Below are 113533 nucleotides of genomic sequence, written 5' to 3'. Positions count from 1 at the left end.
GTCGGTCGGGCTGCTGCGCCGGCGGGCGTGGGGCTGGTGGGGCTTCGTGCTGTTCATGGTGCTGGGCGCGGCGGTCAACTTCGCCGGCATCGCGGTGATCGACGCGACGTTCTCCTGGGTACAGGCGCTGCCAGGACAGCCAGGGCTCGCGCAACTGCAGCAGGAACTCGCGGCGCTGCACACGCTGATGTTGGCCACCCTGTGGGTGAGCGCGCTGGTGTTCGCTGCGCTGCACGGACTGGTGGTCTGGCAACTGTGCAGGCCGGGCGTGCGGGCGGAATTCGGGCTGCTCCGGACGCCCCGGTAGAATGCGCGGCATGAACGACATCACGCCCGTCCGCGATTATCTGACCGACCTGCAGGACCGCATCTGCGCCGCCATCGAAGCCGCCGATGGCGGCGCGCGCTTCCGCGAGGATGCCTGGGCGCGTCCGCTCGGCGATCCCTCGCCGATCCGCGGCGGTGGCCGCACGCGCGTGCTGCGCGACGGCGCCGTATTCGAGCAGGCCGGCATCGGATTTTCCGACGTATCCGGCGACCGGCTGCCGCCGTCCGCCTCCGCCCATCGCCCGGAACTTGCCGGCGCCTCGTGGCGTGCGGTGGGCGTGTCGCTCGTTTTCCATCCGCGCAATCCGCACCTGCCCACCACGCACGCCAACGTGCGCCACTTCCGCGCCGAGCGCGAGGGTGAGACCGTGGCGTGGTGGTTCGGCGGCGGCTTTGACCTGACGCCGTTCTATCCGGTCGACGAAGACGTGCATCACTGGCATCAGACCGCACGCGACCTGTGCGAGCCCTTCGGTGGGCAGGCGCGTTACGACGCGCACAAGCGCTGGTGCGATGAGTACTTCTTCCTCAAGCACCGCAACGAGACCCGCGGCGTGGGCGGGCTGTTCTTCGACGACCTGAGCGAGGATATGGAGCGCGACTTCGGTTATCTGCGCGCCGTCGGCGACGGCTTCCTCGATGCCTACCTTCCCATCGTCGCGCGCCGCAAGGACACCCCGTACGGCGAGCGTGAGCGGCAGTTCCAGCTCTACCGTCGCGGCCGCTACGTCGAATTCAACCTGGTCTACGACCGCGGAACGCTGTTCGGCCTGCAGAGCGGTGGCCGCGCCGAGTCCATCCTGATGAGCCTGCCGCCGCTGGTGCGCTGGGAGTACGGCTACGCACCGGAGGACGGCAGCGATGAGCAGCGGCTGGCGGACTACCTGCACCCGCGCGACTGGCTAGCCGAACGGGCCTGAGCTTGTTTTTGTGGGAGCGACGTAAGTCGCGAAGGTTTGCCTTGATCGCGATCGCGACTTACGTCGCTCCCACACCGGGGATCTCCGGCTTCCGGCCCACCACCGTGATATGGCCGTTGTTCTCCAGCACGGCCAGGCGTATGTCGGCCATGTCCAGGCAGCCCGCCTCGCGCATGGCTTTCTCGAAATCCTCGCGGCTGATCAGCTCGCGGCGCAGCACGTCGCGATAGACCTGCCCGTCGCGCGCCAGCAGGACCGGCGCGCCTTCCACCCAGCGTTCCACCTTCGGCGAGCGTGCCGATACCAGGCCGACGGTCCAGTTCAACGCGATCAGCGTGGCCGCGAGCAGCAGGCCACCGCCCACCGAGGTGTCGGCGCCGAGCAGCGCGTTCTGCACGGCGTTGCCGAGCAGCACCACCAGCAGCATGTCGAAGGGGGTGAACTGCCCCATCGTGCGCTTGCCCGTCATCCGGATCATCGCCAGCAGGATGAAGTACACCGCGCAGGCCCGCAGCACGAAGGCCCACCACGGCATGGCCAGCTGGAACATCTCGGCGAACGTCGCACTCATGGCTCACCCCGGTCAGGACTGCGCGCACGGTAGCGCACACGGGGTATGGCACACGACAGGCAATAAAAAGCCCCGCAGACCAGGGGGAGGTCGGCGGGGCCAGGGGAGCGGGACCTGGGGAGGGGTCGTCGCTCCGGGGGAGATCGCTCCAGGGGATGGGAGAGATCAGTGACAGACGTTGCATCTGTCACGGGCTATATGACCACTCCGCACATGGATAGTTCGTGAAGATTCCGGTTAAAAAACCGTAAGATTCAGGGGCAATTCATTTTATTGAACTCGTCGGTATACAAATATACCTGACAGGATTTTCCCGAACGTTTCGCAAGCGATTGTTCCGGAAGGGAAACCGTTTTCAGCCCCGCTCAGTGGGCCTCTTCCCAGTTGTCCCCGACCCCGCTGTCGACCACCAGCGGAACGCTGAGTTGTGCCGCCGCCGCCATCCGCGCGGTCGCTTCCTCCAGCAGGGTCGGCACGAAGTCGGCCTCGGCCTCGAACACCAGTTCGTCGTGCACCTGCAGGATCATCAGCGCGCGTTCGCGGTGCGCCGACAGCCATGCGTCCACGCCGATCATCGCGCGCTTGATGATGTCCGCCGCCGTGCCCTGCATGGGGGCATTGATCGCCGCGCGTTCGGCGCCCGCGCGCTGGCCCTGCGTACCCTTGTTGATGTACTCCAGGTACAGGCGGCGGCCGAACACGGTCTCGACGTAGCCCAGCTCGCGCGCCTGCTGGCGGGTACGCTCCATGTAGTCGCGCACGCCGGGATAACGGCTGAAGTAGAGCGCGATGTAGTCCTGCGCCTCGCCGCGCGCGATGCCCAGCTGCCGGGCCAGGCCGAATGCGCTCATGCCATACATGAGGCCGAAGTTGATCGCCTTGGCGGCGCGGCGCTCGTTGCCGGTGACGTCTTCCAGCTTGCGGCCGAACACTTCCGCCGCCGTGGCCTTGTGGATGTCGGCGCCGGACTCGAACGCGCGCACCAGCCCGGGATCCTGCGACAGGTGCGCCATGATCCGCAGCTCGATCTGCGAGTAGTCGCAGGCCACCAGCTTGCGGCCCGGCGGCGCGACGAAGGCCTTGCGGATGCGCCGCCCGTCGTCGGTGCGGATCGGGATGTTCTGCAGGTTCGGGTCGGTGGAGGAAAGCCGTCCGGTCGCGGCGCCGGCCTGGTGGTAGCTGGTGTGCACGCGGCCGGTGTCGGGATTGACCATCTCCGGCAGCTTGTCGGTGTAGGTGCTGCGCAGCTTGGCCAGCCCGCGGTACTCCAGGATCACCCGCGGCAGCTCGTGCTGGTCGGCGATGGCTTCCAGCGCTTCTTCGTTGGTGCTGGGCTGGCCGGTGGGCGTCTTCACCAGGGCCGGCAGTTTCAGTTCGTCGAACAGCAGCGCCTGCAGCTGCTTGGGCGAATCGAGATTGAAGGTGCGGCCCGCCAGCTCGGTCGCCTTCTGTTGCGCAGCCAGCATGCGTTTGGACAGGTCGGCGCTCTGCCGGCGCAGTTCGTCGCCGTCGATCATCACGCCGTTGGCCTCGATGCGGGCCAGCACGGGCACCAGCGGCATCTCGATGTCGCGATAGACGCTTTCCAGGCCGGGCTCGGCCGCCAGCTTCGGCGCCAGCGCGTGATGCAGGCGCAGCGTGATGTCGGCGTCTTCGGCGGCGTAGCGGGTGGCATCATCCACGGCGACCTGCGAGAACAGGATCTGCTTGGCACCCTTGCCGGCGACGTCTTCGTACTTGACGGTGTCGTAACCAAGGAATCGCTTCGCCAGACTGTCCATGTCGTGGCGGTTGCTGCCGGCATTCAACACGAAGCTCTCGAGCATCGTGTCGTCGGCATAACCCTGCACGTCCACGCCATGGCGACGCAGGACGTGCAGATCGTATTTGCCATGCTGGCCCAGCTTGCGCCTGCCGGCATCGCCGAGCACCGGCGCCAGCGCGGCAAGGACCATCGCGCGGTCCAGCTGCGGCGGCGCGCCGGGATAGTCGTGCCCCACGGGTACGTAGACCGCCTTGCCGGGTTCCGTGGCGAAGCTCAGGCCCACCAGGTTGGCACGCATGGGATCGAGGCTGTCGGTCTCGGTGTCGAAGGCGAATTCGGCCGCCTGCTGCAACTTCGCAACCAGTGCATCAAGCTGCGCCGGCTCGGTGACGGCGGCGTACTCGCCGGCCACGCCCAACGCCGGATCGACGACAGCGTCGTCCACCGCGGCCGTGGCGACCCGGCCGGTGCCGCGTGCACGGCCGGGCTCCTTCTCGGCGACGGATGAAGCGTCGATCGCACCGCCTTCCAGTTCCTTCAATGCCTGCTTGAAGCCGTAGCGCGCGTAAAGCTCGCGCAGCTGATCGACATGGCGTTCGCGAAGGCGCAGGTCGGAAGGTGCATGGTCGAGCGCCACGTCGGTCTTGATCGTCGTCAGTTCACGGTTCAGCGGCAAACGCGGTAACGCGCCGCGCAGACTTTCGCCGATCTTGCCGCTGATCTTGTCTGCGTTGGCGATGACGCCGTCAAGCGTGTCGAATTCGGTCAGCCACTTGGCTGCCGTCTTGGGTCCGCACTTGGGCACGCCGGGGATGTTGTCCACCGTATCGCCCATCAATGCGAGGTAATCGACGATCTGGTCGGCACGCACGCCGAACTTCTCGATCACCGCCGCATCAGAATCCAGCCTGCTTCCCGTCATGGTGTTGACCAGCGCCACGTGAGGACGAACAAGCTGGGCCATGTCCTTGTCACCGGAGGAGACGGTCACGTCAATGCCCTGCGCTGCAGCCTGCAATGCCAGCGTGCCGATCACGTCGTCGGCCTCGACCCCCGGTACGCGAAGAATCGGAAATCCGAGCGCGGCGACGATTTCCAGCAACGGCTCGATCTGCACCCGCAAGTCGTCCGGCATGGGCGGCCGGTGGGCCTTGTACTCGGGATAGAGGTCGTCCCGAAACGTCTTGCCTGGCGCATCGACCACGAAAGCGACGTACTCCGGCCGTTCCTTGAGGTACGCGCGCAGCATATTCACCACGCCGAACAGCGCGCCGGTAGGAAATCCGTCCGGCGCTGTCAGCTCACGCCCCTGCACCTTGATGGCGTGGTACGCGCGATATAGGTAGTTGTAGCCGTCGATCAGTACGAGTCGTGTCATGCCGGCATTCTACGCCCCGCTCCTGCGCGCGGCGTCACGCGCGCCGCGTCGCATTGGGGGCATAATCGGGCCGTCATTCCCCCGACCGGACGCCACCATGAACCGCATGACGACCCTTGCCCTGCCGTTGTCCTGCCTGTTGGCGATGGCCGGTTGCGCCTCGACTGGCGGCGATCCCGCCGACATGGACCTGGCCAATGCGCAGGTCGCGGTGCGCACGGAGAAGAACGGCGACACCATCGAGGAATACCGCGTGGCCGGCAACCTGCGCATGGTCAAGGTCACGCCCGCGCGCGGTGCGCCGTATTACCTGTACGACTCCGACGGCGACGGCCGCCTGGACAAGAGCAAGGACAACAGCGACGTTTCGCCGGTGTACTGGAAGCTCTACGGCTGGTGAGCCACCGCCTTCAGCGGATCACCAGCACCGGCACGCCGCAGCGCGCCAGCACTTCGCTGGTCTGGCTGCCCAGCAGCAGGCGGCCCAGCGCGCGCCGCCCGTGCGACGCCATCACGATCAGGTCGCAGCCCTCGCGTTCGGCGGTATCGACGATGGCCTCGGCCGCATAGCGGTCGGCCACATGCAGCAGCTGCGGCGTCACGCCGGCCTGCTGCGCCTGCACGGTGACGGCATCGAGCACCTTGCGCGCGGCATCCTCGCGCGCCTTCTGGAAATCGGGCAGCGACGTCGCCACCGCGCTCCAGCCCAGCGCATCGTCGAAGCCCGTGCTGATGGGCTCGCTGACGGTCAGCACCGTCGCCCTGGCCTGCAGGCTGCCGGCCAGGGCCAGGCCGTGCTGCACGCCCTTGCTGGCCCGCTCGGAGCCGTCGGTCGCAATCAGGATATGCCGGTACATGCCGCACCTCATGAGGTTGGGGTGCGGCCATTACATGCCCGGCGGGCTTACGGCGCCGTGATCTGGATCAATCGCGCCGGCTATACCGCCTGCAGGTTCGCATAGGCCATCACCAGCCACTTGCTGCCTTCGCTGTCGAAGTTGACCTGCACGCGCGCGTGCGCGCCGCTGCCCTCGTAATCGGTCACCACGCCGGCACCGAACTTGGCGTGGGTGACGGTCTGGCCCAGCTTGAGGCCCGGCGTTTCCAGGCTGGCATGGCCCGGCGTCACCCGCGTGGCGAAGCCGGAGGCTGGCCGGCTGACCTGCACGCGCGGCCGCACCTCGTTGAGCAGGTTGGCGGGAATCTCGCGCAGGAAGCGGGACGGGATGCCGTACATGTCCTGCCCGTGCAGGCGGCGCGCTTCGGCATAGCTCAACACCAGCTTCTGCCGCGCGCGGGTGATGCCGACGTAGGCGAGCCGCCGCTCTTCCTCCAGCCGCCCGCTCTCGTCCAACGAACGGTTGCTGGGGAACAGTCCCTCCTCCAGCCCGGCCAGGAACACCAGCGGAAATTCCAAGCCCTTGGCCGAGTGCAGCGTCATCAGCTGCACACCGTCCTCGCCGGCCTCGACCTGGCCTTCGCCGGCTTCCAGCGCAGCGTACGACAGGAAGGCGACCAGTTCGCTCATGCCCTCCTGCGCCTCCTCCTCCTCGGCCGCGATGTCCTCGCGGCGCACGAAGCGCGAGGCGACCGACACCAGTTCGTCGAGGTTCTCGGTGCGCGATTCCGAATCCAGCCCGCCGCGACTCTCGCGCGCCCAGTGCTCGCGCAGGCCGGAGCGCGCGAGCACGTGGTCGACGCGTTCGGCCAGCGTCATCTCCGCGGTTTCCTCGGCCAGCTGATCGACCAATGCGGCGAATGCGGCAAGCGCATTGCGTGCGCGCCCGGCCAGCTCCGTGCCTTGTGCGGCCAGCGAGGCGGCGCCCCATAGCGACACGCGGGCGCCACGCGCCAGCCGGCGCACTTCGTCCAGCGTGCGCTCACCGATGCCACGCGTTGGCGTATTGACCACGCGCTCGAACGCGGCGTCGTCGGCGCGGTTGGCCATCAAACGTAGATAAGCGAGCGCGTCCTTGATTTCCGCGCGCTCGAAGAAGCGCATGCCGCCGTACACGCGGTACGGCACCTGCTCGGACAGCAGCGCCTCTTCAAAGGCCCGCGACTGCGCGTTGCTGCGGTAGAGGATGGCGGCATCGCCCAGGCTGCCGCCGTCGCGCACCCACTGGCGGATGCGTTCGACGACGAAGCGCGCTTCGTCCATCTCGTTGTAGGCGGCGTACAGGTCAATCGGCTCGCCGTCGCCGGTGTCGGTCCACAGCTGCTTGCCGATGCGACCCGGATTGTGCGCGATCACGGCGTTGGCGGCGCCCAGGATGTTCGCGCTGGAGCGGTAGTTCTGTTCCAGCCGGATCGTCCGCGCGGACGGGTAGTCGCGCAGGAACTGCTGCATGTTCTCGACCTTCGCCCCACGCCAGCCGTAGATGCTCTGGTCGTCGTCGCCCACCACGAAGACATGCCCGGTGTCGCCGGCCAGCACGCGCACGAAGGCGTACTGGATGGCATTGGTGTCCTGGAACTCGTCCACCAGGATCTGCCGGAAGCGCGTGCGGTAGTGCGCCAGCAGCGCCGGTGTGTCCCGCAGCACTTCGTGCGCGCGCAGCAGCAGTTCGGCGAAGTCGACCAGCCCGGCGCGGTCGCAGCGCTCCTGATAACCGGCGTAGACCTGCCGGCGCACGTCCAGCCAGTCGTCGTTCGGTGCCGGCTGGATGTGCTCGGGCCGGCGCCCTTCGTCCTTCTGCTCGTTGATCCACCAGGTGAGCTGCTTGGGCGGGTACTTGCCCTCGTCCAGCTCCATCGCCTGCACCACGCGCTTGACCAGCCGCTGCTGGTCGTCGCTGTCCAGCACCTGGAAGGTTTCGGGCAGCTTCGCTTCCTGCCAGTGCAGGCGCAGCAGGCGATGGGCCAGGCCATGGAAAGTGCCGATCCACATGCCACGGCTGCCGTTGCGCAGCTGCACGTCGGCGCGCGCCCGCATCTCGCCGGCGGCCTTGTTGGTGAAGGTCACCGCGAGGATGCCGTGCGTAGGCACGCCGTGGACTTCGTTGAGCCAGGCGATGCGGTGGGTCAGCACGCGGGTCTTGCCGGAGCCGGCGCCGGCCAGGACCAGGTAGTGCCCGGGTTCGGCGGAGACGGCGTCGCGCTGGGCGGGATTCAGATCGTCGAGCAGGTGGGAGACATCCATCCGTGCATTTTACGGCCTGCGGCGGCCCACACCCTGAGACGCGGCCTGTTCAGCCCCGTTCGGCGACCTGCATCGAGACCTGCTTGCGGCCGTCGTCCAGCCACTGGCGGCCGGCTTCGACAAAGCCGTGGCGGGCGTGGAACAGCCGCGAGGGCTCGTTCGGCGGCACCACGTTGAACTCGCAGGTGATGCGCGGGATGCCCGCTTCGCTGGCGAATGCGAACAGGTCGCCGTACAGCGCCGAGCCAAGCCGGTGCCCCTGCACCAACGCGTCCACGACGATGCGGTCCACGTACAGGAAGTCAGCGAAGCGCTCGGCGAACCAGGCAAAGTTGTCGTTGCGGTAGTCCGCGCCCGCGCGCATCGCCAGCAGGAAGGCGACGACGCGGCCGTCCAGTTCCGCCACGCGGAGGTAGGCCGACAGGGACGCCAGCTGGCGCGCCCTGTCCGCATCCATCGGGCTGGTGTGACGGACCTCGGACGTGTTCAGCGCGACGATGGCCGCGATGTCGTCATCGTCCGCATCGCGTATCACGGGCCCGGTCGTCACGGGATCAGTGTGCGGCGTGCTTGGGTGTCGCGCTGGCGCTCATCAGCCGGTCGGTGTAGGCAATACCGATCGCCGACAGGATGAAGATGGCGTGGATGATCGTCTGCCACATCACGCCTGTGGGCGTGAAGTCGCTGCAGGTCTTCGCTGCCCATCCCGCCACCTTGGCCGCGTCCGCTGCCGCGAACGCAGCTGACGTACCGCACAGCGGCAGGCCGCCCAGCGCACTGGCGCCGATGAAGGTCTTCAGCAGGTGGATCGACGAGATGCCGATGATCGCCATCGCCAGCTTGACCTTCAGCACCGACGCATTGACGTGGCTGAGCCATTCCGGCTGGTCGGGGTGCTTCTCCAGCCCCATGCGCGACACGAAGGTCTCGTAGCCGCCCACGATGACCATCATCAGCAGGTTGGAGATCATCACCACGTCGATCAGCCCCAGGACGAGCAGCATGATGTCCTGCTCGCTCAGGCTGGTCGCGCCGTGGACCAAGTGCCACAGCTCCTTCAGGAACAGGACGACGTAGACGCCCTGCGCCACGATCAAGCCCAGGTACAGCGGGAGCTGCAGCCAGCGCGAACTGAAGATCAGGGCTGGCAACGGCCCCAGGCGCGTGGATTTCGGGTCGGTCATGTCGGGAACGGTGTTTTCCAAGGATGCGGCAGGGTAGCGGCGGATCTTGACGCTGCCAAGTCCGCCGGCACCGCTAGACTCGGAGGCCTCCCCACGCCGTGGAATTCCCCATGATCGACCTTTATTACTGGCCCACCCCGAACGGCCACAAGATCACGCTGTTGCTGGAAGAACTGGCGGAGGCCGGCGCCAAGCTCGACTACCGCATCGTGCCGGTGAACATCGGCAAGGGCGACCAGTTCAAGCCCGACTACCTGGCGTTCTCGCCCAACAACAAGATGCCCGCGATCATCGACCACGCCCCGGCCGATGGCGGCGCGCCGATCAGCGTGTTCGAATCCGGCGCCATCCTGCTGTACCTGGCCAACAAGACCGGCCGCTTCTTCGGTGCCGACACTCGACAGAAAGTGGCGGTGAACCAGTGGCTGATGTGGCAGATGGCCGGCCTGGGCCCGATGAGCGGGCAGTACGGCCACTTCACCGTGTACGCGCCGGAGAAGATCCCCTACGCCATCGACCGTTACACCCGCGAAGTGCAGCGCCTGCTCGGCGTGCTGGATGCGCAGCTGGCCAAGCACGCCTTTGTTGCGGGCGATGACTACGGTATCGCCGACATGGCGATCCATCCGTGGATCAACGCCTACGACAAGGCACCGCTGGACCTTTCGCCGTACTCCCACCTGCAGCGCTGGCATGCGGACGTGGCCGCGCGCCCGGCCGTGCAACGTGCGTATGCGTTGAAGACGCAGGTCAATCCGGATGCCGGCAAACCGCTGACCGACGAAGAGCGCAAGCACCTGTTCGGTCGGTAGCGTGCGCTCTGCGCACGATGCGCAATGGGGGATGCCGTGGTCGTGCGCATGGCGCACGCTACGGTTCGCGGGTGCAATAATCCGGGCCTGACCGGCCCCGCCGCCCGAGAAATCCGATGCGCCTTGCCCTCTTCGCCCTGATGACCCTCACCGCCGCCCTGCCCGCCCACGCCGAGAAACTCACGCTGGAAGCGATCACCGGCAGCGCACCGCTGTCCGGTCCCACCCTGACCAGGCCGCAGGTGGCGCCGGACGGCTCGCGGGTGACCTTCCTGCGCGGCAAGGACAGCGACCGCAACCGGCTGGACCTGTGGGAGTACGACATCGCCAGCGGGCAGACGCGCCTGCTGGTGGATTCGTCGGTGGTGCTGCCCGGCGAAGAGGTGCTGAGCGACGAGGAGAAGGCGCGTCGCGAGCGCCAGCGCATCGCGGCGCTGTCGGGCATCGTCGACTACCAGTGGTCGCCCGACGGCAAGGCGCTGCTGTTCCCGCTCGGCGGCGAGCTGTATTTCTACGACTTGGCGAAGTCCGGCAAGGACGCGGTGCGCAAGCTGACGAACGGGGGCGGCTTCGCCACCGATCCGAAGATCTCGCCGAAGGGTGGCTTCGTCAGCTTCATCCGCGAGCGCAACCTGTGGGTCATCGATCTGGCCAGCGGGAAGGAAGCGCAGCTCACGCGCGACGGCAGCGCCACCATCGGCAACGGCGTGGCCGAGTTCGTCGCCGACGAGGAGATGGACCGCCACACCGGTTATTGGTGGGCACCGGACGATTCGGCCATCGCCTTCGCCCGGATCGACGAAACACCCGTGCCACTGGTGAAGCGCTACGAGGTGTATCCCGACCGCACCGAGGTGATCGAACAGCGTTATCCGGCGGCCGGCGATGACAACGTGCGGGTGCAGCTGGGCGTGATTGCGCCGAAGGCGGGGGCGACGCCGCGCTGGATCGACCTGGGTACGGAGCAGGACATCTACCTGGCCCGCGTGGACTGGCGCGACCCGCAGCGCCTGACCTTCCAGCGCCAGTCGCGCGACCAGAAGACGCTCGACCTGATCGAAACCACGCTGGCCACCGGCAAGCAGCGCACGCTGGTCACCGAAACCTCGACTACCTGGGTGCCGCTGCACAACGACCTGCGCTTCCTGAAGGATGGCCGCTTCCTGTGGTCGTCGGAGCGCCATGGATTCGAGCACCTCTACCTCGTGTCCGAGGAAGGGGCGTCGCTGTCGCAGCTGACCCATGGCGATTGGGTCGTGGACGGCCTGCTGGCTGTGGACGAAGACAAGGGCCTGGCCTACGTCAGCGGTACGCGCGATGGTGCCACCGAGACACACGCCTATGCCGTTCCGCTGGGCGGCGGCGAACCGCGGCGACTGACCCAGGCGCCCGGCATGCATGCCATCAGCTTCGCCCGCAACGCCAGCGTCTATGTCGACAGCTGGTCCAGCGACACGGTGTTGCCGCAGATCGAACTGTTCAAGGCCGATGGCACGAAGCTCGCGACGCTGCTCGAGAACGACGCTGCAGACGCCGGGCATCCGTATGCCAAGTATCTCGCCGCACATCAGCCGACCACGTTCGGCACGCTGACGGCGGCCGATGGCAAGACGCCGCTGCACTACAGCCTGATCAAGCCGGCCGGCTTCGATCCTAAGAAGACGTATCCGGTGGTGGTCTTCGTCTACGGCGGCCCCGCCGCGCAGACCGTCACCCGCGCGTGGCCGGGGCGCAGCGATGCCTTCTTCAACCAGTACCTGGCGCAACAGGGCTACGTGGTGTTCTCGCTGGACAACCGCGGCACCCCGCGCCGCGGCGCGGCCTTCGGTGGCGCGCTGTACGGCAGGCAGGGCACGGTGGAAGTGGATGACCAGCTGCGCGGCGTGGAATGGCTGAAGACGCAGTCGTTCGTCGATCCGGCGCGCATCGGCGTGCATGGCTGGTCGAACGGCGGCTACATGACGTTGATGCTGCTCGCCAAACACAGCGACGCGTATGCCTGCGGCGTGGCGGGCGCACCGGTCACCGACTGGGCGCTGTATGACACCCATTACACCGAGCGGTACATGGACCTGCCGAAGGCGAACGAGGCCGGCTACCGCGACGCCAGCGTGTTCACCCACCTGGCCGGCCTGCGCTCGAAGCTGCTGCTGATCCACGGCATGGCCGACGACAACGTGCTGTTCACCAATTCCACGCAGCTGATGAGCGACCTGCAGAAGCGCGGCACGCCGTTCGAGCTGATGACCTACCCCGGCGCCAAGCACGGGCTGCGTGGCAGCGACCTGCTGCACCGCTACCGGCTGACCGAGGATTTCTTCGCCCGCTGCCTGAAGCCCTGATCCGATCCGGAGCCCCCTCATGTCGACGCACGTTCCCGCCCGACCCGGCTGGTGGCAACGCAACTGGAAGTGGTGCGTGCCGGTGCTGGGCGCACTGTTGCTGGCGCTGTTCGCCGCCTTCGTCTTCGGCATCGTGGCGCTGATCTTCGGCGCCATCAAATCCTCCGGCCCCTATCAGCATGCGATCACGCGGGCGCAGTCCGATCCTGCCGTCATCGCCGCGCTGGGCGAACCGATCCGCAGCGGCTGGTTCGTGCAGGGCAACATCAGCGTCGACGGCGCGAGTGGCAGCGCGGATCTCGCCGTTCCGCTGGACGGTTCACGCGCCGACGGCACGCTCTATGTCGTCGCGGAGAAGCATGCCGGCGAGTGGCGCTATGAAACCTTGGCGGTGAACGTGGAGGGTGGCGAGCGGATCGTGCTGCTGGACGAAGCGCCACCCGCGCCAGTCGACTGACGCTCCCGCGCGCCCCGCGGCGGCCGGGAGGCCGGAAGGCCGCCGCGGATGCGGCTTACGGCGACGGCGATATCCGGAGGCGGTCCGCTGCCGTCCGCGCATGACTGGCGTTGCCGTACATCAGCTCTGCGGTGGCGGGCGCGGCCAGATAATCGCCCGCGTTCGCCACCCGCGCGAAATAGTGCACGTCATGGCGCCCTGCCGGCAGGTATTCGGCGTAGAACTTCGGCGCGCGCGGGTCCAGCTTGCGGGTACGGAACACGGTACTGCCGGTCGACGACACCTGCTTCAGATCCAGTCCGGCTACGGCGGATAGCGCGAGATCCGTGGGACGCAGGCCGCCGGGGACATCGTCGGTCAGCGCCACGAAATGGTGTGGCGAAGCGGTCTGCACCACCAGCGTCACGCGGATCCAGTCGCCCTCCTGCACGGCTCGCGTACCCGGCGACTGCCAGCGGCCGTCGCGCAGGACTTCGTAGTGCCGTGCGAGCGACAGGCCCACGGCTGAAGGCTGTGCGTGGCGGGCGTCTTCCTGGTAGTCGACCTCGGCCACGTAACCCAGCCAGGCGCGCTGACCAGGGGCCTGCGTCAGGGTCAGCGTATCGCCGTCCGCAGGTGCCTGCGGAACGGACCAGCGGGCGCGCGTTTCACCGACCGGCAACGACAGTGTGGCCTGCAGGCCACCGACGCCGGCCTGCACGCTGAGCTGCTGTGCCGGTTCAGTGGTGGCTGCACCTTGCACCGCCACCAAGCAGTACGCGCCCGTCTGCGTGTCGACGCTGGCGACACCCCCGGCGTACAGGTCCACCAGTCCTTTCAGCAGCGCGTCGCGCACCTGCCGGTCCGCGAGCGCGGGATAGTCGTTGAGGACGCCGGCCAAGGCGCACTGCTCGCGCATGCGCGAGCCCATCCAGCGCGCCCAGCCATCGTCGCGGTCGATATGCCGCGCCAGCCCGCGCGCCGGGAACCGCGCCAGCACCGATGCCAGTGCGTCGGCCGCCGCCGGATGCCGTGCCGCCGCCAGCGCGCGTAGTCCCGCAATACGCGCCGGCAAGGCCAGCCTGCTCCATGCGCGCCACACGCCATCCAGGCTGGCCTGGTCGGTACGGATGGCCGCGAGCGCAAGCACGGCGTCGTCGTCCCCGGACGCAATGCGCTGAACTCGCCAGACGACGGCATCGGCCGTAGCCACATCGGCACCCGCATCGTCCGCAGCAGCGGCATCGGCAGCGGCGGCAGCCGCTTCAGCGGCAGCCATGGCAGCGTCCGCGGCGGCGTAGGCCCGCCGTGTTTCCGCATCCGCTGGCGCTTCGACCTGGCGATGCGGCACCGGTGCTTCCACCGCGGGCAGGCGCTGGCGGGCCAGGAAGGCGCGTGCCTCCTTCTCGACCTGCGCGGGCACGGCATGTCCCCGCTGGCGCAGCCATGCGAACGCCTGCAACGTGTACGCGGTTAGCACGACCTGGCCACGGTCATCGGGCGTGTCGTCCGCCATGCCGGGTTCGTCGGCGAAGTAGCGCATGCCGCCCTCGTCGCCCTGGAAGACCGCCGCGTTGTCCAGCGCCTCCCGCACCGCCGTTGCGGCGTCCGGCCAGGACGCTGTATCGCCGCGCTCGATCGCCAATGCCGCACCGACCGCACGGCTGAGGATCTGCTCCCAGCAGCGGTGCGGGTAGGCGTGCAGGTCGCGCGTCCAGCGTTCGAGCAGACCCGCGCCGCCCCGGCTGACGTCCACCGCCAGATGCGCATCGCTGGCACCGGCAGGTAGCAGCGGCAGCGGCAGCGCCACGCGCGCATCGTCCAGCCAGCCGGCCTGCACGCGGCGCGCAACCACGCGCGGCGACGCGATTTCGATGGGAGTCGCGATGGCATCGCGGCCGGTCGGCGCATCCACCGAGGCCACCACCTGGATCGCGCCCACCGCCGTGGGCTCGACGGTCGATGCGACGCTGGCCTGGCCGCGCGGCGCCAGCGTCAGCGCGCGTTCGCCACCCTCGCGCTGCACGACCCCATCACCGAGGATGGCGATGCGCGCCTGCGCCGCGATCTTGGTCTCGCCCGCCTGCCGCAGATGCGCGGCGAGCCGCGCGCTGTCGCCCGGATAGAGGCGCACCGGCACTTGCAGGCGGGCTTCCACCGGCAGACCGATCTCCAATGCGGTGTCCACCTGCTCGAACCCATCGTCGGCATCGCCACTCCAAGCCACCGCGCGCCAGCGGGTCAGGTTGTCGGGCAGCGCGATGTCGAAGCTGCGCGATTCCCCGGGCGCAAGCACGATGCCCGCCTGCCAGAACGCGGTGTCGGCGAAGCGCGTACGCACGCGTGCCAAGGGCGACTGTGCCGCACCTTGCTCGCGTGGCCGCAGATCCGACGGCGGCCGCTCACCGGCCATGAAGATGTCGGTCAGGTCGATGCGCGAGCCGGTGACCTGGATCTTGTCGAGCGACGCGCCATCGCCACCGCCGATGAGCCCCACACCTCTGTCGTACTCGTATGCCGCTGCCGCGGGCGGTGCCGGAGGCGAGGACGGCACGGCGATGTCGGTTGGCTGCGGCTCCGACACTTCCATCAACGGTGCCTGCGGAGGCGGCGGCAGCGGCGATGTCCGCGGTGGCGAAAAGTGCTCGCCCGGCGTAGCGGCCTTAAGGTCGCCCTTCACGGCGCGCGGCCAAGGCAGGCTCCAGCGCCAGCCGTCGCTGCGCCACTCGTGGAATCCGGTCGACCAAGCGCCGCCGTACTCCGCCTCGCGGCCCAGCCAGTAGCGGCCCAGCGGGTCCGCATAGGCCAGCCATTGCCCTGCCATCGCGCGCAGGGCGTCGTCGGTGACGGCCACGGCCACTTGGCGTGGCCGGTCGCTGGTGTTGGTCAACAGCAGCCGCGCCGGTTGTCCTGGCTGCGCATTGTCCGCGCGCAACGCGACCGTGAGCGCAGGCGCCTGCGCCAGTCGCGGCACCACGATGTCGAGGCCGGCGCTCTGCAACGGCACCGGTGCGCGGTAGCCTGGCGCCACCTCCACGATCGCACCGCGGTCACGGAGAAACACACGCACGTTGAGGGGGCCTTGCGCACCAGCGGGCAGTCGTAGCGCCACCTCCTGCGCGCCGGCGTGCACCTCGGCCACTTGATGCCCGAGCACTTCGTCGTGCTGGCGGAACACGAACAACGCGGTCGCACGGGCCTGGGGCTGGGTCAGCACCACGGTCACCGGTGCACCGGACTGCGGTTCGCCCGCTGCCAACGCCAGGCTGACATCGCGCGAGCCGGTGGAAGTGGTGGCATCGCCGGCCCACACGTACTGCACCAGGGTCGCCGGTGCGGCGTCCCCGCTGCGGGCGACCACCCGATACCGGCCACTGCGCGTGCGTGGAGCGTCGCAGGGGACGGTCTTGCCGGCGACCAGCGTGCAGGTCGTCAGGCGCTGGACGTCGGTTCCGCTGTCTTCGCGCCAGCCCTGCCCCAAGTAATCAACCTGTACCTCGACGGGCGCCCCTGCCATCTCGTTACCTTCCGCATCGATGACGACCGCCTGCAGCTGCAGCGGCGTCTTCGCATCCCACCAGCGCGGCTCGCTGCGCAGGCCGACGTAGCGCGCGTGGCGGGCGTAACGCACCTTGGCGGCATTGCTGACGGTACCTTCGCGTTCGCTGGGTTTCGCCTCCACCACCGCTTGCAGGGTGCCGAACGCCGGCGGCTCGACCGCGGTCGAATCGCCACTCGGGAACGCCACCGGCAGCGCGATCCGCGCCTTGCCGTCGGCATCGGTGCGCACAGGCGTGGTGGAGGGCTTCAACGCGATCCCGCCGCGTCCGCCGGAAGCCCACACGTCGATGAAGGTGTAGTCGGCGTAGCGCGGATACGCGGTCTGCAACGGCAGGCCGGTCAGCATCGTGCTGATCCGCGCGAGCGGCATGTCGGCGGCGGGGCCGCCGGAGTAGTAGCCGGCCTCGATATCGAACACGAAAGTATCGCCCTCGCGCAGCACGCGATCCTGCGCGTCGGCACGCGCCCACAGATCCTGCGCGCGGTAGGTCCCGACGAAGAAGCAGGCGCCGGTCTCCTCGTCGGCATCGGGCGCGCCGATGCAGTATGTGCCGTCGGTCAGGTGCACGGGCAGCGACAGCCCGGCATGGATGACGCCTTGCGCGTCCGGCGCTGCCTGCCATCGCAACACGGTCTTCGCTTCGCCCACCGAAACCAGGCCGAGTTCGACAGGCTCCGGCCGGGCAATGCGCTGCAGGCGACCGGCTACGCGTTCGCGCTGCCACAGCTGGTATTGCACGGTGCTGCCGGCGATGTACATCGGGCGATCGCTGACGCCCCAGAGGTAGCGACGCGCAGCAGCACCCAGCCTCAGGCCATAACGTTGGCTCGCCCCCAGCGGCAGTATCGCGCGCTCGGCGCGAGCACCGGTGCCGTGCGTGCTGCGCAGCCACCAGCGCGGATACTGGCCATCCAGCGCGTCGGGCAGCACATAGCCGTCCGGCAGCGACAGCGCGGCGACTCCGTCGCGGTCGGTGCGCGTTTCGGTGAGTGTCTGCGGGGGAGCGTCGGCCGATGCCTGCAGCAGCAATTCCACGCGGGCCGTCGCGATCGGCTGGTCGTCCGACCAGTCCCGCGCCCACGCGATCACTTCACGCTGGCCGGCCCATGCGGCCAGATCAAAGTCTGGCGCGGCGAACTCCACGTCGCCCGGCGTGCGCATGTAGGTAGCGCGGTCCTCGGCGACCGCCATGACTTCCCACCGGCTCCATCCCCCCTCACGCAGGGCGTGATCGTCGGTCGGCGAGGTCACCGCCGCCATCGTATTGGGCGGCGCGGCCGGTGCGCGCGCCTCGCTCGTCCGCAGGGTCCTGCCCAGCCCGGTGACGCGCAGCGGCGTGCCGCCCGCGTTGATGCCCTGCAGGCGCGCTTGCGGCAAGGCATGGCGGTCGAGCAGGACGCGTTCGCCCGCCGCTTTCAGTCTGGGCTGCGCATCGGTGGTGCGCACGTCCAGCACCAGCGGCGCCAGCGGCGCGCCGGCTTCGTCGGTCATGTCGTCCAGCGCAAGCGTGACCCGTGCATTGGCAGGCGTGACGGTCAGCTGGAGCATGGCGCCCTGGGCCAGCAGGTCCCGTTCACCCCGGCGGCCCTGCCCGTAATAGAAGCTGCCCTCCTGCCAGTCCCCTGCCGCCACGCCCGCCGGCAATCGCGCGGCGAAGCGCGCACGCGATGCGGCATCCGGCATGCGCGACACCACGATCGTGATCGATTCATCCGGCAAGCAGGTCACCGATGCGCGGGGGCCAAGTGCATCGAGGAGTTCGTCATCCCTGCGCTGCCTGCACGATACGCTGCGCACACGGAAGCTCTCGTTCGCGCGTGCGACGAGCAGTGATTCCTGCTGGCGCCCTCGCAGCGCCCCCTCCTCGCTTCGCAGTCCGGGAACGACCTGCAGGCGCACCCGTGCATCCGGTCCCGGATCGCCCGACAGCGTCAGCCGGAAGTTGCGCTCATCGCTGTCGTAAGGGGACGGCGGGAGGCGCTCGAGCGAATAGGACACATCGCGCTCGCCGACGCGGACCTTCAGCACCGCCCGCACGTCGGCCACCGTCATCGCCATGTTGCCCATGACCTTGAAACGCGGCATGCCTTCGTCCCAGTTGTCCACGTGGGCGCGCAGCTGCGGGCGTTCGGTGTCGACGTACAGCACCTGCGCGGGCACCGCCGCGCCCTGCTGCGTCACCAAGCCCGAGGCAAGGTCGACGCGGTAGCGTGTCGCCGCCTGCGGCCTGGCCGGCGCCTCGGTCTCGCACAGCAGCAGGACATCATCGTCCCAGTGGCAGGACAGCGGCAGCGCAGGCGTCGTGCGCACGAGGTCGCGGCGCACCTGGTTGTCCCAGACCCGCATGGGCTCGGCGAATTCCAGCTGCAATTCGTCGTAGGAAAAATCGGCCTCGACCGGCGGTTCCGCCGCCTGCACGGCAAACGGTCCAGCCACCCCTGCCAACAACCACGCCCATGCCACGATGCAGCGGTTCCGCATGCCGTTCCCCATCGGTATCCGTTCCGGATCCGATGCTGCCTGCGATCACACGCGAATGCCACCCGAGCGAGCGCGGGTGGCGGATGGGTCAGGGGTTACTCGAGGCTGGCGCAGGCTCGGGAACTACCAACCCCGGCTCCACCGCCGTGCCGGGCGGCACGTAGATCGCCACGCCGGCCGCCTGCTTCTGCGTGGTAGGGATGCCCATGCTGAGGCCGCCGCCGGAGTGGCGGCCGTAGCTGCCGGCGCCCACCGACATGCCGACCGGGGAGCCGCTGGAGCCGACGCCGATCAGCACCACGCCGTTGGCACCGAGGGCGGCGGCTTCGCGCTTGAGGCGGGCCACGGCGGCATCGGTCTGGCCCTGGGTGCCGAAACCGACCGCGCTCTTCGATTCCAGCTGCGCGATTTCCAGTGATCCCGCCGGTGCGGTGCGGTACACCTGGACCTGCGATGGATCGAGGGCGGGGCGCGCCTGCCCCAGCATGACCTTGGAACTGCTGGCGCACCCGGCGGCCAGCAACATGGCGAACACGACGGGAACGGTGCGGAACGTCATGACGGCTTCTCCCTGGGAATGCTGGCGATCTTCCGCCGCAAGGCCTGAATGTTGGCACAGCCTGCGCCCGGCCGGCGTGACGGGGTGGGCGGGTTATCATTTCGCCCCGACATGCCCCTGTTTCCCGCACGATGAGCTCCGCCCCCGACCAGCCACCCGCCCCGCAGCGGCTGGCCGTCGATTACATCCATGCACCGACGCCGCAGGCGCTGCTGGGCCTGCCGGAGACCCTGGCCGTGTTGGGTTTCGGCGCGCTGGCGCCGGCGACCGCCAGCATCGACGACCCCCGCTACCTGCGCGTGCCGCTGTCGCCGCTGCGCGAAGCCGCCGCGCCCTACGAAGTCTGGCGCGCGAGCGGGCCGGTCACGACCGGACGCGACGGCGCGGTGCGCTACAGCCACGACGGCGCCCTGATGTTCGGCGTGGTGGAGTGGGAGGAGCCCGAGGGCGGCATCCTGCACGCCAGCGCCCACGCCTACGCGGCGATGGCGGCGTTCTGGCGGGACAGCGGCTATCCGTACCTGTTGCGCATCTGGAACTACTTCGACGCCATCACCGACGGTGAAGGCGATGCCGAACGCTACCGGCAGTTCTGCGTCGGCCGCGTGCAGGGGCTGGGCGACGTCGATACGCGCCTGTTGCCGGCGGCGACGGCGATCGGCAGCCACGGCGGCCGTCGCGTGCTGCAGGTGTACTGGCTGGCCGCCCGCGAACCCGGCCTGCCGCTGGAAAATCCCCGCCAGGTCAGCGCCTACCGCTATCCGCGCGAATACGGCCCGCAGTCGCCCAGCTTCGCGCGCGCCCTGCTGCCGCCGTCGCCGCGCGTGCCGCTGCTGCTGTCCGGCACGGCCAGCATCGTGGGGCATGCCTCGCAGCACGCCGACTCGCTGCGCGCGCAGCTCGACGAAACCCTGACCAACCTCGACAGCCTGCTCGGTGCCGCACGCGCGCATGCGCCGTCGCTGCCGCCGCACATGGATGCCAGTTCGCGCCTCAAGATCTACGTGAGCGACGCCGACGATGCCGATGCCGTGGCCGCGCAGCTGGAAGCGCGACTGGGCACGCGGGTGCCGTGGCTGATGCTGCACGCCGACGTCTGCCGCCGCGAACTGCTGGTGGAGATCGAGGGCATGCACGGCGTCGGTGCTTGAAGCGCCTGCCGGCTGACCACATAGTGATGGCATGAGGCGCCGTCTCGCGCGCCCAATGCCGGAGTACGTTCGATGGGACTGATCAGCCTGCTGTGGGGCATCGTGTCGATGCTGTGGATGGTGTTGGCGCTGATTCCGCTGCTGGGATGGGGCAACTGGTTCCTGATCCCGTTCGCCGCCGTAGGCGCGATCATCGCCGCCATCGGCATCCTGTTCACGCGCACCGAGAACCGCGGCCGCGCCAAGGCCGGGCTGCTGCTCAACGGCATCGTGATCGTGGTGGGCATCATCCGCCTGTCGCTGGGGGGCGGCTTCATCTGACGCCGGACCGGTCGCCGCGTCGTGCACTGCGACCGCCCGTCGCAGGCCGCCGCACCGGCCACGGGCGTATCATTCGCCGCTCTGCCAGGAGCCCGTGATGGCCTATCCGCATACCCGCCCGCGCCGCATGCGCCGCGACGAGTTTTCCCGTCGCCTGATGCGCGAGCACGTACTGACCACCAACGACCTGATCTACCCCGTGTTCGTGCACGAGGAAAAAGGTCGCGCACCCGTGGCGTCGATGCCGGGCGTGGAACGGCTGTCGATCGACGAGCTGCTGCGCGTGGGCGAGCAGGCGCTGGAACTGGGCGTGCCGGTGCTGGACCTGTTCGGCGTGCCGGATCCGGCGGCGAAGACCGCCGACGGCCGCATCGCCTGGGACGAGGACGGCATCATCCCGCGCGCGATCCGCGCGTTGAAGGCGCGCTTCCCCGAACTCGGCGTGATGAGCGACCAGGCGCTGGACCCGTACACCACCCACGGCCAGGACGGCCTGATCGACGACACCGGCTACATCCTCAACGACGAGACCATCGAAGCGCTGGTGAAGCAGTCGCTGGCGCATGCCGCGGCGGGCGTCGACATCCTGTCGCCCAGCGACATGATGGACGGCCGCATCGGCGCGATCCGCGAAGCGCTGGAGATGGCCGGCCACATCAACACCCGCATCATGTCGTACGCCGCCAAGTACGCCAGCGCGTTCTACGGCCCGTTCCGCAGTGCGGTGGGCAGCGCCGGCAACCTGGGCAAGGGCAACAAGTTCACTTACCAGATGGACCCGGCCAACTCCAACGAAGCGCTGCACGAAATCGCGCTGGACCTGGAGGAAGGCGCGGACATGGTGATGGTCAAGCCGGGCCTGCCGTATCTGGACGTGATCCGCCGGGTGAAGGACGAATTCGGCGTGCCGACGTTCGCCTACCAGGTCAGTGGCGAATACGCGATGATCAAGGCCGCCGCCGCCAACGGCTGGCTGGACGAGAAGGCCTGCGCGCTGGAAGCGCTCACCGCGTTCAAGCGCGCCGGCGCCGACGGCGTGCTGACCTACTTCGCGCTGGATGCGGCGCGCTGGTTGCGTGAGGGCTGACCCGCCTGCTGTCGTCATCCGTGATGCGTGGCATGACGATGCGGCGGAACTGGCTCGTCTGTGCGCGCTGCTCTGCTATCCGATGGACGGCGGGCAGATGGTGCGACCACAGGCACCTTCGATCTGCATGTGAGCCGACGCGTCGCGAGCCCGGTGGCGCAGGAAAAACGGGAGCCTGTCGGCTCCCGTTTCCGTTCCGGCATCAGAAGCGGGCTTCGACGCCCAACATCACCGTGTCGGCACGGTTGAAGTCGCAATCGAGAGCGTCATCGCAGTCGTCGTACGTGTAGTCGTCCGCGTAGACGAAAGCGGTGTAGCCCAGACTGATGTTGAAATGGCGGTTGATGTCCACGCCGATCGCCACGCCCGCGTAGCCGCCGTCGGCGTCGAACTCCTCATCGGCACCGTCGACCTCGGCGTCGAAGTATCCGCCGCGCACGGTGGCGAACCACGGGCTGTCGCCGAAGTTCATGCGGGCGTTGGCACCGATCGCCTTGTAGGTCGCCTTCGCGAAACGCAAGTCACCTTCTGTCGTCTCGTCCAGCCGGCCGCCCGAGAGCTCCACACCGACCTGCGCCCACGGACCGGCCTGCCAGCGGTAGCCGGCATTGACGGCCACGGCGTCCTGTTCGACGTCCTCATAGATCCAGCCCTGGCCCACCTGCGCACCGACGAAGAAGCCGCCGTTCGCCTGCGCTTCCCGTGCGGGTGCAGGGGCAACGTAGGGCGCAGGTGCGGGAGCCGCGTACGTCGGCGCGGGCGCCGGTGCTGCAGCCGGTGCTGCGGCCGGGGCCGCCTGCTGGGCGGGCGGCGTCGCGGGCTGGGTGGGCGCGGGCTGCGGGGCTTCCTTCTTGCGGAACGCTTCGTACGCCGGCGAGATGGACTGCGCCTGCGCGTGCAGGGCAAAGGCCGCCAGCGCGAGCGGCAGGCAACGGAACAACGGCTTCATGGTGGTCTCCCTTTCGGTCATGTGGAATCCCCGCGTCCTTGCGGTACCGGCGGGGTGGATGGCGATGCCGACGGGTGAGCGTGCGCCGACGCAGCGTCGCTCCCTTTACGGTCGACGCGCATCCTCGCAGTGGCAGAGTTCGATGGAAGGCGGACGGACTCCCCAGCCCGGCCTGCCTGTCGCCTTGTTCCCTGGCACACCCCCTTCGGCGGCGGCACAGTGCAGCGCGCCGCAGCGCCTGTCAAGGCAGGGCGGGCGCGCGTAGACTGCGGACAACGACTGAAGACAGGGACCCGCGCCATGACCCACCATCGTTACGCCGTCTTCGGCCATCCCGTCACCCACTCGCTGTCGCCGCGCATCCATGCGGCCTTCGCGCAGCAGGTCGGCATTGCACTGGAATACACCGCCATCGACACGGCGCCGCACGACTTCGTGGCCACGCTCGACCGTTTCGCCGGCGAGGGCGGTGCCGGTGCGAACGTCACCCTGCCGTTGAAGGAAGCCGCCTTCGCGATCTGCGCGCAGGCCAGCGACCGTGCCCGTCGCGCGGGGGCGGTGAATACGCTGACCCGCAACGACGGCCAGTGGCATGGCGACAACACCGACGGCGTCGGCCTGGTGCGCGACCTCACCGAGCGCCACGGCCTGGACCTGCGCGGTCGCCGTGCGCTGCTGCTCGGTGCCGGCGGCGCGGCGCGCGGCGTCGCCCCGGCGCTGCTCGATGCCGGCATCAGCGAACTGATCATCGTCAACCGCACCGCCGACCGCGCCGATGCGCTGGCCGACGCCCTGGGCGAACCGGATCGCGCGCATTCGCGCTACTGGGACGACCTGCGCGACCTCGGCGACTTCTCGCTGATCGTCAACGCCACCTCGGCGGCGCGCCAGGACCAGAGCGCATTCACCCTGCCCTTCACCCTCGCCTCGCCGCGCACGCTGGCGGTGGACCTCAACTATGGCGAAGCGGCGATTCCGTTCCTCGCCTGGGCCCGCACGGCCGGCTGCCACGACGCGGTGGACGGACTGGGCATGCTGGTGGAACAGGCCGCCGAAGCCTTCGAGCAGTGGCATGGCGTGCGTCCGGAAACGGATGCGGTGTATGCCGCATTGCGCGACAGGGACAAGGTGCTGGTGACGGCGGATTGAGCGCAATACGCAAGTGGAACTTTGATAACTCAAGGAGGGTACATGCTAAAGATTCCAAAGAAGGTCTCGGACCGGTGGCCTGCTGCAGTAAAGAACCTGGTCGGCGTCGCGGTGTCCCACAAGACGAAGGACGTGTCGGAGGCCGACACCGTCACGCTCGTGAAAGACATGCTTGCGGAGATTTTCGGCTTCGATAAGTACAACGAGTTGACCAGCGAGCAGCAGATTCGGGGAACGTTTTGCGACTTGGCGGTCAAAGTCGAAGGAAAGATCAGGATCCTGATCGAGGTAAAAGCTGCAGCCCTGGCTCTCAACGACAACCATCTGCGCCAAGCCATCAACTACGGCGCCCACGAAGGGATCGAGTGGATCGTGCTGACGAACTCCCTTGAGTGGCGCCTGTACAAGATCAAGTTCGGGCAGCCCGTTGATTACGAACATGTCTCATCCTTCTGCCTACCCGATCTGAACCTCAAGAACGAGGACGATCAACGAAAGCTATTTCTTCTGTGTCGCGAAGGACTCACGACAGATGCGATGGGCGTCTATCACCAGCACATATCCGTGCTCAACAAGTTCACTGTCGCTCAGGTCATCCTCGGCGAAACGGTCACCGGCACCATACGTCGTGAAATGAGACGTTACTTCCCAGACCTGAAGATCGAGGTTGAGAGCATCACCGATCTTCTCAACAACGAGATACTGAAGCGGGAGGTTCTTGACGGTGACAAAGTCAAAGATGCGCAGCAGCGCCTGAAGAAAGCTGCGACAAGGAATGCAAAGGCGCAGCAGAAAAAGGACTCTGCGAAGACCTCCGAGCCTGACGCCGCCGCGACCGAGTAGAGGCATCGGTTCGCACACCTATGCCGTTGCCGCACGCAAACGGCCCCAGACCGCTACCGGAGCAAAACTTGGACGGATTCCTCACCCAACTGCTGACCATGCTCGGCTACCAGCTCCCCGACCTGCTGGCCTGCGTGGCCGGCGTCGCGATGCTGGCGATGTGGGCGCCTGCAGCGCCCGGCCGCAAGCTGGCGCTGGCCGGCGCGGTGCTGATGCTGCTCACCACCCTGCTGCGTGGCGTGATGGGGGTGTGGCAGGCCTGGATGATCAACAACGCCACCGAGGGCTACGCCGCGCTGGGCAGTGCGATGAGCCTGTTCGGCGCCGTCGGCATGCTGCTGGGCGTGGTGTCCGCGATCGGCCTGGTGATGCTGATCTGGGGCGCCTGCCAGGCGATGCAGGCCGCGGCGGCGGCGCGCGCCTGATCTGGCACCCCGATCACGGGACCATGACGAAGAGACGGTAGGAGCGGGCCATGCCCGCGATGCCCTGCGTGCGGGCGAAGCACGCGCATCGCGCCTACGGAACAGCGTCTACAGCACGCCGTCGCGCTTGACCGCCAGGTAGCGCTCAACCAATGCCGCTGGCAGCTCGTCGGCGGTGACGTCCAGCACCATCACGCGGTGGCTGCGCAGGGCATCGTGCGCGGCGGTGCGCTGTTCCAGGTAGCGGGCGACCGCACCGGCATGGATCGCCCCCTGCAGGTCGCGCACCTCGCCATCCAGCGCATCGTCCAGCGAGGTTTCGCGCAGGCTGGCCACGCAGACCAGGTGCCGCTTCTGCAGCAGGCGCACGGCGGCGAGCAGGTCGTCGATGTCCTCGTCGCGCACGTTGGTGACCAGCATTACCAGCGCGCGGCGGCGCTGGCGCAGGCTGAGCTCGGTAGCGGCGGCCAGGTAATCGGTGGCCACCGGACGCGGCTGCAGGTCGTAGCTGGCGCGCAGCAGCGTATCGATGGCGGCCATGCCGCGTTGCGGCGCGACCCAGCGGCTGTCGCCGCCGGCGGCGAACAGGCCCACGCCGTCGCCCTGCCGCAGCGCCAGGTAGGACACCACCAGCGAGGCGTTGAGCACGTGGTCGAAGTGGCCCAGCGCGTCCTCGCGCGCCATCATCCGGCGGCCGGTGTCGATCAGCATCACCAGCTGCTGGTTCTTCTCGTCCTGGTACTCACGCGAGATCAGCTTGCGCGCGCGCGCGGTGGCCTTCCAGTCGACCTGGCGCAGGCTGTCGCCGACGCGGTACTCGCGCATCTGGTGGAAGTCGGTGCCTTCGCCGCGACGCCGCTTCAGGTGCGCGCCGACCAGGCGCGAGGCCTGTTCGGCACTGAACAGTGCGAAGCGCGTGAGCGGTGCGAAGTTCGGATACACGCGCACCCGCTGCGGTGCGCCGGCCACGCGCGACTGCCGCCACAAGGCCAACGGCGAACGCAGGCGAAGTTGCACGCCATCGAACTGCGCATCGCCGCGCACGGCAGGACGCAGGCGGTAGTGGATGCGGGTCGCCGACATCGGCGCCAGCGTCAGCATGCGCGGCAGGCCGGAAGACGCCCATGCGCCCGGATGCAGATCGAACACCTCCAGCCGCTGCCGCACGCGTGACTCGAAGCTCAGCGCGACGTCACGCTCGATGCCGAGCGGCAGCGCCTCCGGCACCTCGCGTACGATCTCCGGCGTGGGCCGGCCCCGCAGCCACCACGCATCAAGCGCCGCCAGCACCAGCAACGCCGCGCCGACGGCCTGCCACTGCCACAGCGGCCAGCCGAGGAACGGCACCGCCAGGCCGGACAGTCCCCAGCCCGCGATCAGCAGGATCAGCAGCGGCGCCGGTCTCATGGACGTGCTCCTTCCCCCGCCTGCGGGGGAAGGCTGGGATGGGGGCGGACGGAGACTGGATATGTCGGCAAACGGTCAACCTCGCCGCGCGCCCCCACCCCGGCCCTCCCCCGCAGGSGGGGGAGGGAGCGGATCGCGGAGTCGGTCGGGACCGCGTGGGCGGTCATGAGCGGCGAGCGTCCACGTCCGCTGAGCAAGTTCAACAGCGGCGCAGGTCTCATGGACATGCTCCTTCCCCCGCCTGCGGGGGAAGGCTGGGATGGGGGCGACCGGAGACCGGATATGTCGGCAAACGGTCAAGCTCGCCGCGCGCCCCCACCCCGGCCCTCCCCCGCAGGCGGGGGCGGGAGCGGATCGCGAGATGGGCGGCGAACGTGCGGATGATCATTTCCTGGGCGCGTCCACTTTCGCCAGCAGCGCACGCAGTGCGTCGTCCGGCAACTGTCCTTCGATCTGCAGTTCGGGCGCCAGCGTGATGCGGTGGCGCAGGGCCGGCCGTGCAATGTCGCGCACGTCGTCGGGGGTGACGAAGTCGCGGCCCTGCAGCACCGCCTGCGCACGCGCCGCGCGCACCAGCGCGATGCTGCCGCGAGGACCGGCGCCGAGCGAGATGCCGGGCCACTTGCGGGTGGCGGCGACGATGCGCACGGCGTAGTCGATCACTTCCGGGTCCACGCGCACCGCAGCGGTCTCGCGCTGCATCGCGGCGATGTCGGCGGCGCCGAGCACGCGCTTGACCTGCGACAGGTCGAAGTCGGCGGCGGTGCGGCCGGTGGTGATGGCATCGACCATGCGCTTCTCGTCCTCGACCGACGGGTAGTCGATCAGCACCTTCAGCAGGAAGCGGTCCAGCTGCGCTTCCGGCAGCGGATACGTGCCTTCCTGTTCCACCGGGTTCTGCGTGGCCAGGGTGATGAACGGCGGCGACAGCGGGAACGAGGTGCCCTCGATGGTGACCTGCCCTTCCTGCATCACTTCCAGCAGCGCGGACTGGGTCTTGGCCGGCGCGCGGTTGATCTCATCGGCGAGCAGGATGTGGGTGAACACCGGGCCGCGACGGATCTGGAAGCTCTCGGTCTTCGGGTCGTAGACCGCGTGGCCGCTGACGTCGCTGGGCATCAGGTCGGGGGTGAACTGCACGCGCGCGTAGGTCAGTTCCAGCGCCTGCGCCAGCGCCCGCACCAGCAGCGTCTTGCCCAGCCCGGGCACGCCTTCGATTAGCACGTGGCCGCCGGCAAGCAGCGCGATCAGGATCTGGTCCAGCACGTCGGGCTGGCCGATGAAGGCGCGCGACACTTCCTCACGCACGGCCTCGACGCGGTCGGACAGAGCGTTACGCGGCGTCGGCGGCAGCGCGGGCGGCGCGGCGGCGGTCTCGTCGTTCATAGGCGGTTTCTCAGTTGGATCAACAGGGCGATGCGGTCGCGGAAGGCCTGCCGGTCGTGCGAGGCAGGAACATGGAGGGCGGTGCGGATGCGCTCGGCCGGCTGGCCGGTGCGCTCGGCGATGGCGGCGACCTGCGGTTCGCCGGTCAGCGCGGCGGCGACCGGATCACGGCGGCGCAGGCGTGCGAGGAAGGCCGCGCGTACCGCCGAGTACAGCATCACGCCACGGCCGTAGCGGTAGAGATGTTCGCCGCTGGCGCGCACGTGTTCGAGCAGCGAGCGGCGCTCGCCGGCCGGCGACGGCACCGGCGGGCCGAACCGCTGCATCCGCATCCACAGCCACGCCGCGAGCGCCAGCAGCAGCGGCGCCCACACCATCCAGCCACGCAGGAACAGCGTGCGCCACAACGACGGCATTTCGGCCGCATAGACCAGATGCAGGGTGCCCTGGCGGTAGTTGGGTGCCAGCACCTGCCGCGCCAGGGCGCGATGCGGACCATCGCGCAGGCCGCCGTCCGGCGGGGCGTCGAGTTCCTCCTGCAGCGGACCGCGCGTGGCGGTGTTGGCGAGGAAATCGAAGTCGGCCAGCACGTCGACATGGCCCTTGCCCACCGCGATGCGGGCATATACGTACCCGTTCTGCAGGTCGCCCCAGGCGAGTTCGGGCACCACGTCCTCGAAGGCGAAGCGGCGGCCACGGCAGAACTCGACGTGGTGGTCCTCGCCTTCCACCTGGAAGTCCTCGCAGGACGGCATCTCGTCGACCAGCCAGGCCGACAGCAGGTCCAGCATCTGCGACTGCGGCGCATTGGGGCCGGAGATGTCCTCGCCCGGCGAGTACACCGGCGTGCGGATCAGCAGGTGGCCGCCCTCCTCCACCCACGCCAGCAGGCGCTCGGCCTCGGGCGGCGACAGCGCGCGCGGATCGTTGAACAGCAGCAGCGTATCGCCGGGCGCCAGGACGTTGTCGTCCAGCATCAGGCGCTGGCGCGCGTTGACCGTTACCCCGTCGGCTTCCAGCGCCTTGGCCAGCGCATACAACGGGTTGTAGGCGGCCTCGCCGGAGGGCGGCAGGTACAGCGTCTTCTCGACGCGGTGGAAGCTGTGCCGGAACCACAGGCCCACCAGCACCAGCAGCACCACCGCCACGACCAGCGTCGCGCCCACCAGCCGGCCATTGCGGCGCGCGGAGGTCATGCCGCCCACCCGTAGCGCTGCTGCAATTCGCCGACCAGCGCGTCGAATTCGTCATCGCCGGGCAACCGTTCCGCGTAGGCGGCGTACTGCCACGTGCGGACGATGCGCGCGAAGCTCCGGCGGTCCTCCGCCAGCGGCATGCGCCGCGACGCGCGCAGGCATTCGGCTTCGGTCGCGCCCGGCGGCAGCACCAGGTCGGCGCGCTGGCTCATGCTGTCCACGCTGGCGCGATAGAGCAGCGCCAGCGCATGGCGCGGACGGCCGTCGCGCCACAACCGGCGCGCCGCGGTGGCGATGTCGTCGGGCAGCGCCTCGGGCAGCACCAGTGCCCCGGTCTGCGGCGCCTCGGGGGCCGTCACCGGCGCGCGCGCCAGGCCGCGCATCCACGGCCACCAGTAACGCACCGTCGCCAGCAGCATCACCACCAGCACGCCAACGACCAGCCACAACCCCCATTCGCCGATGAAGGCCAGCACCGTGCCGAAGCCGGCCAGCAGCGCGCGGTCGCCGTCCTGCGCGTCCTCTTCCTGCTGTTTCTCTTCGGGAGTGCGGCGCTCCCAGCCGGACTGCACGTGCCGGCGGTCGAGCAGCGGATCGCGGTAGGCCTGGTCCGCGGCCTTGCGGAATGCGCGATCGTCCACGCGCTGGTCGCCGAACACCCGCGGCAGGGTCGGCGGTGTCGGCTTTTCTTCTTCCGTCGTCTCCGCAGGCGCCGGCGTGACCGGCGGCGCACCGTGGCGCTCCTGCGCATCGGCGATACCGGCACCGGCCCACAACACCGCGGCCAGCACCATCGGCACGGCCGCGGCCAGGCGGGCGCGCAGCTTGCGGAACACGATCTCCAGGTCCCAGGCCTCGATCTGCGTGCGCCGGTTGAGATACAGGCCGAAGCCGGCACCGACGTAGAACGGCTCGATCACGCTGATCGCTGCCCAGGCCAGCGCATTCCATGCCAGCTCGAACCAGGCGGGCCATGCGATGGCGGCGATCTGGAACGCCGCCTGCACGCTGTCCGGCAGCAGGTCCTGCGGCAGGTACATCACCACCGCCACGATGCCGCCCAGCATCAGCACGCCCTGGAACAGCAGGCAGATCCAGGTCAGCAGGATCGCCGTGCCGTAGGCCTGACCCCCCAGCACGCGGCGCCGCTGGCGCAGGCGCTCGCCCTGCACGCCCTCCAGCAGGTCGATCGGCATGTACAGCGCGCGCACCGGACTGAAGCGGCGCCAGCTGAGCAGGTGCGGCAGCGTGCGCAGGCCCCAGTGCGCCTGCGCGCGCAGCGTGTCGCGCGTGGCCGGCACGCTGCTGAACACCGCGCGCGAGATGACGTACAGCGGGATGCGGTCGAACGCCGGCTTCAGCCACCACATCAGCAGCGCCGCAACCCACATCTGGTCGATCCACCACGCGCCCAGGTTGAGCAGCGCGAACACCGGCAGGGTGAACCACAGCCATGGCTTCCAGATGGCGCCCGCATGCTGGCGCACCAGCGCCATGCCCAGTTCGATGGCTTCCCAGTCCGAGCGCGCGCGCAGGCGCACGGTCAGCTGTTCAATCCTCATCGGCCACCCCGCGTCCGCCGAGGCCCAGCCACACCGCCACCAGCGTCCACAGCACGCCGGACACGCTGTACTTCACCGCCGCCGGTATGGACTGGGTCGACGACCAGAAGGCTTCGATGAAGGCCGCCACCAGCAGCATGAAGGCCACGCCCAGGCACAGCCGCGCGCCCTTGGCGCCGGCGATCGCCAGCGCGTCGATGCGCCGGTGCCGGCCGGGCGCCACCAGGCTCAGCCCCAGCCGCAGGCCGGCGCCGCCGGCCAGCACGATGGCGGTCAGCTCGAACGGCGCATGCCCGCAGACGAAACGCCACAGCGGATCGCCGTAACCGATCTGCTGCAGGTGGCCGAACACCGTGCCGATGCCGATGCCGTTGACCACCAGCACGAACAGCGCGCCCACGCCGGCCAGCAATCCACCGGCAAACGTGCGCAGGCCGATACCGATGTTGTTCCAGATGTAGTGGCCGAACATCTGCCAGTCGGTGCCGCTCTCGCGGCCCAGCGCATGGCTGGGATCGCTGGGGTCGTACATGCGCTCGTACATCGCCACCTGTTCGGGCGAGGCCAGGCTGTACACCAGCTCCGGGCGGACCTGCAGCAGCACGAACATCAGCACCAGCGGAACCACGAACACCGCCGCCGCCACCCACATGCAGCCGGCCTCGCTGCGCACCAGCCGCGGAAAGTCCGCCAGCAGGAAACGCACCGCCCGCTGCCAGCGCGGCGGCGGTGTGCGGTACAGCACACCATGGCCGGCCTGCATCAGCGCCTGCAGGCGATCGACGACCACCGGGCTGTAGCCGCGCCGGCGCGCCAGCGCCAGATGCTGGCAGATGCGGCGGTAGCGCGCCGGCACCTCCTCGTCGGTCAACGCGCCGTTGTTGCGCTCGCGGCGTGCGCGCCGGGCGTTGTCGCCGCGGGCGTGCAGCCATGTTTCGAAGGCGAGCCATTCGGCCTGGTGGCGGGCGACGAACTGTTCCTGCCTCATCGCCGCCCCAGCAGCCAGTTGGCCATGCCGTACAACCGCTGCACGCCGGCCTGCCCGTGCGCGGCGGTGACCGGCTGGGCGAGGTTGGCCAGTTCCTCCTGGCGCGATGGCGTCAGCTGCGGCGCGCGCTCGGCGAAGGCGACGATCGCGCCCTGTTCCTCCGGCAGCAACTGCGCCGGCGGCACGAATACCGTATTGACCGGTGCCGGCGCGTGATTGCGCTCGCGTCCGCCATGCACGACCAGCGTGCCCGCGACCATGTCGCCGAGGCGGCGCGAATGCGCATCGGCCAGGCAGGCGACCAGGCCCGCGGCATAGCCGAACGGCAGCATGTCGACGGTCCGCAGCAGGTTGCGGGTGATCGCCGCCAGCCAGCCGACCGGCGCGCCGTCGATCGCCACCACGCGCAGCCCCAGCGCCTTCTTGCCCGGCGTCTGTCCGCGCCAGACCGACTCCAGCACGATCGGGTACGCCCAGAACACCAGGAACATCACGATCAGGTGCAGGCCCTGGCCCACCTTGCCCAGCAGGGCGAGGAACATGGCCATGACCAGCACGATGCCGAGGCGGATGGCCAGGTCGATGCCCCACGCCAGCGCACGCGGCACCGGACCCGCCGCCGGCAGGTGCAGGCCCACGCCTTCCGGCGTGACGACTTCGCGATAGGTGTCCAGCATCAGGCGCTCACCACGGGCGGCGTTCCCCTGGCAGCGCGATGGCCGTGACCGGATCGATGTGGTGGAACCCGTGTGTCCCGCTGTCCATGCGCCTTCCCCATGCCTCGCGACTTTAGCCGCGAACGCCATCCTTGCCCAGCCACGCGAGCGCCTACACTGCGCGCCACCATGGACACCGCCTTTTCCTGCCGCCCGGGCTGCGCCGCCTGCTGCACCGCGCCCTCGATCACCTCGCCGATCCCTGGCATGCCGCAGGGCAAACCGGCCGGCGTGGCCTGCGTGCAACTGGACGACGCCTTGCGCTGCCGGCTGTTCGGCATGCCGGAGCGTCCGGCGTTCTGCCGCACGCTGAAACCCGGGCCGGAGATGTGCGGCGCCAGCCGCACCGAGGCGATGGCCCTGCTGGCCGCGCTGGAACAGGCCACCGCGCCCTGACGGCGCGTCGCCGTCACGGCACCTGGGTGGAAATCCACCAGGTGGTGCCGCCGGCATCGCGGAAGCCGCCGCGGCGGTCGCCATCGCCCTTTTCTTCCGGCGCCTGCACCGGCTCGGCGCCGGCGGCGAGCGCGCGCGTCCACGTGGCCTCCACGTCCGGCACGTAGAGATGCACGTGCGCCGGCACCGGCGGCCAGCCGTCCATGCCGTCGGCGAGCATCAGCACGGTGTCGTCGATGCGCACTTCGGCATGGCCCAGCCGGTCGCCCATGGGATGCATGCGCAACGGTTCGGCATCGAACACGGCGACGAGGAAGTCGATCGTGCGCTGCGCGCCGTCGACGACGAGATACGGGGCCACCGAGGTGTAGCCCTGCGGTTTCCAGGCCATGCGCGACTCCCAGGCAGCGCGGAATGCGCCGCCCGCCATCATGCCCCGGGCACTGTTGGCTGCAGGTAACGGTCCTTCAACTTGACGTAGTGGCCGGCCGAATAATGCAGGCTCTCGATGTCGCGCTCGCTGAGCATGCGCACCAGCCGGGCCGGATTGCCGAGCCAGAGTTCGGCCTCGCCGACCACCTTGCCCGGCCCGAGTACCGCGCCGGCACCGAGGAAGCCGTACTTCTTCACCGTCGCGCCGTCGAGGATGCAGGCGCCCATGCCGATCAGGCACAGGTCCTCGATGGTGCAGGCGTGGATGATGGTGCCGTGGCCGATGGTGACGTCGGCGCCGATCAGCGTGGGATGGCCCGCCTTGTTGTACGGGCTGTGGTGGCTGACGTGGACGATGCTGCCGTCCTGCACGTTGGTGCGGGCGCCGACGCGGATGTAGTTGACGTCGCCGCGCAGGATGGTGCCCGGCCAGACGGAGACGTCTTCGGCCAGTTCGACATCGCCGATGACGGTGGCGGCCGGGTCGACATAGACGCGCGGCCCGAGGACGGGAAAGCGGTCAAGGTAGGGGCGCAGCGCGGTCAGAGTGGGGTCCATGCCGGGATTGTAGTGCGCCCGCTCCGGAACGAAGGCATACACTCGGGCCATGACGACCTTTCCGCACGCCGCCACCACTGCCGCCAACGCGGCCATCACCGCCGCCAATGCCGCGATCAGCGCCGCCACGGCCGAAAGCGGGACCACCGCTGCCGCCGGCCACGGCAGCCGCGCGCCGCAGGGCGACACCCCGGTCGGCGACCTCGCCCCCACGCTGCACCGGCTGCGCGCGACCTGGCAGGCGCACAAGCCCGCCTACGCACAGCGCCGCGACGACCTGCACCGACTGCGCGAGGCACTGAAGCGGCGCCTGCCGGACATGGCCGACACCATCGCGGCCGATTTCGGCCACCGCTCGCGACACGAGTCGCTGATCGCCGACGGCATGACCGTGCTCAACGAGATCGACCACCTGGCCTCGCACCTGCGCCGCTGGATGAAGCCGAAGCGGGTGGGCGTGGGCTGGCGCTTCTGGCCGGCGCGCGCGGAGATCCGCCAGGAGCCGGTGGGCGTGGTCGGCGTGATCTCGCCGTGGAACTACCCGGTCAACCTGGCGCTGATCCCACTGGCCACCGCCATCGCCGCCGGCAACCACGTCTACCTGAAACCCTCCGAACACACGCCGCGCACGACCGCCTTCCTGCGGTCGCTGCTGGCGGAAGTCTTCCCGCCCGAGCGCGTCAGCGTCGCCGCCGGCGGCGCCGAGGTGGCGGGCGCGTTCGCCGCCTTGCCGTTCGACCATCTGGTGTTCACCGGCTCCACGGCCGTAGGCCGCAAGGTGATGGCCGCCGCCGCGCCGAACCTGACCCCGCTCACCCTGGAACTGGGCGGGAAGTCGCCCGCCATCGTCTGCGACGACTTCCCGGTGGAACAGGCCGCCGCGCGCCTGGCGACGGGCAAATGGTTCAACGGCGGGCAGACCTGCATCGCGCCGGACTATGTGCTGCTGGTCGGCCGCCAGCGCCGTGATGCACTGGTGCAGGCGCTGCGTGAGCAGGTCGCGGCGCGCTACGGCGACCTGTCCGATGCCGGCGACTTCACCCGCATCATCAACGACGGCCAGTTCGCGCGACTGGACAGCTATCTAGACGACGCGCGCCAGCGCGGCCACGAGGTGATTCCGCTGGCGCCGACGCACGACCGCGCGCAGCGGCTGTTCGCGCCGACCGTGGTGATCGAGCCCGGCGACGAAGCGAAGGTGATGCAGGACGAGATCTTCGGCCCGATCCTGCCTATCCGGACGGTCGCTTCGCTGGACGAAGCCTTGGCCTACGTCAATGCACACGACCGCCCGCTGGCGCTGTATCCCTTCAGCCATGACCGCACGCGGGTGGAGAAGATCCTGCGCAATACGCTGGCCGGCGGCGTCACCGTCAACGACACCGTGCTGCACTTCGGCATCAACGCGCTGCCGTTCGGCGGCATCGGCCCCAGCGGCATGGGCGCCTACCACGGCCGGGCCGGCTTCGATGCGATGAGCAAGGCGTTGCCGGTGCTGTGGCAGCCCCGGCGTGCGGGCAGCGACCTGCTCAAGCCGCCCTATTCCAAGGTGGCGAAGTTCATCGACTTCATCATCCGCTGACGCCATCGCGCATGCGCAAGCTCCGCCATGCCAGCAACAGCCGGCGCGACGTCCGCGTCTACGGCATGCTGCTGGTCGGTGCGATGTTCGTGTATGCCGGCCTGGTCGTGGATCCGGCCAGCAACTGCGACGCGAGCGGACGGCAGTGCGCGCCGTGGCTGGTGCCGGTGGCGTTCGTGATGGGCGTGGCGCTGGCCGGATCGGCGCTGGCGATGCTGGTGCACGCGCGCCGCTGGGGCAGCCGCCTGGACATCGAGGCGCGCACGCTGTGGTGGTGGGACAACGCGGTGTCGCCCGGCGAACATGCGATCGCGCTGGACGACGTGGCGCGCATCCGCGTGCAGCGTCCGGAAGAAAGCGAAGACCGCGTGTTCCTCTACCGCCACGACGGCGAGCTGCTGCGGTTTCCGTCCGAGCGCGGCGTTCCCTACGACGCCGTGCAATGGGCGGAGGACCTGGCCACGCACTTCCCGCATCTCCGGGTGGACGTGGAAGGCGGCTGACGCCGCCGCTCCTCCTGGTCGAGAATCGCCCCTCCCGTTCGTCGAACGGGATGACACGCCCTTGATGGACTCCCATGTCGACCACGTCTGTACCCGCCAAAGCCACCCGCCGCGAATGGATCGGGCTGGCCATCATCGCCCTGCCCTGCGTGGTCTATGCGATGGACCTGACCGTGCTGAACCTGGCGCTGCCGGCGATCAGCGCCGAACTCGATCCCACCGCTAGCCAATTGCTGTGGATCGTCGACGTGTACGGCTTCCTCGTCGCCGGCTTCCTGATCACCATGGGCACGCTGGGCGACCGGATCGGCCGGCGCAAGCTGTTGCTGATCGGCGCGGCGGCGTTCGCGGTGGCCTCGGTACTGGCGGCGTTCTCGCGCAGCGCGGAGATGCTGATCGCGATGCGTGCCCTGCTCGGCGTGGCCGGCGCGACCCTGGCACCGTCGACGATGTCGCTGATCCGCAACATGTTCCATGACGAACACCAACGCCAGTTCGCCATCGGCGTGTGGATCGCCGCGTTCTCGGTCGGCGGCGCCATCGGGCCGCTGGTCGGCGGCCTGCTGCTGCAATGGTGGTGGTGGGGCGCGGCCTTCCTGGCGGCAGTGCCGGTGATGGTGCTGCTGCTGGTGCTGGGACCGAAGCTGCTGCCGGAGTACCGTGATCCCGACGCCGGCAGACTCGACCCGGCCAGCATGGCGCAGTCGCTGTTCGCGGTGCTGGCGGTGGTCTACGGGCTCAAGCGCATCGCCGAGTACGGCATCGATCCGCGGGGCATCGCCGTGTTCGTGTCCGGCATCGCGCTGGGCGTGCTGTTCGTGCGCCGGCAGAAGCACCTGGCGTATCCGTTCCTCGACGTCACCCTGTTCCGGCGACCGGCGTTCTCTGCCGCCATCGTCGCCTATGCGCTGGCCGGCCTGTCGATGATGGGCGTGTACATCTTCATGACCCAGTACCTGCAACTGGTGCTGGGGCTGACGCCACTGCAGGCCGGCCTTGCGACGGTGCCGTGGTCGCTGTGCTTCACCGTCGGCTCGCTGCTGGCGCCCCGGCTGGCACGGCACTGGGGCGCGCGCCAGGTGATGGTGCGCGGCCTGCTGCTGGCCGCGGTCGGCTTCGCCATCACCGCGCTGGTGGTGCCGCCCTACGGACTGTGGATCCTGATCGCCGGCATGCTGGCGATGAGCCTGGGCATGGCGCCGGTCTTCACCGTCGGCAACGAACTGATCATCACCACCGCGCCGCCGGAGCGCGCGGGCGCGGCGTCCGCACTGGCGGAAACCAGCGCCGAACTCAGCGGCGCACTGGGCATCGCGATCCTGGGCAGTCTCGGCATGCTGGCCTACCGGCTATGGCTGGACCCCGCCTTGCCCACGGCATTGCCCGATGCGGACGCCACGCGCGCGTTGTCGACGCTGGGCGGCGCGGTCACGGTCGCCGGCGAGATCGGTGGGGCCGCGGGAACGGCCATCGCCGACACCGCACGCAGCGCCTTCACCGATGCCATGCGCGCCATCGCCGTGTTCGGCATGGCGATGATGCTGCTCGCGGCGTGGATGGCCGCGCGGTTGATGCGCGATGGCGAAGGCGCCGCCCACGGCATGGCCGTGGCCGACGACACCGCGGGCGCGTGAACGACGTCCTCGCTTAGAATCGCCGCCATGAAGATCGCCAGCTGGAACGTCAATTCGCTCAACGTGCGCCTGCCGCACCTCACCCAGTGGCTGGGCGCGTTCGCGCCGGATGTCGTGGGCCTGCAGGAGACCAAGCTGGAGGACCACCGCTTTCCGGATACCGCGCTGGCGGAGCTGGGCTACCGCAGCGTGTTCGCCGGGCAGAAGACCTACAACGGCGTGGCGCTGCTGTCGCGTGAGCCGATCGGCGAGGTGCAGGTCGGCATTCCCGGCTTCGAGGACGAGCAGAAGCGCGTGATCGCCGCGACCGTGGGCGACGTGCGCATTGTCAACCTGTACGTGGTCAACGGCCAGGACGTGGGCACCGACAAGTACGCCTACAAGCTGCGCTGGCTGGACGCCGTGCACGACTGGATCGCCGCCGAATTGCAGACGCATCCGAAGCTGGTGGTGATGGGCGACTTCAACATCGCACCGGACGACCGCGACGTGTTCGATCCCAAGGTGTGGAACGACGACCACATCCTGACCTCCACCGCCGAACGCGCGGCGCTGCAGCGGCTGTACGCGCTGGGCCTGCACGACGCGTTCCGCCTCCACACCGACGAAGCCAACGTCTACAGCTGGTGGGATTACCGGATGGGCGGCCTGCGCCGCAACCTGGGCCTGCGCATCGACCTGACCCTGGTGTCCGACGCATTGCGCGCGCAAGCGGTGGAATCGGGCATCGACCGCGAACCGCGCACCTGGGAACGCCCCAGCGACCATGCCCCGGCATGGGTGCGACTGGGCGGTTGAACCCGAGACGTCAATCGCGATTACAGAGCCCAAAAAAATACAGATACGGACCAAAGCGGATCAACACGGATAAAAAGCATTCTTTTTGATCCGCCTTTCTCCGCTTTGATCCGTGTCGAAAAAACCCCTGGATTCCCGGCACCCAGAACGAGCAAAGGCCCGGCAGGTGCCGGGCCTTTGCAGTGCCACGGGCCTTGGGTGCGTCTCGAACGCGCACGCGGCCGCAGCGGAACCGTTACCTCGCGCGGCCGCGGGTGAACAGATTGACGATCAGCAACAGCACTACCGCACCGATGAAGGCGGTCAGCAGGAAGCCGACCCAGCCGCCACCCAGGCCAAGGCCCAGCGTCGGCAGCAACCAGCCACCCAGGAAACCGCCGATGATGCCGACCACCACATTCAGGATGATGCCTTGCGAGCCATCCCGCTTCATCACGATGCTCGCCAGCCAGCCGGCAATGCCACCCACGATCAGATAGATGAGAAAATTCATTGCGTCGCTTCTCCCTCGATGGACAGGACCCCTGGGCGCGGGGCACGCTTCAATCTCCGACGTACCGCGTGAAACCGTCGTTAACTCCGTGGGGGAAGCCTCCGTGCCCGTGCTTGATAACGCCATCGTCGCAGGCTTGCACGCTGTGCCGCACCACGCGCGGTACTGAGCGGTGAGCTGGCTTGACACGCCGGCCGACTGGCGGCTCGACGGCATCGCGGTGTGGCTGCTGCCGCATGCAGCCCGCCAGCGCGGCGAGCCGGCCGCCCGCGAGCAGTTGGCGCGCGCGCTGGACATGGCGCCGCACGCGCTGCCGATCACCCGCGATACGCAGGGCCGCCCGCACTTCATCGCGCCGCTGCACCATCTGGAAACCGGCTGGAGCCACAGCGGCGAGGCGCTGCTGCTGGCGCTGGGCGAGGACATCGAACTCGGCGTCGATGTCGAGCGCCTGCGTCCGCGGCCCCGCGCGATGGAGCTGGCGCAGCGCTTCTATCATCCCGACGAGACCGCCTGGCTGCGCTCGCTCGACGATGCCGACGCGCGCCTGCTCGCCTTCGTGCGCCTGTGGTGCGTCAAGGAAGCCGTGCTGAAGGCGCATGGCCAGGGCATCGCCTTCGGCCTGCATCGCTTCCATGTCCGGCTCGACGATGACCGCGTGCGGCTGGCCAGCTGCGATCCCGCGCTGGGTCGTCCCGACGACTGGCGCCTGCACGAATGGGCGCCTGCTGACGGCTACCGCGCCGCGCTCGCCTGGCATCCGCGCGGCGCCGTGTGGCGGCCTGCGATAATGCCGTGATGAACGACTCCGCCTTCCCCGCCGACCTGCGTGACGACCTCCACCGCGGCCTCGACACGCTGGGCCTGGATGCCGATGCGCTGGCGCCGCCGCTGCTCGCCTACCTGGCCCTGCTCGACCGCTGGAACAGGACCTACAACCTCACCGCCATCCGCGACCCCCGCGAGATGGTCACGCGCCACCTGCTGGACTCGCTGGCGATGCATCCGTTCGTGGACGACCTGGCGGCGAACGGCGGCGCGCTGGCCGACCTCGGCACCGGTCCGGGCCTGCCCGGCATTCCGCTGGCCATCGCCAAGCCCGGCCTGCGCGTCACCCTGGTGGAGAGCAACGGCAAGAAGGCGCGCTTCCTGCGCGAGGCCGTGCGCACGTTGAAACTGGACAACGCACGCGTGGCCGAATCTCGCGCCGAAGCGCTGGACGAACCGCAGGCCTACGACGCGCTCACCGCCCGCGCGCTGGACGTGCTGGCCGGCATCATCGAGGTCGGCGGTCACCTGCTGAAGCCCGGTGGCGCCCTGCTGGCGATGAAGGGCGTGCGCCCCGACGAGGAGATCGCCGCGCTGCCGGCCGGCTGGTCGGTGGACACGATCCAGCCCCTGGCGGTGCCGGGCCTGGTCGGGGAGCGCCACATGGTGGTCGTGCGCCGCGACTGAGGGGGCGACGCGGCACCGGCGACACGTAAGCCGTTGAAAAGACTGGCCGGGCCTGCGCTCGCGCGGAGCCGTGACCGGGCTTCGTCGCCGACTGCGTACCCTTGATTTCGCACGGCCCCGCCCGAGCCCGCATAATCCCCCTTCACCTCCGTACCCGATAAGGCGCCCTCGCATGGCCCGCATCATCGCCGTCGCCAACCAGAAAGGCGGAGTCGGCAAGACCACCACCGCCGTCAACCTGGCCGCCGCGCTGGCACGCGCGCCGCAGCGGGTGCTGCTGGTCGACCTGGATGCGCAGGGCAACGCGACGATGGGCAGCGGCGTCGACAAGCGCGAGGTGGAAGCCTCGACCTGCGACGTGCTGCTGGGCGAAGTGGACGCGAAGGCCGCGGTGGTCACCACGCCCGAGGGTTTCGACCTGATGCCGGGCAACATCGACCTGACCGCCGCCGAGATCCAGCTGATGGACGTGGACGGCCGCGAGCAGCGCCTGAAGAGCGCCTTGCAGCCCATCCGCGACGACTACGACTTCATCATCGTCGACTGCCCGCCGGCGCTGTCACTGCTGACGCTCAACGCGCTGACCGCCGCCGATTCGGTGCTGGTGCCCATGCAGTGCGAGTACTACGCGCTGGAAGGCCTGTCGGCGCTGATGGAAACCATCGAGGCACTGCGTGCGCGCCTGAATCCCGGCCTGGAGATCGAAGGCGTGCTGCGCACGATGTTCGACATCCGCAACAACCTGGCCAACGCGGTCTCCGGAGAACTGACCACCCACTTCGGCGACAAGGTGTTCCGCACCATCGTGCCGCGCAACGTGCGCGTGGCCGAAGCGCCCAGCCACGGCCAGAGCATCGTCGGCTACGACCGCGCCTCGCGCGGTGGCGTCGCCTACCTGGGCCTGGCCGGCGAGATCCTGCGCCGCGCCGCCGACCGCAAGAAGCAACAGAAACAGATGGAGCACGCGTGATGAGCGCCCCCAAGAAGCGCGGCCTGGGTCGCGGACTGGAAGCCCTGCTCGGCCCGAAGGCCGCCGAGACGCCGCCGCCGGAAGCCCAGCCGGGCGAGGCGCTGCGCACCGTGCCCGTGCAGCAGCTGCAGCCGGGCAAGTACCAGCCGCGCATGCAGATGGATGCCTCCAAGCTCAGCGAGCTGGCCGAATCGATCAAGGCGCAGGGTGTGATCCAGCCGATCGTCGTGCGCGAGCTGTCGCCGGGCAAGTTCGAGATCGTCGCCGGCGAACGCCGCTGGCGCGCCTCGCAGGAAGCCGGGCTGGCCGAAGTGCCGGTGGTGGTGCGCGACCTGGACGACCGCACCGTCATCGCGATGGCGCTGATCGAGAACATCCAGCGCGAAGACCTCAACCCGCTGGAAGAGGCGCAGTCGCTGCAGCGGCTGATCAACGAATTCGCCCTCACCCACGCCGAAGCCGCCGAAGCCGTCGGCCGCTCGCGCGCAGCGGTGTCCAACCTGCTGCGCCTGCTGGAACTGCCGCCGGCGATCCGTGCCCTGCTGGAAGCCCGCCGCCTGGAAATGGGCCACGCGCGCGCCCTGCTGACGCTGTCGCCGGACCTCGCCAGCAAGCTCGCCTCCGACGCCGCCGAACAGGGCTGGTCGGTCCGCGAGGTCGAACACCGCGCCCAGCAGTTCGCCGCCGGCAAGGTGCCGGTCACCGGCAAGAAGGCCAAGCCGGCCAAGGCGGCACCGCAGCCGGACATCGCCTCGCTGGAAACCGAACTCTCCGAGAGCCTCGGCACCCGCGTCACCATCGCCCACGGCCGCGGCGGCAAGGGCAAGCTGATCATCCAGTACACCGACCTGGACACGCTGGACGGCGTGCTGGAACGGCTGCGCCCGAAGGCCTGAGGCCCAGCCTGTTGTGGGAATGTGGAATGTGGGAGCGACGTAAGTCGCGATAGCGGTGAGAGTTGATTCACCGACAAGCAAAAAGCTCGCGACTGACGTCGCTCCCACAAGGAAGGGCGTAGCCGCCCGGACGGGCACAGTGCCGCTGCATTACCATCCGCTTTCCGCTTCCACCGGATGGCCCGCCTTGAACCTCCGCCTCGCCGCCCTGCTGCTCGCCTGCACCCCGCTGCACGCGCTCGCCTTCGCCCCCTCCGACGCCGACCAGCGCTTCCAGGCGCTGTACGAGAAGGAATGGAAGTGGCGGCAGGAACAGACCGGCCAGGCGGACGAGGATGCCGACACCAGCGGCGACAAGCGTCGCCTGCCAGACGTCGGCGCCGACGCGCAGCAGGCGCGGCTGAAGGTGTGGGAGCAGGTACTGAAGGATCTCGACGGCATCGACGCGGCGGCGCTGTCGCCGGAGAACCGCATCAATCTGGCGATCTACCGCCCGCAGGTGCAGAACCTGGCCGACGAAGTGCGGCTTGGCGCCTACGAAATGCCGTTCAATTCCGACTCCTCGTTCTGGTCGAACCTGTCGTTCATGGCCCGCCGGCCCATGAAGACGGCGAACGACTACCGTGCCTATGCCGCGCGCCTGCGCGACGTGCCGCGCTACTTCGACCAGCACATCGCCAACATGCGCAGTGGCCTGAAACGCGGCTTCACCGTGCCGCGCGCGGTGCTGGATGGCCGCGACGTATCGATCGCCGCAGTCGCCGATCTGAAGGACCCCGAACAGTCCACGTTCTACACCCCGTACAAGAAGATGCCGTCCAGCATTCCCGCCGCCGAGCAGGAGGCGCTGCGCAAGGACGTGCGCGAGGCGATCCGCCAACAGGTGGTGCCTGCGTTCGGCACGCTGCTGACGTTCTTCCGCAGCGAGTACGTGCCGCAGGCGCGCACCACGCTGGCGGCCGAAGCGATGCCCGGTGGCAAGGACTTCTACGCGCAGCAGATCCGCGAATACACCACGCTGGACCTCAGCGCCGAGCAGATCCACCAGATCGGCCTGAAGGAAGTCGCGCGCATCCAGGCCGAGATGCAGGACGTGATCAAGCAGACCGGGTTCAAGGGCACGTTCGCCGAGTTCCTGACCTTCCTGCGTACCGATCCGCAGTTCTACGCCAAGACGCCGCAGCAGCTGCTCGACCGTGCCGCGTGGATCTCCAAGCGCGTCGACGGTGAGGTCGGCAAGTACATCGGCACCCTGCCGCGCGGGCGCTTCACCATCGTCGAGGTGCCGGCCGACATCGCGCCGTTCTGGACCGCCGGCCGCGGCGGCCTGGGCACCTACTGGCTCAACACCTACGACCTGCCCTCGCGCCCGCTGTACAACCTGCCGGCGCTGACCCTGCACGAGTCCTCGCCCGGCCATTCGCTGCAGGCCGCGCTGGCACAGGAGCAGGGCGAACAGCCCGCGTTCCGCCGCGACAACTACATCTCCGCCTACGGCGAGGGCTGGGCGCTGTACACCGAAAAGCTGGGCAAGGAGATGGGCATCTACGAGACGCCGTACGAGGATTTCGGCCGGTTGACCTACGAGATGTGGCGCGCCGCCCGCCTAGTCATCGACACCGGCGTGCACCACAAGGGCTGGACCCGCGACCAGGCCCTGGCCTACCTGCGCGACCACACCGCCCTGTCCGAGCACGAAGTGACCACCGAAGTGGACCGCTACATCTCCTGGCCGGCGCAGGCGCTGAGCTACAAGCTGGGCGAGATCGCCATCGTCCGCCTGCGCGGCGAGGCCGAGCAGGCGCTGGGCCCGAAGTTCGACATCAAGGCCTTCCACGACGCCGTGCTGAGGCAGGGCTCGGTGACCCTGCCGGTGCTGGAGGAGCAGATCCGGGCCTTCATCGCCGCCAGCAAGGCGGGCCCGGGCAAGGCGGCGGCCGCGGCGCCGTGATCGCAGGGTGGGCCTTGGCCCACCCTGCCCGTCCCGCCTTCCGGACCCCGAAGCACTCCGATGTCGGGCCAAGGCCCGACCTACTCGGGCCCGTATCCGTTCCCTGATAGCGGAGAGAGGGCCGGCGCATCCAAGTCGGCACCATGATTCGTCGGTGGGTCTTGGCCCACCGTGCCGATCCACTCTTCCGGACCCCGAATCGCCGCGATGTCGGGCCAAGGCCCGACCTACGCCCCTCGGTTCGATGCCGGCCTGCTTCAAGCCCGCAGAGCGAGCCTCGGCCCACCGTATAGCCGACCCGACGGCCTTTGGCCGGCTCGCCTAAGTGCTTGCGGGGAAAGGGGAACGTCGGCATAATGCGCGGCTCGCTGTGTCCGGTCCATGACCGTGCGGGTCAGGAAGCACGTCTCCTACCCGCTCCCGACAGCAGAAATTCTGCCCGTTTCGTGCACCGCGCCTGCTCGCGGTGGGGCCGCCGTCTCCCGGGCTACGGGCGACACAATCATTCATCGAGGTGCGTATGTCCCGCGTATGCCAAGTGACCGGCAAGCGTGTGATGACGGGTAACAACGTCAGCCACGCCAACAACAAGACCCGTCGTCGTTTCCTGCCCAACCTGCACGAGCGCCGCTTCTGGGTCGCCAGCGAAAACCGCTGGGTCAAACTGAAAGTTTCCGCGCACGCGCTGCGCACCATCGACAAGAACGGCATCGACTCCGTCCTGGCCGAGCTGCGCGCGCGCGGCGAGAAGATCTGAGGAGTAACCGACCATGGCATCCAAGCGCGACAAGATCCGTCTGATCTCCTCGGCCAACACCGGCCACTTCTACACGACGGACAAGAACAAGAAGAACACCCCGGGCAAGATGGAAATCAAGAAGTACGACCCGGTCGTGCGCAAGCACGTGATCTACAAGGAAGGCAAGATCAAGTGACCTAGTGGCGCGTTCGCAACGCGAACGCCTTTGCCACTAGGTCATCCCGGCGAAAGCCGGAAGCGCTTTTCAACCGCCGCATGGCGGTTCATCCAGCGCCTCAAGGAAAACCCCGCTCCGGCGGGGTTTTCTGTTTTCAGGCTTCGAGGAAGCATAGAAGCTGCCCCTCATCCGCCCCCGTATCGAATACGGGGCAGGCTCTTCGGGCACCTTCTCCCCGCAGGCGGGGAGAAGGAGACGAGTGAGGTTTGGTGCTCCCGCAGAAGCGGGTTTTCTTTTGCCCGCTTCCGCCAGCAGAATCCCTCCATCCCCCTTGGATACACCACCCCATGGACTGGTCCTACGGCACCGCGCTGCTGATCGTCGACTGGCTGATCCGGTTGGCGGCACTGTGGTGGATTCCCAGCCGGACCACGCCGGCGGCCGCGCGCAGCTGGCTGTTGCTGGTCGGCTTCGTGCCGCTGCTCGGCCTGCCGTTGTACCTGCTGCTCGGCCATCCCTGGCTTTCGCGCGAGCGCATCGAACGGCAGGCGCGGGCGTCGGACGTGATCCGCGAGGAACAGCGTCCGCTCAGCGCCCTGCGCTGGACGGCGCATGAAGGCGCGGCCGCCGAGATCGCGCCCCTGATCGAACGCCAGGGCGCCTTCATGCCCACGCATGGCAACGCGGTGGCGCTGCTGGACGACTACGACGCCTCACTGCGTGCCCTGCTCGACGACATCGACTCGGCCACGCAGCAGGTGCACCTGCTGTACTACCTGATGTTCGACGACCCCGTCGGCGATGCCGTCGCCACCGCGCTGTGCCGCGCGTCCGCGCGAGGCGTGGCCTGTCGCCTGCTGCTCGACGCGGTCGGCGCCAAGCGCGGGCTTCGCGCCTACACCGCTCGGCTGCGTGCGGCCGGCGTGGAGGTGCACGCCATGCTGCCCGGCGGCCTGCAGTGGCGGCGCAGCGGGCGCATGGATCTGCGCAACCACCGCAAGGTCGCCGTGATCGACAACCGGATCGGCTACGTGGGCTCGCAGAACCTGGCCGATGCGGTGTTCGTGCCCGGGCATCCGAACCGCGAACTGGTCGCGCGCGTGCAGGGGCCGGTGGTGTCGCACCTGGAAGGCGTGTTCGCCAGCGACTGGTACATCGAGACCGGTGAGCGCCTCGACGTGCAGCCCGACCTCAGCGTGCAGGCGCAGGACGTGGCCGCGCAACTGCTGCCCAGCGGGCCGGCCTATCCGTTCGAGAACGCACGCGACACCGTCAACGCGCTGATCCATCTCGCCCGCCAGAAGGTGGTGCTGACCACGCCCTACTTCGTGCCCGACGACGCCACGCTCAGTGCGCTGCGCATCGCCGCCCTGTCCGGCGTGGATGTGCAGCTGGTGCTGTCGGCCACCAACAACCAGACGCTGACGGCGTGGGCGCAGCAGTCGTACTACGAGGAACTGCTGGCCTGCGGGGTGAAGATCGCGCTGTACCGGCCGCACTTCCTGCATGCCAAGCACCTGACCGTGGACGATGGCATCGCCCTGGTCGGGTCCATCAACCTGGACATCCGCTCCTTCGCCCTCAACGCCGAGATCGGCCTGGTCTGTTACGACGCCGGCGTCGTGGCACGGATCCGCGCGATCGAGGCCGACTACCTGGCCCACGCCGATCACGTGGATCGCGTGGCATGGCGCCGCCGTCCCGGCTGGCAGCGCAGCCGCGAGGGCGTCGCGCGGCTGGCGGATTCGCTGATGTAGCGGCCGCGTGCCGTCCGGTCGACGGCGCCGGTTCGCCTACAATGGCGGCATGACTGCCGCGACCACGACGCCCCTGCCGCCCTGCGACCTCGCGATCATCGGCGGCGGCGCCGGCGGCGTGCTGGCGGCGCTGCAGGCGCTGCGCCTGGCCACCACGCCGCTGCGCATCGTGATGATCGAGCCGCGCGAGGTGCTGGCGCAGGGCGTGGCGTATGCGACGACCTACGGCGAACACGTGCTCAACGTACCCGCCGCGCGCATGAGCGCCTTCGACGACCGTCCCGCGGATTTCCTCGATTATGTCGTCGCCACCGCGCCACCCGATGGCCCGGACCGCGACACGCTGGCGCATGCCTTCATCGAGCGCCGCCGCTATGGCGACTACCTGCGGACCCGGCTGCAGGAGGCCATCGCCGCCAGCTCCGCTTCCCTGCAAGTGATCCACGACAGCGTGTGCGAACTCGATGCGCGCGAGGACGACGCGACGCTGCAGCTGGTGGAACACGGTCCGCTCCACGCCGGCGGCGTGGTGATGGCGGTCGGCAACACGCCCAAGCCGCTGCCGGCACGCGGCGCGCCGCAACTGCCGGAAGGCCGTTCGCTGGCGGCCTGGGATTTCGATGCGGTGAAGGCCATCCCGGCCGACGCCGACCTCTGCATCGTCGGTTCCGGCCTGAGCATGGTCGACACCGTGCTCAGCCTGGCCGACAACGGCCACGCCGGCACGATCCATGTGCTGTCGCGGCACGCACTGCTGCCGCTGCCGCATTGCCACGGAGGCGCCGCGACGTACGATCCCGCCCCGCTGCAGGCCATGGACCTGCGCGCCCGCATGCGCTTCCTGCGCGCAGCGGCGAGGCAGGCCGTCGCCGACGGCCTACCGTGGCAGGCGGCGATGGAACGGATCCGTCCGCATGTACAGGCACTGTGGCAGTCGATGTCGATTACCGACCAGCGCCGCTTCCTGCGCCACGTGGTGCGCCAGTGGGACGTGCACCGCCATCGCATCGCACCGGAGGTGCACGCCAAGCTGCAGGCGATGCTCGACCGCGGCCAGCTGCGGCTGCATCGCGGCCGCCTGGACACGGTGATGGCCATGGACCGCGGCCTGCGGGTGAGCACGCATACCCGCGATGGCCGCACCGACGAGTTCGATGTCGACTACGTGGTCAACGCCACCGGCGTGGAAATGCGTGCACAGACCATGCGCAACCCGCTGCTGCACGACCTGCTGGGCAAGGGCCACGCCCAGCCCGGGCCGCACGGCATCGGCCTGAAGGCCGCGCGCGACGGCCGCATGGTGGATGCCGACGGCGAACCGCAGCCGCGCATCTTCATCCTCGGCAGCCTGCGCATCGGCTGCGTGTGGGAGAGCATCGCCATCCCCGAACTGCGCGGCCAGGCCGAGACCGCCGTGCGCGAACTGCTCGCGCTGCCCACGCCCTGACCGTCCGCCGCGGCACGCCGCAGCCGGTACACTCGGCGACGGGTTGAGCGCGGGGAGAACGCGTTGGTTTCCAGCTGGATCCTGCTGTTGGTGTCGGTCGGCTACGCCGCGCTGCTGTTCGGCGTGGCGTGGTGGGGCGACCGCCGCCCGATGTACCCGGACCGTCCCTGGCTGCGACCGGTGGTCTACAGCCTGGCGCTGGCGGTGTACTGCTCGTCGTGGACCTTCTACGGCGCGGTCGGCAGCGCGGTGCGCAATGGCCTGGGCTACCTTCCGATCTACCTGGGCCCGGTGCTGCTGTTGCTGTTTGGCTGGCGCATCATCGAACGGCTGGCGCTGATCGCGCGCAGCGAGAACACGGTCTCCATCGCCGACTTCATCTCCTCGCGCTACGGCCGCTCGCGCCGGCTGGCCGCACTGGTCACGGTGATCGCGCTGATCGGCGTGGTGCCGTACCTGGCGCTGCAGTACAAGGCCGTGGCGATGAGCCTGAGCGTGCTCAGCGGCGACGGCGGCGACAGCACGCAGGGTTTCTTCACCGATCCGGCGCTGTACGTGGCGCTGCTGATGGCGCTGTTCGCCGCGCTGTTCGGTACGCGCCAGGTGGACGCCACCGAGCACCACCACGGCATGATGCTGGCCATCTCGCTGGAATCGGTGGTCAAGCTGGTGGCGATGATCGCGGTGGGCGTGTTCGCCTACCTGTGGCTGGGCGACAACACCTTCCGCATCACCGACTCTGCGCGCACGCTGTTCGAGAACGCGCCGCCGGTGGGCTTCATCGCGCAGACGCTGCTCGGCTTCCTGGCCATCGTCTGCCTGCCGCGCCAGTTCCATGTCGCGGTGGTGGAGTGCAGCGACGTGGGCGACATCCGCAAGGCACGCTGGCTGTTCGGCGGCTACCTGGCGCTGTTCTCGCTGATGGTGGTGCCGATCGCCGCCGCCGGTGCGTCGCTGTTCGGTGGCACCAGCGTGGCCGACGACAGCTACGTGCTGGCGCTGCCGCTGGCCGAAGGCCGCACGGCGCTGGCGATCATCGCCTACGTCGGCGGCTTTTCCGCCGCCACCGGCATGGTGATCGTGGCCAGCATCGCGCTGGCGACGATGGTCAGCAACGACCTGGTCATGCCGGTGCTGCTGCGCCGAGGCTGGGGCAAGCGCCACGCGGAAGCCGACGTCGCCTCGCGCGTGCTGTGGATCCGCCGCGTGGCGATCCTGCTGCTGGCGCTGACCGCCTACAGCTACTACCGCAGCAGCGGCAACGACAGCACGCTGGCCTCGTACGGCCTGATGGCGTTCGCGGCGGTGGCGCAGTTCGCTCCCGGCCTGATCGGCGGCCTGTACTGGCGCGGTGCCAGCCGGCGTGGCGTGGAAGCCGGCATGGTGCTCGGCTTCGCCACCTGGATCTACACGCTGCTGCTGCCGACCATGACGCAGGCCGGCTGGTTCGACGTGCTGTGGCTGCACGACGGGCCGTTCGGCATCCGCTGGCTGCGCCCGCAGCAGCTGTTCGGCCTGAGCGGCTGGGACACGCTGACGCACGGCACGTTCTGGTCGCTGCTGGTGAACACCGGCGCGATGATGATCGTGTCGGCGCGCTCGCGTCCCGGCGTGGACGAGCGCCTGCGCGCCGCCCCGTTCCTCGATCCCTACGCACAGCGTCCCGCGCTGGTCGCCGGCGAGTGGCCCGGTAGCGTGCGCGTGGGCGACCTGCGCACGCTGGCCGAGCGCGTGGTGGGGGAACGCCATGCGCGCCGCGCCTTCGCCGAACAGGCGCAGATACTGGGACGCGAATACCAGCCCAACGTCCCGGCCGACCGCGCCTGGGTGCAGTTCACCGAACGCCTGCTCGCCGCCGCCATCGGGGCCGCGTCCGCGCGCATCGTGTTGACCAGCGTGCTGCGCGGCTCGGGCATGGAGCTGGGCGAAGTGGTGGCGGTGCTCGACCAGGCGGGGCAGGAACTGCGCTTCAACCGCGAGATCCTGTCGACGACGCTGGAGAACATCAGCGCCGGCGTCAGCGTGGTCGACCCGCAGATGCGTCTGGTCGCCTGGAACCGCCGCTACCAGCAGATGTTCGGCTATCCCGACGGCATGCTCTACGTCGGCCGCCCGGTCGCCGACCTGATCCGTTACAACGCCGAGCGCGGCGAGCTGGGCGAAGGCGACATTGATGCGCAGATCAACAAGCGCATCCGCTACATGCGCGCGGGCTCGCCGCACATCTTCGAGCGCGTGCGCGCCGATGGGCAGGTGATCGAGATGCGCGGCCAACCGCTGCCGGGCGGCGGCTACGTCACCAGCTACAACGACATCACCGACTTCAAACATGCCGAAGCGCTGCTGCTGGAGACCAACGAGACGCTGGAGCAGCGCGTCGCCGAGCGTAGCGAAGCCGCCGAGCACGCGCAGCAGTCGCGTACGCGCTTCCTCGCCGCGATCAGCCACGACGTGCTGCAACCACTCAATGCCGCGCGCCTGTTCGTCAGTGCCCTGCGCGACAGCGAGCAGGGCGATGATGCGCAGGCGCAGGAGCGCCAGCACCTGGCCGAACGCGTCGATGCCTCGCTGCGCGCCGCCGAGGAACTGCTGGACGGCCTGCTCGACGTCTCGCGCCTGGATGCTGGTGGCCTGCAGACGCAGATCACCGACTTCGATGCCGGCGAACTGATGCGCGAACTGGCGGCGCAGTATGCCCCGGTCGCCGCTGGCCGCGGGCTGAAGCTGCGCGTGCACGCGCGTGCGATTCCCGTACGCAGCGATCGCCGCCTGCTGCGCCGCGTGCTGCAGAACTTCCTCGCCAACGCGCTGCGCTACACGCGCGAGGGCCGCATCGTCATCGGCATGCGCGCGCAAGGTGAACGTATCGCCCTGCAGGTCTGGGACACCGGGCCGGGCATTCCCGAAAACCACATGCGACAGATCTACGACGAGTTCCACCGCTACCAGCAGCCGTTCGACTGGGGCGAACGCGGCCTCGGCCTGGGCCTGTCCATCTGCCAGCGCATCTCGCGCCTGCTGCAACACGAACTGGATGCGCGCAGCACCGTCGACCGCGGCAGCATGTTCTGCATCGTCGTGCCCCGCGGCACCCAGCTCAACGAGCGCCGCGCCACACCGCGTCGAAGCACCCTGGCCAACGACTCGCTGGCCGGCCTGCGCGTGCTGTGCGTGGACAACGACCGCGAGATCATCGACGGCATGCAGGCCCTGCTCGGACGCTGGCAGGTGGAGGTCATCACCGCCACCACCGTCGACGAAGCCCTGCAGAAGATCGCAGAAGGCCCGGCCGTGATGCTGGTGGACTACCACCTGCACGACCGCCTCGACGGCCTCGCCATCCTCGACGCCCTGCGCGCCGCCAGCCCCGGCCCCATCGCCGGCGCGCTGCTCACCGCCGACGGCCGCGACGAACTCAAGCGCGACGCCCGCGAACGCGGCTATCGCCTCCTCACCAAACCCGTGAAGCCCGCCTCCCTGCGCGCGTTTCTCGCCGCGCACCACGTGCCTGCACCCGCGTCCATGCCGGAGTAAGCCGCCGAGCGGAGCCACCTCTCACATTTGATGCCTGAACGCCTATCCACCCCACGCCAACGACCGGATCGCGCCAAACACGTCAGCAAACCCTCATCCCGCAATCAACTTCGTCGATCCCACATAGATCTTTCAACGAGAACCGACGGCGCTATCACCCCAACCCCACCCTGGTATTCAACCCATACCCGCATTCCTCCCGGATATCGACACGAGGAAAAGTCAGGCGGCCGCCGGTCGACCCCGGCAAGCCCTTGATGCCCATGCCTTTCCAACGTTGACGCCCCAACCCCGCCACCTGAATACTCCGCGCTATCACCCCAGAATGGGGTCTACTAGGTGTTAGGGCGCATGTCAGACCCACAGCAAATTTCTGTACTAGAAGCGTCGCATCTTGCGTACGACGTCTTCATCTTCACCGTTGAGACATTGAGCTGCTTGCCGGAAGAGCAGTGTGAGGCTATGGGTGACTACAACACCGCTTGGGAGCTACGAGATGATGCACTGGCTGGTCACTACCTGATTGGCTCTGGTCTCTTTACAGAGCATCAAGAGTCTGCCGTCCTTACGTTCCTTGCCGCGGTTCATCCTGTCCCGGTCGACGACATGCCCGCCGGTTCTGGTCGCGTTCCAAATTTGGCAGCAATGCAACATCCGGCTTGGGAGCCAATTCGCTCATTGTCCAAGGATCTTTTGGCAACACTGGCTTCCGCCACGGAGGCAAACCGGGCGTTCTTGGCGGCACAAACCAATGCGCCCTAACAATTCATTCAAGCCGAACCCGCTTCGCGGGTCGGCTTAATTCCGGTGTTAGGGGCCATACCGAACATGATCGAAGCCATCCACAAACAGCTGATGTCCGAGCTGGATCGAGCCGGACGCGCGGACACGGTATTCGTCGTGTCTGGCGTGCTTTTCAACATCCTAGTCCTATTCGTCAATTGGGCTCAGGCCAGCTCATTGTCTGAGGGGCGCGGCAACCTGATGATCTACTTGCTGTTCACTGCTGGGTCGCTATTGATCTCTTGCACGGCATTGCTGGCGCTCATCAATAGCCGCCGTATCTGCAATTCGGTTCACTCGGCACTGGAGCAGATCTACAAAGATCAGAACGTCGCCCACTATTTGCCTAAGGGCCTAAGCACGCTCGGCAACAAGCGCTTCATCCTATCCTTCATCGTTGTTGGTGGCACGGGTCTCTTAGCGGTGATCATTCCGTTGCTGCAGATGAGCGCTTCTTCCAATGGCCCCTAACAGTTCATTCAAGCCGACGCCGCTTCGCGGCGCGGCTTAATTCAGGTGTTAGGCCGCATGAAAGATAGGCGTACCTCCAAGTTCGTCACCATCTTTGGCTCGCTACTTGGGCTGATTGCTATCGGCTATGGTTCCATTGCGTTGTTCCTTAGCCCGTCGGAGCCGATGCTCGACTGCGGCGCCAAATGCAATACGGAGCGAGCGCTCTTCGACTTGCTCGGGTCGCCGCTTTCCAATCTTGTCATTGGATTCGCTTGGATAGCTTCCGGCCTACTAGTGATTGTGGCTATGATCAGGCTGGGACGCGGGCGCAGCTGATGAGTCTGCGGCCTAACAAATCATTCAAGCCGAACCCGCTTCGCGGGTCGGCTTAATTCCGGTGTTAGGCCGCATGTCAGACAATCATGACAACGGTAGAGGCAAGCGGCTGCGATCGTTATGGCGCTGGCTTATCGCTCTTGTCGCCCTGGCCTTGCTGGGCGGCGGGATCATCAACTACCAGATTGCCAGCTCAATCAACTGGCACTACTTTAGGACCCGCAACGTTCCTCTGAGCGCAGCGGATTATGCTTTGAGTTTTCTTGTCCTGTATTTGTTCATTGTGGCTATATTCGGTCGATGGTTTCCTGTTCGGAGGCCCATGCAATGACTCAATCACCAACTAGGCTGCGGCCTAACAATTCATTCAAGCCGAACCCGCTTCGCGGGTCGGCTTAATTCAGGTGTTAGGTTGTAATGACAGATTGGCCCTATCAGCTGTTTGCCTCGTCCATCTACGCCCTGGGGTTTATTGGGTTGTTCGGCATTTCGCTACTTCCAATCCGCGCGACACTTGCCCTAGGGCGCAATGCCTTTCTGTGGCGTTCGTCCCTCATTGGCAAGGCCGCTCTCATTCTTGTAGGTGCCGCTGCCATCGCGGCCATTGCATTTGGCATCCCGCAAATAGCCGGCGTATTCCGCTGCCTTAATCTCATTGGCAAGGCCGCTCTCATTCTTGTAGGTGCCGCTGCCATCGCGGCCATTGCATTTGGCATCCCGCAAATAGCCGGCGTATTCCGCTGCCTTAATGAGATGCACTGTGGCGCCAACCGTGCTAGCGGCTGGTTCTTCCTCGCGGTGTTTGGTGCTTGCTATCTAGCGTTTGAGCTTGTCTCCATCATTGTTCTAGCGGTTGCGCGCAGGCTTGGCGGCGTTGCAACCTAACAATTCATTCAAGCCGAACCCGCTTCGCGGGTCGGCTTAATTCNTTGTCTCCATCATTGTTCTAGCGGTTGCGCGCAGGCTTGGCGGCGTTGCAACCTAACAATTCATTCAAGCCGAACCCGCTTCGCGGGTCGGCTTAATTCTGGTGTTAGGCCGCAATGAAAGCTCACTTTGTTGCCGAGATCCATCTTCTACCGATTGAGACCGGCAGTCGATCAACTCCGTTGGCATCTGGTGAATGGCGCACCATTCTTGGCATCGGCAACGAGCACTGGTCAGCCCGCCTTACTTTTGCGGACAGTCCTGGACCCGGCGATACCTTTTATGCCACGGTGCAGCTACTAGTTCCAGATGCACTTAAGTACTTTTCTGTGGGTTCTGATTTCACAGTCTGGGAGAATGGCAACAAAGGGATAGGTCGCGTTTTGTCGGTTGCGGCCTAACAATTCATTCAAGCCGAACCCGCTTCGCGGGTCGGCTTAATTCTGGTGTTAGGCCTCATGAGCAAGCAAAAGGGACTTCCAGATTCCGCGCTAGCAGATCGTGTTGTCGCAGGCGTGCGGGCGATCGCCATGCAGTGGCCGTTCGTCACTTCCGCCTCGGATCATTTCGCGGGCTACTTCAATGAGCTTGGCATAACCCTGACCATTGCTTCTGATGCTCGAGACGACGACGTTCTGTCACTCCAGAATATGCTGCTAGCCTACCTGGACAGCTTCTGGGCTAAGGAGAATCCTGACTTTACTTGGGTGGTTATGTTCTCCGATGAAACAAAGGCGATTGTGCCCCTAGTTCTTGGCGACGGTCCACGCTCTGGCTCTGAGGATCTCCGGGCATGAGGCCTAACAATTAATTCAAGCCGAACCCGCTTCGCGGGTCGGCTTAGTTCCGGTGTTAGGCCGCAGGGGAGAGGCGACTTGGCGTTCTACATTCTGATCGACAAGATCTCGGAGACGGAGAGAGAGGCGTTCTTTCGCTTCTATGACACCGCCTACCCAGATGAGGTGGGGGAGCTGCGCTTAAACAAAGTTACCGAAGCTATCGAGATGACCAAGCCCTCTCGGGACGCCTTCTTCAACCGCGCTGCAATTAAGGTTGCGCGACACTTTCGTGATGGCAGCCTTCCGGAGAGCACATGCTGGGCTTCTTGAGTAATGTACCGGGCGTTTGCTGTAACCGGCTGCGGCGTAACAATTCATTCAAGCCGAACCCGCTTCGCGGGTCGGCTTAATTCCGGTGTTAGGCCTCTATGGAGAGCCTCGTGAGATTACAGATAACAATACTGGCGTTACTCCTCCTGCCTGCGATCTCATACGGCGCGACCGAGCCAGGAATTGAAGTAACGGCTACTGTGAATCGCTACTCGCAGTTCGAGTTAACTGAAAAGCAGATCAAGATTCTAGATGAAGCCACTAAAGTGTCAGCGGCCTGCCGTGTCTTCCATGGCTTGTATGGGCGCTGGCCAAAAGACATTCAAGAACTAGTGGATCGCACAAGCGGAATTGACCTCGCCGTCTTCGAGGAAAAGATTTTGATTGACGTTGTTCCAGAAGGGCTTGTGGTAACTATCTTTGACGGCATAGATGTACGTCGATTACTTGCGACGGAAGATTCGGCTGCGTCACCGGAGATGCAAGAGCTTGCTCGAGACCCGGCATTTCGAATTCGTATTAGGCTGGGTCCGGCCACGCGGGAGGCGGGGCCTAACAATTCATTCAAGCCGAACCCGCTTCGCGAGTCGGCTTAATTCTGGTGTTAGGTGGCTATGAAACATTCGCTTGTCCTGATGATCTTATTGCTCGCATCCCAGATAGCCAGAGCAAACTCATGCATTGGAGATCCATCCAAGAGCCCGTACCAAGGTGCAAGCACTGTCTTTATTGCGACCATCACCGGCGTTGGCGACCTCCCGCCGGACGCATCGTTGGTAACGGGCGACACATATCGACTGTCCTACCGATACATTGTGCGTGAAGTATTTCGCGGCGACCCTAAGACAGTGCTGGCGCTTTACACCAAGCATCTTTACAACACCTACGACGTTGATGTTGTGCATCACATGCCCCTTGTCAAGTTAGTGCCAGGAGACAATGTACTAGTCGTTGCAAAGACGCTTGGTGATGTTCAAATCGGAAATTGCGATTCCGATATTTGGTCCCCAGACTCAACGGAGTTGGCGGCTCTGCGCTCCCTCAAATAGCCACCTAATAATTCATTCAAGCCGAACCCGCTTCGCGGGTCGGCTTAATTCCGGTGCTAGGCCCCGGAGGAAGCAAGCTGATGGCTCTCGCACTCCTCGCTCTGATTGTTCTGCTTGTGCTTGCCATCAACGCATGGGCAATCTACATCGGAGATGGCAAGTACACTTTTCTTCACAATTCTGCCTCAGCTCTAGGTGGTATGGGCCTGCTTTCATTCCTGGGGCTTCTTATTGCATATGTCGATTTTTTCACTCAGATTTGGGTCATGCGTGAGGGGTATGAGGGTGAGTTTGTCCTGTTCTTCTTGTGCGCAACTGGCGGATCCACGCTCCTCTCCCTTCTGGTTTGCACTGCCATCACCATTAAAGATCGTTGGCACGGGGCCTAGCAATTAGTTTAAGCCGACGCCGCTTCGCGGCGCGGCTTAACTCAGGTGTTAGGCCGCTAGGGGATTTGGCGTGGTGTTTGAGTTCGATATGTCCATGACTTGGCGAGAGACTTGCTACTTCCTCTTCGCCAAGAAGCTCTGCCCAAAGTGTTCTGGTCCGCTTGAGCGTCAGATTGCTACGCGTAACGAGGGGTTCGGTTGGCGTCAGGACGGCCTGGACTTTGACTACGGCCACAAAACAAAAGCGACGGTTTCCTATGAGTGTCGGCACTGCAGGGTTTCATATCCCATCGGTCAGCTTTGCTCCGGGCGAGCGGCCTAACAATTCATTCAAGCCAAACCCGCTTTGCGGGTCGACTCGACGCAAGTGGCGGGGCGCTCATTCAATTTCATGGACGACCAGAAAAAATGAACATTTCCTCCGGCGATTCACTCCACGCGTTCTGCAAAGCTGGGTTCGCACTCGTTGCGGTAGCAACACTCCTTTTTCTGACCGGACTTGCCAAGGACCCTTCACCCAGCGACGAGATCAGGAGCTTTCTTGTCGCTGGTTTGGGCGTGACGGGAGCTTTGCTGTACATCCTGGGCAGGATCCTCTCGAACAGGCGCAGATAGTGCAGACTGGTGATTGGCCCACCACCCATGGAAACGCGGTCGGGCCGATAATTTCACTCAAGCCGAAGTCGCTTCGCGGCGAGGATTATTCAGGCGCTAAGCATCATGTCGGAAGATTCCGTAACCATCGTGTTGCCAGATCCGCACTACACCTTATTCAATGGTGAACGCGACAGTCTTCCGGAAGTAGTCGTTGTCAACGACGCACTGCTGGCGTTTGAACACACGGACATCTTTGCGTGGCATCTTGAGGTGACGCTGCATGCCGTTGATCTCGCTGATCAAGGCATGCCTAGCCCAGACGAGAGCAAGCTTCTATTTGAAATTGGCGACGAGATTGAGCGAGCCATACTGGGCTACAACGCCTTGTTCTTGGCCCGCAGCACTTGGAACGGCTTTCGAGAGCTCGCATACCGGGTTTATGATCCGGACGCGGCCGACAAGATTCTTCAAGAATTGCTAGCCAAAGAGCAGAGGCGGTTTTGGGAGTTTCATATGAAGCACGACCCATCATGGGAGCACGCTGGCTTCTACTTCCAGCTGTTCCCGCTGGCATCAGGCAATGATGCCTAAAAAATAGAGCTCAAGCAGACGCCGCCTCTCGGATTGGCCCGATTCGGAACCGGCCAGCCTGTCGCAGACATCCGGACGCGATCACCCATGGCGATGACCGCGCCGTCTGCGGGGAACCGCAGGCGCCGCACGGCAGAGTGCCGGGCCGGGGCGGTCGCGCCGTGATCCAACGCACCGTCCGGTCCGTATGACCCGCACGACCACGAAGAAGGAGACGCCTGGATGACCCGAGCGGAGCAGGTGGAACTTGCGCTGGTGCCGGTGCTTGGCGCCGTGGTGGGCCTGCTGGGCGACCGCTTGCCGACCTCCGCGAGCATCGGCGCGTTGTTGCTGGTGGCGTCCTGCCTGCTCCTGCTGCAAGGACTGGTGCGCGATCTCTGGCTGCTGTCGCAACACCGCAAGCGGGGCACGGGCGGACCCACGCGGACTGCGTTGTGCCTGTGCGCCGAGTCGACGGTGGGTGTGGCGGGCGTGGTGGCGGGACTGGCGCTGCTGGGTAGTCCGATCGGCGCTGCGGTACCGCTAAATCCGCTGCTTGCGGGCGGATTGACCGCTGGCGTGCTGGCGTTCGGCTTTGCGATCCGCGACGTCATCGTGGAAGCACGTCCGTTCCGTCTCAAGCGCGAACCTGGTCACCTGAACATCGTGGTCGGCTGGACGCGCGCGCCACGTCCCTGAGTCGCGTGCGGATCGTCGGTTACTCCGCTTCTTCGGGCGGCAGCACGATGCCGTCCGGATCCACCGCAAGGCGGCCGGCAGCCAGCACCGCCTGGGTGCGGTTGGTGACGTGCAGCTTGCGCAGGATGGCAGTGACGTGGGCCTTGATGGTGGCTTCGGACACGCCCAGGTCGTAGGCGATCTGCTTGTTGAGCCTGCCGGCGCCAAGCATCTGCAGCACCTTGAACTGTTGTGGCGTGAGGTCGCGCAGGCGCTGCGCGGTTTCCTGCTCGTCGCGGCTGGTGACCGGTGCGTTGTGCGCCTCGTCCGGTACCCAGCGCTCACCGTCGAGCACGGCACCGATGGCCTGGCCGATGGTGTCCGAGTCGGCGGACTTGGGAATGAAACCGAGCGCGCCGTGGTCCAGCGCGCGGCGCATCACCGCCGGCTCTTCGCGCGCCGACACGATGACCACGGGCAGCTGCGGATGCAGGGCGCGCAAGTGTACCAGCGCATTGAAACCGTGCGCGCCCGGCATGTTGAGATCCATCAGCAGCAGGTCCGCATCCGGATGCGCATCGACCAGCACGTACAGCGCGTCGACGCTGTCGGCCTCGTGCAGCTTCACGCCGGGCATCACGCGCTGCACCGCACCGCGAAGCGCTTCGCGGAACAGCGGATGGTCGTCGGCGATCAGCAGGGTGGGCATGGGGAAGCGAGAAGTGAGTGGGGAGGAGTGAGGAGTGAGTGGTGCGGCGTCAGGATAGTCGGATGGAAGGGCTTCTGCTTTTACTCACTTCTCACTCCTCTTATCCCACTGCTGCTTCACCGCACCTTGCGTTCGGCCACCAGCGACTCGACCACCGTCGGATCCGCCAGCGTGGACGTGTCGCCGAGCTGCTCCGGCGCGTTCTCGGCGATCTTGCGCAGGATACGGCGCATGATCTTGCCCGAGCGTGTCTTCGGCAGGCCGGGCGCCCACTGCAGGTGGTCGGGCGTGGCGATGGGGCCGATCTCCTTGCGCACCCAAGCCACCAGTTCCTTCAACAGCTCGTCGCTCTGCGCTTCGCCGGCCTTGAGGGTGACGTAGGCGTAGATGCCCTGGCCCTTGATGTCGTGCGGGAAGCCGACCACGGCCGCTTCGGCCACCTTCGGATGCGCGACCAGTGCGCTCTCCACTTCAGCGGTGCCGATGCGGTGGCCCGAGACGTTGATCACGTCATCGACGCGGCCGGTGATCCAGTAATAACCATCGGCATCGCGGCGGCAGCCGTCGCCGGTGAAGTAGGAGCCCGGATACGTGCGGAAGTAGGTGTCGATGAAGCGCTGGTGGTCGCCGTACACCGTGCGCATCTGGCCCGGCCAGGAATCCAGCAGCACCAGATTGCCTTCGGTAGCGCCTTCCAGCTGCTCGCCGTTGGCATCGACCAGCGCCGGACGCACGCCGTAAAACGGCAGCGTGGCGGAGCCGGGCTTGAGGTCGATGGCACCGGCCAGCGGAGTGATCAGGATGCCGCCGGTCTCGGTCTGCCACCAGGTGTCGACGATGGGGCAGCGCGCGTCGCCGACCACGTCGTAGTACCAGCGCCAGGCTTCCGGATTGATCGGCTCGCCCACGCTGCCCAGCAGGCGCAGCGAGGCGCGCGAGGTCTTTTTCACGGGTGCCTCGCCTTCGCGCATCAGCGCGCGAATGGCGGTGGGCGCGGTGTAGAAGATGGTGACCTTGTGCTTGTCGATCACCTCCCAGAAGCGCGACACGTTGGGATAGTTGGGCACGCCTTCGAACATCACTGCGGTGGCGCCGTTGGCCAGCGGGCCGTAGACGATGTAGCTGTGGCCGGTGACCCAGCCCACGTCGGCGGTGCACCAGTAGATGTCGTCCTCGCGCAAGTCGAACACGGCCTCGTGCGTGTACGCCGCGTACAGCAGATAACCGCCGGTGGTGTGCAGCACGCCCTTCGGCTTGCCGGTGGAACCGGACGTGTAGAGGATGAAGAGCGGGTCCTCGGCATTCATGCGCTCGGGCTCGCACTCGGCCGGCTGCGCGTCGACCACGGCGTCGAACCAGCGGTCGCGCGGCATCTGCATGTCCACCGCGCCGCCGGTGTGGCGCACGACCAGGACAGTTTCCACCGAGTTGGTGCCGGGTAGCTTGAGCGCAGCGTCTACGTTCGCCTTCAGCGGGACCTTCTTGCCGCCGCGCAGGCCTTCGTCGGCGGTGATGATCAGCTTGCTGCCGCAGTCGGCCACGCGGTCGGCGATGGAGTTGGGCGCGAAGCCGCCGAATACCACCGAGTGGATCGCACCAATGCGCGCGCAGGCCAGCATGGCGACGGCGGCATCGGGAATCATCGGCAGGTAGAGGGTGACGCGGTCGCCCTTCTTCACGCCCAGCGCACGCAGCGCATTGGCCAGCCGGCAGGTGCGCTCGTACAGCTCGCGGTAGGTGACACCGTAGGACGGCGTGTCCGGACCGTCGGGCTCGAACAGCAGCGCGATCTTGTCGCCGCGCGCGGCCAGCTGGCGGTCCAGGCAGTTGACGCTGGCGTTGAGCTCGCCGTCGGCGAACCAGCGGATGTGGAAGTCGTCCAGGGCGTAGCTGACGTCCTTGATCTGCGTCGGCTTCTTGAACCAGTCCAGGCGTTCGGCGGCCTTGCCCCAGAAGGCATCGGGATCGTCGATCGAGGCCTGGTAGTCGCGCTGGTACTGCTCGCGCGTGATGCGGGCCTTGGCCGCAAATGCCGGCTCGACCGGATACAGGTCAGTCATGAGGTCCTCCCGGGACGTTCAAGTGAAGCGTCGATTCTGGATCAATGAGGGCGGCGGGCGCACGCCCGCGAGGGCAACGGCGACGCATCCGAGGAACCGAGTTTGACGCATACCGGCGTGCGGCATTGCAGCATCCGGCTTAGACGATGGTCTTAAAACACCGGTGGCGCGCACTGCGACAGAACGTCGCACGCCTTTGTGGGCAAGGGTTTGTGTCCCCGGGCGCGCAGATACGACTAATGGCGAATAGGCGTCGCCGGCATGCAGGCGCAAGTCTCCGTCAGCCGCGCAATGCGGCCATCAACCTTTCGGGAGGGGTTATGACCCAACGTTCCGCATTCGCGCGACGGCCGCTGGCCGCTGCGCTGTTCGTCGCTTTGATCGCGCCGGGGATGGCGTTCGCGCAGACCGCCAAGGAGAAGGCGCTGGAGGCCCGCGTGGCCGATCTGGAGCGGCAGGTGCAGTTGCTGCTGTCCGCACAGCAGCAACAGCAGACCCAGCTCACCACCACGCAGGAGCAGGTGACGCAGGTGCAGGCCAAGCAGGCCGCCGCACCGGCCGCCCTGCCCGCAGGCAAGCAACCGATCCAGTCCACCACCATCCTGACCGCCGCCAACCCGGGCACCACGTTCTCCTACGGCGGCTTCATCAAGATGGACGCGATGGTCACCGACACCAGCGACGGCCGGATCGCCGACGGCAATTCCGGCCGGCTGTTCTACGTGCCCGGCACCATCCCGGTGGGCGGCGCGGGCGCGGACGGCGGCGATCCGTACACCGATTTCCACGCGCAGTTCTCGCGCTTCTGGCTGAGCGCCGACCACGTCACCGACAACGGCGACAAGTTCAAGGGCTTCGTCGAGATGGACTTCTTCGGCGGCGGCAGCAATGCGCTGGCCGGCAACGAGACCGCAACGAATACCTACGCCGTCAGCCTGCGCCATGCCTACGTGACCTGGAACAGCTGGCTGGCCGGCCAGACCTGGTCCAACTTCATGGACGTGGCGGCGCTGCCGGATGCGGTCGACTTCGTCGGCCCCACCGACGGCACGGTGTTCGTGCGGCAGGCCCAAGTGCGCTACACCAAGGGCGCGTGGTCGTTCTCGGCGGAGAACCCGCAGACCACGGTCACGCCCTATCGCACCGGCACCCGCTTCAACAGCGGCGACAACGCCATGCCCGACCTCACCGCGCGCTGGCTGACCAAGGGCGACTGGGGCCACTTCACCGTCGCCGGCATGGTGCGCCAGTTCAAGGTACTGGAAGAGACCGACACCGGCGCCTCGGTCAGCGTCTCGGGCAAGTTCAATCTGGGCAAGAGCGACGACATCCGCTATGCGGTGAACGCCGGCCAGGGCATCGGCCGCTACCTCGCCTTCGGCGTGGGCAGCGACGTGGTGACCGAAGCCAATGGCGACATCGCGGCGCTGGACGGCTACGGCGGCTTCGTCGCCTGGCGCCATGTGTTCAGTCCGAAGGTCCGCACCAACCTGATGTACGCGGCCTCGCATTTCGACAACGACGCCGCACTGACGGGTTTCGGCGTCACCGAGCGCACGCAGTCCATGCACGCCAACCTGATCTACTCGCCGTTCCCGAAACTGGATATCGGCGCGGAGCTCATCTACGGGCAGCGCTCGCTTGAGGACGACCGCGAGGGCGATCTGAAGCGTCTGCACACCACCGTCAAATACACGTTCTGAGGGGAATGCACATGAGTTCCACGTCTGCGCAGCCGTCGTCGTCGGGCGATCTGACGAAGGGCCACAAGAAGGTCATCTTCGCCTCCAGTCTCGGCACCGTCTTCGAGTGGTACGACTTCTACCTGTACGGCTCGCTGGCCGTCATCATCGCCAAGCAGTTCTTCAGCGGCGTCAACGAAACCACCGGCATGATCTTCGCGCTGCTGGCGTTCGCGGCGGGCTTCTTCGTGCGTCCGTTCGGCGCGGCCTTCTTCGGCAGCCTGGGCGACCGCATCGGCCGCAAGTACACGTTCCTGGTCACCATCCTGATCATGGGCATCTCGACGTTCCTCGTTGGCGTGCTGCCCAACTACGCGACGATCGGGTTCGCCGCACCGGTGATCCTGATCATCCTGCGTCTGGCGCAGGGCCTGGCGATGGGCGGCGAGTACGGTGGCGCCGCCACCTACGTGGCCGAACATGCACCGCCCGGCAAGCGCGGCCTGTATACCGCCTTCATCCAGACCACCGCGACGCTGGGCCTGTTCCTGTCGCTGGCGGTGATCCTAGCCTGCCGCCTGACGCTGGGCACCGAAGCATTCGAAGACTGGGGCTGGCGCATTCCGTTCCTGGGTTCGATCGTGCTGCTGGGCATTTCGGTGTGGATCCGCCTGCAGCTGGCCGAGTCGCCCTTGTTCCAGCAGATGAAGGCCGAGGGCAAGGGCTCGAAGAAGCCGTTCCGCGACAGCCTGCAGGGCGGCAATCTGAAGCTGATGCTGCTGGTGCTGTTCGGCGCCACCGCCGGCCAGGCCGTGGTGTGGTATGGCGGCCAGTTCTACGCGCTGTTCTTCCTGCAGAGCATGATCAAGGTCGATCCGACCGTGTCCTACCTGCTGATCGCCGGTGCGCTGCTGCTGGCCACGCCGTTCTTCCTGTTCTTCGGCTGGCTGTCGGACCGTATCGGCCGCAAGAAGATCATCATGGCCGGCTGCCTGCTGGCCGCGATCACCTACTTCCCGATCTTCAAGGGCATCACCCACTACGCCAACCCGGCCATCGAGGAAGCCCGCACGTCGTCGCCGGCCGTCGTCGTCGCCGATCCGGCCACCTGCAGCTTCCAGTTCGATCCGGTGGGCATCCGCAAGTTCACCAGCTCCTGCGACGTGGCCACGGCCGCGCTGACCAAGGCCGGCGTGCCGCATGAGATCCAGCCAGGTCCGGCGGGCGAAGTGGCCCAGGTCCAGGTCGGCGGCGCTTCGGTGACTTCGTACGAAGCGGCCGGCCTGTCGAAGGACGACCTGAAGGCGAAGTCGGGCGAGTTCGGTGCGGCGCTGAAGGGCGCACTGACCAGCGCCGGCTATCCGGAGAAGGCGGATACCGCGCGCATCAACATCCCGATGACGCTGTTCCTGCTGTGGGTGCTGGTGATCTACGTGACCATGGTCTACGGCCCGATCGCCGCCTACCTGGTGGAGCTGTTCCCCACCCGCATCCGCTACACCTCGATGTCGCTGCCGTACCACATCGGCAACGGCTGGTTCGGTGGCTTCCTGCCGGCGATCTCGTTCGCGCTGGTGGCCGGCACGGGCAATCTGTACTACGGCCTGTGGTACCCGATCGGCATCGCGGTGATGACGCTGATCATCGGCACGCTGTTCCTGCGCGAGACCAACCACGTCGACATCACCAAGTAACCGTTCCTCCCCCGCCGGCCCCTCCCAGGGCCGGCAACCCCGACGCCGGCCTTCGTGGCCGGCGTTTTCTTTTGTGCGCAGCCGCGCGGGATAAGCTGGTTTTCTCTACCCCTCGCAGGAGTTCGCCGTGCCCCTGGTCACCCTGACGGTCTGCGCGCCGAAGGACGCCGCCTTCAAGGCATCCGTGCTCGATGCCGTGCATGCCGCCCTCATCGCCTCCGGCGTGCCCGCCACCGACCGCTTCCAGCGCGTGCTGGAACTGCCGGCGGAGGACTTCCGCTACGACGCCTCGTACCCGGACGTGGCCGGTGCGCGCGACGGCGACTTCGTGCTGATCGAGATCCTGTGGTCCGCCGGACGCAGTGTGAAGGTGAAGAAGGCGCTGTTGGCCGACCTGATGCAACGCCTGCAGGCGGCCGGTCGCGACCCGGAGAACGTGATGGTCTGTTTCAAGGAAACGACGTGGGAGAACTGGGCCTTCGCAGGCGGCCGCCTGCTGCACACCTGACGGCGATCAGCGTGGCGGTGCCGCCAGTTCCTTTTCGCTGAGGAAGCCGTCGCGATCGACGTCCTGCCGCTTGAAACGGTCCGCCAACTGCGCCAGATGCGCCTCGCGGGTGATCGGCTTGCCGCGTCCGCCGGGTAGTTCGTCGGCGGACAGCACGCCATCGCGATTGCGGTCCATGCCGTCGAAGGCATAGCTCATCCACGCCTGGTATTCGGCCAGGCCGACGCGGCCGTCGCGGTCAGTGTCCATGCGCGCCAGGTACTCGCCGGTGGCGGTGACCTGGGCCGATGCCGCCAGCGGCAGGCAGGCGACGAGGAACAGGGAGAGAAGGCGATGCATGCCGGCATTGTAGGGTCGGCGGGCGAGGATCGGGTGACGCGGTCCGTGCCATGCGCCTGTCGCCCCCGGCGGCCCGGCGGATTCGGGTACGCTGGCCGCGCACCTGCCCTGCCCGCTCCGATGAACCTGCCCGCCTCCCCTGCCACGGCCGCCTTCGCCGCGCCCCTGTTCGAGCTGGACCGCGCCACCGTCGTGCGTGGCGCCACCCGCGTGCTGCACGACCTGTCGCTGACCATTCCGCTCGGCCAGCACACGGCTATCCTGGGGCCGAACGGGTGCGGGAAATCCACCTTCATCAAGCTGATCAACCGCGAGCTTTACCCGCTGGCGCGTGAGGGCGAGGCGCCGGTGAAGGTGTTCGGCCTGCGCCGCTGGAACGTCAGTCAGTTGCGCAATCGCCTGGGCGTGGTGACCAGCGACCTCACCCGCGACCTGCAGCAGATGCCGCAACTGCGTGTCGAGGACGCGGTGGTCAGCGGCTACTTCTCGAGCTTCGTGCTGCCGCCGCACCGGCAGGTCGACGCCGACATGCGTGCACGCGCGCGTCGTGCGCTGGAGCACGTGCACGCCGCCGCTCTGGCCGACCGCCAGGTCGCCGAACTGTCCACCGGCGAGATGCGCCGCGTGCTGATCGCGCGCGCGCTGGTGCACGAGCCCGAGGCCCTGCTGCTGGACGAACCCACGGCCGGGCTGGACCTGGTGGCACGGCAGCACTTCCTGGACCTGATGCGCACGCTCGCACAACGCGGCATCACCCTGGTGCTGGTGACCCACCACATCGAAGAAATCATCCCCGAGATCGACCGCGTGTTGCTGCTGCGCGACGGCGCGCTGCAGGCCGACGGCGATCGCGCGGCCACGTTGACCGACGCGCACCTGAGCCATGCCTTCGGCGGCCGGGTACATGTGCGCCGCGAGGGCGATTTCTACAGCGCGGCGGTGACCCATGCCTGAGTTGCCCGAAGTCGAGACCACGCGCCGCGGACTGGCGCCGCATGTCGAAGGCCGACGGATCACGGCGGTGACGCTGCGGCGTCCCGACCTGCGCTGGCCGATTCCGCCGGAGGTGGCCCGCGACCTCCCCGGCCAGTGCATCGACGCCGTGCGCCGCCGCGCCAAGTACCTGCTGATGGACACGGCCGCCGGCAGCGCGCTGCTGCACCTGGGCATGTCGGGCAGCCTGCGCGTGCTGCCTGCGGACACGCCGGTGGGCATCCACGACCACGTGGATATCTCACTGGCGGGCGAGGACCGGCGCGTGCTGCGCTTCAACGACCCCCGCCGCTTCGGCAGCCTGCTCTGGCAACCGGTGGGCGAGACGCATCCGCTGCTGCAGGGGCTGGGGCCGGAACCGCTGTCGGACGACTTCGACGGCGACTACCTGTTCTTCCTCAGCCGCGGCCGCAAGGCGCCGGTGAAGACCTTCCTGATGGACCAGTCCGTGGTGGTGGGCGTGGGCAACATCTATGCCGCCGAAAGCCTGTTCCGGGCCGGCATTTCGCCGTTGCGCGCCGCCGGCAAGGTCTCGCGCGAACGCTACGGCGCACTGGCGGACGCGGTGAAGGACATCCTGGCCTATGCCATCACCCGCGGCGGCACCACGCTGCGGGATTTCCTGAGCCCGGACGGGGCGCCGGGCTATTTCGAGCAGGAGCTGTCGGCCTATGGCCGCGGCGGCGAACCCTGCCCGCGCTGTGGCCGCCCGATGAAGCAGGCCAGCATCGGCCAGCGCGCCACGGTCTGGTGCGGGCACTGCCAGCGCTGAGCACGGCCGGGAAGCCGGCCTTCCTCACGTGTCGTGAGGGAAATGACGTTATATTCGCGCCCTTGGCACGTGGGGAAGACGGATGGCCGACGCACCTGACATCACCTTGTGGCTGGACTCGGCCCGCAGCGGCGACCGCGCCGCGCTGGACCGCGTGCTGGCCACGCTGTACCAGGAACTGCACACCATGGCGCGCCGCCAGCTGTCGGGCCAGCACGGCTACACGCTGGACGCCACTGCGCTGGTGCACGAGTCCTACCTGAAGCTGCTCGGCTCCACCGGCACGGCCAAGTTCGAGGACCGCGCGCACTTCTTCGCCTATGCCGCGTCTTCGATGCGCAGCGTGGTGGTGGACTACGCCCGCAGCCGGCTGGCGCGCAAGCGCGGCGGCGACCTCAAGCGCGTGGCCGACATCCCCGAGGAAGTGGAAGGCAACCTGCGTCTGGACGAGGACATGCTGGCGCTGAACGACGCGCTGGAGAAGCTGGCCGCCGCCGACGAACGCCTGGCCCAGGTGGTGGAAATGCGCTACTTCGCCGGCCTGTCGGAACTGGAGATCGCCGAGCTGCTGCAGCGCTCCGAGCGCAGCATCCGCCGCGACTGGCAGAAGGCGCGGCTGTTCCTGCTGTCGGCGATGGCGGACACCTGAGCCCGCGCCACCCGCGCCGCGCCGATGGACGTCGAACGCTGGAAACGCCTGTCCCCGCTGCTGGACGTGCTGCTGGAACTGGAGCCGGAAGCACGCGCCGAGCAACTCGAGATCCTGCGCGCGGATGACCCTGACACGGCGCGCGAAGTGGAGAAGCTGCTCGCGCTGGAAGAGGAAGGCGACGGTTTCATCGACCAGCCGCTGATCGACAAGCCCGGCCAGCTGAAACCCGGCATGCGCCTGGGCCCGTACCAGCTGGAGTCGCTGCTGGGCGAAGGCGGCATGGGACTGGTCTGGCTGGCCACGCGCGCGGACGGCCTGTACCAGCGCCGGGTGGCGCTGAAACTGCTGCGCCCCGGCCTGGCCGACCCCAACCTGCGGCTGCGCTTCACTCGCGAGCGCGAGATCCTCGCCCGCCTCGAACACCCCAACATCGCGCGCCTGCTCGATGCCGGCATCGGCAGCGAGGGCCAGCCGTACCTGGCGCTGGAATACGTCGAAGGCGTGTCGATCACCGACTACTGCCTGGCCAACAACGTGGGCCTGGACGCGCGGCTGGCGCTGTTCCTGCAGGTCTGCGAAGCGGTCAGCCACGCGCACGCCAACCTGATCGTCCACCGCGACCTCAAGCCGTCCAACATCCTGGTCACGCCGTCGGGCGACGTGCGCCTGCTGGACTTCGGCATCGCCAAGCTGCTCGACGACCCGGAGCCGGCGCCGGTGCATCCGCGCACGGAAGTCCGCGCCTTCACCCTGCACTATGCGGCACCGGAACAGGTGCGCGGCGAACTCGTCACCACCATGACCGATGTGTATTCACTCGGCGTGGTGCTGTACGAACTAATCGCCGGCACCAAGCCCTACCGCCTGCGCCGACAGACCGACGCCGAATGGGAGCAGGCCATCCTGGCGGTGGAGCCGCTCAAGCCCTCGGTCGCCACGCTGCGCACCACCGACGGCAGCCGCAGCCGTTGCCCCGAGGCGCGCCGCACCGCCCGCAAGCTCAGCGGCGACCTCGACAACATCGCACTGAAGGCCCTGCAGAAGCTGCCGGAGCAGCGCTATGCCTCGGTCGAAGCCCTGTCGCTGGACCTGCGGCGGCATATCGAAGGCCGCCCCGTTCACGCGCGGGCGCAGAGCATGGGGTATCGGCTGCACAAGTACCTCGTGCGTCACCGCTGGGCGCTGGCCGTTGGCGGCATGGCGGCCACGGTGCTGGTCGCCGCGCTGGCCGCCAGCGTGTGGCAGGGGCGGCAGGCCATGCGCGAAGCCGCGCGCGCGCAGGCGATGCAGGATTTCGTGATCGGCCTGTTCGACAACGCCAGCGCCTCGCAACAGGGCAATACCTTCGATGCGCGCGAGTTGCTGGCGGCCGGCGAACGCCGTGGCGAGCGTGAACTCGCCAACCAGCCGCGCGCCCAGGCCGAGCTGCTGGGCGTGATCGCCCGCCTGCGCCTGGGCCTGGGCGATTACCACGAGTCGCTGGCATTGCTGGAAAAGCAGGCGCGCGTGCTGGCGGTGACCGACGACGCCCCCGACAGCCTGCGCCTGCAGGCCGCCACCCAGCACGGTCGCGTGCTGCGCCTGCTTGGACGTTCGCGCCAGTGCGTGCAGGCGATGGCGCCGATGGAGGCGCAGCTGCGGACTATCGAATCGCGCCTGCCGCTGCGGGTGGCGGAGTTCCAGTCGCAGAACGGACGCTGCCGGGCGGACGCCGGCGAGAAGCAACTCGCGCGGCAGATGTTCGACAGTTCGCTGGAGATCCGCCGCACCCTGAAAGACGAAGCCGGCGTCGCCGAGAACATGCGCGACCTGGCGCAGCTGGATGTCGAACTCGGCAATGCCGACGCCGGTGCGCGCGGCTATCGCGCCGCGCTGGCGCACCTGCAGGCGCACGGCCACGCGCGGCATCCGCTGGCGATCGAGATCCAGCGCAGCCTGGCGCTGCTCTACCGCAACCGCGGCGAGACCGACGCCGCGCTGGCCGCGTTCCAGCGCGCACGCGGACTCTCGGAAGACATCCACGGGCCGCGGCACCCGCTCACCCAGGCCCTGCGACGCCATATCGCGGCGGTGCAGGTCGACAAGGGCCAGTTGCGCGAAGCAGACGCGGAGCTTCGCCGCCTGCATGCGATGACGCTGGAGTCGCTGGGACCGCGTCATCGCGACACCGCGTCGAGCTGGAATTCGATGGGCATCATCGCGTGGGAGCGCGGCGACAACGCTGCCGCCGTGCGCGATGTCGCGCAGGCCGTCGCCATCTGGCGCGAGAACGAGAGCATGCAGATCCTGCCGGGCGGCCTGTTCAACTACGGCATGGTGCTGCACAGCGCCGGCCGCTACGACGAGGCGCTGGCGGCGCTGGAAGAATCGCGACAGATGCGGGTGGGCACCATCGGCGCCAGCCACGCGCTCATCGGCGAGACCGACCGCATGATCGGCGAGGTGCTTGCCGCCAAGGGTGATCTAGAGGGGGCGACAACACGCTTCGACCGCGCCGTGCGGCTGACCCGCGTTGGCTTCGGCCCGGACCACCCGCGCACCTGGTTCGCGGAACTGTCGATGGCCAGGCATCTGACCCGACTGGGCCGGCCGCAGGATGCCATCGCACCGCTGGAGACGCTGGCCACGCACGCTGGCGGTGGCAGCGAGGCGCCGAAGCTGCGGTGGCAGGCCCGCGCCTATCTGGCAGAGGCCCGGTGCCGACTGGGCGAAAAGGAGCGCGCGCGCCGCGAACTGGATGCCCTGTTGAGCGAACTGCGCATCGCGCTGCCCGATGGCGGCATCATTCCGCGGGACGTGGCGGAGCTGCGCGCCACCTGCCACTGAGCCGGCTCAGGCCAGCGGCAGGTCCGGCTGCAGCGGATCGATGCGGCCCTCACCGCGGGCGATCTTCTTGAACTCGGCGCGACTGACCGACACGTAGCGCTCGTTGCCGCCGATCTCCACCTGCGGCCCGTCCTGCACGGCCCGCCCCTGTTCGTTGACGCGCACGGTCATGATCGCCTTCTTGCCGGTGTGGCAGATCGTCTTGATCTCGCTCAGCTCGTCGGCCCAGGCCAGCAGGTACTGGCTGCCCTCGAACAGCTCGCCGCGGAAATCCGTGCGCAGCCCATAGCACAGCACCGGGATGCGCAGCGCATCCACTACTTCACTGAGCTGCCACACCTGCGCGCGGGTGAGGAACTGCGCCTCGTCCACCAGCACGCAGTCGAGCTTGCCGTGCGTGGCGATGTCATCGCGTATCCGCCGCTCCAGATCGTCGTCGCGCTCGAACGCCACCGCATCCGCGCGCAGACCGATCCGCGAGGCCACCACCCCGGTGCCGGCACGGTCATCCAGCCGCGGCGTCAGGATGGCCACCCGCATCCCGCGCTCGCGGTAGTTGTGCGCCGACTGCAGCAACGTGGTGGTCTTCCCGGCATTCATCGCCGAGTAGTAGAAGTAGAGCTTGGCCATGCGCGGATTTTAGCCGGCGATACCGGCAGCGTCGAAGGCGTCAGCGGCGGAGAGGACGCTCCTGGGGCAGCGGCGGCGGCATATCCGTGCCCACGTCCTCGGGATCACCCACCTCGACATGCCCCTCCTGCATCCGCTGCTGCCACTGCTGCGCCTGCCAGACGTGGTAACGCTCGGGCGCCCAGTAGTCGGGCGCGTAATAGCGGGTGCCGTCGATCACGGTGACAGGGTAATAGCCTTCCTTGCCACCGGCGGCGGTGGCGCTGGGCGCCTCGGCCGCCCCCGGCGCCATGATGAACAGCTTGGCGTTGCCGGCGAACCCGGTGCGGCTGCCGGCGATCCTGCGCCGGTCACGCCGCAACTGGGTCTCGATACGCGGCTTCGCCACCGCGTCCCCGTACTGGGCATAGACCGCTTCACCCAATGCGAGGGCGCGCTCGCGATCGGCGGCATCCAGCTGGTCCCAATAACGCTCGCGCATGGCCAGCAATTCCGGATAGCCGCGCTCGGCCGCCAAATCCATCCACGCATAGGCGAGCGCGCGATCGAGGGGAACACCGAGTCCCTCCCACCTCATTTCGGCCAGCATCGCCTGCGACGGCTTGTCGGCGAACCGCGCGGCACGGTCGAAGTACGTGGCCGCCTTGCCATGATCGCCCTCGCGATAGGCCTGCATGCCCATGCCCCTGAATTTCAGGTCGGGATGCGATTCGAAGAAGCCCGCCGCGGCGAGGTCACGTTCCGCCATCGGGTCCGGCGCACTGGAGCGCGTGGTCGAAGGCTGAGCCTGCACCATGCCCGACATCGCAAGGGCAAGACATGCCGCTGCAAAGCTGCAGGGGAGACGGCTCATGCGGAACTCCTCGTCGATGTGTCCCGGACGCACCTTAGCATCATGGTCTCCATAATGGGCGACCGAAGATCGTCGGTGGCAAGGTACGCCACGATGAATGGCTCAGGGCTTACGTACCGCCTCCGCCGGCGCCGAGGTCACGCAACCATCGTAGGCGTCATGGCGGACGCCGACGCAGACGTCCACGTTGCTGTCCCACCCCAGCCGGCTGCCCACGATCCTGTATTTCTCGCGCCTTACTTCGCGCGCCTGTCGCGGCAGCGCCGCCGCGTCGCCATAAACGGCGTACAGGGCTGGCCCCAGGGTCGGGACACGTTCGCGCTCGTCTGCCGACAACGACCGCCAGTAGGACTCGCGCAATCCGATCAAGGTCGGTGTGCCGCGCTCAGCGGCCAGGTCCATCCAGATGTAGCCAAGTGTCCGATCGGCATCGACGCCCTGTCCGGTCCAGTACTGCTCGGCGATGGCGGCCTGGGACAGTTTGTCGGCGAGCCGGGCCGCACGCATGAAGTACGCATGCGCCTGCGGAGCCCGGCCTTCGCGCTGCGCCTCGATGCCAAGCTCGCGGAAATACTCGGCGTCGAGCACTACCTCTGTCACACCTTCCAGCCCGCCGGCCACGACCGTGCGCTCCGGCGCCTCTTCGCACACGGCCACCACGGAGATGCCGAGCCACATGGCAAGCCCGATGGCGCGAGGAATGGAGAAGTACTTCATCTGCTGACTCCTGTCGGATTCATGCGGAACAAAACGGTACGGCTCGCGCGGACGCCGCTTTACTTTCAGCGCAGAGCACTCCGGCGGATACTCATGCGCATGGATGCGCCGTCAATCCGGACTGCGATCCTCTTCCGGTCGCGTCTTCACCTGTTCCACGTCGCCGACACGGACGCGCTCGCGCACAGGCGCCTTCCACATCGTGTCCTGCAGCCCCCAGTAGCGCTGGGGTTTCCAGAGTTCCTGGGCGTAGTACTCGTCGCCCCGCATCTCGAATCCGGTGCCGTCGGATCTGTACATCCTGATACTGAGGTTGCCGACGAAACCCGTGCGGCTGCCGGTCATCTTGCGCAAGCCACGTCGCAGATGGACCGCCTGCCGCGGCTTGGCGATGGTATCGCCATAAAGCGCGTAGACCTCGCGCCCCCGCATCAGCGCATCGCGGCGCTCGCTCTCGGTCAGTTCGGCCCAGTAGCGCTCACGGAACGCCACCATGTCGGGATAGAGCCGTTCGGCCGACAGGTCGATCCATGCATACGCCAGTGCGCGATCCTGCTCCACGCCGATGCCGCGCCAGTACATGTCGGCCACCATCGCCTGCGACGGCTTGTCGCCGAAATAGGCACCCTTCTTCAGTCGCCTCAACGCTTCCGGATAATCTCCGCGGTTGTAGGCCAGCAGGCCATCGCGACGCCAGCGCAGGTCCGGATGGTAGGCCATGAATCCTTCCGTGCTCATCGCGGACAGCAGGTTGTTCTGGTGCTTCTTCCCCTGCGCCGACGCGCCGGAAGCGATGGCCAGCAGGATGCCGAGGACGATAAGGCGCATGGCAAGCATTCCTTCGCAAGTCGTGGGCGTTCGTCGATGGTAACCCATCCCTCCCGTAGGCTGGCCGGCTACAATGACCGTCCAGCGGAAGTCCCCATGCACGGTCTCAACCCCCCCCAACGCGCCGCCGTCCTGCACAGCAAAGGCCCCCTGCTGGTGCTCGCGGGCGCGGGTAGCGGCAAGACGCGGGTGATCGTGGAGAAGATCGCGCACCTGATCGCCGGCAATCACTTCCCGGCGCGCCGGATCGCGGCGATCACCTTCACCAACAAGTCCGCCAAGGAAATGCGCGAGCGCGTGTCCAAGCGGATCAAGGGCGATGCCGCGGAAGGCCTGACCATCTGTACCTTCCATGCGCTCGGGCTGAAGTTCCTGCAGATCGAACATGCCGTGGTCGGCCTGAAACGCGGCTTTTCCATCTTCGACGCGGACGACGCCAGCGCGCAGGTCAAGGACCTGATGTACGGTGCCAAGCCCGACGAGGTGGAAGCGGCGAAGAATCTGATCTCGCGCGCGAAGAACGCCGGTCTCTCGCCGGAGGAGGCGCTGGCCGCCGCGCGCACCAACCGCGAGAAGGACGCCGCCCTGCTGTACCAGCGCTACCAGGACCGGCTGACCACGTTCAACGCGGTCGACTTCGACGACCTGATCCGCCTGCCGGTGCAGATCCTGGAGAACAATCCGGAGATCACCGCCGCGTGGCGTGAGCGCATCGGCTACCTGCTGGTCGACGAATGCCAGGACACCAACGATGCGCAGTACCGCCTGCTGAAGGCGATCGCCGGCGAGCGTGGCGACTTCACCTGCGTGGGCGATGACGACCAGAGCATCTACGCCTGGCGCGGCGCCAACCCCGACAACCTGCTGCAGATGGCGAAGGACTATCCGGCCCTGCAGATCATCAAGCTAGAACAGAACTACCGCTGCAGCAACCGCGTGCTGCGCGCCGCCAATGCGCTGATCGCCAACAACCCGCACGAGCACCCGAAGGCGCTGTGGAGCGACCAGGCCGACGGCGAACGCATCCGCGTGTGGGAATGCCGCGACAACGAGCACGAAGCGGAGAAGGTCGCGGCCGAGATTTCCTTCGTGCACGCCTCCAAGAGCGCGGCGTGGAGCGACTTCTGCATCCTGTTCCGCGGCAACCACCAGTCGCGCGCGCTGGAGAAGGCGCTGCAGCTGCTGCGTATCCCCTACCACCTGACCGGCGGCACCGCGTTCCTGGAGCGCCAGGAAGTGAAGGACGCGCTGTCGTGGCTGCGCCTGCTGGTCAATCCGGACGACGACGCCGCCTTCCTGCGCGCGGTGCAATCGCCGAAGCGCGAAGTCGGTGCGACCTCGCTGGCGAAGCTGGCCGAGATGGCACAGCACGCTCACTTGCCGTTGTCGCGCGCGGCCGAATCGATGGGCGCGCTGAAGGCCTTGCCGCCGCGTGCGGCCAATGGCCTCAGCGCCTTCGTCGACATTGTGCGCGACCTGCGCCGGCATGCCGAGGAACTGCCGCCAGCCGATCTGGTGCGCCGCCTGAGCGAACGCTCGGGCCTGTTGCCCGACCTGCGCTCGCAGTGCAAGGACGAAGCCTCGTTCCATCGTCGCCGCGCCAACCTGGATGAACTGGCCGACTGGTTTGAGGGCGGACCGCGTGGCAGTTCCGCCGGCGACCTGGCCGCGCAACTCGCGCTGCTGTCGCGCAACGACAAGGATGACGGCGGCAACCAGGTGCGTCTGATGAGCCTGCATGCCGCGAAGGGGCTCGAGTTCCGCTACGTCTTCATCGTGGGTTGCGAAGACGGCACGCTGCCGCACGAGACCAGCGTGGAGGAAGGCAACCTGCAGGAAGAGCGGCGCCTGATGTACGTGGGCATCACCCGCGCCAAGGAGCAGCTGTGGCTCAGCCACAACCGCGAGACGCGCCGCTTCGGCGAACGCCTGCGCCTGCAGCCCAGCCGCTTCATCGACGAGCTCCCGGCCGATGAACTGCAGCGCGACGGCGCCGACCCGGTCGCCGATGCCGAACGCAAGAAGGAACGCGCCAGCGCGGGTCTGGCGGCGATCCAGGCGATGTTCGACTAGGGATCGCCCGCACGACGCGGTACGCTTGGCCCGTATCCACGGGAGCACGGACCATGACGCGCAACAGCCGGATCTGGTGGCTGGTGGGTTTCCTGATCGCCCTGGTCGGCGTCGGGTTCCCGTACTGGCGGGCGCCTTCGGCGATGACGGCGCTGCCCGGTGCGTTCTACGGCCCCGGCCTGGCGGCACTGGTGGTCGTTGCGATGATGTTGCGTGCGTTCGGTACCGGACGCTTCGTACCGCTGGTGCTGCTGGTCGCCGCCGCCGCGCCAACGGCCGTGATACTACGGATGCTTGTTGGCGACAGCGCCGGGATGCCTGTCTCGTGGCCGCGTGAACTGCTGATCGCTTCGGCAATCGGACTGGCGGCATCGTTGGCGGGCACGCTCATCGGCAGCCTGTTCCTGCTGCGCAGCAGTCGGCGGCCGCAGTGAGCCTGCGAAACTCCGCCATGGGTACGAAAACGTGGCTAGCCTCGCTGCTGCCCTTCGTGGCACTGATGCCGCAGGCGGCACTCGCGGCAATCCCGGACGACATCCAGGCCGCCGTATTCGAACACACGCTTCCGAAAGCGCGGGAGCGCTTCGTCTACTGCCTCGGAGTCAACGGGCAGGACGCGTCCCCCGCCACCTTCGATCGCCTGCAACGCATGGGATTGCCGCTATTCAAGGCATCGGCGTGCAAGGTGGTGGCGAATCCCCGTGAAGGCAGTATCCATGCGACAACCGGGCAGCCCGCCATCTTCTACTACCTGCTCGATCTCAAGATGGAGGGTCCAACCTCTGCCACCGTTACGTTGGAGACCTACCACCATGGACTTTGGGGCTCCGGCAACACTCTTCGCCTCGAGCGGAAGGATGGAGCGTGGCATGTTGCCGAGATCTTGCCTGGCTGGGTGTCCTAGGTCCGAGCGATCCTCAGGGCTCATGCCCGACCCTCCCCCTGTCGACCGGACAAGACGATGACCGCACGCCTTTCCCACATCCGCCAGATCGCCATCACCGTCAGCGACGTCGATGTCGCGCTGGCGTTCTACCGCGACATGCTTGGCTTGGCGTTGCTGTTCCAGCCTGCGCCGACCCTGGCCTTTCTGCAGGCCGGCGATGTGCGACTGATGCTGACCACGCCGCAGGGCGCCAGTGCGGTCGGTGCGAACTCGATCCTCTACTTCACCGTGGACGACATCGTCGCCACGCAGGCTGCCCTCGTCGCGCGTGGCGCTAACGAGGAGCGGCCTCCGCAACTCGCCGCGCGCATGACGGACCATGAACTATGGACGGGCTTCCTGCGTGATCCGGACGGCAACCTGGTGGGACTGATGGAAGAGAAGCGCTGAGGCGCGAGCGGAAGATCATCGCGAAGGCGGGCGCTCAGCCTCCGTGCGTCTCCAGCAAACGGGCGATCTGTTCACGCAACGCGGTCACCTCGCCCTCCAGCGCCGCAACGCGCGCTTCGAGTTCCACATTCGCGGGCTCGCCTGCGGACGACGACGGCAGCCGCGCCGCGATCGCGGCCACATCCACCGGTCCCGTCAGCAGGTGCATGTAGCGATCCTCGCGCTGTCCCGGACCGCGCGGGATCTGCACGACCAGCGCAGGTTCGCGCTGGATCAGGCGGTCGAGGTGGTGGCGCACGTCGTCGGCGTCGGCGAACTTGAACAAACGCTCGCTGCGCGCGAGCAGTTCGTGCGTGGTCTGCGCGCCGCGCAGCAGCAACAGGCCCAGCAGCACGGCCTGCTGCTGCGGAATGCCGAAGAACGCCGCGGTACGATGCTCGTAGCGCTCGGCGCGCGACGAGAACACCTGCTTGGCCAAGCCCTTCTGCTCCAACTGGCGCAGCGCGTGGTTCACCGCGCCCGGGTCCAGCGCCATGACCGGATCGCGCGCGGTCTTCTGGTTGGCGGCGGACTGCGCGGCGTTGACCGTCAGCGGATAGGTCTCCGGCGTGGTGGCTTCCTTCTCGATCAGGCAGCCGAGCAGGCGGGCCTCGGTGGCATTCAGGACGAGTGCGGTGTCTTCCATGGAGGCATCGGCAGCAGGAACGGGCCGGCAGGATAACCCGCGCGCAGCGGCACCGACCGACGGGTGTAACAGCGGTCGGCTAGAATTCCCGCACATTCGAAATGGGATCTTCCATGCGCGTTTCCCTGCTCGCCGCCGGCCTGGCGGCTTCGTTGCTGACCCTGGCCGCCTGCAAGCGCACCGAGCCCGCGGCCGTACCGGCCGATGCCGCCGCGCCCGCCGTGACGGCGACCAAGCCAGCCGGCACGCACGACAACCTCAACGCCGTGGCGTGGGTGCAGACCTCGGTCGAGTACCGCGCGATCACCACGCAGACGTTCCGTGCCGCCGCCGACCACCTGGATGTCGCGTTGAAGGAAAAGAACTGGGACGCGCTGGTCCCCGGCGAGCGCGGCAACGCCGCCGCCGGCCTGAAGCCGGCCGTGGTGATGGATGTGGACGAAACCGTGCTGGACAACTCGCCCTACCAGGCGCGCCTGATCCGCGACGGCAAGGAGTACGACGAGATCAGCTGGGACCAGTGGGTCGCCGAGAAGAAGGCCAAACCGCTGCCGGGCGTGGTCGATTTCGCCAGGGCCGCCGCCGAGAAGGGCGTGACCATCCTCTACATCTCCAACCGCGCCGTGCATCTGAAGGAAGCCACCCTGGCCAACCTGCGCGAGGCCGGCCTGCCGGTCGCCGACGACAGCGTGTTCCTCGGCCTGGGCACCGTGCTGGAAGGCTGCGAGCAGAACGGCAGCGAGAAGAACTGCCGTCGCCGCCTCGCCGGCCAGCAGTACCGCGTGCTGATGCAGTTCGGCGACCAGATCGGCGATTTCGTGCAGGTGGAAGCCAACACCCGCGACGGCCGCCAGGCCTTGTTCGACGAGTACGACGACTGGTTCGGCGAACGCTGGTGGATGCTGCCCAACCCGACCTACGGCTCGTGGGAGCCTGCGCTGTTCAACAACGCCTGGGACCAGCCGCCCGCCGCCCGCACGCAGGCCAAGCGCGACGCGCTGGACTACGCGCCGTGAGCGCAGCGGGTCCCGTTGCACTCAGCGCGCGCGAGCGGCTGATCTTCGCGCTGGACGCGCCGTCCGGCGCCGACGCGCTGGCCTGGGTCGACCGGCTGGGCGATGCGGTGCAGTTCTACAAGATCGGCATGGAGCTGCTGGCCAGCGGCGACTACTTCACCGTGCTGGACGAGCTGGCACGGCGCGACAAGCGCGTGTTCGTCGACCTGAAGTTCTTCGACATCCCCGCCACCGTGGCCGGGGTGATCCGTGGCCTGTCGCGCTGGCCGGTGACCTACGCCACCATCCACGGCTGGCACGCCGGGATGATGGAAGCCGCCGCCGAGGCGCGGGCCGGCGAGTTGCGGTTGCTGGCGGTGACCGTGTTGACGTCGATGGACGGCGACGATCTTCGCGCCATGGGCATCAACAGCGGCGAACCGGCGGACATCGTCGTCCAGCGCGCGCTGGCGGCGCAGTCGGCCGGCATCGACGGCGTGATCTGTTCCGGGCAGGAGGCGGGGATGATCCGCGCCGCGACCGGGGCCGGCTTCTCGATCGTCTGCCCCGGCATCCGCCCCGGCGGTCCGGTGGGCGACGACCAGAAGCGCACCGTCGGCGTGGCCGAGGCCTTCGCGCTGGGTGCGGACGCCATCGTGGTGGGCCGCCCGATCAGCAAGGCGGCCGATCCACGCGTGGCGGCCGAGGCCATTCAGGCGGAAATCGCCGGTGCTGTCAAATAAAATCAATAGCTTGAAGCAAGTTACTTCAGGTATTGCCTTAGCATTCGGGCGCAGGTAGGCTGTGCGCATCCGGTCCTTGGACCGGAGATGTGCCACAACACTTCGTCCTCCGGTTTCGGCCGGACTTCAGGAGGTCCGCGACGTCGCAAGACGCCCGGCCTCCTTTTTTATTGGGCGGGAATGGGGAACAGGGAATGGGAACACCAGCGGCATTCCTGTTCCCTGCCTACCATTCCCCCAATCCCTCCTCCCCATTCCCGACCTCCCAACTGCGACCGCCATCCTTGCTGCGTCGGCCGGCGCCCGCGAAGATGCAACGCGACTGGGGAGTCACACCGCATGAAGCCGAAGCCGTCCGCGTCCGTCCTGCGCGTGCTGGCAGCCGCCGGGCTGTCGCTGCTGCTGCTGGCCGCCTGCAGGAAGCAGGCGCCGGAGGAGTTGGCCGGTGCGGCCAGCGAGCCCGCCGCCAGCGTGCGCCAGCTGGCGACCCATCTGCAGAACAACGATCTGGTCGGCTTCGCACGCGATGCCCTTCCGCCCGATGTCCACGCACGGCTGGACAGCGCCTGGCGTGCCGGCCACAGCCGCTGGCCGCTGACCGAGCTGCCGCTGGACGACAAGCTGGTGCAGATGCTGGCCGCGCTGTCCGCAAAGGAGGCGGAAAAGACCCTGCAGCGCAGCTTCGACCGCCAGTTCGCCCGCCAGGACCGCGACCTGAAGGAAGCCGCGCGCACGCTGGGCCTGTTCGGCGTGCAATACGTGAAGAACGAGGGCGACTACACCCAGGAAGAACGCGACCACTACGCGCAGGTGATCGCCGCGCTGGGCGACTGGGCGCAGCGCGCGCCACTTGGGGATCCGGCGCTTGCGCGCGCCACGCTCGCACGGCTGGCACCGGCGGCGCGCCGCAGCGGTCTCACGAACGAGCAGGCGCTGAATGAGGCGGGCATGGTGGCCAGCCTGCAGCGGCTGACGCCGGTCTTCATCGAAGCCAAGGCCACGTTCGCCCGCTACGGCCTGCCACTGGATACGACCTTCACCGACCTGCGCACCGGCCTCGTCGAAGAGAAGGGCGATACCGCGACCGTTCGCATCCACTACCCGCTGGGCGAACGCGAGATCGACACCGTGGTCAGCCTGACCCGGCGCGACGGCCGGTGGTACCTCACCGACTACCTCCGGCATGCCGACGCGGTGCTGGCGGCAGTGCCCGCACCCGACACCTTGCCGCCTGCACCCGCGGCCGACGGCGAGCCGCCCACCCCGCCATGACGGCCTGCAGGCACCGAACGCCCTGTTTTCAACGACTTGCGCCCTTCCCTGCGGGGCCGGAGCCCCGGCCCCGCCGGATGAATGACACGGGCCGGGCGCTGTAACCGCTTTCCAGCCGGCCATGGGCGTGAGCCATAATGCGGCCGATGCCTGAACAGAACTCCCTGCCGTTTCCGGACGGCCCGACGCCGACGCCGCCCGAGAAGAAGTCCGCGGCGGCGAACGCACCTGCGCACGATGCCTCGCCTGAGGCCGCGATCGCTGACGATGCGCCAGTGACCGCGGGCCTGCCGATGGCGCCCTACAGCACCGCCAAGCAAGCCAAGCGCCCGCTGTGGGCGCGCCTGCTGGGCCGCCTGGCCGATCCGTGGCTGGCGTTGAACATCGAACCCGGCGTGCCGGCCGACCTGCTGGACGGCCGCCCGGTCTGCTACGTGCTGGAAGACTACGGCCTGTCGAACGCGCTGATCCTCGACCGCGCCTGCCGCGACGCCGGCCTGCCCTCACCGCTGATGCCGTTGCCGGTGGGCGGCAATCCGCTCGGCCGCAAGCGCGCCTACGTGGCGCTGTCGCGTCGCAACGCCAGCACGCTGATCCCCGACCAGGTCAGCGCCAAGACCCATTCCGGCTCGCTGGCCAAGCTGCTGCAGGCGCATCGCGCCAACCCCGCGCTGGATGTGCAGCTGGTGCCGGTGTCGATCTTCGTCGGTCGCGCGCCGGACAAGCAGAGCGGCTGGTTCTCGGTGCTGTTCTCCGAAAACTGGGCCATCGTCGGCCGCTTCCGTCGCCTGCTGGCGATCCTGCTCAACGGCCGCGGCACCATCGTGCGATTCGCGCCGCCGGTGTCGCTGCGCGGCACGGTCGATGAAGGCCTGGAACCGGAACGCACGGTCCGCAAACTCTCGCGCGTACTGCGCACGCACTTCCACCGCATCCGCGAAGCCGTCATCGGCCCCGACCTGTCCACGCGCCGGCTGCTGGTCGACCAGGTGCTGGCCGCCGAGCCGGTGAAGGACGCGATCGCCGAACAGGCGCGTCGCGACAAGTCCAAGCCCGAGGACGCGTGGAAGAAGGCGCACGCCTACGCCTGGGAAATCGCCGCCGACTACTCCAACCCGGTGGTGCGCTCGGCCAGCTTCCTGCTCAGCCACGTGTGGAACCAGATCTACGACGGCGTGCTGGTCCACCACCTGGACAAATTCAAGGAAGCCGCGCCGGGCCACGAAGTCGTCTACGTGCCCTGCCACCGCAGCCACATGGACTACCTGCTGCTGTCGTACCTGCTGTACGAACGCGGCATCGTGCCGCCCCACATCGCCGCCGGCATCAACCTCAACCTGCCGGTGGTGGGCACGCTGCTGCGCAAGGGCGGCGCGTTCTTCATGCGCCGCAGCTTCCGCGGCAACCCGCTGTACTCGGCGGTGTTCACCGAGTACGTGGCGCAGCTGGTCTCCGGCGGCTATTCGCTGGAGTACTTCATCGAAGGCGGGCGCTCGCGCACCGGCCGGCTGCTGCCGCCGAAGGGCGGCATGATCTCGATGACGCTGCGCGCGTTCCTGCGCCAGCCGCGCAAGCCGGTGCTGTTCCAGCCGGTCTACATCGGTTACGAAAAGCTGCTGGAAGGCACCAGCTATCTGGACGAACTGAGCGGCCGGCCGAAGGAGAAGGAATCCATCTGGGCCGTGCTGTGGGGCATCCCCAAGGTGCTGCGGCAGAACTATGGCCAGGTGGTGGTGAATTTCGGCGAGCCGATCCCGCTCAACGACGCGCTTGCGACGTATGCGCCCGAATGGGATGGCACGCCGGTGGGCGAAGAGGAAAAGCCCGCGTGGCTGTCCGACATCGTCGACGCGCTGGCGCAGCAGATCCAGGTCAACATCAACCGCGCCGCCGACGTGAATCCGATCAACCTGCTGGCGCTGGCGCTGCTGTCCACGCCCAAGCACGCGATGGGCGAAGCCGACCTGATCGCACAGATCGAGCTGTCGAAGGTGCTGCTGGCCGAACTGCCCTACTCCGACCGCGTCACCGTCACCCCGCACTCGCCCGACCGCATCATCTCCCACGCCGAAGAAATCAACATGCTGCAGCGGATCAAGCATCCGCTGGGCGACGTGCTGAGCGTGGACGACGACACCGCGGTGCTGCTCAGCTACTACCGCAACAACGTGCTGCACCTGTTCACGGCGTCGTCGTGGATCGCCTGCTGCTTCCAGAACAACCGCCGCATGAGCCGCGCCGGCGTGCTGCGGCTGGGCCGCACGCTCTATCCGTTCCTGCAGGCCGAGCTGTTCCTGCCGTGGAGCGAGGACGAGTTCGCCGAACGCATGGAACGCACGATCGAGGTGTTCGTCCGCGAAGGCCTGCTGCAGCAGGTCAACGACGACGACGGCGGCATCCTGGCGCGCAGCGCCGGCCAGACCGACGAGGTGTTCCGCCTGCGTGCGATCGGCCACTCGCTGCAGCAGGCGTTCGAGCGCTACTACATCGCCATTTCGGTGCTGGTGAAGAACGGCCCCGGCACGCTGGGTGCGGCGGAACTGGAAAGCCTGTGCCAGCAGGCCGCGCAGCGCCTGAGCCTGCTGTACGCACCGGCCGCGCCGGAGTTCTTCGACAAGACCCTGTTCCGCGGTTTCATCCAGAAGCTGCGCGAACTCAAGCTGGTATGGCCCGACGAGAACAGCAAGCTGCTGTTCGACGACCGCCTGGATGCCTGGGCGCGCGACGCCAAGGCCATCCTCGGCCGCGAACTGCGCCACACCATCGAGAAGGTCAGCCCGGAAGCGGTCAAGGCTGCCGAGCCCACCGAGCCTGCTGCCACGCAGGACTGAGTCGCCGCGTGTCGCTGCCTACTGGCAGCGGCCGTTGCCGGGCTCGTGGTCGACGGTGCCGTCGCGCAGGTCCACGCGCAATTCGCCTTCGTCGTAGGTGATCACGCGCAACACGTGCCCTCCGCCGATCAGTGAAGGCTTGCCACAGCGCCACCAGGTGGAACTGACGGTGGAAGGTGCGGCAGCGGCGGCCTTGTCGCCCAGCAGCTTCGGCAACGTGTAGCGATGTGTCGTCTTGCCGTCGGCACCGTGCACGGTGATGACGGTACCGCGTCCCATCTGCGCCCATTCGTCGAGGGTCACCAGCATGCCGTCGTCCGTCAGCAGGATGTCGACCGGCGATACCGGATGGGGGAGTGCGTATACCAGTCGCTTCTGGTAGCTGTCGGCCGCGGTATCGTGGCGATAGATCACCGCGCGTGACCCTTGCTGTCCACGCCGGCCAGGTTCCATGCGCACTAGGTATTCGCCGGATTCGCTGGCTTCAACCCTCACGCTGGGCGGCACCCACGAGTCGGCACGGACGATGCCGCTCGCGCAGGTGAGAGCAACGACGAAGGCGACGCGCGCGCGGTTTATCATTGGCGTCAGAATCCGGTGCTCGCGGTCGCGTCGCAGTGCATGCGCAGGAACTCCATCGCATACGCCACGCGCACCGCCATGTCCTCGGACGGCAACACGAAGGACATGCCCGGGGTGACGCCCTTCAAGTGGACCTCACGGCCAGTGGAGGTCGTACCCGCCGCCTTCGTCCAGTCGATGACGAAAGGACCGCTCTGGGGACCCGACCATGCGGTGAATTCAGCCGCCTTCCGGTCATAGCGCCCCTTGAACTGGCGCATCACCGAACCCTTCTTGTCCACCTGCACGCGTGTCCTGCACTCGCCGTCCGCGCTCGCACCACGTGGCGTCCACGCGCCAATGGCGACCCACATGGTGGCGTCGTCGTCGGACAGGAAGCCCGGCATGGTTCTGCCGGTACATTTCCACACGCGCTGCATCCCTGCAAAGAAGCCGCCAAACTCCTCCTGCCACATGCAGCGTTCGGCCTCTGCGGCACCCACACGGTTCCATCCCTTGCTGGTATTGACGTTCAACGATGATGTGCCCTGTGCCAGCACCTTGCCGAGAAAATCCTGCGCACCTGCGGGTGTCTGCTCGGCCTGTGCATGCACCGCAAGCGGCGAGCACAACATCGCAAGCAGCATGCCGCCGCGGACAAACCGCCTGTTCGATGCGGACGGATCGGGTTGGGTGATGTTTTCCCGTTTCATGACATGGCCCCTCATTGGCCTGAGCTATGGACGGTACCCACGGTCTTGCAGGTCTCCTTGGGTGCGGTGCACACGATGGGCGCTGAGCACTTGAACTCCACCCTGGGCGGGTCGTTGGCCGGTCGCTTGGCCAGCTGCGCGACGGGCATCTGCGCCCAGGCCGACCTGTCCTCGCGCACGCAGGAGACCGCTTCCGTGCTGTAAGCGGCATCTCCCGTGCTGTTCCTGCACAAGCTGGCCGCATCCCGCGCCAGGTCTGCGCGGGCATCACCTTCGGCCACCTTGAACCTTGAGGTGAGTGTGGTCCGGAGGGGCGCACTGGTGCAGACCTTGCGCGGCTCCCCTGCGATTTCAGGAGGGCGTGCACGCGACGCGGGACCACCGCGTGCCTTCGCCGCCGCTTCGCGCATCTCCACCAGCCGCCGCGCCTCCGCTTCGCGATGGCTGCCGAGGCGCCGGGTTTCGCGGGCGACTTCGGCCGCCTTGCGATTGCGCTCGGCCTCGGCGGCCTGGCGCTGGCGTTCGGCCTGCGCCTCCTTTTGACGGCGCTCTCGCTCAAGCCGCGCACGCTCGGCTGCGGCGCCTGGGTTGAGCTTGTCGGCGGCTGCCTGTTCTGCAGGCGAGGCAGGTTTGCAGTAGCCCAGGGCAACGCACTTCTCTCGGGTGACGCAATATCGCGCGTTGTACTCTTCGGTCGGGATCGGATAGCTGACGGGGGCGCCGTGTCGCACCAAGTCGACAGTCCTCCCCTCGGCGCGAAGGGAGCTGGTGAAACAGGAAGCATCGATGGAAATCTGGGCCTGCGCCAAACACGGCGCCATCAACAGCGCAAGCGCAAGCCATGCGCCGTTCCTGGCAGATGCGCGGGAAAGAGCCTTGCGCATCAGAACCCCGTCCCCGACGTGGCGTCGCATTCCGTGCGAAGGAACTCCATCGCGTAGGCCACACGTATAGCCAGGGCTTCGGAAGCGAGGCCGAGGCGGATGTCCGGCTTGATGCCGCGTACGACCACACGGCTGCCTTCCTGCTTGACCTCGGCCACCTTGTCCCAGTCGATGCCGTACGAAGGCTTGCGGTAAGGCAGACGCACGGCCCAGTAGTTCTTCGGGCCGTCGTTGACTTCGATCTCCTTTGCGTGGACTTCAGGCGTCGAGATCTGCGAGGCGCATCGCGTCAACTTGATGATCGACGTCAGTTTGAAGTCCGCAACCATATGAGTCGACGTCTTGTAGTCACTGCAGCCATACTCGCCGGCCCTGATGCCGGATGCGGTGTCGTAGTTGTAGTAGCGGCAGTACGACTTGTCCGCGCTCATGTTGTTCCAGCCGTTCCCGCTGTCGATCTCGAAGGTGGTGGCGCCCTGTTCGACCACTTTCGAGAGGAACAGGTGGGCGCCTTCCACCGTCTGCTGTTGCGCATGGGCCTGGAACGGGGCAACCAGCAGGGCGAGAGCGCAGATCTTCTTGGCGATGCTCATTCGGTTTTCCTATCGCCCTTGGGGCGCTGTCTCGTCTTGATATTTGCTGATGTTCTGCGAACGCCGGGCAAGTCGCGCCAGACGCCAGATCCGTCGTTGGCCATTGATCGCGCCACACCAGTGAACAGGTCTACCTGGAAGACGCGGTATCCGGCGAGCACGCCTCGCCGATCGACCCCGCTCAATCCACCTGCTTCGGCGCTGCGCGCAGCAGATCGCTGATGTCTTTTCCGTACAACTCCATCTGCTGCCGGTACATCGTCTCCGCCGCGTCCTTGGCGAGGCGCTGCGTCTCGCCGGATGCCGCCATGTAGCCGGCCACCGCTTCCCGACACGGCCTGGCCGCGGTGATCTTGTCGAAGTCATGAAGCGAGCCGTCGTCGAACCCCTTGCAGCTGGCGGCGACAAACGCGAGTTTGTGCGCCTCGACCGCGCCCTTGCGATCACCGGACGCGAACAATGCCTTGCCGAGCGCGTTGTTGAGTTCCGCGAAACGGATCGCGTTGGTACCCTGGAACGGCATGGTCCAGCCCTCCGCATCGCCACGCTCCAGCCACTTCAGTGCATTGCGGTACGCCACGATGGCGCGGCCGCGCGCCACCTTCGCGCGAGCGTCGCTCCCCCATGCATCGGCGCGTGCTGCCAGCGCGTTGCCGTACTTGGTCTCCAGTTCCTCGCTGCGTACCACGCCTTCGGTGATCAGCGACATCGTTCTTTCGTTGCCGCTGGATTTGGCGAGCAGCTCGTAGTACTGGGGCACCAGCTGTCGTGGCAGGTCCACCACCGTTTCCGCATTCTCCAGGTCGCCGGACGCGACCAACGCCTCCAGGAACCAGCCTTGCAGGCGCAGGTTGTCGATCACCGTGTGCGCATGCTTTCCGCCGTCGAGGTGCGTCCGCATCTCGGCGTGTCCTGCGTGGAGCAGCGGCAGCGCTTGTGCGATGTCGCCCGCCTCGACGAGGTTGCCGCCACGCGCGGCGATGGCATTCATCCGATGCTTGAACACCTCATGACGGATCGCGTTGTCCGCGTCCGGCGCGGCCATCGCTTTGTCGTAATGGCCGATCATCGCCTTGCAGTCGGCGTCGTTCTCTTCGCCGAAGCATTTGTACGTTAGTTCGTTCGCCGCCTCGACCGCACGGAGCCATTGCGGCTTCTCCTCTGCATCTGCGGTCCGACCGGCGGCGGCCAGCACGACAAGCAGTATCACGCCCGCGCTTTTCGAGCGGGATCGGGTGGCGCAGCGAAATGGCATCACGGGCAAAGTCCTTGCTGAAGGCGGTGGCGAACGTGGGTCTACGGCGAAGAGGATGCGCGAAACGGGTTGCCGGTGGTCGTCCTCACTGGCACCCCGTCACGTCTGTCACGCGCACGATCACCTGCTCGACCGGGCACGACAACGGCGAACCGGGGATGGCGATCGCGTCACCCACGCCCATGCAGCTGCCGCCGATGTAGTTGTGCTGGGTGCCCTGCACGCCGGCGCCCTGGGGGGTTCCCGTGCAGCGGGCCTCGTAATGCACGGTCGCGCAGCCTTTGACGCTGGTCTTCGGGCCGATGACGTAATAGCGGCCGCTGCCGCCGAGGCAGATGTCGGCGCGCAGGCGCAGGCTGTTGCGGGCCTGCAGCAGGCTCTGTTGCCATTCCTGTTGCTGGCGCTGCCGCGCCTGGTCTTCGGCCAGCTTCTGCGCGGCGGCCTGGCGCTTGCGCTCGGCTTCTTCCTTCTGCTTCCTGCGTGCCTGGTCGGCAACCTGCTGTTGCGCTACGCGCCGCTGCTCGGCCTCGCGCGCCGCCTGTTGTCGCGCCTGCTCGGCGACCTGCGCATTGGTCTGCTGCTGTGCGAGGGCGCTCTGCTGCGCTTGCTGTCGCGCGCGCAGCTGTTCCGCCTGCTCGGCCTGCTGGCGCGCCTGCTCCCGCGCCTGCGCTTCTTCCATCGCGCGGCGTGCATCGGCGACACGTTGGTTGGCGCGGTCGACCTCGGCCATGTCCTGCTGGACGGTAGTCGCCACCGCATTGAGACCGCCCATGAACGCGGCGAAGTTCGCCTCGCGCTGCGCCTCCTCTTCACGACGGCGCTGGGCATCGATCTGGCGCTGGTAGTCACCCTGGACCTTCCAACTGGCGTAGATGGTGCTGTACTCCTGTACAAGCGCCGGTGTCACCGGCTTCAGCTCGTAGGTCGTGTCGTAGGCGTCGGACTTGCCGCCCAGCATGCCTGCCGTCCAGCCGTAGCTGCGCCACCTCAGTGTCCCGTCGCGCGCCACCCAGAAATCGGCGTTGCTCACCCAGCCTGTGTGCGGCGCCATGGTCAGCTTGATGGCTTCCGTCAGCAGGCTCTCGTAGTACTTCTTGCGCGTAGTGAACTCGAGCACCTGACCGCTCTCCTTCCAGCGCGCACCCGTGCTGACGTAGTACTCCCCTTTCCGGGAGGTCACGTTCGTCAGCTTCAGTTCGCCCGGTTTCTTGTCGGAAGGCATGGCCGCGTAAGTGAATTCGCAGCTGGTGCTGAAGTCCGCCGGGAAGAAGCAGATCTGGAGGCCGTCGCCTGTTTCGATGAAGCGGATGTAGCAGTTCTTGCCGCCGACCTGGGAGGGGGTGCACCACGTGAACGTTTGTCCCGCAAACGCCGACAGCGGTCCCAGGCCGGTGATGATCTGCTCTGAAGCCAGCATAGGCGTCTGCAGCGGCGCGTCCGCCTGCGCGAATGTGGTGGGGGACGCGGGCGCTTCGACGCCTGCTGCGGTCACCGGCGCGTCCGTGGTGCCAAGCGGAGCGTCGGCGGTCATCGCGACCGCCACGACCGCCGGAGCCGCGGCGTCCAGCGCCATCGGCTTCATCACGTGCATGTACTTCACGTCCGTCACCAGCTCGTCCTTGAGCTTGACGCCCTCGTACAGCACCTGGCCGTCGTCAGCGAAGCGCAGTCGGTACGGCAGCTTGACCATGCCCTCGCGCGCCCAGACCACTTCATCCGCTGAAGCGACGCGCCCCTGCCACTTCAGATTCATGCCGAGCAACGACGAGGTCAGCTGGAGTCGGCCTGGCGTGTCGCCCGGTCGGATGACGTTGGTCTGGACCACCTTGCCGTCGTGCGGATTGATCCACTGCTCGCGGAGTTCCTGGCCAGGCGACAACCATTCCCAAGTCACGCGATAGCCTTCGCCGAGTTGCCAGCTGCGCTCCAGCAGCCGAGCGTAGGGGCCCCATGCGGCGGCGTCGACAGCGGGTATATCCGGCGCCCCGTCCTGCGCGTGAGCGAAGGGCAGGCCGATGGTCAGGCAGGCGAGGACGACGAGGGCGCGGAGCAGCGGCATGATCGGATTCCGGACGGGACGGTCGGGGTGCATTGGCGCCACGCGGTGCCATGGCGCATTCCCTCGCAGCCTTATCGGCACTTCCCTCGTCTTCCTTGAGTCCGCGCATCCCCCGGTCGCCATCTCCCCATGGCTCCGTGCGATCCGCCGCATGCGGCGATCACGCCCCTTCGGGGAACGATAGCGACCTGCGACAGAAGCGCGCACTCCCGTTCCGGACTTGACGCAAGGGCGCGATTCGGCTTGTGTTCGGGCGCATTTCGTAATTAACTGCGGTGAAGATGGGCCGGACGCGATCCGCGCACCACCACAGGGGGCATCCGATGAACGACGACCACGCCCTCGCGCGCGTGCTCGAGCCGCTGTACGAGTCGATCCTGGACCCGGACCGGCTGGACGACTTCAACCTCCTGCTCGGGCAGTCCACGGGCAGCCACATCACCGCCATTCTGGGGCACGACGTGCAATGTGGTCGCGGCAGCGTGGCGCGCGTGGCCGGCGTCGATCCCCGGCAGGTGGCAATGGAGCTGCAGTCGCTCGACCTCAACATCGACCCCTGGATCAGCCGTGCGACACCGCACCTCGCCACCGGCCGCGTGTTCAATACCGAAGACCTGTTGCCCAACGCGCAGATGCGCCGCACCGACGTCTACAACGCCTATTACCGGCAGTTCGGCGTGGAGCAGCAGGTGGCGGCGGTGGGTCACTACGACGGCGCCAACTCCATCACCCTGTCGATCTGCCGCGACGACCGCCATCGCCTGTTCAACGAGGATGAACTCGGCTTGTTCAAGCGTGTGGTGCCCCACTGGGTGAATGCCTACGCCATCATGCGGCGCCTCGACCTGCTGCAGCAGCGCGTGGACTCGCTGGAGGTGGCACTGGAACAGGCGCCGATGGCGGTGTTCACCCTGTCCGCCAATCGCCAGGTGTTGCGGGCCAATGCCGCCGGGGAACGCCTGCTCGGCCTGGGCGTGCTGCATCGCGTGTCGGGCCGACTGTCAGCACCTGGTTGGCAGGACGCCGCCTTGCAGCAGTTGCTCGCGCGCGCCACGCTGGCGCGAACGGATGGCCGCGTTGGGGATGTGGAGAAGCTGGTAGTGCAGGCGCCCGGCATCGGTGCGCTGGCGATCACCGCGCATCCGCTTGCTCCGCCGCTGCTCGCTGGCGATGCGGCGCTGCTGGTCTTCGCGCAACCCGGCGCTGCGGCCAACCCGGCACGCATGGAGCACGCCCTGCAGCATCTGTTCGGCCTGACAGAGTCCGAACGCCGGCTGGCAGTGGCGCTACTGCAGCACGCTGACCTGGGTCTGGCGGCACAGGATTGCGGCGTGGCGATATCCACCGCGCAGACGCGGCTGAAAGTGGTGTTCGACAAGACCGGCGAACGCAGTCAGCCCGCACTGGTCCGCCTGCTGGGCGCCCTCAACGCGGTCTGCTGAGGCCGTTCCGGCTCAGGTCATGGCGTGGAACGACCGCGTCAACCACGCTTTCGCAGGCAGCGCGCGCGCGGGCTCGCGGATCAGTCGGTGCAGCGGCGAGCCGCATTCGGACAGGTAGGGCTCGTCCTCCATCACCAGCACCATGCGCAGCAGGTCCACGCCGCCGGGCAGGATCGCCGGCGGCAGGTATTCGCGGAAGCCGTAGTGCTCGAACACGCCATGCAGGAACGGCTCGCAGGCGATCAGGCAGAACTGGATGCGCGATTCCTGCGCCCAGCGGTAGACCTCTTCCATCAGCCGGTCCACCACCGGCTTGTTGCGCTGGTCGGCCTGCACGGCGAAGCGCGTGCCCACCGCCACCTGCGACAGCGGCCAGGTGCGTGCGAAGTCGTCGATCTGGAACAGGCTGCCGTACTCCACCTGCACCGCCAGCGACGAGAAGTCGTGCAGCCGCAGCGTGGCGATCGCCTGCGTGCCCTTCTCCACCGCCAGCGTGGTGCCGCACGCATCCAGGCCGTCGGTGACGCGCCGGCTGCGGTCGCCGAACTGGCCCTGTTCGTAGAAATACACTTCACGACGCAGGCGCGGCACATCGCCGAGCGGCTCGCCTGGCAGGATGCGCAGCATCCGCAGCCCAATGCCGGCCAGCGCCGCGTCGGCCGACGCCGAGGCGATCCGCGCCTCGCGGGCGGACACCGGCATCCGGTGGTTGAACGGCTTGTCCTGCTCCATGCCACTCCCTCGCCACCGCGCGTCAGCGCAACGGCTTGTCGTTGGGAACCGCGGCGCCGGCAGGACGGCAGACGGTCAGTCGGTCGGGGAAATCCCCACACCCGGCTATGAAGCAAGCATCGGGCCAACTGCGCGCAAGACCGCGTGCGGGCCGGAAACGGCCGCCATGCGGCGTTCCGACGCTCGCGATGGGCGCGATGGACGGCAATCGCACCGCCGCGGGTGACGCCCAGCGTCAGATTCGAGCTTCGACCGTCCGGCCGGAGCGACGCCGTGGCGTCAGGCCGGTTCGTCCGGGATCAGCGCGCTCTCCAGCCGCGCGATGCAGTCCTTCAGCCACAGCTTGCGCTTCTTCAGCCGCTTGATGGCCACCTCGTCGGCATCCCCGTCCTCCACCAGGCGCACGATGGCGTCGTCCAGGTCACGGTGCTCGGTCCTGAGTGCGGCGATCTTCTCGGCGATGTCGGCGGGGTTGTCGATTTCCACGCGGCGAGCGTACACCGTCCCGCTCCACACCGTCATCGCATGCGTCGTTCCGCGCGGTGCTAGGATCGGCCGCCGGCAAGGGGGCCGGCCACATCACATCCAGGGGCGAATCGATGTCCATGCTTTCACGTTGCGGTTGCGCGGCGCTGTTGTCGTGCGCCCTGTCGCCTGCGGTCGGCGCCGCCGACCGTCAACCTCCTCCGCTGGATACCTTGCGCGCCGCGCCGCTGCATCTGGTCACGTTGAACGACCGCACCCGCATGCAGGCGCCGTACTTCGGTACGGCCGGCGCACCCACGGTCGTGTCCAACTCCATCCCGGCGGGTGCGCTGCTGGCCGGCAACCTGATCGGCGGCCTGGTCGTCGCCGGCATCGAGCACCAGCGCCTGAAGGAAGCGCGTGCCACCGTGCAACCGGCCTACGACGTGCTGCGACAGCATGGCTGCCTGCTCGACGGCAGCGCGACCTTCATGGATGCGCTGGAACCGGTGGCCTCGCACGACGCCCGGCCGGTCGTTGCCCGCCACGTGCTGACCGGAAAGCAGACCCTGGACGACGTGGTGTCCGCCAAGGACGAGCGCCACATGCTGCTGGTCAGCTACGCGCTCACGGCGGACCTGGACTACCTGCTGACCACGGCGCACGTGATGTACGCCCACAAGGGCGAGCGCGGCAAGGATTCACGGGTCAGCTGGGACGGCCAGATCACCGTCGCGAGCCCCGCCGCGCCCTTGCCTGCGAAGACACCCGAAGACATCCAGCGACTGGTGGAAGAAGCGAAAGCGGACTGGGTCGCCAGCGGCGGCGACGCCCTGGTCGAAGCCGCCAACCGTGGCGATGTCGAGGCGCGGCGCCGGGTCGCCAGCAAGTACACCAGCCACCAGCACCGCCTCGAGGAAGCACGCTCGGCGGAATGGTCGTTGCGCCACGCCTCCACCGAGCGGGCACGGACCTGGGTGGCTGACGACTGCGCGCCGTTGCGGCAGGCCATCGAAGGCAATGCGGCAAAGGCCGCTGCGCTGCTGCCACGCGTGTACGCCCAAGACCTGCAGCCCTTCCCCAAGCCCGGCTTCTGGAAAATGCCGACGATCCCGGAAGAAACCCGTGACGGCATGACCATCCGCACCTCCGGACCGATGGCGTGGCTGGCATGGCCGGAAGGCGGGACCATGCCAGGCCGGTATCCCTCCTCCGCCTGGATGCCGGAGGACGAGGCGCCGGCGTCCGATGCGCCCGCAGGGGACGGCGCGCCGCAGGACGCTTCCGCCGCGGATTGACGGGCCGGCTGCCGGGCACCCGACGGCCGTCCTGGGACGGCCCGGTACAATGGCGCCATGAGCACCGTCCTGCCCTTGCCCGATCCCGTCCTGCGCCGTCCCGCTGCCAATCCGCGCCGGGTCGCGCACGAGCAGGGCAAGCTGGCCAGGCGCCTGCGCCGCCAGGTCGGCCAGGCGATCGCCGACTTCGGCATGATCGAGGAGGGCGACAAGGTGATGGTGTGCCTGTCCGGCGGCAAGGACAGCTACACGATGCTGGACGTCCTGCTGCAGCTGCAGAAAAAGGCGCCGGTGCGCTTCGAGCTGGTAGCGGTGAACCTGGACCAGAAGCAGCCCGGCTTTCCCGAGCACGTGCTGCCCGAGTACCTGGAACGCGTCGGCGTGCCGTTCCACATCATCGAGCAGGACACCTATTCGGTGGTCAGCCGGGTGATCCCGGAAGGCAAGACGATGTGCTCGCTGTGCTCGCGCCTGCGTCGCGGTTCGCTGTACAGCTATGCCGAGGAGAACGGTTTCACCAAGATCGCGCTGGGCCACCACCGCGACGACCTGGTGGCGACGTTCTTCCTCAACCTGTTCTTCCACGCCAAGCTCTCGGGCATGCCGCCCAAGCTGCTGTCCGACAACGGCAAGCACGTGGTGATCCGCCCGCTGGCCTACGTGCGCGAGGATGACATCGCCGCGTACGCCGGAGCCAAGGGCTTCCCGATCATTCCGTGCAATCTGTGCGGCAGCCAGGAGAACCTGCAGCGCAAGCAGGTCAAGAAGATGATGGACGGATGGGAACGCGAGACGCCCGGCCGCATCGAAACCATCGCGCGCGCGCTGGGCGACATCCGCCCGTCGCAGCTGAGCGATCCGAAGCTGTTCGATTTCCTCTCGCTGGGTCACCGCGATGGCGCTACGCTGCCGGACGCTCACGCGTGGCTGGTCGGCGAGCCGCACCCCGCCTTGGCGGACGAAGACACCTGACCTCGCCACACCCCGCCGTCATCCCGGCGAAAGCCGGGATCCCTATCGCGCTTGTGCTTCAGCGGGCTGGCGGACAGCAGAAGCAGAATGGATCCCGGCTTTCGCCGGGATGACGGGCAAAACAACCGCACGCATTCCCCTCATTTACCGGACCCTGATTCCCCGATGTTCTTTCGCAACCTGACGCTGTTCCGCTTCCCCACCTCCCTCGATTTCTCCCAGCTCGATGAGCTGCTTCCGGAAGCCGCATTGAAGCCGGTCGGCCCGCTGGAGCTGTCCTCGCGCGGCTTCATCTCGCCGTTCGGTCGTGGCGAAGAGGCGCTGTCCCACCGCATCAGCGACGCCATCTGGCTGAGCGTCGGCGGCGAGGACAAGATCCTGCCCGGCGCGGTGGTCAACGACCTGCTGCAGAAGAAGCTGCTGGAGATCGAGGCGAAGGAAGGCCGCAAGCCCGGCGGCAAGACCCGCAAGCGGCTGAAGGACGACCTGCTGCACGAGCTGCTGCCGCGTGCCTTCGTCAAACCGTCGCGCACCGATGCGCTGATCGACCTGGAGCACGGCTTCATCGCCGTCGATGCGTCCTCGCGCAAGACCGGCGAGAACGTGATGTCGGAAGTCCGCCGCGCGCTGGGCAGTTTCCCCGCGCTGCCCCTGAATGCCGAAGTCGCGCCGCGCAGCGTGTTGACCGGCTGGATCGCCGGTGAGCCGCTGCCGGAAGGCCTGTCGCTGGGCGAGGAGTGCGAGCTGAAGGACGCGATGGAAGGCGGTGCGGTGGTGAAGTGCCAGAACCAGGAACTGCAGAGCGACGAGATCGCCAAGCATCTGGAAGCCGGCAAGCAGGTCACCAAGCTGGCGCTGGTGCTGGACGATCACGTGTCGTTCGTCCTCGGCGAAGACCTGATCGTGCGCAAGCTGAAGTTCCTCGACGGGGCCGTCGACCAGTTGGAGAACGCCGAACACGACGACCTGCGCGCCGAGCTCGATGCCCGCTTCGCGCTGATGGCCGGCGAACTGAAGCGGCTGTTCCTGGTACTGGAGCACGCGCTGAAGCTCAGCAAGGCGGAGTGACCGCCGCTGCGTGGCGCGGAGCATGCTCCGCTCTGCGCGATGCCTTCGCAGCACGCCGCTTCCGCTACCATCGCGCCATGCCGTCCCTGCTCCAGCGCCTGACCACCCGCACGCCCCGCAGCGTCGAACGCGACACGGTGACGCTGCAACTGGAGGACGGCCGCGACCTGGAGGTCCAGCGGGTGCGCGATCCGCGCGCCAAGCGGCTGAAGCTGAGCATCGACGAACGCGGCGCGCGGCTGACGCTGCCCTGGCGCGCCAGCCTGGTGGCCGGCGACCGCTTCCTGCAGCAGCACCGCGGCTGGCTGGCCGACCAGATCGCCCGCCATGCGCCGGACGAAGACGCCTCGGCGTTCGTGCCGGGCGTCTCCACGCACCTGCCGCTGCGCGGCGAGGACGTGCCGCTGCACTGGCTCGAGGGCCGCTTCGCCCGCATCGAACGGCACGCGGACGGCATCCACGTGCACCTGCCCGCCCGCGTCAGCGAGGCCACCTTGCGGCGGACCTTGCGCGCGTTCTACGAAGCCGAGGCGCGGGCCGACATCGGCCGCTGGCTGCCGGCCTACCTCGCAGGACTGCCGCGCGCGCCGCGCCAGATCCGGCTGAAGGTGATGTCTTCGCAATGGGGCTCGCTGGCGCCGGATGGGGCCCTGACGCTGGACCTGGCACTGGTGCTGGGCCGGCCCTCGGCCTTCGAGTACGTGCTGGTCCACGAGCTGTGCCACCTGCTGCAGGCCAACCATTCGCCGGCCTTCTGGCAGGAAGTCGAGGCGCGTTTCCCCGACTGGCGGGACGAGCGGGCATGGTTCCACGCCGAGGGGCGGCGACTGAAGGCCCGGCTGCACCGGCTGCTGGCGGCGGACTGAGGGCGCGGAACGTGATGTGAGACATCTCATGTCCGGAATGAGATGTGCATCACGATTTGAGGGGCAAGCCGATGCCGGCAGGTCTCTGGGGGACCCGGCCACGCGGCCCTCCTTTCCCTTCGAAACCGCCCATGGACCGTCGCCCGATTTTCCCGCTGTCCTCCGTCCCGCCTGTCGACCCGTCGGCTGCCGGCAACCCGGTCGCCACCCCCCGTACGCCTTCGCTGCGCGGGTTCTCCCTGTATGCCATCCCGCCTTCTGAAACGGCCGCCAGCCTCGGTGCCCGGCGCGCGTTGATGAGCCGCAAGAGCGTGTCGGTGGAGGAAGTCGGTACGCGCGCGCGGGAGCGGCGGCGCGCCGCCAGCAAGATCGAGCGCTTCGACCGCCTCGCCCGGCTGCTGCTCATGCTGTTGGTCATCGCCGGCGTGGTCGCCTGGCTGGGCAGCGCGCGCGACTCCGTTCCGGTGCTGCTGACCGGCTATGTCCTGCTGGGACTGTCGGCCGCGGCGCTGATCGCCCGGGTCACGCGCACCCCCGAGGCCGCACGCCTGCCGTTGGAGCGCTACTACCTGCCGGACGAGCAACTGGCCAGCGCCGAGGACATCACCCTGCTGCGCCGCCTGGCGCAGGAGGACAGCGAACTGGATGCCGCCACCGCCGCGTGGTGGCGCAGCACCGCGCCGATCCGCAAGGGCGACGTGCGCCTGGCGCTGGAGTTCTCCCACGCCAAGCGCGCGGGATCAGGTCTCGCGCAGAAACGCTGAAATCCGCGCCGCCACCGCGGCCGGATCTTCCATGTGCAGGTGATGCGTGCCGGCCAGCACGTGCAGGCGGCCGTCGGGCAGCAGCGCCGCGCGCTGCGAGCGCAGCGGCTCGGGGAAGTAGACCTGCGGCGGGTCCGCATAGACCACCGTGGCCGGGCAGGCGATGCCGGCCACCAGCGCCGCCAGCTGCGCCTCATCCAGCCGCTGCGGCGTGGGCAGGGTCAGCCGCGGGTCGCTGCTCCAGACGAAACCGCCCTCCACCGGCCGCACGCCGCGCTCCACCAGCAGCCGCGCCGCCGGTTCGCTCAACTGGTTGGCCAGCATCCGCGCGCGCACCGGCGCGGCGAGATCGGCGAACACGCGCAACTGCTTGCCCGGCAGCGCACGCGCGGCCGCGATCGCCTCGCGCCAGCGATCGGCGGTGCGCTCGACGGTTTCCGCCAGGCCGCCCAATGCTTCGATCGCCACCAGCCGCTGCACCCGCTGCGGCACGGCCGCCGCCATCAGGCTGGCAATGCCGGCGCCCATCGAGTGCCCCAGCAGCGAAAACGTCTCCCAGCCCAGCGCATCGGCGATGTCCAGCACCGCGTTGACCGCCACGCCGCTGGTGTACTCCGCGCCCGGCGCGAGATGCGCGCTGCGGCCATGGCCCGGCAGGTCGGGCGCCACCAGGTGCACCCCCGGCAGATGCGCGGCCAGCGGCACGAAGCTCGCCGCGTTGTCCAGCCAGCCGTGCAGCGCCAGTACCCGCGGGCCCTCGCCGCCGCCCCGCAGGCCGGTGATGCGCCCGAGCGGAATGTCGACGGCGAACTCGCGCAGCCTCATGCGTCCGCGTCGCCCGCCCGGCAGGCCAAGGCGGCCAGCGCTTCCACATGGCGGGCATCGTCGTTGAGGCAGGGGATGTAGCGCAGCGCGCCGCCGGCGTGGGCGAACTCCTCGGCAAAGCCGATGCCGACTTCCTCCAGGGTTTCCAGGCAGTCCACCGCAAAGCCGGGGCAGACCACGTCGACCTTGCGCACACCGCGCGCAGCCAGGGCCTGCAGCGTGGTGTCGGTGGCCGGCTCCAGCCAGCGCTCCTTGCCGAAGCGGGACTGGTAGGTCAGCGTCCATTCGTCGTCACGCAGGCCCAGCGCCTGCACGATGGCGCGCGTGCTGGCCTCGCAGCGCTGCGGGTACGGATCGCCGTTGCGGGCCAGCCGCTGCGGCAGGCCGTGGTACGAGAACAGCAGGTGTTCGCCTGCGCCCTGGCCATCGCGCCACTGCCGGATCGAGTCCACCACCGCGGCCACCCAGCCGGCATCGACCGAGTAGTCGTCGATGAAGCGCACGTCCAGCCCCGCCGCTTCGCGCACCACCACATCGCGCACCGATTCGGTGGTCGTGGTGGAGTACTGCGGATACAGCGGCAGCACCACCACGCGCTGCACGCCGTCGGCACGCAGCGCGCGCAGGCGCGTGGCCACGGAGGGCGCGCCGTAGCGCATCGCGTCGTGCACGCGCCAGTCCGGCAACCGCGCCTGCAGGGCCTCGGCCAGCCGCCGCGTGTAGACCGCCAGCGGCGAGCCCTCGGGCAGCCAGATGCTGGCGTACTTCGCCGCCGCCTTCGGTCCGCGCAGCGGCAGGATGATGAAATGCAGCAGCGGACACCACAGCCAGCGCGTCAGCTGCACCACGCGATGGTCGTGCAGGAACTCGGCCAGGTAGCGGCGGACGGCGCGTGGCGTCGGTGCCTCGGGCGTGCCGAGGTTGACGACGAGCAGGGCGGTGGGGGGCGTGTCGTGCATCCGCGTATTGTGGCAGAGCATGCGCCCGGCGCCGTCGCTGTCAGCGCCGATTCATCCGCCCCCGCCTAGTTTCAGGCGGTTGCAGCCCTCTGCTGCGAAACCCCTGTATGGAGCCGCCATGAACCGCACCTCCCGTCGCCTGCTGCCGCCCACCGCGCTTGCGCTGGCCGCCGCCCTGTTCGCCGGCCAGGCCATCGCGGGTCCCAAGGAAGACGAGCGCGCCACCAATGCGGTGCGCGTGCTCAACGAGATCCAGCGCATCCCCGAGAACGGCATCCCCGACAAGCTGCTCGACGAGGGCAAGGCGATCATCGTCATCCCCGACACCCTGAAGGCCGGCCTGGTAATCGGCGGCCGTCGCGGCCATGGCCTGATGTCGGTGAAGAATGCCGACGGCAGCTGGTCGCAGCCGGTGTTCATCAAGCTCACCGGCGGCAGCATCGGCTTCCAGGCCGGCGTGCAGTCCTCCGACGTGGTGCTGGTGTTCCGCAACGACCGCTCGCTCGACTCCATCGTCAACGGCAAGTTCACCCTCGGCGCCGATGCCGGCGTCGCCGCCGGTCCGGTCGGCCGCAATGCCAGCGCGTCCACCGATGGCCAGCTGAAGGCCGAGATCTGGTCGTGGTCTCGCGCGCGTGGCCTGTTCGCCGGCGTGGCGCTGGATGGCGCAGTGCTGCAGATCGACGATGACGCCAACACCGCCGTCTACGGCAGCGCCGCCACGCCGCGCGCCATCTTCGAGAGTCGCGCCGGCCAGCCGTCGGATGCCGTGGTCGGCTTCCGCGACGAACTGGAAGAAGTCACCGAGCTGGCCCGCGGCAATCGCGGTACCACCGGTGCCGCCCCCGCGACGGCACAGGCGCCCGCACCGGCGGTGGCGCCGGTGGTGGTCGAGGCGCCCGCCCAGACGCAGGGATTCGAGCCCGTGCAGGACGGCGAAGTGCGCACCGAGCCGCTCGACACCACACCCTGACGGAAGTAATGGGCGATGGGTCGCCATCCCGGCGGCCCGCCTGCGCTATCCTGAGCGCCCCAACTTTCCTGCGAGCACACCATGGGCAGTTTGAGCATCTGGCATTGGATCATCGTGCTGGTGGTCGTGTTGCTCGTCTTCGGCACCAAGCGCCTGCGCAATGCCGGCCAGGACCTGGGCGAAGCGGTCAAGGGCTTCAAGAAGGGCATGAAGGACGACGACAAGCCGGCCGGGCAGTTGAACGACCAGTCGCGCACCGACGAGTCCAGCGCCGCCAAAGAGCGCGACCGCGACGCCAGCTGATCGCGCGGCATCGCAGCCGCCATGTTCGATATCGGCTTCAGTGAACTGCTGGTCGTCGCGGTCGTCGCGTTGATCGTGCTGGGTCCCGAGCGCCTGCCCAAGGCGGCGCGCTTCGCCGGCCTGTGGGTGCGCCGGGCGCGCGCGCAGTGGTATTCGGTGAAGGACGAGCTGGAGCGCGAACTCGCCTCGGAAGAACTCAAGCGCAACCTCAAGGATGCCCAGGACGCGCTGCGCGACACCGAACAGCGCATCCGCGACAGCGCGAAAGAGACCGAACGCCAGTTCGAGGACGTCCGCCAGGCCGCGCGGGACGATGCCAAGGCGCTGCGCGACGACGTCGAGTCCGCCATCACGCCCCCCGCGCTGGCGAGACCGCCCGCCGCGCCTGCGGCCGCGGACCCCGACCCGTTGATCGAACACGAGGTACGTGCCGCCTCGACGGCCGATGCGCCTGTCGATGCGCCGCAGGACCAGGCCGCCGAACCCGCAACCGGCACCACCGCCGACCTGTTTCCGCCGAAGGAATCGCGATGAACCGCGAATTCGGGGGCCAGGAGGCCGAAAGCAGCCTGATGGAACACCTGCTGGAACTGCGCACGCGGCTGATGCGCGGGCTGGCGGGGACCGGCGTGATCCTGCTGGCGCTGCTGCCGTTCGTGCGCCAGCTGTACGACCGCCTGGCGCAACCGCTCATTTCCCAACTGCCCGCCGGCCAGGCGACGCAGATGATCGCCAGCGATCCCACGTCCGGGTTCTTCGCGCCGATCAAGCTGGCGTTCTTCCTCGCCCTGTTCCTCTCCTCGCCCTGGCTGCTGTACCAGGCATGGAGCTTCGTCGCACCCGGCCTGTACAAGCACGAGAAGCGGCTGGCGGTGCCACTGCTGGTCTCGTCCATCGCGCTGTTCTATGCCGGCTGCGCGTTCGCCTACTTCCTGGTGCTGCCCAGCGTGTTCCACGCATTGACGGTGTTCACGCCGGACATCGTGACGCTGGCGCCGGACCCGGCAAAGTACCTGGACTTCGTGATGGTGATCTTCCTGGCCTTCGGCGTCAGCTTCGAGCTGCCGGTGGCGCTGGTGATCATGGTGCTGCTGGGCTGGGTGACGCCGCAGCAGCTGCGCGAAGGCCGGGGCTATGCCATCGTCGGCGTGTTCGTCATCGCCGCGCTGATCACCCCGCCCGATGTGGTGTCGCAGCTGATGCTCGCCATCCCGATGTGCCTGCTGTACGAGCTGGGCATCATCGCCGCGGGCTGGCTGAAGCCGCGCCCGCGCCCCGACAGCGCTTGAGCCGTCACGCTGCCGAACGCACCGCAGCGCGCCCGGACGGATAATCCATCACGCTCCCTCAATCTGGTCGCCTCGTAGGGTGGGCCTTGGCCCACCACTCGCGGTGCCTGAGGCTCAGACCTCGATCCGCGCCGGCGCCGTGGGCGCACCGGGAACCGCGTCGCCCTTGCCCAGCATCTGCCGCCACGCCGCATACGCCGCACCGGCCAGCACCGGCATCACCAGCGCCAGCAGCGCGAACTGCCACAGGCCCATCGCGATGGTCGCACCGACCGCCAGCGCCAGGATCGACGCCACCAGCAGCGAGCCCATGCCGACGGCGAAGATCGCGATGCCCGCCAGCAGGTAGAACACCAGCATGGCCGTCCAGTTGTGCAGGCAGGCGCGAAGGCTGTTGCGCATGGCGTCCATGACGTGGGCGCCGGAGAACAGGATCTGCGGCGAGGCGACGAACGTCATCCACTTCACCGCCACGAAGACGATCGCCACCAGCAGCAGCCACAACAGCAGGCGGCCGGCCGGCAGGCCTTCCACCAGCGAGGGATCGGGCTGGCCGCCGGCGGCCGCGATGGTCTGCATCTGCTGGTAGACCTCGGCCAGGTGCTGCAGCTGTTCGGTGCCCACCAGCACGAACAACAACGCCCCCATCACCAGCGCGGCCAGCAATTGCGGCAGCAAGGTGGCCAGCAAGGCCGGCGCATGGCCGTCGCGGACCGGCTGCAGCAGGTGCGACGGCTGCGCGGCGCGTCCCTGGTCGACTTCGCGCACGGCCCACAGCATGCCGGCGAAGAACAGCGGCCCCGCCAGCACCAGCAGGAACTGCATCGCCAGCGTCATCGCCGGCAGCGTCACCGCCACCAGCATCACGACCATCGACAACAGGCCCCACAGCACGGCCAGCGTGGCCAGCGGCACCGGCGCCCGCTTCAGCAGCGCGAAGCCCGCCAGCAGCCATTCCGCGCCGGCACTGGCCGGCACCTTGTTGATCGTCGACATCGGGGATCTCGGGGGAGGTATGGAACGAGGAGACTCAGCGCGCGTGCAGGCCACGCGCATGGCGGACGAACCGCCGCAACAGTTTGCGGGCTTGCGGCGCCGCCGTCACGCTGCGGGCGATGGTGCCCGGGCAGCGCCCTTCGCTGCGCAGATGGTCGGCGCGGGCATGCACGTAACCGCGCATGTGGTGGGTGGCGAATTCGGGGTGGAACTGCACGCCCCAGGCGCGGTCGCGCCAGCGGAACGCATGGCAGTCGTCCTGCTCGGAGCGCGCCAGCACGGTGGCGCCCTCCGGCGGACGGGCCACAGTCTGCACGTGGGTCGCATGCGCGGTGAATTTCAGCGGCAGCGCGGCGAACAGCGGATCGTCCTGCGCCTGCGGATGCAGGTCGATGTGGACGGTGCCGGATTCGCGCCCGGCCGGGTTGTAGGCCACCTCGCCGCCCAGCGCATGCGCCAGCAGCTGGTGGCCGTAGCAGATGCCGAGCAGCGGCAGGCCTCCGTGGGCGGCGTCGCGCAGCCAGTCGGCACTGCGCTCGCTCCAGTCGGCGCGGTCGGTGACCATCGCGGCGGAGCCGCTGACGATGACGCCGGCGAAGCCCTCGCGCGACGGCAGCACGTCGCCACGCTCCACGTTCGCCACCACCGTCTCGTCGGCCTCCAGTCCGGCGGCCACGCGGATCCAGTGCGGGAAGCCGCCATAACGCCGCATCGAGCGCACCGGCTGGCCGGTTTCAACGATGAGGAACGGGGCTTTCACGGAGGTATCCACGACGGCGGCGAACGGGCGAAAAGGGCGGAAGGACAAGGGCTTGCCCGTATACTAGCCCGCTTTTCCGCAGTGCACGATAACGCGATGACCGGACAAACCATTTCACCGGTAACCAGCTTCCAGGGCCTCAGCTTCCAGGCCCTGATCCAGACCCTGAACCAGTACTGGGCCGAGCAGGGCTGCGTGCTGATCCAGCCGCTGGACCTGGAAGTGGGCGCCGGCACGTTCCACCCGGCCACCTTCCTGCGCGCACTGGGACCGGAGCCGTGGAATGCCGCCTACGTGCAGCCCAGCCGCCGCCCCACCGACGGCCGCTATGGCGAGAACCCCAACCGCCTGCAGCGTTACTACCAGTACCAGGTGGTGATGAAGCCCAACCCGGACAACATCCAGGAGCTGTACCTGGGGTCGTTGAAGGCGCTGGGCATCGACCCGCGCGTGCACGACCTGCGCTTCGTCGAGGACAACTGGGAATCGCCGACGCTCGGCGCCTGGGGCCTGGGCTGGGAAGTGTGGTTGAACGGCATGGAAGTCACCCAGTTCACCTACTTCCAGCAGGCCGGCGGGCTGGAATGCCGGCCGGTGCTGGGCGAGATCACCTACGGGCTGGAACGCCTGTGCATGTACCTGCAGAACGTCGACAACGTGTACGACCTGGTGTGGACGGTCGGTCCGCAGGGCGTGGTGAAGTATGGAGACGTGTACCACCAGAACGAGGTGGAACAGAGCACGTACAACTTCGAGCATGCCGACGTGGAGGAACTGTTCCACCGCTTCGACGCCTGCGAGAAGGAAGCGCTGAAGCTGGTCGAGGTCGGCCTGCCGCTGCCTGCGTACGAGCAGGTCTGCAAGGCCAGCCACAGCTTCAACCTGCTGGACGCACGTCGCGCCATTTCCGTCACCGAGCGCCAGCGCTACATCCTGCGCGTGCGCAAGCTGGCGCAGGCGGTGGCCGAGGCGTATTACGCGCAGCGGGAGAAGCTGGGGTTTCCTGGTTTGAAGAAAGAATCCGCTTGAAGCCCCTCTCCCGTCGGCGACCGCAGGAAGTCCCTGTGGGAGAGAGGGGTTGGGGAGAGGGTACGGCGACATCCGGATCGTTCACCCCCAACGACTCCGCCGCACCCTCATCCGCCCTTCGGGCACCTTTTCCCGCAGGGAGAAGGGAACAACTCAAGGTTGCATGCACATGAGCGAACAAACATCCCTGCTGATCGAACTGGGCACCGAAGAGCTGCCGGTCAAGGCGCTGCCGGGCCTGGCGCAGGCTTTCTTCGACGGCGTGATCGCGGCGCTGGAAAAGCGCGGCATCGGGTTCGAGCGCGGCGACGCCAAGCCGCTGTACACGCCGCGCCGCCTGGCGGTGCTGCTGCCGGCGGTCGAGGTGGAGCAGCCCGAGCAGAAGTCCGAAGTGCTGGGCCCGTACCTCAACATCGCGCTGGATGCGAACGGTGCGCCGACCAAGGCGCTGGAAGGCTTCGCCGCCAAGGCCGGCATCGACTGGACGCAGTTGGAGCGCACCACCGACGGCAAGGGCGAACGCTTCGTGCATCGCGCGGTGAAGCCCGGCGCGAGGACCGCCGACCTGCTGGCCGACATCGTGCGCGAGGCGCTGGCCGGCATGCCGATCCCCAAGCCGATGCGCTGGGGCGACCACGACTACGCCTTCGCGCGGCCGGTGCACTGGCTGGTGCTGCTGCTGGGCCAGGACGTGGTGGACGCGCAGGTGCTGGGCGTGACCTCCGACCGCATGAGCCGCGGCCATCGCTTCGAGCACGACAAGCCGGTGTGGATCGGCCAGCCTGACGACTATGTGGATGCGCTGCGCGCTGCCAGGGTGCTGGTCGATGCCGACGCACGCCGCACGCGCATCGTCGAGGAAGTGCAGCAGGCCGCAGCCCGGGCCGGCGGCAGTGCGCGCATCACCGACGACAACCTGGAACAGGTGGTCTGCCTGACCGAGTGGCCGTCGGCGGTGCTGTGCAGCTTCGAGTCCGCGTTCCTCGCCGTGCCGCAGGAAGCGCTGATCGAGACGATGGAGATCAACCAGAAGTTCTTCCCGGTGCTGAGCGATGGCGGCAAGCTGACCGAGCACTTCATCGGCATCGCCAACATCGAATCGCAGGACGTCGACGAAGTCCGCAAGGGCTACGAGCGCGTGATCCGTCCGCGCTTCTCCGACGCGAAGTTCTTCTTCGACGAGGACCTGAAGCAGGGACTGGTGTCGATGGGCGACGGCCTGAAGACCGTCACCTACCAGGCCAAGCTGGGCAGCGTCGCCGACAAGGTCGCGCGCGTAGCGGCGCTGGCGGAAACCATCGCCGCGCAGGTCGGCGCCGATCCGGTGCAGGCGCGTCGCGCCGCGGAACTGGCGAAGAACGACCTGCAGTCGCGCATGGTCAACGAGTTCCCCGAACTGCAGGGCATCGCCGGCCGCCACTACGCGCTCGCGGCGGGCGAGCCGAAGGAGATCGCGCTGGCCATCGACGAGGCCTACCAGCCGCGCTTCGCAGGCGACGACATCGCGCTGTCGCCGCTGGGCAAGGTGCTGGCCATCGCCGAACGCCTCGATACGCTGGCGGGCGGGTTCGCCGCCGGGCTGAAGCCGACCGGCAACAAGGATCCGTTTGCGCTGCGGCGGAATGCATTGGGGCTGGCGCGCACGGTGATCGAGAGTGGATTAAATCTTGATGTCCGCTCGCTGATCCAGAAGGCTGCAGAACTCGTCATGTTCGCAATGTCTGATGTCTCTCTTCGTGCAAAAGTCGCTGCTGCAGACTCCGCCCGCGAGAAGGGAGTCGATGCACCCACAACGCATAGTCAGCAGAGGTCGTTGGTAGAAACCAATTTCCAGGAAATCTATCCCTTCATTCTTGATCGCCTGCGTAGCTACTATGCAGAGAAGGGGGTGCCTGCTGCTCACTTCAGTGCGGTTGCAGAGTTGGATCCCGTCCCGGCCTCGCTCTACGACTTCGACACCCGCCTGGACGCCATCGGCACCTTCGCCACGCTGCCGGAGGCCGACGCACTGGCCGCGGCCAACAAGCGCATCGGCAACATCCTGAAGAAAGCCGACATCGCCATCCCGCATGCGATCGACCGCGCGCTGCTGAAAGACCCGGCCGAAAGCGCGCTGGCCGAAGCGGTGGAAGCGGTGATCGGCGAGACCGACGAAGCCCTGCACCACCATGACTACGTGACCGTACTGAACCACCTCGCCCGCCTGCGCCCGCAGGTCGATGCGTTCTTCGACAGCGTGATGGTCAACGCCGACGACCCGGCCGTGCGCGCCAACCGCCTGGCCCTGCTCAAGCGTCTGGCCGACCGCTTCCGCGCGGTGGCGGCGATCGAGCATCTGTCGGGCTGACGTCCTCGCCATGCGCCCCCTCCCCTGCTTGCGGGGGAGGGCTGGGGTGGGGGCAAGCGCGATGCATGGATCGCTTGGATGGACATCACTCGCGTCATGTTTCTCTCGCCCCCATCCCGGCCTTCCCCCGCATGCGGGGGAAGGAGCGCATCACGGCGATCGCATGTTTCCGTGAACGATGCGCTGCGTGATTGCGCCACCCCTTCACCCCCCTTAACCCGCACCGGGTATCCTGCGCGCATGCGTCGATTTCCCCGCCTCGCCACCGCCGTCGTCCTGTTCGCCGCCATGGGCCATGCCTGGGCTGCGGCCATCGTCGACAAGGTGCAGATCGAGGGGCTCGACGACGAATTGATGGTGGAAAACATCAATACCGCGCTGTCGCTGAACGACTCGCTGGGCAAGCGGCTGGGCGAGTCGCGACTGGAATACCTGCTTGGCGAAGCCGTCGCCGAAACGCGCGAAGCGCTGGAGCCGTTCGGTTACTACTCGCCCACCGTCACCGTCGATGCACCGCGCGTCGAGGGTGCGCAGGACGAGCGGCTGACCGTCACTGTGCGCGTGCAGTTGGGCGAGCCGGTGCGCGTGCGCAAGCGCGACCTGTCCATCGAAGGCGAAGGCGGCGAAGACCGTTACCTGAAGGAAGACCTGGCCGCCTTCGCACCCAACATCGGCGAGGTGTTCGACCACACCACGTACGAAGCCAGCAAGCTGGTCATCGTGCGGCGGCTGGCGGATCGCGGTTATTTCGATGCCGACTTCACCCATCGCCGCGTGGAAGTCACGCGCGCCGACCATGCCGCCGACATCGCGCTGGGCTGGGTCAGCGGCATCCGCTATGACATGGGCGCCACCACCTTCCACCAGGACAAGTTCGAGCCGGGACTGCTGGAGAAGCTGGTGTACTGGGAAGAAGGCAGCTACTTCCACCAGGGCAAGCTGGACCGCCTGCGCGAATCGCTGGTGGGGCTCGACTATTTTTCCAGCATCGACATCCAGGCCAACCCCGACAAGGCCGTCGAAGGCCGCGTGCCGGTGGACGTGAACCTGGAACTGGCCAAGCGCGACATCTACACCGCCGGCGTCAGCTACGGCACCGAAAGCGGCCCGGGTATCCGCCTGGGCCTAGATCGCCGCTACGTGAATTCGCGTGGGCACAAGCTGTCCACGCACCTGGACTATGCGCAGAAGCGCAAGACGCTGCTGACCCAGTACCGCATTCCCGCCTTCAAGTGGCTGGATGGCTGGTACACCGTGGGCGTGCAGGCCAGCGACGAACAGACCGACTACATCGACCTGCGCCATGTCGAGTTCACCGGCAGCCGCAGCGGCCAGGTCAGCGAGGACTGGACGGCGGTGGCGTCGATCCACGCGCTGCGCGAGCGCTGGCGTTATGTCGAGGACGATCCGCTCACCGGCCTGCCCGACACCACCGTGCAGTACGCCACGTTCACTTACCCGTCGCTTCGCGCCGACTACACCAACTCGCCGGTCGGCTCGAACCGGCCTGACCAGCTGGCCGGCTCGATCCTGCTGCGCGGCGGCGTGGACGGTGCAGGGTCCGACGCCAACTTCCTGCAGTTCCACCTGCGCGCGCGCTGGTCTCAGCGGTACAAGACCAACAGTGCGCTGATCGTGCGCGGTGAGTACGGCCACACGTTCACCAGCTCGCTGGTGGCGATGCCGCCGTCGCTGCGCTTCTTCGCCGGTGGCGACCGCAGCATCCGCGGCTATTCCTGGCGCGAAGTGGGCCCACGCCGCGGCGACTACGCACTGGGCGCCAAGAACGTGGTCACCGGCAGCGTGGAATACGAGTTCTATCCCAAGGGCGGACCGTACGGCGGCGCGGTGTTCGTCGATACCGGCAGCGCATTCGACGGCACCCGTCCGGACCTGAGCACCGGCGTCGGCATCGGCCTGCGCTGGCGCTCGCCGGTAGGACCGGTGCGGCTGGATCTGGCGCATGGCCTGAACGATCCGGATTCCGGCGTCCAGATCTACCTCAACATCGGGACGGACCTGTGAGGAAGCACCGGCTCCCCGACAACCTGACCCCGGAAGAGCGCGAAGCGCGCATCGCCGAACTGCGCGCGCGCCGCAAGGCGCGCATGCGCACGCTGGCGATCCGCAGCGCGATCGGCACCGGCGTGCTCACCGTGCTGCTGTGCGTCGGCTTGTACTGGCTGTTGCAGACCGTCGCCGGCCGCGACGTGCTGCTGGCGCAGATCAAGGCGCGGCTGCCGGCGGACGCGTCGCTGGAGTATCGGGACGTCGAAGGCCCGATCGCCGGCCCGCTGACGCTGCGCGGCGTGGACTTCCGCTGGGACACGATCCGTTTCACTGCCGACGAGGTGTACCTGGAGCCGGACCTGCGTCCGCTGCTCGGCAAGCGCCTGCGCCTGGACGTGCTGAAACTGCGCGGCGCGATGCTCGACGTGCCGAAGAGCGACGAGCCGTTCGAACTGCCGCATTGGCCCGATGTACTGCCGCAGATCGAAATGCCGCTGGCGATCCAGGCGGACGTGCTGGAGATCGACCGCTTCCTGGTCCGCCAGAGCGGCCAGCGCCTCATCGACATCGCACGCGCCACCGGCGCCATCGACATCGGCAACGGCTACGTGCATGCCGAGAAGCTGGCCATCGCCAGCGACCGTGGCGCGTTCGGCGTGCACGGCGGCTACGCGCCGCGCGATGGCTATGCCACCGACCTCACGGCCACGGGCGTGTTCCCCGCGTCGCTGGGTCGTACGCCGGCGCGCATCGGCCTGGTGGCACGCGGCAACCGTGCACGCATGAATGTCGGCGTGTCGGGCGCCGCGCCGGCCCCCGTGCGCGCCACACTCACGCTGCGTGGCGAGACGAAGCCGACCTGGAGCTTCGCCGCGAAGACGGAAGCCTTGGACCTCTCGCTGCTCGGCGTGATGGACGACAGCACGCCGGTGGCGTTCGACCTGGTGGCCAAGGGCGCCGGCGGCGCGGCCGACCTGCAGGGCACGGTGCAGCAGGGCGACATCGCCGTCGTGATCGAGCCCTCGCATGCCCGCATCGACGGCGAAGTGCTGACCGTGGAACCGCTGGCGATCCGCGCATTCGATGGCTATGCCTCGCTGCGCGGGCGCGCCGACTTCACGGTGCCGGAGAATCCCGAGTTCCGCTTCGCGGTCAATGCGCGCGGCCTGCGCTGGGGCACGGAAGCCGACAGCATGATCGGCGCCGAAGGCGACTTCGGCCTGGCCGGCAAGCTGGAAGCGTGGGCGGCTATCGGCAAGGCCACGCTGACGCGCGGCGACGACAGCGCGCTGCTGGAATTCGACGGCCGCGGCAATGCCGAGCGCGTGCAGCTGGAAACGCTGCGCGCCACCATGCCCACCGGCACGCTTGATGCGACCGGCACGGTCGGCTGGGCGCCGGTGCTGGACTGGGACGTCAGCGCCACGCTGGCCGGCTTCGATCCCGGCTATTTCGCCGCGGGCTGGAACGGCAACGTCTCCGGCAACCTCGCCTCGAAGGGCCGTCAGCGCGAGGACGGCCTGTTCCAGGGCACGCTGGAGGTACCGAAACTCAGTGGCCGCCTGCGCGACCGTCCGCTCGACGCGCGCGGCACCTTCGCGCTGGACGGCCATAACGGCGAAGGCGACCTGGCGCTGTCGCTGGGCGGCAGCCGCGTCACCGCCAAGGGCAAGGTGGGCGACACGCTGGCCATCGACGCCGCGTTCCGCCCGCTCAACCTGGCCGATCTGCTGCCCGACGCCAGCGGCACGCTGTCCGGCACCGTCAACCTCACCGGCGCGCGCACTGCGCCGAACATCGACGCCGACCTCGGTGGCGAGAACCTGCGCTGGAACGACTGGAGTGCCGGCGCGCTCAGCCTGCGCGGTCGACTCCCGTGGCGCAGCGGCAGCGGCGACCTCGCGCTGCAGGGCAGTGCCGTGGATGTCGGCACCGTGCTGGACACCGTCAGCCTCAACGCGCGTGGTGCGGTGGAAGACCTGCGCATCGAGGGCGATGCACGCAACGCGATGGGCGCCGTCGCGCTGTCGGGCACCGCACAGAAACGCGGCGCCAACTGGCAGGGCACACTCGATGCCTTGCGCATCGCGCCGTCGAAGGGCAACCCGTGGACGCTGCGGCAGCCGGCGCGCTTCGCGCAGAACGGCGCCAACTGGACGCTGTCGGAGAGCTGCCTGGGCTCCGACATCGGCGGCGCGCTGTGCGCCAGCGCCAACTGGCCGCGGCAGGGGCTGGACGTGCGCGGCGAGGCGCTCTCGCTGGCACTGGTGCAACCGTGGCTGCCGCCGGCCGATGGCCGTCCGCTGACGCTGCGCGGCGAGTTCACGCTCGACGCGACCCTGCGTCCCGCCGGCAATGCATGGCAGGGCGAGGTGCACCTGGCCTCACTCGATGGCGGCCTGAAGATGGGCACCACCGCGCGTGGCGAAATCATCCGCTACGACAACTTCACCCTCGACGTCGACTTCACCCCGCAGCGCATCCAGGGGCGCCTGGGCACCGGCTTCAAGGGCGACGGTTATGTCGATGCGACCTTCACTACCGGCTGGGACGCGTTCGCTCCGCTGAAGGGCGATCTCTACTTCAACAATTCGCGCCTGTTCTGGATGGAGCTGTTCTCGCCGGACCTGGTGCGTCCGCGCGGTACGCTGGCCGGACACATCGGCCTCGCCGGCACGCGTGGGCGTCCGCTGCTCAGCGGCGAGGCGACGCTCACCGAGTTCACCGGCGAACTGCCCGCGCTCGGCGTGTCGCTGGTCGAAGGCGGCGCAGAACTGGTCGCCCTGTCCGACGGCAGCGCGCGCATCGACGGCAGCATGAAGACGGTCTCGTCCACCGGCGGCACCGGCACCGGCGGCGTGCTCAACGTGTCGGGCACGCTGGGCTGGAACAACGACACCACGCCGCTGCAGTTCCAGGTGCGCGGCGACAACGTGCTGGTGGCCGACACCACCGACCTGCGCGCGGTCGCATCGCCGAACCTGCAGGTCGGCTTCGCCGACAACACCATCCAGGTGCGCGGCGAGGTCGGCATTCCCTCCGCCACCATCGACGTGGAGAAGCTGGACGACGGCGTATCGGCCTCGGAGGACGTGGTCGTCCTCGATCCGGCCGATCCCGAGCGCGCGCCGAGTTCACGGCTGGACCTGGATCTCGCCCTGAAGGTCGGCGACCAGGTCGAACTCAAGGGCTACGGCCTGGAAGGCACGCTGGCCGGCACGATGCACGTGCGCTCGCAGCCGGGCCGCGAAATGCTGGCGACCGGCCGCCTGGACGTCGATGGCCGCTACGAAGCCTACGGCCAGAAGTTGCGCATCACCCGCGGCGAGCTGACCTGGAGCAACAACGCCGTCTCCGATCCGCGCATCAACATCCGCGCGGAACGCGAAGTGGTCAGCGCCAGCGTCACCGCCGGCATCGACGTCACCGGTCGCGCCAGCCAGCCGCGTGCGCGGGTATGGTCGAATCCGGCGATGGCCGAATCCGAAGCGCTCGCCTACCTCGTGCTGGGACGCTCGCTCAACACGGCCAGCAGCGACGAAAGCCAGCGCATCAACGCGGCCTCGTCCGCGCTGGGCGCCGGCGCCGGCCTGCTCGCCTCGCAGCTCGGCGCCAGGATCGGCCTGGACGATGCCGGCGTGCTGGAATCGCGCACGCTGGGCGGCTCGGTGTTCGGCGTGGGCAAGTACCTGTCGCCGAAACTGTACGTCAGCTATGGCGTCTCGATGGTCGGCTCCGGCTCGGCGGTGACGTTGAAGTACCTGCTGCGCAAGGGCTTCGACGTGGAAATCGAATCCAGCACCATCGAAACGCGCGGCTCGGTCAACTGGCGCAAGGAGAAGTAAGCGTGTTGCCGTCACTGACGGCGCGACGCCTGCAGGCACAGCGGATCGCCACGCCTGTCGCCGCCTCGCCCGCCGATGCCGTGCGGCACATGGCGGCAATGCAGGCGCAGGACTACCACGCAGCCTTGTGGGCCGTGGGCCTTCGTATGGCGGATGCGACGCTGACCCAGGTCGAGGATGCGATCGTGCGTGGCGAGATCGTGCGTACCTGGCCGATGCGCGGCACGCTGCACCTGCTGGCGCGCGAGGACGTGCGCTGGATGGTGGCGCTGCTCGCGCCGCGTGTGCAGGCCGCCAATGCCGCACGTATCGCGCGCGACGTCGGCTTCGATGCGCCTGCACTTGCGCACGGCCGGCAGGTGATGGAACAGGCGCTCCGGGACGGCGTGCCCGTGGCCCGATCCGAGCTGTACGCCCGCCTGGACGCCGCCGGCATCGCCAGCGGCAACCAGCG

105 protein-coding genes (2 of these 105 cut by a window edge) are annotated in these 113533 nt (G+C 67.8%); 67 read left to right on the top strand and 38 right to left on the bottom strand.

The genetic code is table 11. From position 1 onward, the window contains the following. Positions 1 to 307 carry the 3' portion of a hypothetical protein gene (locus ASD77_RS06955; protein ID WP_055939280.1) on the top strand. It extends 260 nt beyond the left edge of the window, so only the last 307 of its 567 coding nucleotides appear in the window; its start codon lies beyond the left edge, outside the window; the stop codon is at positions 305 to 307. Between the two features lie 10 nt (positions 308 to 317). Then, positions 318 to 1247 (top strand): oxygen-dependent coproporphyrinogen oxidase, encoded by a 930-nt coding sequence (gene hemF / locus ASD77_RS06950; RefSeq protein WP_055941130.1) that lies wholly within the window; start codon positions 318 to 320, stop codon positions 1245 to 1247. A gap of 58 nt (positions 1248 to 1305) precedes the next feature. On the opposite strand, the gene ASD77_RS06945 is transcribed toward hemF, so the two are convergent. Next, the gene (locus tag ASD77_RS06945) at positions 1306 to 1818 is read right to left on the bottom strand and encodes a YetF domain-containing protein (RefSeq protein ID WP_055939277.1); all 513 of its coding nucleotides are present in this window, start codon (positions 1816 to 1818) and stop codon (positions 1306 to 1308) included. A 365-nt stretch (positions 1819 to 2183) separates the two neighbouring features. Continuing rightward, positions 2184 to 4961: a DNA polymerase I gene (gene polA / locus ASD77_RS06940; protein ID WP_055939274.1), complete on the bottom strand. Its 2778-nt coding sequence runs from the start codon at positions 4959 to 4961 to the stop codon at positions 2184 to 2186. Positions 4962 to 5058: 97 nt separating this feature from the next. Between polA and ASD77_RS06935 the strand changes: the two genes are divergently transcribed. Beyond that, positions 5059 to 5361, top strand: coding sequence for a DUF2782 domain-containing protein (locus ASD77_RS06935; RefSeq protein WP_055939271.1), 303 nt, complete (start codon positions 5059 to 5061; stop codon positions 5359 to 5361). 10 nt (positions 5362 to 5371) lie between these two features. Here ASD77_RS06935 and ASD77_RS06930 read toward each other — a convergent pair whose 3' ends face one another. The 4 genes from ASD77_RS06930 to ASD77_RS06915 form a co-directional block, all read right to left on the bottom strand. Beyond that, the gene (locus ASD77_RS06930; RefSeq protein WP_055939269.1) at positions 5372 to 5818 is read right to left on the bottom strand and encodes a universal stress protein; all 447 of its coding nucleotides are present in this window, start codon (positions 5816 to 5818) and stop codon (positions 5372 to 5374) included. An 80-nt stretch (positions 5819 to 5898) separates the two neighbouring features. Then, positions 5899 to 8103, bottom strand: a complete 2205-nt coding sequence (uvrD, locus tag ASD77_RS06925; protein WP_055939266.1) for a DNA helicase II — start codon at positions 8101 to 8103, stop codon at positions 5899 to 5901. A gap of 49 nt (positions 8104 to 8152) precedes the next feature. After that, positions 8153 to 8653, bottom strand: a complete 501-nt coding sequence (locus ASD77_RS06920; RefSeq protein ID WP_235578488.1) for a GNAT family N-acetyltransferase — start codon at positions 8651 to 8653, stop codon at positions 8153 to 8155. A gap of 4 nt (positions 8654 to 8657) precedes the next feature. Then, positions 8658 to 9287 carry a TIGR00645 family protein gene (locus tag ASD77_RS06915; RefSeq protein WP_055939262.1) on the bottom strand — a complete coding sequence of 210 codons (630 nt, stop codon included), beginning with the start codon at positions 9285 to 9287 and terminating at the stop codon, positions 8658 to 8660. Positions 9288 to 9397: 110 nt separating this feature from the next. On the opposite strand from ASD77_RS06915, the gene ASD77_RS06910 reads away from it, so the two are divergent. The 3 genes from ASD77_RS06910 to ASD77_RS06900 all read left to right on the top strand — a co-directional run bounded on the left by ASD77_RS06910 (position 9398) and on the right by ASD77_RS06900 (position 12898). Next, the gene (locus ASD77_RS06910; protein ID WP_055939259.1) at positions 9398 to 10099 is read left to right on the top strand and encodes a glutathione binding-like protein; all 702 of its coding nucleotides are present in this window, start codon (positions 9398 to 9400) and stop codon (positions 10097 to 10099) included. Between the two features lie 116 nt (positions 10100 to 10215). Then, positions 10216 to 12441, top strand: coding sequence for a DPP IV N-terminal domain-containing protein (locus tag ASD77_RS06905; RefSeq protein WP_055939256.1), 2226 nt, complete (start codon positions 10216 to 10218; stop codon positions 12439 to 12441). 19 nt (positions 12442 to 12460) lie between these two features. Then, on the top strand, positions 12461 to 12898 hold the full coding sequence (locus ASD77_RS06900) for a cytochrome c oxidase assembly factor Coa1 family protein (protein ID WP_055939253.1): 438 nt from the start codon (positions 12461 to 12463) through the stop codon (positions 12896 to 12898). A gap of 55 nt (positions 12899 to 12953) precedes the next feature. Here the strand turns inward: ASD77_RS06900 and ASD77_RS06895 are convergent, their stop codons facing one another. Then, a complete protein-coding gene (locus ASD77_RS06895; RefSeq protein WP_156383507.1) occupies positions 12954 to 18920 on the bottom strand; it encodes an alpha-2-macroglobulin family protein in 5967 nt (1988 codons plus the stop codon). Between the two features lie 88 nt (positions 18921 to 19008). Continuing rightward, entirely contained in the window at positions 19009 to 19479 is a 471-nt protein-coding gene (locus ASD77_RS06890) for a hypothetical protein (RefSeq protein WP_055939247.1), read from the bottom strand. A 131-nt stretch (positions 19480 to 19610) separates the two neighbouring features. On the opposite strand from ASD77_RS06890, the gene ASD77_RS06885 reads away from it, so the two are divergent. The 3 genes from ASD77_RS06885 to hemB all read left to right on the top strand — a co-directional run bounded on the left by ASD77_RS06885 (position 19611) and on the right by hemB (position 22038). Then, on the top strand, positions 19611 to 20630 hold the full coding sequence (locus ASD77_RS06885) for a hypothetical protein (protein ID WP_055939244.1): 1020 nt from the start codon (positions 19611 to 19613) through the stop codon (positions 20628 to 20630). A 72-nt stretch (positions 20631 to 20702) separates the two neighbouring features. Further along, positions 20703 to 20951, top strand: a complete 249-nt coding sequence (locus tag ASD77_RS06880) for a hypothetical protein (RefSeq protein WP_055939242.1) — start codon at positions 20703 to 20705, stop codon at positions 20949 to 20951. Positions 20952 to 21048: 97 nt separating this feature from the next. Then, a complete protein-coding gene (gene hemB, locus ASD77_RS06875; protein ID WP_055939239.1) occupies positions 21049 to 22038 on the top strand; it encodes a porphobilinogen synthase in 990 nt (329 codons plus the stop codon). Between the two features lie 202 nt (positions 22039 to 22240). Here hemB and ASD77_RS06870 read toward each other — a convergent pair whose 3' ends face one another. Then, the gene (locus ASD77_RS06870; protein ID WP_162247607.1) at positions 22241 to 22987 is read right to left on the bottom strand and encodes an outer membrane beta-barrel protein; all 747 of its coding nucleotides are present in this window, start codon (positions 22985 to 22987) and stop codon (positions 22241 to 22243) included. A gap of 300 nt (positions 22988 to 23287) precedes the next feature. Between ASD77_RS06870 and aroE the strand changes: the two genes are divergently transcribed. The 3 genes from aroE (at position 23288) to ASD77_RS06855 (ending at position 25404) form a co-directional block, all read left to right on the top strand. Then, positions 23288 to 24136, top strand: coding sequence for a shikimate dehydrogenase (gene aroE / locus ASD77_RS06865; protein WP_055939235.1), 849 nt, complete (start codon positions 23288 to 23290; stop codon positions 24134 to 24136). Positions 24137 to 24178: 42 nt separating this feature from the next. Beyond that, a complete protein-coding gene (locus ASD77_RS06860) occupies positions 24179 to 24979 on the top strand; it encodes a type I restriction enzyme HsdR N-terminal domain-containing protein (protein ID WP_055939232.1) in 801 nt (266 codons plus the stop codon). 68 nt (positions 24980 to 25047) lie between these two features. Further along, complete coding sequence (locus ASD77_RS06855; RefSeq protein WP_156383506.1) at positions 25048 to 25404, top strand: hypothetical protein; 357 nt, start codon at positions 25048 to 25050, stop codon at positions 25402 to 25404. Between the two features lie 108 nt (positions 25405 to 25512). Here ASD77_RS06855 and ASD77_RS06850 read toward each other — a convergent pair whose 3' ends face one another. The 6 genes from ASD77_RS06850 to ASD77_RS06825 form a co-directional block, all read right to left on the bottom strand. Next, positions 25513 to 26811 carry a DUF58 domain-containing protein gene (locus tag ASD77_RS06850; RefSeq protein WP_055939226.1) on the bottom strand — a complete coding sequence of 433 codons (1299 nt, stop codon included), beginning with the start codon at positions 26809 to 26811 and terminating at the stop codon, positions 25513 to 25515. Positions 26812 to 27195: 384 nt separating this feature from the next. Next, positions 27196 to 28197 carry a MoxR family ATPase gene (locus tag ASD77_RS06845; protein WP_055939223.1) on the bottom strand — a complete coding sequence of 334 codons (1002 nt, stop codon included), beginning with the start codon at positions 28195 to 28197 and terminating at the stop codon, positions 27196 to 27198. Continuing rightward, positions 28194 to 29393: a DUF4350 domain-containing protein gene (locus ASD77_RS06840; protein ID WP_055941128.1), complete on the bottom strand. Its 1200-nt coding sequence runs from the start codon at positions 29391 to 29393 to the stop codon at positions 28194 to 28196. Before ASD77_RS06840 ends, ASD77_RS06845 begins: the two co-directional genes overlap by 4 nt. Next, a complete protein-coding gene (locus tag ASD77_RS06835; RefSeq protein WP_055939220.1) occupies positions 29390 to 30955 on the bottom strand; it encodes a DUF4129 domain-containing protein in 1566 nt (521 codons plus the stop codon). Before ASD77_RS06835 ends, ASD77_RS06840 begins: the two co-directional genes overlap by 4 nt. Then, positions 30945 to 31943 carry a stage II sporulation protein M gene (locus ASD77_RS06830; protein WP_055939218.1) on the bottom strand — a complete coding sequence of 333 codons (999 nt, stop codon included), beginning with the start codon at positions 31941 to 31943 and terminating at the stop codon, positions 30945 to 30947. Before ASD77_RS06830 ends, ASD77_RS06835 begins: the two co-directional genes overlap by 11 nt. Further along, complete coding sequence (locus tag ASD77_RS06825; protein ID WP_055939214.1) at positions 31940 to 32620, bottom strand: RDD family protein; 681 nt, start codon at positions 32618 to 32620, stop codon at positions 31940 to 31942. Before ASD77_RS06825 ends, ASD77_RS06830 begins: the two co-directional genes overlap by 4 nt. 168 nt (positions 32621 to 32788) lie before the next feature. On the opposite strand from ASD77_RS06825, the gene ASD77_RS06820 reads away from it, so the two are divergent. Then, a complete protein-coding gene (locus ASD77_RS06820; protein WP_055939211.1) occupies positions 32789 to 33055 on the top strand; it encodes a YkgJ family cysteine cluster protein in 267 nt (88 codons plus the stop codon). A gap of 13 nt (positions 33056 to 33068) precedes the next feature. Here ASD77_RS06820 and ASD77_RS06815 read toward each other — a convergent pair whose 3' ends face one another. Together ASD77_RS06815 and ASD77_RS06810 are read right to left on the bottom strand one after the other, a co-directional pair. Beyond that, complete coding sequence (locus ASD77_RS06815) at positions 33069 to 33446, bottom strand: VOC family protein (protein ID WP_055941126.1); 378 nt, start codon at positions 33444 to 33446, stop codon at positions 33069 to 33071. Between the two features lie 38 nt (positions 33447 to 33484). Continuing rightward, a complete protein-coding gene (locus tag ASD77_RS06810; protein ID WP_055941124.1) occupies positions 33485 to 34033 on the bottom strand; it encodes a gamma carbonic anhydrase family protein in 549 nt (182 codons plus the stop codon). A gap of 61 nt (positions 34034 to 34094) precedes the next feature. Between ASD77_RS06810 and ASD77_RS06805 the strand changes: the two genes are divergently transcribed. From ASD77_RS06805 to xth, 4 genes are all read left to right on the top strand, one after another. After that, the gene (locus ASD77_RS06805) at positions 34095 to 35627 is read left to right on the top strand and encodes a coniferyl aldehyde dehydrogenase (protein ID WP_082563157.1); all 1533 of its coding nucleotides are present in this window, start codon (positions 34095 to 34097) and stop codon (positions 35625 to 35627) included. A gap of 11 nt (positions 35628 to 35638) precedes the next feature. Beyond that, positions 35639 to 36130, top strand: a complete 492-nt coding sequence (locus ASD77_RS06800; protein WP_055939208.1) for a hypothetical protein — start codon at positions 35639 to 35641, stop codon at positions 36128 to 36130. Positions 36131 to 36204: 74 nt separating this feature from the next. Further along, positions 36205 to 37764: an MFS transporter gene (locus tag ASD77_RS06795; protein ID WP_156383505.1), complete on the top strand. Its 1560-nt coding sequence runs from the start codon at positions 36205 to 36207 to the stop codon at positions 37762 to 37764. A 27-nt stretch (positions 37765 to 37791) separates the two neighbouring features. Beyond that, positions 37792 to 38562, top strand: coding sequence for an exodeoxyribonuclease III (xth, locus tag ASD77_RS06790; RefSeq protein WP_055939205.1), 771 nt, complete (start codon positions 37792 to 37794; stop codon positions 38560 to 38562). A 235-nt stretch (positions 38563 to 38797) separates the two neighbouring features. Here the strand turns inward: xth and ASD77_RS06785 are convergent, their stop codons facing one another. Beyond that, positions 38798 to 39055, bottom strand: coding sequence for a GlsB/YeaQ/YmgE family stress response membrane protein (locus ASD77_RS06785; RefSeq protein ID WP_055939203.1), 258 nt, complete (start codon positions 39053 to 39055; stop codon positions 38798 to 38800). Between the two features lie 172 nt (positions 39056 to 39227). Between ASD77_RS06785 and ASD77_RS06780 the strand changes: the two genes are divergently transcribed. From ASD77_RS06780 to ASD77_RS06695, 20 genes are all read left to right on the top strand, one after another. Continuing rightward, positions 39228 to 39854 carry a 4'-phosphopantetheinyl transferase superfamily protein gene (locus ASD77_RS06780; protein WP_055939200.1) on the top strand — a complete coding sequence of 209 codons (627 nt, stop codon included), beginning with the start codon at positions 39228 to 39230 and terminating at the stop codon, positions 39852 to 39854. Beyond that, positions 39854 to 40510, top strand: a complete 657-nt coding sequence (rsmG, locus tag ASD77_RS06775) for a 16S rRNA (guanine(527)-N(7))-methyltransferase RsmG (RefSeq protein ID WP_055939197.1) — start codon at positions 39854 to 39856, stop codon at positions 40508 to 40510. Before ASD77_RS06780 ends, rsmG begins: the two co-directional genes overlap by 1 nt. A gap of 172 nt (positions 40511 to 40682) precedes the next feature. Then, entirely contained in the window at positions 40683 to 41480 is a 798-nt protein-coding gene (locus tag ASD77_RS06770; RefSeq protein ID WP_055939194.1) for an AAA family ATPase, read from the top strand. Next, positions 41480 to 42376, top strand: coding sequence for a ParB/RepB/Spo0J family partition protein (locus ASD77_RS06765; protein WP_055939191.1), 897 nt, complete (start codon positions 41480 to 41482; stop codon positions 42374 to 42376). The genes ASD77_RS06770 and ASD77_RS06765 overlap by 1 nt, the downstream gene beginning before the upstream one ends. Positions 42377 to 42563: 187 nt before the next feature. Next, entirely contained in the window at positions 42564 to 44327 is a 1764-nt protein-coding gene (locus ASD77_RS06760) for a DUF885 family protein (RefSeq protein ID WP_055939188.1), read from the top strand. Between the two features lie 520 nt (positions 44328 to 44847). Beyond that, on the top strand, positions 44848 to 45084 hold the full coding sequence (rpmB, locus tag ASD77_RS06755) for a 50S ribosomal protein L28 (RefSeq protein WP_055939185.1): 237 nt from the start codon (positions 44848 to 44850) through the stop codon (positions 45082 to 45084). A 13-nt stretch (positions 45085 to 45097) separates the two neighbouring features. After that, positions 45098 to 45262 (top strand): 50S ribosomal protein L33, encoded by a 165-nt coding sequence (gene rpmG / locus ASD77_RS06750; RefSeq protein WP_027070918.1) that lies wholly within the window; start codon positions 45098 to 45100, stop codon positions 45260 to 45262. 329 nt (positions 45263 to 45591) lie between these two features. Further along, the gene (gene cls, locus ASD77_RS06745; protein ID WP_055939180.1) at positions 45592 to 47001 is read left to right on the top strand and encodes a cardiolipin synthase; all 1410 of its coding nucleotides are present in this window, start codon (positions 45592 to 45594) and stop codon (positions 46999 to 47001) included. Positions 47002 to 47050: 49 nt separating this feature from the next. Next, on the top strand, positions 47051 to 48448 hold the full coding sequence (locus ASD77_RS06740) for an FAD/NAD(P)-binding protein (RefSeq protein ID WP_055939177.1): 1398 nt from the start codon (positions 47051 to 47053) through the stop codon (positions 48446 to 48448). Between the two features lie 63 nt (positions 48449 to 48511). Then, entirely contained in the window at positions 48512 to 51982 is a 3471-nt protein-coding gene (locus tag ASD77_RS06735; protein WP_055939173.1) for a PAS domain-containing hybrid sensor histidine kinase/response regulator, read from the top strand. A 351-nt stretch (positions 51983 to 52333) separates the two neighbouring features. Next, positions 52334 to 52744: a hypothetical protein gene (locus tag ASD77_RS18085; protein ID WP_156383504.1), complete on the top strand. Its 411-nt coding sequence runs from the start codon at positions 52334 to 52336 to the stop codon at positions 52742 to 52744. A gap of 66 nt (positions 52745 to 52810) precedes the next feature. Next, the gene (locus ASD77_RS06730; protein ID WP_055939171.1) at positions 52811 to 53236 is read left to right on the top strand and encodes a hypothetical protein; all 426 of its coding nucleotides are present in this window, start codon (positions 52811 to 52813) and stop codon (positions 53234 to 53236) included. A 391-nt stretch (positions 53237 to 53627) separates the two neighbouring features. Next, positions 53628 to 53885, top strand: a complete 258-nt coding sequence (locus tag ASD77_RS18300; RefSeq protein WP_162247606.1) for a hypothetical protein — start codon at positions 53628 to 53630, stop codon at positions 53883 to 53885. Positions 53886 to 53971: 86 nt separating this feature from the next. Then, on the top strand, positions 53972 to 54439 hold the full coding sequence (locus ASD77_RS06720) for a hypothetical protein (RefSeq protein WP_055939167.1): 468 nt from the start codon (positions 53972 to 53974) through the stop codon (positions 54437 to 54439). A 500-nt stretch (positions 54440 to 54939) separates the two neighbouring features. Next, complete coding sequence (locus ASD77_RS06715; protein WP_156383503.1) at positions 54940 to 55278, top strand: hypothetical protein; 339 nt, start codon at positions 54940 to 54942, stop codon at positions 55276 to 55278. Between the two features lie 78 nt (positions 55279 to 55356). Beyond that, complete coding sequence (locus tag ASD77_RS06710; protein WP_055939161.1) at positions 55357 to 55590, top strand: hypothetical protein; 234 nt, start codon at positions 55357 to 55359, stop codon at positions 55588 to 55590. Between the two features lie 110 nt (positions 55591 to 55700). Beyond that, entirely contained in the window at positions 55701 to 56186 is a 486-nt protein-coding gene (locus ASD77_RS18080; RefSeq protein WP_156383502.1) for a hypothetical protein, read from the top strand. Between the two features lie 533 nt (positions 56187 to 56719). Beyond that, entirely contained in the window at positions 56720 to 57028 is a 309-nt protein-coding gene (locus tag ASD77_RS06705; protein ID WP_055939156.1) for a hypothetical protein, read from the top strand. A gap of 720 nt (positions 57029 to 57748) precedes the next feature. After that, on the top strand, positions 57749 to 58216 hold the full coding sequence (locus tag ASD77_RS17695) for a DUF695 domain-containing protein (RefSeq protein WP_082563154.1): 468 nt from the start codon (positions 57749 to 57751) through the stop codon (positions 58214 to 58216). A gap of 222 nt (positions 58217 to 58438) precedes the next feature. Then, on the top strand, positions 58439 to 58894 hold the full coding sequence (locus tag ASD77_RS06695) for a hypothetical protein (RefSeq protein ID WP_055939151.1): 456 nt from the start codon (positions 58439 to 58441) through the stop codon (positions 58892 to 58894). Between the two features lie 19 nt (positions 58895 to 58913). Here the strand turns inward: ASD77_RS06695 and ASD77_RS06690 are convergent, their stop codons facing one another. Beyond that, positions 58914 to 59582 (bottom strand): response regulator transcription factor, encoded by a 669-nt coding sequence (locus ASD77_RS06690; protein WP_055939147.1) that lies wholly within the window; start codon positions 59580 to 59582, stop codon positions 58914 to 58916. Positions 59583 to 59698: 116 nt separating this feature from the next. After that, positions 59699 to 61642: an acetate--CoA ligase gene (gene acs, locus ASD77_RS06685; RefSeq protein WP_055939144.1), complete on the bottom strand. Its 1944-nt coding sequence runs from the start codon at positions 61640 to 61642 to the stop codon at positions 59699 to 59701. 320 nt (positions 61643 to 61962) lie between these two features. On the opposite strand from acs, the gene ASD77_RS06680 reads away from it, so the two are divergent. From ASD77_RS06680 to ASD77_RS06670, 3 genes are all read left to right on the top strand, one after another. Further along, positions 61963 to 63345, top strand: coding sequence for a DcaP family trimeric outer membrane transporter (locus ASD77_RS06680; RefSeq protein WP_055939139.1), 1383 nt, complete (start codon positions 61963 to 61965; stop codon positions 63343 to 63345). A gap of 11 nt (positions 63346 to 63356) precedes the next feature. Beyond that, on the top strand, positions 63357 to 65018 hold the full coding sequence (locus tag ASD77_RS06675) for an MFS transporter (RefSeq protein WP_055939135.1): 1662 nt from the start codon (positions 63357 to 63359) through the stop codon (positions 65016 to 65018). Between the two features lie 127 nt (positions 65019 to 65145). After that, a complete protein-coding gene (locus ASD77_RS06670) occupies positions 65146 to 65526 on the top strand; it encodes a tautomerase family protein (protein WP_055939132.1) in 381 nt (126 codons plus the stop codon). 6 nt (positions 65527 to 65532) lie between these two features. Here ASD77_RS06670 and ASD77_RS06665 read toward each other — a convergent pair whose 3' ends face one another. Beyond that, on the bottom strand, positions 65533 to 65865 hold the full coding sequence (locus tag ASD77_RS06665) for a calcium-dependent protein kinase 21 (protein ID WP_055939129.1): 333 nt from the start codon (positions 65863 to 65865) through the stop codon (positions 65533 to 65535). A gap of 120 nt (positions 65866 to 65985) precedes the next feature. Here ASD77_RS06665 and ASD77_RS06660 point away from each other — a divergent pair, with 120 nt between their 5' ends. From ASD77_RS06660 to ASD77_RS06645, 4 genes are all read left to right on the top strand, one after another. Further along, positions 65986 to 66819, top strand: a complete 834-nt coding sequence (locus tag ASD77_RS06660; RefSeq protein ID WP_055939126.1) for an ATP-binding cassette domain-containing protein — start codon at positions 65986 to 65988, stop codon at positions 66817 to 66819. Beyond that, positions 66812 to 67630 (top strand): bifunctional DNA-formamidopyrimidine glycosylase/DNA-(apurinic or apyrimidinic site) lyase, encoded by an 819-nt coding sequence (mutM, locus tag ASD77_RS06655; protein ID WP_055939122.1) that lies wholly within the window; start codon positions 66812 to 66814, stop codon positions 67628 to 67630. The genes ASD77_RS06660 and mutM overlap by 8 nt, the downstream gene beginning before the upstream one ends. Positions 67631 to 67712: 82 nt before the next feature. Continuing rightward, positions 67713 to 68279, top strand: a complete 567-nt coding sequence (locus tag ASD77_RS06650) for an ECF-type sigma factor (RefSeq protein WP_055939119.1) — start codon at positions 67713 to 67715, stop codon at positions 68277 to 68279. Positions 68280 to 68303: 24 nt separating this feature from the next. Next, entirely contained in the window at positions 68304 to 71108 is a 2805-nt protein-coding gene (locus tag ASD77_RS06645) for a serine/threonine-protein kinase (protein WP_055939116.1), read from the top strand. Positions 71109 to 71114: 6 nt separating this feature from the next. On the opposite strand, the gene ASD77_RS06640 is transcribed toward ASD77_RS06645, so the two are convergent. The 4 genes from ASD77_RS06640 to ASD77_RS06625 form a co-directional block, all read right to left on the bottom strand. Further along, a complete protein-coding gene (locus ASD77_RS06640; RefSeq protein WP_055939113.1) occupies positions 71115 to 71738 on the bottom strand; it encodes a thymidine kinase in 624 nt (207 codons plus the stop codon). A 40-nt stretch (positions 71739 to 71778) separates the two neighbouring features. After that, positions 71779 to 72591, bottom strand: coding sequence for a sel1 repeat family protein (locus ASD77_RS06635; protein WP_162247605.1), 813 nt, complete (start codon positions 72589 to 72591; stop codon positions 71779 to 71781). A gap of 102 nt (positions 72592 to 72693) precedes the next feature. Then, entirely contained in the window at positions 72694 to 73308 is a 615-nt protein-coding gene (locus tag ASD77_RS06630; protein ID WP_055939107.1) for a sel1 repeat family protein, read from the bottom strand. A gap of 111 nt (positions 73309 to 73419) precedes the next feature. Then, positions 73420 to 74136, bottom strand: coding sequence for a sel1 repeat family protein (locus ASD77_RS06625; RefSeq protein WP_156383500.1), 717 nt, complete (start codon positions 74134 to 74136; stop codon positions 73420 to 73422). 96 nt (positions 74137 to 74232) lie between these two features. Between ASD77_RS06625 and ASD77_RS06620 the strand changes: the two genes are divergently transcribed. Genes ASD77_RS06620 through ASD77_RS06605 form a run of 4 tightly spaced genes read left to right on the top strand, consistent with a single transcriptional unit; the run spans position 74233 to position 77545 of the window. Next, positions 74233 to 76209, top strand: a complete 1977-nt coding sequence (locus ASD77_RS06620; protein ID WP_055939102.1) for a UvrD-helicase domain-containing protein — start codon at positions 74233 to 74235, stop codon at positions 76207 to 76209. Between the two features lie 53 nt (positions 76210 to 76262). Further along, on the top strand, positions 76263 to 76643 hold the full coding sequence (locus tag ASD77_RS06615) for a hypothetical protein (RefSeq protein WP_055939099.1): 381 nt from the start codon (positions 76263 to 76265) through the stop codon (positions 76641 to 76643). Positions 76644 to 76660: 17 nt separating this feature from the next. Continuing rightward, positions 76661 to 77113 (top strand): hypothetical protein, encoded by a 453-nt coding sequence (locus tag ASD77_RS06610; RefSeq protein ID WP_156383499.1) that lies wholly within the window; start codon positions 76661 to 76663, stop codon positions 77111 to 77113. A 57-nt stretch (positions 77114 to 77170) separates the two neighbouring features. Continuing rightward, positions 77171 to 77545, top strand: coding sequence for a VOC family protein (locus ASD77_RS06605; RefSeq protein WP_055939092.1), 375 nt, complete (start codon positions 77171 to 77173; stop codon positions 77543 to 77545). Between the two features lie 34 nt (positions 77546 to 77579). Here ASD77_RS06605 and ASD77_RS06600 read toward each other — a convergent pair whose 3' ends face one another. After that, positions 77580 to 78230, bottom strand: coding sequence for a DUF480 domain-containing protein (locus tag ASD77_RS06600; protein WP_055939089.1), 651 nt, complete (start codon positions 78228 to 78230; stop codon positions 77580 to 77582). 113 nt (positions 78231 to 78343) lie between these two features. Between ASD77_RS06600 and ASD77_RS18455 the strand changes: the two genes are divergently transcribed. From ASD77_RS18455 to plsB, 4 genes are all read left to right on the top strand, one after another. Continuing rightward, positions 78344 to 79246 (top strand): 5'-nucleotidase, lipoprotein e(P4) family, encoded by a 903-nt coding sequence (locus tag ASD77_RS18455; RefSeq protein WP_055939085.1) that lies wholly within the window; start codon positions 78344 to 78346, stop codon positions 79244 to 79246. Continuing rightward, positions 79243 to 79968: an orotidine-5'-phosphate decarboxylase gene (gene pyrF, locus ASD77_RS18450; protein WP_055939081.1), complete on the top strand. Its 726-nt coding sequence runs from the start codon at positions 79243 to 79245 to the stop codon at positions 79966 to 79968. The genes ASD77_RS18455 and pyrF overlap by 4 nt, the downstream gene beginning before the upstream one ends. Before the next feature lie 339 nt (positions 79969 to 80307). After that, positions 80308 to 81240 (top strand): hypothetical protein, encoded by a 933-nt coding sequence (locus ASD77_RS06585; protein ID WP_055939078.1) that lies wholly within the window; start codon positions 80308 to 80310, stop codon positions 81238 to 81240. A 137-nt stretch (positions 81241 to 81377) separates the two neighbouring features. After that, complete coding sequence (gene plsB, locus ASD77_RS06580; protein WP_055939074.1) at positions 81378 to 84071, top strand: glycerol-3-phosphate 1-O-acyltransferase PlsB; 2694 nt, start codon at positions 81378 to 81380, stop codon at positions 84069 to 84071. Between the two features lie 18 nt (positions 84072 to 84089). Here the strand turns inward: plsB and ASD77_RS06575 are convergent, their stop codons facing one another. The 6 genes from ASD77_RS06575 to ASD77_RS06550 all read right to left on the bottom strand — a co-directional run bounded on the left by ASD77_RS06575 (position 84090) and on the right by ASD77_RS06550 (position 90136). Further along, positions 84090 to 84653, bottom strand: coding sequence for a hypothetical protein (locus ASD77_RS06575; RefSeq protein WP_156383498.1), 564 nt, complete (start codon positions 84651 to 84653; stop codon positions 84090 to 84092). A 5-nt stretch (positions 84654 to 84658) separates the two neighbouring features. Beyond that, a complete protein-coding gene (locus ASD77_RS06570; protein ID WP_156383497.1) occupies positions 84659 to 85345 on the bottom strand; it encodes a hypothetical protein in 687 nt (228 codons plus the stop codon). 11 nt (positions 85346 to 85356) lie between these two features. Continuing rightward, positions 85357 to 86229 carry a hypothetical protein gene (locus tag ASD77_RS06565; RefSeq protein WP_156383496.1) on the bottom strand — a complete coding sequence of 291 codons (873 nt, stop codon included), beginning with the start codon at positions 86227 to 86229 and terminating at the stop codon, positions 85357 to 85359. Then, positions 86229 to 86822 (bottom strand): hypothetical protein, encoded by a 594-nt coding sequence (locus ASD77_RS06560; RefSeq protein ID WP_055939060.1) that lies wholly within the window; start codon positions 86820 to 86822, stop codon positions 86229 to 86231. Before ASD77_RS06560 ends, ASD77_RS06565 begins: the two co-directional genes overlap by 1 nt. A 181-nt stretch (positions 86823 to 87003) precedes the next feature. Then, the gene (locus ASD77_RS06555) at positions 87004 to 88032 is read right to left on the bottom strand and encodes a hypothetical protein (RefSeq protein WP_162247604.1); all 1029 of its coding nucleotides are present in this window, start codon (positions 88030 to 88032) and stop codon (positions 87004 to 87006) included. Between the two features lie 130 nt (positions 88033 to 88162). Further along, on the bottom strand, positions 88163 to 90136 hold the full coding sequence (locus ASD77_RS06550) for a cell envelope integrity protein TolA (RefSeq protein ID WP_156383494.1): 1974 nt from the start codon (positions 90134 to 90136) through the stop codon (positions 88163 to 88165). A 323-nt stretch (positions 90137 to 90459) separates the two neighbouring features. On the opposite strand from ASD77_RS06550, the gene ASD77_RS06545 reads away from it, so the two are divergent. Then, entirely contained in the window at positions 90460 to 91578 is a 1119-nt protein-coding gene (locus ASD77_RS06545; protein ID WP_055939050.1) for a PAS domain-containing protein, read from the top strand. Positions 91579 to 91590: 12 nt separating this feature from the next. On the opposite strand, the gene ASD77_RS06540 is transcribed toward ASD77_RS06545, so the two are convergent. Both ASD77_RS06540 and ASD77_RS06535 read right to left on the bottom strand, forming a co-directional pair. Beyond that, positions 91591 to 92310, bottom strand: coding sequence for a GNAT family N-acetyltransferase (locus ASD77_RS06540; RefSeq protein WP_055939048.1), 720 nt, complete (start codon positions 92308 to 92310; stop codon positions 91591 to 91593). A gap of 279 nt (positions 92311 to 92589) precedes the next feature. Continuing rightward, positions 92590 to 92832: a YdcH family protein gene (locus ASD77_RS06535; RefSeq protein ID WP_082563153.1), complete on the bottom strand. Its 243-nt coding sequence runs from the start codon at positions 92830 to 92832 to the stop codon at positions 92590 to 92592. A gap of 77 nt (positions 92833 to 92909) precedes the next feature. Here ASD77_RS06535 and ASD77_RS06530 point away from each other — a divergent pair, with 77 nt between their 5' ends. The 5 genes from ASD77_RS06530 to ASD77_RS06510 all read left to right on the top strand — a co-directional run bounded on the left by ASD77_RS06530 (position 92910) and on the right by ASD77_RS06510 (position 97743). After that, complete coding sequence (locus ASD77_RS06530) at positions 92910 to 94073, top strand: hypothetical protein (RefSeq protein WP_055939045.1); 1164 nt, start codon at positions 92910 to 92912, stop codon at positions 94071 to 94073. Positions 94074 to 94130: 57 nt separating this feature from the next. Continuing rightward, positions 94131 to 95045, top strand: a complete 915-nt coding sequence (gene ttcA, locus ASD77_RS06525) for a tRNA 2-thiocytidine(32) synthetase TtcA (protein ID WP_055939042.1) — start codon at positions 94131 to 94133, stop codon at positions 95043 to 95045. A 165-nt stretch (positions 95046 to 95210) separates the two neighbouring features. Continuing rightward, positions 95211 to 96113 carry a recombination-associated protein RdgC gene (locus ASD77_RS06520; protein WP_055939039.1) on the top strand — a complete coding sequence of 301 codons (903 nt, stop codon included), beginning with the start codon at positions 95211 to 95213 and terminating at the stop codon, positions 96111 to 96113. A gap of 77 nt (positions 96114 to 96190) precedes the next feature. After that, positions 96191 to 96979 carry a SprT family zinc-dependent metalloprotease gene (locus ASD77_RS06515; protein WP_055939036.1) on the top strand — a complete coding sequence of 263 codons (789 nt, stop codon included), beginning with the start codon at positions 96191 to 96193 and terminating at the stop codon, positions 96977 to 96979. 131 nt (positions 96980 to 97110) lie between these two features. After that, positions 97111 to 97743, top strand: a complete 633-nt coding sequence (locus ASD77_RS06510) for a hypothetical protein (RefSeq protein WP_055939034.1) — start codon at positions 97111 to 97113, stop codon at positions 97741 to 97743. On the opposite strand, the gene ASD77_RS06505 is transcribed toward ASD77_RS06510, so the two are convergent. Both ASD77_RS06505 and hemH read right to left on the bottom strand, forming a co-directional pair. Beyond that, positions 97720 to 98568 carry an alpha/beta hydrolase gene (locus ASD77_RS06505; RefSeq protein WP_055939024.1) on the bottom strand — a complete coding sequence of 283 codons (849 nt, stop codon included), beginning with the start codon at positions 98566 to 98568 and terminating at the stop codon, positions 97720 to 97722. The two genes, ASD77_RS06510 and ASD77_RS06505, sit on opposite strands and share 24 nt — an antisense overlap. Then, the gene (gene hemH, locus ASD77_RS06500) at positions 98565 to 99527 is read right to left on the bottom strand and encodes a ferrochelatase (RefSeq protein WP_055939021.1); all 963 of its coding nucleotides are present in this window, start codon (positions 99525 to 99527) and stop codon (positions 98565 to 98567) included. Before hemH ends, ASD77_RS06505 begins: the two co-directional genes overlap by 4 nt. Before the next feature lie 118 nt (positions 99528 to 99645). Between hemH and ASD77_RS06495 the strand changes: the two genes are divergently transcribed. From ASD77_RS06495 to tatC, 4 genes are all read left to right on the top strand, one after another. Continuing rightward, the gene (locus ASD77_RS06495) at positions 99646 to 100500 is read left to right on the top strand and encodes a lipid-binding SYLF domain-containing protein (protein WP_055939018.1); all 855 of its coding nucleotides are present in this window, start codon (positions 99646 to 99648) and stop codon (positions 100498 to 100500) included. 81 nt (positions 100501 to 100581) lie between these two features. After that, positions 100582 to 100803: a Sec-independent protein translocase subunit TatA gene (gene tatA, locus ASD77_RS06490; protein ID WP_055939014.1), complete on the top strand. Its 222-nt coding sequence runs from the start codon at positions 100582 to 100584 to the stop codon at positions 100801 to 100803. A gap of 21 nt (positions 100804 to 100824) precedes the next feature. Continuing rightward, complete coding sequence (gene tatB, locus ASD77_RS06485; RefSeq protein WP_055939011.1) at positions 100825 to 101337, top strand: Sec-independent protein translocase protein TatB; 513 nt, start codon at positions 100825 to 100827, stop codon at positions 101335 to 101337. Continuing rightward, entirely contained in the window at positions 101334 to 102092 is a 759-nt protein-coding gene (gene tatC / locus ASD77_RS06480) for a twin-arginine translocase subunit TatC (protein ID WP_055939007.1), read from the top strand. Before tatB ends, tatC begins: the two co-directional genes overlap by 4 nt. 114 nt (positions 102093 to 102206) lie before the next feature. Here tatC and ASD77_RS06475 read toward each other — a convergent pair whose 3' ends face one another. Further along, a complete protein-coding gene (locus ASD77_RS06475) occupies positions 102207 to 103088 on the bottom strand; it encodes a BPSS1780 family membrane protein (protein WP_055939005.1) in 882 nt (293 codons plus the stop codon). A gap of 34 nt (positions 103089 to 103122) precedes the next feature. Beyond that, positions 103123 to 103860: a glutamine amidotransferase gene (locus ASD77_RS06470; RefSeq protein ID WP_327194184.1), complete on the bottom strand. Its 738-nt coding sequence runs from the start codon at positions 103858 to 103860 to the stop codon at positions 103123 to 103125. 84 nt (positions 103861 to 103944) lie between these two features. Here ASD77_RS06470 and glyQ point away from each other — a divergent pair, with 84 nt between their 5' ends. The 5 genes from glyQ to ASD77_RS06445 form a co-directional block, all read left to right on the top strand. Next, on the top strand, positions 103945 to 104877 hold the full coding sequence (gene glyQ, locus ASD77_RS06465; protein ID WP_055939002.1) for a glycine--tRNA ligase subunit alpha: 933 nt from the start codon (positions 103945 to 103947) through the stop codon (positions 104875 to 104877). 169 nt (positions 104878 to 105046) lie between these two features. Next, complete coding sequence (gene glyS / locus ASD77_RS06460; RefSeq protein ID WP_055938999.1) at positions 105047 to 107224, top strand: glycine--tRNA ligase subunit beta; 2178 nt, start codon at positions 105047 to 105049, stop codon at positions 107222 to 107224. A 240-nt stretch (positions 107225 to 107464) separates the two neighbouring features. Further along, positions 107465 to 109249: an autotransporter assembly complex family protein gene (locus ASD77_RS06455; RefSeq protein WP_055938997.1), complete on the top strand. Its 1785-nt coding sequence runs from the start codon at positions 107465 to 107467 to the stop codon at positions 109247 to 109249. After that, positions 109246 to 113079, top strand: a complete 3834-nt coding sequence (locus ASD77_RS06450) for a translocation/assembly module TamB domain-containing protein (protein WP_235578487.1) — start codon at positions 109246 to 109248, stop codon at positions 113077 to 113079. Before ASD77_RS06455 ends, ASD77_RS06450 begins: the two co-directional genes overlap by 4 nt. A gap of 2 nt (positions 113080 to 113081) precedes the next feature. Then, on the top strand, positions 113082 to 113533 hold the start of the coding sequence (locus tag ASD77_RS06445; RefSeq protein WP_055938995.1) for a winged helix DNA-binding domain-containing protein. It continues 595 nt past the right edge of the window; the window shows 452 of its 1047 coding nt (coding positions 1-452); the start codon lies at positions 113082 to 113084; the stop codon falls past the right edge of the window.

Source organism: Pseudoxanthomonas sp. Root65 (assembly GCF_001427635.1).
Classification (GTDB): Bacteria; Pseudomonadota; Gammaproteobacteria; order Xanthomonadales; family Xanthomonadaceae; genus Pseudoxanthomonas_A.
The sequence above is the reverse complement of the archived record's forward strand: the minus strand, read 5'-3'. Positions and strand labels throughout refer to the sequence as shown.

What these genes read in the sequence shown, in the direction of transcription:
- hemF (WP_055941130.1), top strand. Translation starts at nt 318, where the DNA reads ATGAACGACATCACGCCCGTCCGCGATTATCTGACCGACCTGCAGGAC.
- ASD77_RS06945 (WP_055939277.1), bottom strand. Translation starts at nt 1,818, where the DNA reads ATGAGTGCGACGTTCGCCGAGATGTTCCAGCTGGCCATGCCGTGGTGG.
- polA (WP_055939274.1), bottom strand. Translation starts at nt 4,961, where the DNA reads ATGACACGACTCGTACTGATCGACGGCTACAACTACCTATATCGCGCG.
- ASD77_RS06935 (WP_055939271.1), top strand. Translation starts at nt 5,059, where the DNA reads ATGAACCGCATGACGACCCTTGCCCTGCCGTTGTCCTGCCTGTTGGCG.
- ASD77_RS06930 (WP_055939269.1), bottom strand. Translation starts at nt 5,818, where the DNA reads ATGTACCGGCATATCCTGATTGCGACCGACGGCTCCGAGCGGGCCAGC.
- uvrD (WP_055939266.1), bottom strand. Translation starts at nt 8,103, where the DNA reads ATGGATGTCTCCCACCTGCTCGACGATCTGAATCCCGCCCAGCGCGAC.
- ASD77_RS06915 (WP_055939262.1), bottom strand. Translation starts at nt 9,287, where the DNA reads ATGACCGACCCGAAATCCACGCGCCTGGGGCCGTTGCCAGCCCTGATC.
- ASD77_RS06910 (WP_055939259.1), top strand. Translation starts at nt 9,398, where the DNA reads ATGATCGACCTTTATTACTGGCCCACCCCGAACGGCCACAAGATCACG.
- ASD77_RS06905 (WP_055939256.1), top strand. Translation starts at nt 10,216, where the DNA reads ATGCGCCTTGCCCTCTTCGCCCTGATGACCCTCACCGCCGCCCTGCCC.
- ASD77_RS06900 (WP_055939253.1), top strand. Translation starts at nt 12,461, where the DNA reads ATGTCGACGCACGTTCCCGCCCGACCCGGCTGGTGGCAACGCAACTGG.
- ASD77_RS06895 (WP_156383507.1), bottom strand. Translation starts at nt 18,920, where the DNA reads ATGCGGAACCGCTGCATCGTGGCATGGGCGTGGTTGTTGGCAGGGGTG.
- ASD77_RS06890 (WP_055939247.1), bottom strand. Translation starts at nt 19,479, where the DNA reads ATGACGTTCCGCACCGTTCCCGTCGTGTTCGCCATGTTGCTGGCCGCC.
- ASD77_RS06885 (WP_055939244.1), top strand. Translation starts at nt 19,611, where the DNA reads ATGAGCTCCGCCCCCGACCAGCCACCCGCCCCGCAGCGGCTGGCCGTC.
- ASD77_RS06880 (WP_055939242.1), top strand. Translation starts at nt 20,703, where the DNA reads ATGGGACTGATCAGCCTGCTGTGGGGCATCGTGTCGATGCTGTGGATG.
- hemB (WP_055939239.1), top strand. Translation starts at nt 21,049, where the DNA reads ATGGCCTATCCGCATACCCGCCCGCGCCGCATGCGCCGCGACGAGTTT.
- ASD77_RS06870 (WP_162247607.1), bottom strand. Translation starts at nt 22,987, where the DNA reads ATGAAGCCGTTGTTCCGTTGCCTGCCGCTCGCGCTGGCGGCCTTTGCC.
- aroE (WP_055939235.1), top strand. Translation starts at nt 23,288, where the DNA reads ATGACCCACCATCGTTACGCCGTCTTCGGCCATCCCGTCACCCACTCG.
- ASD77_RS06860 (WP_055939232.1), top strand. Translation starts at nt 24,179, where the DNA reads ATGCTAAAGATTCCAAAGAAGGTCTCGGACCGGTGGCCTGCTGCAGTA.
- ASD77_RS06850 (WP_055939226.1), bottom strand. Translation starts at nt 26,811, where the DNA reads ATGAGACCGGCGCCGCTGCTGATCCTGCTGATCGCGGGCTGGGGACTG.
- ASD77_RS06845 (WP_055939223.1), bottom strand. Translation starts at nt 28,197, where the DNA reads ATGAACGACGAGACCGCCGCCGCGCCGCCCGCGCTGCCGCCGACGCCG.
- ASD77_RS06840 (WP_055941128.1), bottom strand. Translation starts at nt 29,393, where the DNA reads ATGACCTCCGCGCGCCGCAATGGCCGGCTGGTGGGCGCGACGCTGGTC.
- ASD77_RS06835 (WP_055939220.1), bottom strand. Translation starts at nt 30,955, where the DNA reads ATGAGGATTGAACAGCTGACCGTGCGCCTGCGCGCGCGCTCGGACTGG.
- ASD77_RS06830 (WP_055939218.1), bottom strand. Translation starts at nt 31,943, where the DNA reads ATGAGGCAGGAACAGTTCGTCGCCCGCCACCAGGCCGAATGGCTCGCC.
- ASD77_RS06825 (WP_055939214.1), bottom strand. Translation starts at nt 32,620, where the DNA reads ATGCTGGACACCTATCGCGAAGTCGTCACGCCGGAAGGCGTGGGCCTG.
- ASD77_RS06820 (WP_055939211.1), top strand. Translation starts at nt 32,789, where the DNA reads ATGGACACCGCCTTTTCCTGCCGCCCGGGCTGCGCCGCCTGCTGCACC.
- ASD77_RS06815 (WP_055941126.1), bottom strand. Translation starts at nt 33,446, where the DNA reads ATGGCCTGGAAACCGCAGGGCTACACCTCGGTGGCCCCGTATCTCGTC.
- ASD77_RS06805 (WP_082563157.1), top strand. Translation starts at nt 34,095, where the DNA reads ATGACGACCTTTCCGCACGCCGCCACCACTGCCGCCAACGCGGCCATC.
- ASD77_RS06800 (WP_055939208.1), top strand. Translation starts at nt 35,639, where the DNA reads ATGCGCAAGCTCCGCCATGCCAGCAACAGCCGGCGCGACGTCCGCGTC.
- ASD77_RS06795 (WP_156383505.1), top strand. Translation starts at nt 36,205, where the DNA reads ATGTCGACCACGTCTGTACCCGCCAAAGCCACCCGCCGCGAATGGATC.
- xth (WP_055939205.1), top strand. Translation starts at nt 37,792, where the DNA reads ATGAAGATCGCCAGCTGGAACGTCAATTCGCTCAACGTGCGCCTGCCG.
- ASD77_RS06785 (WP_055939203.1), bottom strand. Translation starts at nt 39,055, where the DNA reads ATGAATTTTCTCATCTATCTGATCGTGGGTGGCATTGCCGGCTGGCTG.
- rsmG (WP_055939197.1), top strand. Translation starts at nt 39,854, where the DNA reads ATGAACGACTCCGCCTTCCCCGCCGACCTGCGTGACGACCTCCACCGC.
- ASD77_RS06770 (WP_055939194.1), top strand. Translation starts at nt 40,683, where the DNA reads ATGGCCCGCATCATCGCCGTCGCCAACCAGAAAGGCGGAGTCGGCAAG.
- ASD77_RS06765 (WP_055939191.1), top strand. Translation starts at nt 41,480, where the DNA reads ATGAGCGCCCCCAAGAAGCGCGGCCTGGGTCGCGGACTGGAAGCCCTG.
- rpmB (WP_055939185.1), top strand. Translation starts at nt 44,848, where the DNA reads ATGTCCCGCGTATGCCAAGTGACCGGCAAGCGTGTGATGACGGGTAAC.
- rpmG (WP_027070918.1), top strand. Translation starts at nt 45,098, where the DNA reads ATGGCATCCAAGCGCGACAAGATCCGTCTGATCTCCTCGGCCAACACC.
- cls (WP_055939180.1), top strand. Translation starts at nt 45,592, where the DNA reads ATGGACTGGTCCTACGGCACCGCGCTGCTGATCGTCGACTGGCTGATC.
- ASD77_RS06740 (WP_055939177.1), top strand. Translation starts at nt 47,051, where the DNA reads ATGACTGCCGCGACCACGACGCCCCTGCCGCCCTGCGACCTCGCGATC.
- ASD77_RS18085 (WP_156383504.1), top strand. Translation starts at nt 52,334, where the DNA reads ATGTCAGACCCACAGCAAATTTCTGTACTAGAAGCGTCGCATCTTGCG.
- ASD77_RS06730 (WP_055939171.1), top strand. Translation starts at nt 52,811, where the DNA reads ATGATCGAAGCCATCCACAAACAGCTGATGTCCGAGCTGGATCGAGCC.
- ASD77_RS18300 (WP_162247606.1), top strand. Translation starts at nt 53,628, where the DNA reads ATGTCAGACAATCATGACAACGGTAGAGGCAAGCGGCTGCGATCGTTA.
- ASD77_RS06720 (WP_055939167.1), top strand. Translation starts at nt 53,972, where the DNA reads ATGACAGATTGGCCCTATCAGCTGTTTGCCTCGTCCATCTACGCCCTG.
- ASD77_RS06715 (WP_156383503.1), top strand. Translation starts at nt 54,940, where the DNA reads ATGAGCAAGCAAAAGGGACTTCCAGATTCCGCGCTAGCAGATCGTGTT.
- ASD77_RS06705 (WP_055939156.1), top strand. Translation starts at nt 56,720, where the DNA reads ATGGCTCTCGCACTCCTCGCTCTGATTGTTCTGCTTGTGCTTGCCATC.
- ASD77_RS17695 (WP_082563154.1), top strand. Translation starts at nt 57,749, where the DNA reads ATGTCGGAAGATTCCGTAACCATCGTGTTGCCAGATCCGCACTACACC.
- ASD77_RS06695 (WP_055939151.1), top strand. Translation starts at nt 58,439, where the DNA reads ATGACCCGAGCGGAGCAGGTGGAACTTGCGCTGGTGCCGGTGCTTGGC.
- ASD77_RS06690 (WP_055939147.1), bottom strand. Translation starts at nt 59,582, where the DNA reads ATGCCCACCCTGCTGATCGCCGACGACCATCCGCTGTTCCGCGAAGCG.
- acs (WP_055939144.1), bottom strand. Translation starts at nt 61,642, where the DNA reads ATGACTGACCTGTATCCGGTCGAGCCGGCATTTGCGGCCAAGGCCCGC.
- ASD77_RS06680 (WP_055939139.1), top strand. Translation starts at nt 61,963, where the DNA reads ATGACCCAACGTTCCGCATTCGCGCGACGGCCGCTGGCCGCTGCGCTG.
- ASD77_RS06675 (WP_055939135.1), top strand. Translation starts at nt 63,357, where the DNA reads ATGAGTTCCACGTCTGCGCAGCCGTCGTCGTCGGGCGATCTGACGAAG.
- ASD77_RS06665 (WP_055939129.1), bottom strand. Translation starts at nt 65,865, where the DNA reads ATGCATCGCCTTCTCTCCCTGTTCCTCGTCGCCTGCCTGCCGCTGGCG.
- ASD77_RS06660 (WP_055939126.1), top strand. Translation starts at nt 65,986, where the DNA reads ATGAACCTGCCCGCCTCCCCTGCCACGGCCGCCTTCGCCGCGCCCCTG.
- mutM (WP_055939122.1), top strand. Translation starts at nt 66,812, where the DNA reads ATGCCTGAGTTGCCCGAAGTCGAGACCACGCGCCGCGGACTGGCGCCG.
- ASD77_RS06650 (WP_055939119.1), top strand. Translation starts at nt 67,713, where the DNA reads ATGGCCGACGCACCTGACATCACCTTGTGGCTGGACTCGGCCCGCAGC.
- ASD77_RS06645 (WP_055939116.1), top strand. Translation starts at nt 68,304, where the DNA reads ATGGACGTCGAACGCTGGAAACGCCTGTCCCCGCTGCTGGACGTGCTG.
- ASD77_RS06640 (WP_055939113.1), bottom strand. Translation starts at nt 71,738, where the DNA reads ATGGCCAAGCTCTACTTCTACTACTCGGCGATGAATGCCGGGAAGACC.
- ASD77_RS06635 (WP_162247605.1), bottom strand. Translation starts at nt 72,591, where the DNA reads ATGAGCCGTCTCCCCTGCAGCTTTGCAGCGGCATGTCTTGCCCTTGCG.
- ASD77_RS06630 (WP_055939107.1), bottom strand. Translation starts at nt 73,308, where the DNA reads ATGAAGTACTTCTCCATTCCTCGCGCCATCGGGCTTGCCATGTGGCTC.
- ASD77_RS06625 (WP_156383500.1), bottom strand. Translation starts at nt 74,136, where the DNA reads ATGCGCCTTATCGTCCTCGGCATCCTGCTGGCCATCGCTTCCGGCGCG.
- ASD77_RS06620 (WP_055939102.1), top strand. Translation starts at nt 74,233, where the DNA reads ATGCACGGTCTCAACCCCCCCCAACGCGCCGCCGTCCTGCACAGCAAA.
- ASD77_RS06615 (WP_055939099.1), top strand. Translation starts at nt 76,263, where the DNA reads ATGACGCGCAACAGCCGGATCTGGTGGCTGGTGGGTTTCCTGATCGCC.
- ASD77_RS06610 (WP_156383499.1), top strand. Translation starts at nt 76,661, where the DNA reads ATGGGTACGAAAACGTGGCTAGCCTCGCTGCTGCCCTTCGTGGCACTG.
- ASD77_RS06605 (WP_055939092.1), top strand. Translation starts at nt 77,171, where the DNA reads ATGACCGCACGCCTTTCCCACATCCGCCAGATCGCCATCACCGTCAGC.
- ASD77_RS06600 (WP_055939089.1), bottom strand. Translation starts at nt 78,230, where the DNA reads ATGGAAGACACCGCACTCGTCCTGAATGCCACCGAGGCCCGCCTGCTC.
- ASD77_RS18455 (WP_055939085.1), top strand. Translation starts at nt 78,344, where the DNA reads ATGCGCGTTTCCCTGCTCGCCGCCGGCCTGGCGGCTTCGTTGCTGACC.
- ASD77_RS06585 (WP_055939078.1), top strand. Translation starts at nt 80,308, where the DNA reads ATGAAGCCGAAGCCGTCCGCGTCCGTCCTGCGCGTGCTGGCAGCCGCC.
- plsB (WP_055939074.1), top strand. Translation starts at nt 81,378, where the DNA reads ATGCGGCCGATGCCTGAACAGAACTCCCTGCCGTTTCCGGACGGCCCG.
- ASD77_RS06575 (WP_156383498.1), bottom strand. Translation starts at nt 84,653, where the DNA reads ATGATAAACCGCGCGCGCGTCGCCTTCGTCGTTGCTCTCACCTGCGCG.
- ASD77_RS06570 (WP_156383497.1), bottom strand. Translation starts at nt 85,345, where the DNA reads ATGAAACGGGAAAACATCACCCAACCCGATCCGTCCGCATCGAACAGG.
- ASD77_RS06565 (WP_156383496.1), bottom strand. Translation starts at nt 86,229, where the DNA reads ATGCGCAAGGCTCTTTCCCGCGCATCTGCCAGGAACGGCGCATGGCTT.
- ASD77_RS06560 (WP_055939060.1), bottom strand. Translation starts at nt 86,822, where the DNA reads ATGAGCATCGCCAAGAAGATCTGCGCTCTCGCCCTGCTGGTTGCCCCG.
- ASD77_RS06550 (WP_156383494.1), bottom strand. Translation starts at nt 90,136, where the DNA reads ATGCCGCTGCTCCGCGCCCTCGTCGTCCTCGCCTGCCTGACCATCGGC.
- ASD77_RS06545 (WP_055939050.1), top strand. Translation starts at nt 90,460, where the DNA reads ATGAACGACGACCACGCCCTCGCGCGCGTGCTCGAGCCGCTGTACGAG.
- ASD77_RS06540 (WP_055939048.1), bottom strand. Translation starts at nt 92,310, where the DNA reads ATGGAGCAGGACAAGCCGTTCAACCACCGGATGCCGGTGTCCGCCCGC.
- ASD77_RS06535 (WP_082563153.1), bottom strand. Translation starts at nt 92,832, where the DNA reads ATGACGGTGTGGAGCGGGACGGTGTACGCTCGCCGCGTGGAAATCGAC.
- ASD77_RS06530 (WP_055939045.1), top strand. Translation starts at nt 92,910, where the DNA reads ATGTCCATGCTTTCACGTTGCGGTTGCGCGGCGCTGTTGTCGTGCGCC.
- ttcA (WP_055939042.1), top strand. Translation starts at nt 94,131, where the DNA reads ATGAGCACCGTCCTGCCCTTGCCCGATCCCGTCCTGCGCCGTCCCGCT.
- ASD77_RS06520 (WP_055939039.1), top strand. Translation starts at nt 95,211, where the DNA reads ATGTTCTTTCGCAACCTGACGCTGTTCCGCTTCCCCACCTCCCTCGAT.
- ASD77_RS06515 (WP_055939036.1), top strand. Translation starts at nt 96,191, where the DNA reads ATGCCGTCCCTGCTCCAGCGCCTGACCACCCGCACGCCCCGCAGCGTC.
- ASD77_RS06510 (WP_055939034.1), top strand. Translation starts at nt 97,111, where the DNA reads ATGGACCGTCGCCCGATTTTCCCGCTGTCCTCCGTCCCGCCTGTCGAC.
- ASD77_RS06505 (WP_055939024.1), bottom strand. Translation starts at nt 98,568, where the DNA reads ATGAGGCTGCGCGAGTTCGCCGTCGACATTCCGCTCGGGCGCATCACC.
- hemH (WP_055939021.1), bottom strand. Translation starts at nt 99,527, where the DNA reads ATGCACGACACGCCCCCCACCGCCCTGCTCGTCGTCAACCTCGGCACG.
- ASD77_RS06495 (WP_055939018.1), top strand. Translation starts at nt 99,646, where the DNA reads ATGAACCGCACCTCCCGTCGCCTGCTGCCGCCCACCGCGCTTGCGCTG.
- tatA (WP_055939014.1), top strand. Translation starts at nt 100,582, where the DNA reads ATGGGCAGTTTGAGCATCTGGCATTGGATCATCGTGCTGGTGGTCGTG.
- tatB (WP_055939011.1), top strand. Translation starts at nt 100,825, where the DNA reads ATGTTCGATATCGGCTTCAGTGAACTGCTGGTCGTCGCGGTCGTCGCG.
- tatC (WP_055939007.1), top strand. Translation starts at nt 101,334, where the DNA reads ATGAACCGCGAATTCGGGGGCCAGGAGGCCGAAAGCAGCCTGATGGAA.
- ASD77_RS06475 (WP_055939005.1), bottom strand. Translation starts at nt 103,088, where the DNA reads ATGTCGACGATCAACAAGGTGCCGGCCAGTGCCGGCGCGGAATGGCTG.
- glyQ (WP_055939002.1), top strand. Translation starts at nt 103,945, where the DNA reads ATGACCGGACAAACCATTTCACCGGTAACCAGCTTCCAGGGCCTCAGC.
- glyS (WP_055938999.1), top strand. Translation starts at nt 105,047, where the DNA reads ATGAGCGAACAAACATCCCTGCTGATCGAACTGGGCACCGAAGAGCTG.
- ASD77_RS06455 (WP_055938997.1), top strand. Translation starts at nt 107,465, where the DNA reads ATGCGTCGATTTCCCCGCCTCGCCACCGCCGTCGTCCTGTTCGCCGCC.